Source organism: Streptomyces sp. NPDC005863 (genome assembly GCF_042871345.1).
In the GTDB taxonomy this organism is placed as follows: Bacteria; Actinomycetota; Actinomycetes; order Streptomycetales; family Streptomycetaceae; genus Streptomyces.
This window is the reverse complement of the sequence record NZ_JBIAII010000012.1, coordinates 54,177-166,775: the sequence shown is the minus strand read 5'-3', so window position 1 is coordinate 166,775 and position 112,599 is coordinate 54,177. Positions and strand designations below refer to the sequence as shown.

Genomic DNA, 112,599 nt, shown 5'->3' with positions numbered 1-112,599 from the left:
CGCCGTCCAGGAGCCGGAGCCGTTCGATGTAGACCACGCGCCCGCCCTCGGGGACACGCAGCTTGCGCGCCACCTCACCGGGTGGACGCACCACGTCCGCGACCCGCACCTGATTGACCACCTCACCGTGCGTGCCCAGCGTTTCGGCGAGGCCGGTCAGCCGCTCCAAGGTGTGTTCGTACGGGCGCCGCACGATCACCGTGCCCACGCCCTGACGCCTCTCGACCACGCCTTCGTCGCGCAGCACGCCCAGCGCCTCGCGGACGGTGTTGCGCGACACCGCGAAGTCGGCGATCAGCACCCGCTCGTCGGGCAGGACGTCCGAGTCGAACGCACCGGAGGCGATCTGCCGGCGCAGCACCTCGGCGACCTGCCGCGCCCGGTCCGCCCGTGTGCGCCTGCGCCCTTCCGGTGCCGGACCGCACGTACCGGGTGCGGCGGCCGGCCCCGCGCCGGCGAGCGGGGGCGGGTCGGTGGGCGAGGTGTTCATGGGACCTCCGCTGCACGTCGGGGCGGATACGGAAAGGGATACGGGTGCGGGTTCAGGTACGGGTACGGGTACGGGGGGCGAGCCCGGCGAGGCCTGATGGGGCGCCCTCACGTACCCCTTTGCTCGGTGGGTCGATTCGGAGGCGGCCGCGCCCACGCGGCGCTCGCCGAACGGGTCCGGATGGACGGCAACGGGACCGACCGCCGCGCACCTCGTCCACCGCTCAGCCACGAACAGACCCGGCCCGCACGCCACCCGCAAACTTAAGGCGCCGAGGTTTCCGGCACGTTACGCCACCTACCCTGACCTGCTACGACGCCCCTGACGTGCGGTGCAGTGCGGGGCGCTGACGAGTTGCGCCACCCAGCGGTCCCGACGGGCCCGGTGTGCGGGATCCCGCCCACGCCCTCCCCTCGAACCTCACCCTCCACTTCCGTCTGTCGAAACCCTTGTTCCGCCCTCCGGACTCGCTTAGGGTCAGCGCCCCCGGCTCGGCCGCCCCGCGCGGTCGAGCCTTCCCTGTGCGAACGCGAAGGAGCGTGCTGTGGTGCAGCAGGCGTGGCAGGACGGGTCATCGGGCGAGGGCAAGAGCGACGGCTACGGCTACGGCTACGGCTACGGCGGGCACGACGTCGGCCAAGAGGCCGCGCACACCGCGGACGCGGTGCGGGCTGTGCCGCCGGAGGCGGGCGGCGAGAACGGCGGGGCACGTGGCGTGGGGCGCCGGCGCTTCGTCGTGGGGGCCGGGCTCGTCGGGACCGGCGGCCTGCTGGGCGCCGCCGGTGCCGGGGCCACGCCCGCGGAGGCGGCCGCACCCACGGCCGCCGCGGGCCGCGACGACGGCCACGACGACGGCTTTGGCCCCAAGGACTTCCACGGGAAGCGGCTGCTGCTCGTACCGGACGTGGTCCTGTTGCCCGAAGGGCCGGTCAGGGACCGCGCGGTGCTCGTCGAGGACGGCACCTTCCGGGCCGTCGGCCCGGTCCGCAAGCTCACCCAGGAACACCGGGACGCCCGCACGGTGCGGCTGAAGGGCCACCTGCTCATGCCGGGCTTCGTGGACGCCCACCACCATCTGACGCAGAGCTTCGGCAAGGCGCAGGCGTTCGGGCAGCCTTCGGAGATCTTCAAGACCGTGTGGGAACCGCTGGAACACGCCCTGGACGAGGAGACCGCGCACCTCTCGGCGAAGCTCGCGGCCCTGGAGGCGCTGCGCGGCGGATTCACGACCGCTGCCGACGCGGGCACGCGCGCACCCATCGACGTGGGCGTCATCGCCAAGGCCGCGGAGGAGGCCGGGCTGCGCTGCGTGCTGTCCAAGGTCGTCTCCGACGGCAAGGGCGGCAAGGAACATCTGGAGCGCTTCCAGAACTCCCGGCTGATCCACCCCTCGCTGGCGATACCCGTCCCGGAGGACGCCACGGCGGAGGTGCTGAAGAGGACCGCCGACCTGTGCGCGGACGCCGACGCGGTCTTCCAGGTCCACGTCAACGAGCACTTGGCCTCCGTCGAACGCTCGCTCAAGAGCGTGGGGCGCCGGCCGCTCTCCTACCTGCACCACGTCGGCGCCCTCAACGCGCACACACTCGGCGCCCACGCCACCCTGCTCACCCCCGACGAGATGCGCATGCTCGCCGACACGGGCGCCGCGGTCAGCTACAACCCGGTGGCCAGTGCCTGGAAGGGCAACGCCGTCGCACACGCGCTGATGTGGCAGACCATGGGCATCCGCTTCGGCATGGGCACCGACGGCACCCGTGGCAACGGCTTCCGGCTGATCGACGCCGCGGAGAGCGCCCAGCGCCTGACCTACGGCCTGCTGTCCGGCGACTCCGTGTGCGGCGCCGGCCGCGGCTGGGTCGCCCACGCCACCGGCCTGAGCGCCGACGCCGTCGGGCTCGGCAAGGTGACGGGCGAGATCGCGGCAGGCAAGGCCGCGGACTTCCTGCTCGTCGACCTCCAGGTGCCCGAACTCACCCCGTCGTACGACCTGTCGTGGGAACTGGTCAGGCTGGCCGACCGGGACCAGATCACCGCGGTCTTCGTCGACGGCAAGCTTCGGCTGTGGGAGGGCTGGCCCACGACCTGGGACGGGCGCGCGCTGGTCCGCAAGGCCGCGGAGGTGGGACCGAAGGTCGTCCAACGCGCCCGCATCCAACGGGTGGACCCGGACCCGGACGGCACGACACGTCACGTGTCGGCTGCTCACCGACGGTCCTAGGAACCGGTTTCCGGCTTGTGCCGAACGGACGCGCGGGGGAACTCGTGTGCCGCGGCCGCGCCTGAGGGCGACGTCGACACGGGGAGTGATGCCATGCCGTCGATGGGACTCATCGTCTCCACCCATGCGCCGACGAAGGTGCTCCTCGGAGCCTTCTTGGTGAGCCTCGCGGTCATTTGCTTCTTCCACTTCCGACGATGCAGGTAGAGGGATTCCAGGCGCCCGCGGGCTCTCGCGGGCGCCTGCCTTCCTGCGCCGTGGACGGTCCGGAGCAAGCCCCGGGCCGTTGGGCCGCCGTCCCGCCCGCGTGCAGGGCGGCCCGGATCACGAGGGTGGTGCGGACGAGGTGCAGGGCTCGACCGGACCGGCGGCATGTTACTGAAAGACTTCGGCCAATTCCTGCCAGAATGCCCGCCAGTGACTTCCCCCGAAGGTCCGCAAAGCGATGTCGCGGTTCTTCGCGAGTTTCTGCTGGACGACGGGGTCGGCTTTTCGTACGGCCGCCAGCATATCGAGAAGTTCACCGGCCGCCTGCCCGAGTTCGTCGGCCGACGCGCCGACCATCACCGCCGAGTACCCGGGGTAGACGGCCTCGAAAATCTTGAACGGGCTTACCGCACACGGCAATCCGGCCACGGCGGCGAACGCCGGCGGCATGCTCGCGGCCTCGACCCCGGGGACGTTGGGCGTATAGACGACCCCGCCCCACCTTTTCCGCGCGATGTGCAGCAGGTCGAGCTCATCCAGATGCGGGCCCAGCGCGTCGCGATAGGTGCTGAGCGGCACGCCGTCGGCCCAGATCACCAGGTCTTTCAGTCCGAGGCTGTCCGCCAGGTCAAGCATGTCCTGAGCGTGTTCCCGTTCCTCCGCGAGGCTGCCGAACACCACCATGACCGGTATGGGCTCCCCGCGTCTGCGCGCCTCCGCGATCGTCGCCGCGTGCAGGCGCAACGCCAGCGCGACGCCCTTTTCGGGAACCACGCGCTTCGGGACGACCAGAACCGGCTGGTCCTCCTCGACGCCGTGCTCTGCCAGGAACTCGAGCTGATCCGCTCTCAATTCCCCGTCCGGTATCGACAACGGCACCATGGGAGGCAGGAGAATCGGTACCGCGTCAGTCGGGTAGTCGGCCGCCTCGGCCAATTGTGCCGGTGTCAGCGTTGCCCAGCAGGTATAGCTGTTCGCCCCCGGCAGTGGGGTCAGCTCATTCGGAAAGACCGGGTAGAGGCGCTTTCCGTCCGTGGTTCGCGCGTACTCCTTGAGCAGGTCGTGATCCCACCACACGACGCGCCCGGGTCGCTTTCCGTCCCCGAACATCTCGTCCAGCACACGCAGCAATGCCAACGTCACCGGCACCGCGTCGGTGAGCGTCATGTTCATTGCGATCACCACGTCGACCTCTGCCAGCCTCACCCGGAAATGCTGCTCGTACGGGGCCGCCAGCCGGTCGATCTCCTCCCGCAGCTCGGTGCGTTCGGGGGCGCTGAGTTCGTCGAGGCCGGCCACCCGATCACGTACGGCCAACAGGTCCCGCCCCCACTCCTCAGGATTGCCCGGCAGTTTCATGCAGGCCGGTGTCATCCAGTCCGGATATGGCTCATCCCGGCCGTCCGGAGAGAAACCCTTGTCGAATCTCCACGAATATCCCAGATCCGTGATCACCGGTAACTCGACAACGCCCAACCGTTCACCGAGATCCAGCGCGTACCGCAGGCTGGTGAGCAGCCCGGACACGGGCAGTCCATCGCCACATACGACCCCTATGCGCATCTTTCATTCCTCTCCAGTGTCACTTGCCCCGGCGACGTGCTGGCTTTCCGTAGTCGATGTCTCAAGCGCCCGCGCGACGCAAACGCTCCTCGATCCGCCCTGCCAGCCGTGCCACGACAGGGCCGCCGTCGGATCGCAGCGTCGCCTTCTTGGCGTTGAAGCAGTGCACCCAGGTGCCCGCGGCCCACGCGGCCTCGCGGTCGGCAGTGGTCCAAGGCAGTGCCCTGGCCGCCTGGTAGGCCTCGATGAACTGAGCCGTGTGCGGGATCGTCGCCTCGCCGGGACGACTGCCCAGGACGGCGTGCACCGCGGCGGCCGCGCCGGCGACGACGATTTCCGGCAGCGCCACGACGCTGTCCCAGTCGTGCACGGCATGCAGCACGCCGCCCTTCCACGTGACGTTCTGGGCCTCCCAGTCGCAGTGGCCGATGACGGGGGCGCCGAGGTCGTGCTCGCGCAACCGTTTCCGTACCCGCGTTGCCGCGTCGTCGAGCCAGTCCGGCCCCGGGTGCTGGTTGAGGTCCTCCGGCTGATCGTCGGGAAGCGGCCAGATCGCGCCCTGGTCGTGGTTCCACCACACCCACGGCGGCGGCGGGTCGAGGCTGCCGATCTCGTCCACGGCGGGTGCGGCCGACACGAACCGGGCCAGCTCGGCGGCCGACCGGGCCGAGGAACGGGGCGCGACGTCGAGCGTCGCGCCGTCGTCCACCAGCGTTTCCACCGTCACGATCCGGTTGCCGACGCGGTCCGGCTCGCCCAGTGGTTCAGCACACGGCAGCCCTGCCAGCCACATCAGCCGGTGGGTTTGGCCGCAACCGGTCAGCCGGTCGGCGAACGGGCGGATCTTGACCACCACGCGGCGCCGGTCCGCCAGTTCCAGGGCGAGGACCGTGGACAGATGCGCCCAGCGCCACAGCACTGCCCGGGGGCGGCTGCCGAGGCGGGACTCCACCCATGCGGTAAGGGAAGGAAGATCGAGTGTGGTCGTCTCGCCGAACATTGCTTTGATCCCTGTCCTCGGTCGTGGTCCTCGGTCGTACGCAACTGAGACGGTGTGCCGTGAGCGCGCTGTGCGGCAGGCCGGGTGAGCGAGGAGCAGCCTCTCGTGCCTCTTGCTCTCAGGGAGGGACCCGGGCCGAGGCCGGCCGCGTGTCCGCTCGTACTGCCGCCCTCATGACAGAGCGAGCGCCCGGCTCCCGGCCCGTCGGCGGCCGGTGGACTGCGGAAGGTCGAAGGTGAGGGTGAGCTTGCGCAGCCAGCGGTCGGTGCCGTCGTAGCGGGGCTGGAACGGCTCCCTGCCGTGCACCGCGCGGTAGTTGTCGATGAGCAAGAGGTCGCCGGGTTTCAGCCGGACCGGCGCGAGTGCTCCCTCCAGTCGGCGGCACAGCCGCGAGAACACGCGCGCGGACGTGTGGTCCCCCGGCGCGGTGGTGGTGTAGGCCGGGTCGACCCTCAGATACGGCCGCGCGCCGCCGAAGAGCACCGGGCGCCACACCGGAGACGGATCGACGGATCCGCCGGCCTTGAGGTGTTCGGGGTCGGGAAGGATGCCGAATCGAGGTTGGCGGAGCAGCTCCTGATCATCGGCGCTGACCTCGGCGAGCCCGTCGGCGGTGGCGACGGTCGTCGCGGTCAGGTCCTGGTTGCGCAGACAGAGCAGTGCCAGTACGTCACAGCGATCGTCGTCGAAGGCGTCCTCGACGTGGAAGTCGAGGTTGTTCGCGCTGCTGTGGCCGGTCTGCGCCTGTTCCTGGCCCGCGATCGGCAGTACGTCGTTGAACAGCCTGCCGTCTTGCAGGGTCTGCCAGCAGACCGGATCACCGACCTGTAGCGACACCATCGCCAGCCAGAGGTCGTGGGCGGCCGTGGCGGTGCGTCCGCGCAGTCTCCAATGCGACGGCGTCGGGCCGATGTTCTCGTCCAGGCAGGGTCGGCGTACCACCGTGACCGCGCTGCCCAGCCGGGACCGGACACCGGCCAGTGTGTCCGCCAGCCGTACGGGGAGAGTGTCCCGGTGTTCGGCGAGCGTTGCCAGGAGGGCGAGTTCGTCCTTCGTGCCGTACTCGCGCACGACCCTGCGAATGACGTCGTCCGCGGGACGTGTCTCCTGCGCGGTGAGCGTGATCTCCTGGATGTCGGGCATCGGGACGGATCCACGCATATGTGTACCCTTCTGCTGTCTCGATCCGGCCGGCCGAAGTGATGGTACGTAACGGCCGACTATCCGGTGGCCTCCGCCAGTTCCATGAGCAGCTTGGCCCACGGGCCGGTGGGGAACCGGCGGTCGACGATCCGGCGGTTGCGCCGCAACCTGGCGGCCATGTGGGGCTCGCCGACGCGGTTCGCCCGCATGGCTGCCACCAGTTCGACGCCCGACCGGGCCATGTCGGCGGGGCGGGAGTGCACCGGGACGACGTAGAAGTCCTTTCCGTACGTCGGTGCGAAGGCGGCGTAGTTCGTGCTGGCGCAGGGCAGTCCGGCGACGGCGGCCAGCGCGGGCCCCAGCCCGACCGTCTCGACGTCTTCGGTGTTCGGGGTGAAGACGACGCCACCACCACTCGCCGCGGCTGTCCGAAGCAGGTCTATCTCGTCCAACCGCCAGGCGCCGGTGCTGTCCTGGACGCTGCACAACGGGACACCGTCGAGGAAACGCACGTCGGGCAGCAGGTCGAGGCGCCGTGCGGTGTGCAGCACCTCGTCACAGTAGGCGGGGTCCTCCGCCAGGCTGCCGAACACGAGCAGGTAGGGGGCGGGAAGTCCGCGGTCGGCGGCGGCCGATCGGGCCGCCGCGAGGACTTCGAGGGCGAGCTCCACCCCCTTGACCCGGAAGACCCGCACCGGGTTGAGCAGAATCGGCCTCCGCGGGTCGAGGCCCAGGCCGTCGAGGAACTGCCGGAGCCGTGGCTCCAGTTGGCCGGTGGGCACGCGGGGCAGGATGTTGGGCACCACCCGCGGCCTCTCCGGTACGGGGTAACTCGCCGCCTCCTCCGCGAGCGCCTCGGACACCACCGCCCACCGCACACCGGGTCCGGCCGCGGGAAGCGGAGTGAATTCGTTGGGGCGTTCCGGGTACCTGCGTACGCCTTCGTCGTAGTCGGCGCAGCTGCCGAAGAGATCGTGGTCCCAGAAGAGCACGCCGCCGGCTCGCTTCTCGTGGTGGCGGTCGCGTGCCACGGCGTGCAGGGCCCTGGTGACGGGCACGGCGTCCGAGAGCGTCATGTTGACCGCGATGGTCCAGTCGACTCGGTTCCGGCGCATCCACTGTGAGAGGTGGTCTCGGTAATGGTCGGTCAGGCGGTCGATGCGCTCGTGCAGCCGGGCACGTTCGACGGTGTCGAGAGTCGCTCCCTGTGCGACCGACGTCCGGATGGAGGTCCACTCGGCCGCCGCGCGGTCGAGGTCCCCGGGGAGGGGAGGCGCCAGCCGGGCCGGCTCCAACAGCGCGGACGACTCCTGCTCCGCCGGCCCGTACGGGTAGAAGGCCGGCTTGTCGGGTCGCCACGCGTAACCCAGGTCAGCGGGTACGGGCATGTCGAGCAGCTGCAACTCGACGCCGAGGCCGACCACGTTGCGGAAGATCGTCAGCAGGCCGCTGGCCGGCACTCCGTCCCCAGAGACCAGTCCGATGCGCACCCCGGCGTCACCGGCCCAGCTGCGTGTTGATGATCGCCTCCACCAATGTGGCGCCCGCTTCGGTGAGGGTGATGCTGCTGTCGCCCCGGTCGATCCGCACCAGCCCGCGGTCGGCGAGCGAGTCGAACATCGCACCCCACCTGCCGGACAGGAGAGAGCTGCCGGGGAAGCGGGAGCGATGGACCTCTTCGAGGAGTGGCTGACAGGTGGACAGCGCCATCTGCACCGCCCGCACCTCGCGGTGCTCGGCGCTCACCGTCGTGACGTTCTCCAGCGGGATCTCGCCCTTCTCGACCAGGCCGAGATATTTCGCCGGAGCGGCCACCGCGTTCGCCTCCGCATCCCCGCACCAGCTGTAGGCGCCCAGGCCGATGCCCACCTGTGGAACCTGTTTGTCCTGGTCCAGGTTCAACGACCGCCACAGTTCCGGTCCCACGTCGCGCTGCGGGAAGTAGGTGGTGGGGTGCTCGTAGTAGCCGGCGGCGGCGAGCCGGTCGACGGCTGCCTCCCGCATCTGCAACTGCTGTCCCAGTGACGGCCACAGGAACCCGCGCTGCGCCAGTTGCTCGCGTACCCGGGGGTCCTCCCACGGGGCCGGGGACACATGCCCGATGGCCGCTTCCACGTCGTGGAAGGACTGCAGATGGAGTTTGATCGCGACGATGGTGCTGAACCGGGCTTCGATCAGCCGGTCGATGTCGTCGAGGAATCCGGTGACCGTCTGGCCGGGCAGGCCCCAGACGAGGTCGCCGTCGACCCGGGTGAAACCCAGCCGTTCTGCCGCCGCCCGGACCTGTAGCGCCTGGTCCCCGGTGTGCCGGCGGTTGGCGACCTCCAGCAGCCGGTCGTCCAGGGACTGGATCCCGTAGGAGAGCGCGGTGAACCGCGCGTCGCGCAGCGTCCCCAGGATCTCCTCGGTGAGGGAGTCCGGGCTTCCCTCCGCCCGCATCGAGGTCCGCTCGTCGAAGGCGAACGTCTCCCGGTAGAAGTTCACCAGGCGTTCGATCTCGTGCGGAGGCAGGATGCTCGGCGTACCGCCGAACAGACAGAACTCGCCGACCGGCGTGGTCCGCAGCGCCGGGACCGCCTCCACCCAGGACCGGGCTTCCTTGATGTTGGCGTCCACCCACCGGCGTGCGGTCGCGTCGGCCACCTCGGGCCTGCTGCTCGTCACGAGTGTCGGGAACTGGCAGAAATGACAGCGGTACCGGCAGAGCGGGATATCCACCCACAGGTGAAAGGACGGCGCCTCGCGGAGCTCTCGGTCCAAAACGCGGAAGAACTGCTGCGGATCGCTTTCCACGTCTCCCGTGAAGACATGCGTGAATGCTTCGGCTTGCAGGTATCCGAGGAGTTCGTTGTTGCGCTCCTCGGAGAGCAGCGAGGAAACCCTGGGTACCGGGTAAGCGGGATCGATCTCGGAGAGGCTGGAGAGCGCCTTCCTCCGGTCGTATAACGTTGCCGTGCTAGTCCCCATGCGTGCGACACTCCGTATCTGCTACGTCGATGATCGTTTGCGTTTTGGGTACGGCCCGAACAGGCTAGGCACGTTCCCCTGCACGGTCAATACGGCCCGTGAGGGGTCAACAGCATGGCGTGATCCTTGCGGTTTGAGGCGTATGGATACGAGGAGTGCTTCCGGTCCTCCGTCCTGTTGGCGGATAATTCAGTGATCACCTGCGCGAGTGCAGCTCACGCTATGCGAGTGACACCGGCAAATGGATGACGGACGACGCGATTGGCTATGAGCGATGACCGAAAAGTCTGCTGCAATGCACGCCATGGCAGGGCCACCTCGACTCGCCATGACGGATTCGACCGCCGCCGCACTGGCTGAATTCAGTGCAACCTGGCGGCCGGAAGAGCTCAAGAGCGAGCAAACCCAGCAGGCGGCTCTTCGCCGCGCCCGTGAAGAAATCCCCGAACTGCACCGGCTCCTGGACGAGGCCGTCACCGCTCTGCGCGCGTCGCTGGCCGTGGTCATCGAGAACTTCCCGCTCGACGCCACCGCACTGGTCATCGCCGCCGGCGCCGTCGGCAGGGTCGATCCGAGCTACAACGGCCCGAGGCCGGACTCCCTCGTGCACGACGTGGTCGACAGCGAAGCCAGGCCCTACCGCGATCCGGACCCGTTCCACACCGACTCCCCCTTGCTGGCACGCCCGCATGCCTGCCTCGGGCTGCTGTGCGTCCGCCCGAGTCCCGCGGGCGACGGGCAGACGGTTCTGGTGAGCGCGGCGGATGTTGCCGCCGAAATCGCCGACCCCGGCCATCTGCGAGCACTCCAGGACCCCTGCTATCCGTTCGCTGTTCCCCCTGAGCCCGGGAGCGACGAGCCGTCGATCACGACCCACCCGATCCTTGAGATGTCCGGCGGGGGCACCACCGTGCGGTACTGCCCGGTGCGGGTCACCGCGGGCGTGGAGCGGGCCGGACATGCCCTGGACGACGAACACGTCGGCGCGCTCCGCGCGTTCGAACGCGCGCTGGACACGCGGCACCTGCCCACGGTCTTCCTCCTGCGGGCGGGCGAACTCCTGCTGCTGGACAACAGGCGCCTGCTGCACGGCCGCACCGACGTCGGACCCGAAGGCTTCGGCCGGCACCTCATGCGCGTCAAGGTGCATGACCTAGAGGAATAGCGCTGGCCAGGAACAGCTGACGCGAAGGCCCCCGCATCCGCCGGATCCATCGCATCCCCCGCATCCGCCTGTAGGAGTCATCACGGTGACCATCAGCATCGGTGTCGTCGGCGCGGGGCAGTTCGCCCGCGCGTTCATCCCTCTCTTCCAGGCCCACCCGGGCGTTCACGACGTCCGCCTCACGGAGGCCGTGCCCGAGCGGCTCGTGCGCGAGTCGGACCGGCACGCGATCACCACCACCCACCCGTCCTTCGAGGACATGCTCGCCTCCGACGTCGACGCCGTCGCGATCTTCACCCAGCGCTGGACCCACGGCCCCCTCGTCGTCCAGGCCCTGGAGGCGGGAAAGCACGTCTACTCGTGCGTGCCGATGGCCGTCTCCGAGGAAGAGATCGAGGCGATCGTCGAAGCCGTGCGCCGCACCGGCCTCACCTACATGATGGGTGAGACCAGCTACTACAGCCCCGCCGCCGTGTACTGCCGGGGGCGGCACGCCGAGGGTGCGTTCGGCGAGATCTTCTACGCCGAGGGCGACTACGTCCACGACATGGACCTCGGCTTCTACGACGCGTACCGCTTCAGCGGCGGCGACCGCTGGAAGGAGACGGCGAGCTTCCCTCCCATGTACTACCCGACCCACGCCCTCGGCGGAGTGCTCGCGGTGACCGGCTCGCATGTCACCTCCGTGTCCTGCCTGGGCGTCCGCGACACCCGCGGCGACGGCGTCTTCGACCGTGAGGTCAGCCGCTGGGACAACGACTTCTCCAACGCGACCGCGCTTTTCCGCACCGCGGACGGCGGCGTCGTCCGCACCAACGAGATGCGGCGGGTGGGCTATCCGTCCCGGCTGCGCGAATCCCGGTTCCGCTTCTTCGGCACCGAGGGCAGCTTCGAACAGCTGGCCACGACCACGCTGTGGCAGGACCGCGAAAAGGCCGAGGACATCGAGGAGTTGATGCGCACGGCGCCGTCCTCCGGCCTCGACGACGCCGCGCTCGCCGCCATCGCCCCGTCCCTGCGCGACGCGTTCGGCAGCGGCTTCGCGCCCGTCCACGACGTCGGCCGACTGCCCGCCGAGTTCACCGGGCAACCCAACGGCCACCAGGGCTCCCACCAGTTCCTCGCGGACGACTTCGTCTCGGCGTGCCTGACCGGGAAGACGCCTCCGGTCAACGCCTGGACGGCGGCCCGCTACACCCTGCCCGGCCTGACCGCCCACCGATCCGCCCTGGCGGGCGGCACACAGCTGAAGGTACGGGACTTGGGGGACGCCCCGGTCTGACCCCACCCGGGCCACCGGCGTGACTCCCACCCCACCGCTCGGGGGCCGGCTGTACAGCCTCAACGGTGGGCGACCGACGTATTCGTTCTCCCTCCGAACACGGAAGCGGCGGAGAGGTCCGAGGCGAGCACGGCAGTGGTCAACGTGCCGTGCAGAGAGACGCGCGAGGAGCGGTCCCTGCCGCGCCGCCCCCACGCAGACAGTGAAGACAGCAGGCCGAGGCGGAAAGTGGTACGTACGCGATGAGTCGGTGTCGGCATGCACGGAACGCTTCCGTGGCCCGGCGGAAGGAATCAAGAAGGATTGGCGGCCAGTGCCCCGCAGGACGCTCGGACGGTCAGCCGGGGCCGCAGCCAGACCTGGCGCAGCTCCGCGTCCGGTTCGTCGATGCGGCGCAGCAGGGTTTCCAGGCCCAGCGAACCGAGGCGGAACTTCTCCGGTGCGACCGAGGTGAGCGGCACCTGCTCAGTGGCCGCGTGCCGGTCCTCGCAGGAGACCAGGGCGAGGTCTTTGGGGACGCGTACTCCGGCGCGGCGGGCGGCGGCCAGCAGCGCGGAACCCTCCATGTCGCCGAAACAGATCAGTCCGGTCGCACCGCTGCCGATAACGCCGCCGAGGACGGCGTCTGCGAACGGAGGCTGGGCGGCAAGGACCTCCTCGAAACTCTCGCAGTCGGTGGTCGACGGCCAGTCCAACCGGGCCGTCACGCGCAGTCCGAGTGCGGCGGCGCCTTCTGTGAAGCCCGTGGAAATGCCCCGACTGGGTGCGGCATCAGTCCGGCAGACGAGCGCCACATCGTGGTGGCCCAATCCGGCGAGGTGCGCGAGGGCGAGGTAGACGCCGCCGGCGTGGTCGGTGGAGACGTGCTCGCTGGGGTCACCGATGCCGGCCGGCGCACGTTCCAGGAGGACGTACGGCAGGGGGAGTTCCCGCAGCAGACGGGTGTGCGCGGCGTCGGCCGCGTCGGCGGGGCCCGGGTGCGCGATGAGCAGTCCCTCCGCCCCCGCAAGGCGGTCGGCAAGACGGGTGAGCCGGTCCCAGCCACGGTCCGCATAACCGGTGGTGTGCACGTCGATCGTGGTTCGGGTATGCGCGGCGGCCGCCTCGATACCTGCGATCACAGGAGGGAAGTACCAGTCGCGTTCAGGCAGCACGACCGCGATCCGCCGCCGCGCACCCGGTGGCGGAGGCACTGACCGCGCGAACGTCCCCGCACCCTGGCGCCGCTCGACACTCCCCTCGCCGGCCAGTACCTCCAAAGCGCGCCGCACGGTATTGACCGACAGGCCGTGGGCCGCAGCCAGTTGCACCTCGGTCGGCAGTCGGCTGCCGGGCGGCCAGTCGCCGCCCCGGATTCCGCGGCGCAACTCGGCAGCGAGTTGCAGGTACTTGATCGGATCGCCGGTGGCCATGCAGGCATTCTGGATGACGTGTGATCACCGGGACAGCGGCGCCGTCGATGGAGCCCGAAAGAGTTCACTGCGCCGGGAACGGAGTGCCCCATGGCTCTTCGTCCAGGAGGAGGCCGTTGGCCAGGTAGCTGATGGTTCGGTACCAGCCGGCCAGGACCAGGAACTCCAGGAGTTGGGCGTCTTCGTAGTGGGCGCTCAGGGCGTCCCAGGCAGGTGGGGAGAGCCGTGCCGTGTCGTGCAGTTCGTCGACGGCGTTGAGCAGTGCCGCATGGCGTGGCGGCCACGCGGTGTTCGCTGCGGTGTCGATGTCGGTTGTCGCTTGGAGCTGTTCGTGGCTCAGTCCGGCCTGCTGAGCGAGGGTCGCGGCGTGTGCGCCCCATTCGTAGGCGCAGCCGGTGCGTGCGGTGACTCGGGCGATGACGATCTCGCGGTCGACGGCGGGCAGCAGCCCGTGGCCCAGCAGGCCGGACCCCAGCGCGAACATGCGTGAGGCCAGTTCCGGGTTGCGGTGCAGGACCCGGAACAGTGCGAGCGGCTCGTGTGGCGCGCCGGGAGGCATCCATCGGTGGAGTGCCTGGTCGATGGGTGCGGAGTAGGGCGGGGTGAGCGGTTCGATGCGCGGCATGGGCGCCTCCTGCTTCGATTTTCGCATCACTATGATGCTTCGAAAGTCGAAGCGCAAGGAGTGGACGTGAAGGAGTGGATGTGGTGGACGCCAGAACGCCTCGGCCGGGCTCATCGGTACGGGGGTCCGATTCAGGGCGCCCGGTCATGGCCGCACTCGATCTGCTCGGACGGCGCTGGACGCTGCGCATCCTGTGGGAACTGAGCCAAGCCCCGGCAGGATTCCGGGAGTTGCAGCGCCGTTGTGAACGCATGTCGTCGAGCGTGCTCAGCACCCGGCTGGGCGAGCTGACCGGCGCCCGCGTGCTCACCCTGCACGGCGACGCCTATCACCTCACCCCGCTCGGGGACGACCTCGTCCGGGCGCTCGACCCACTCAACGCCTGGAGCCGACGATGGGCCGAGGAGGTGGGGAGTGACGGGGAAGGAGACCGGGTGAGTTGACGGCGGGCGCCAGCGGCAGGATTCCTTCGCATCACGCCGTCCGGGCCCAAGCGCGAGTCGCGGGCCGAACTGGCCGATGATCCGGTTCGCTGCCGAGCCGATCCGGGGCCCGGACGCGCCCCCGCGGTCCTCGTGCGTGACCTTCGCCGCCGCAAGGTCGATACTGCCGACAGCACCCGACAGCACTACTCCAGCCGCGACTCGGTCGAGCAGACGACCCGCCTGACGGTCGTCGGCAAAGTCAGCGGCAGGTCAGCGACAGTACCGCCGGAAGCCGCTTCGAAGCGCACGCACACCGCCAGGACCGCACACCGACCCCACCCACTCCGACCAGGAAAAGCGCCGATGAAGGGCCTGTCTGCCCACCTTCCCAGGAGACACCCATGAGGATGCTGATCAATGTCGCCGAGACCGTCGTCGCCGACGCGCTGCGCGGGATGGCCGCCGCTCACCCCGAGCTGACGATCGACGTCGAGAACCGTGTGATCGTACGCAGGGACGCCCCCGTCGACGGGAAGGTCGCCCTCGTCTCCGGCGGCGGGTCCGGGCACGAGCCGTTGCACGGCGGGTTCGTGGGGCCGGGGATGCTGTCGGCCGCCTGCCCCGGCGAGGTGTTCACCTCGCCCGTACCCGACCAGATGGTACGGGCGGCCGCCGCCGTGGACAGTGGCGCGGGCGTGCTCTTCATCGTGAAGAACTACACGGGCGACGTGCTCAACTTCGACATGGCCGCGGAGCTCGCCGAGGACGAGGGCATCCAGGTGGCCAAGGTGCTCGTCAACGACGACGTGGCGGTCACCGACAGCCTCTACACCGCCGGGCGCCGCGGCACCGGCGCCACCCTCTTCGTCGAGAAGATCGCGGGCGCCGCCGCCGACGCGGGCATGCCCCTGGAGCGGGTGGAGGCCGTCGCCCGGCGGGTCAACGACAACGCGCGCAGCTTCGGCGTCGCGCTCAGCGCCTGCAGCACGCCCGCCAAGGGCAGCCCCACCTTCGAACTGCCGCCAGGTGAGCTTGAGTTGGGCGTCGGCATTCACGGGGAGCCGGGGCGTGAGCGGCGGCCCATGATGACCTCGCGCGAGATCGCCGACTTCGCGGTCAACGCCGTACTGGAGGATCTCGACCCGCACAATCCCGTCCTGCTGCTCGTCAACGGCATGGGGGCCACTCCCCTGCTCGAACTGTACGGATTCAACGCCGAGGTCCAGCGCGTCCTCGTGGAGCGCGGCGTACCCGTCGCCCGCACCCTCGTCGGCAACTACGTGACCTCACTGGACATGGCCGGCGCCTCCGTGACGCTCTGCCAGGTCGACGAGGAACTGCTCAGGTTGTGGGACGCGCCGGTCCGCACGCCCGGCCTTCGCTGGGGAGTCTGAGCGCCCTTCCGCATCACCACGGCCGTCTGTTCCTGAGCGCAGCCACCCCGCAGCCGCCCCGCACCCACCACTACGCAAGGAGACCCCCGTGCTCGACGCCGACTTCTTCCGCCGCTGGCTGGCGGGTACCGCCGCCGCCGTCGACCGCGAGGCGGACCGGCTCACGGAGCTGGACTCGCCCATCGGCGACGCCGACCACGGCAGCAATCTGCGGCGCGGGTTCACCGCCGTCGTGGCCGCCCTGGAGAAGGAGGCACCGGACACCCCGGGCGCCGTACTCACGCTCGCGGGACGGCAGTTGATCTCGACGGTGGGCGGTGCGTCGGGGCCGCTCTACGGTACGTTGCTGCGCCGCACCGGCAAGGCGCTGGGCGATGCGGCCGAGGTGGGCGAGGCGGAGTTCGCCGATGCGCTGCGGGCCGGCGTCGACGCGGTGGCCGGGCTCGGCGGCGCCGCGCCCGGGGACAAGACGATGCTGGACGCGCTCGTCCCCGCGCTCGACGCGCTCGGCGAGTCCTTCGGCGCGGCGCGCGAGGCCGCGCTGCACGGTGCCCTGGCCACGACGCCGCTGCAGGCGCGCAAGGGGCGTGCGAGCTACCTGGGCGAGCGCAGCATCGGCCACCAGGACCCGGGCGCGACGTCGGCCGCGCTGCTCTTCGAGGCGCTCGCCGAGACCGCGGAGGGTGCCGAGACCGCAGAGGGTGCCGAGACGGCGGAGGGTGCCAACGGGCCGGAGCGCGGCCGTGGCTGACGCCCCGTTGGTCGGCATCGTCCTCGTCTCGCACAGCGGCCCCGTCGCCGAGGCGGTCGCCGCGCTCGCCACGGGCCTCGCGGGCGGGGGCACGACCGCGCCCGTGGCGGCGGCCGGCGGGACGGACGGCGGCGGCCTCGGCACGAGCGCGGGGCTCATCTCGGCGGCGGCCGAGCAGGTCGACCGCGGCGCCGGCGTCGCCCTCCTCGCCGACCTCGGCAGCGCCGTCCTCACCGTGAAGGCGCTGCTTGCCGAGGGCGACGAACTCCCGGCCGGGGCGCGCCTGTTGGACGCTCCGTTCGTGGAGGGCGCGGTGGCGGCGGTGGTGACCGCGTCGGCCGGCGCGGACCTCGCCGCGGTCGAGGCGGCGGCCACGGACGCGTACACCTACCGGAAGGTCTGACCCGGGGTTCCGCGCGGCCGCCTCACCCGAGCGACGACACGCCCTGCTCCCCCCGTACGAACTGCCGGGCCAGCGCCTCGCCCCGGTCGACCGCGGCCCGGTGGCTCTCGATCGGGACGGCCTGGGAACCCTTGAAGAAGATGTACGTGACGTCGGCGGCCGTTCCGCCCGACCGGGGGTCGGGACGGATGCCGAGCGCCTGGGCCGTCGCGTACGACGCCTCGCCGATGAGGTCGACCGGGCCGGTGTCGCCGACGACGGCGTACTGGACCTTGTCACCGTGGACGACGGCCGCGACGGTGCCGCCGGTGACGCCGTGCCGGGTGTGGTTCCAGCGGTGGCTCGGGCCGGGCACGACGACGTAGGGCAGGTGTTCCGCGGCCAGGTGCCGGCCGTCGGACTGCTGGAAGGCCGTGGTGTGGAGGAACAGCGGGTCGGTGCGGCGGTTGCAGGCGGTGGTCGGCCGGCCGTCGCAGTCGATGTCCATGTCCGCCGTCCAGAACACGGTGTCGCGCGTTCCGCAGACGGGGACGACGGCGCGTTTGCCGTCGTCGGTGCGGTACTTGCCGTGCGAGATCTCCGTGCAGGTGCGGGTCGCGGCAAGCAGGTCGGCCGCTCGTACGGTCCCCTCGCCGCCCGGGGTGCTCGCCGTCCCCGGGGCGTTCGCTTCGGTCGCGGGCCGTTGCGCGGCGGCGGAGTACGAGGCGGGGGCGAGCAGGGTGACGCCGACCGCGGCGAGTACGGCGACCGTTCTGATGCGCACGAGGGGGAACCTTTCGCAGGGGGAGTCTTCAGGGGGAGGCTGACGGCTCGTCAGCACCACATATCCCACGTCGCACGCGGCCATAAGCCCCGTACTAAACCTTGCACTCCAGCCCGACCCCTTGATGTGCCCCCGTCACCTGTGTCAAATAGGTCCGGACCAATGCCGTCGAGTGGAAGGCAGCACCGTGCGACGGATCCCCCCTCTGTCCACCCCTCTCGCCCTGCTCTCCGCGGTCGCCGCGACGGCGGTGGCGCTCGGCGGCTGCGCGTGGAGCGGCGACGACGCCGGCGACACGCATCCCCCGGCGGCCCCGCGCGGGCTCACCGTGCAGGCGGGCAGCTCCACCACCGCGCACGTCATGTGGAACCGGGCCACCGACGACACGGAGGTCACCGGGTACGAGGTGTACCGCGACGCCAAGAGGGTGAAGGAGGTTGCGGGCGGCGAGCAGATGGTGGACGTCGTCGGCCTCGAACCCGACGCCACGTACACGTTCACCGTCCGCGCCCGGGACGCCGAGGGCAACGTCAGCGAGGACAGCGAGCGGTTGTCCGTCACGATGCCCGCGGCGGCCGCGGCGGACCGTAAGGCGCCGTCACGGCCAGGGCGCCTGACGGGCAGGGCCGCGGGGAGCAGTTCGGCGATGCTCTCGTGGGGGAAGTCGTTGGACGACCGGCGCGTGGCCTCGTACGAGATCTATCAGGGCGGTTCGAAGGTCCACAGTGTGGGCGGGGGTCAGACCGCGACGCTGGTCACCGGGTTGCGGCCCGGCACCGACTACACCTTCACGGTGAAGGCGCGCGACGCCGCCGACAACTTCTCCCCCGCCAGCTCGCGGGTCCGCCTCACCACGGCCGGGGGTGGCAAGGCCTCGGGGCGCGGCACCGCGCCCACCGCCTTCCGGGCCGGTACGCACGAGAAGGGCGGGGCGTACTACATCGACTTGTCGTGGGTGCCCCCGCGGACCGGCGGGGCGGTCGCGGAGTACCAGATCCAACTCGACGGCCGCACCGCCACATCCCTCGTCTTCGGCGGCACGGCGCCGAAGGACAGGGCGGAACACAGCTTCTACATCGGCAGGAAACCCGGGGAGCCCCACCGGGTGAAAGTCCGCCCCAAGCTCCCGGACGGAACGTGGGGCGGTTACACGCCGGAGCGGACGGTCACGACGGGCTGAACTCTGTCACCGGCGTCCGCACCTCATCGGGGCCGGACGGGACCGTCGACCGTGCGCGGCCGCGCCCCGGTTCAGCTGGCCGAGGGCTCGTCGTAGTAGCCGGGGCGAGCCAGGAGCACGGAGTTGAAGTAGTGGCCCTGCTCCTCGTCCGGGTCGTCGTCTGCCTCGAACGGTCGCCAGAAGCCGAGCAGCAGGTCCGGTGCGACGACGGAGGCGGGGTCGTCGCCGGCGGGTCCCACGGCCGTGATCTTGGCCAGGCGGTCCACGACCGTGCGGGCCGGCAGTGCGAAGACATCGATACCGCGGAACCGTACGGCATCCGAGGGATCCGAAGGCCGGCCCAACTCCACGTGCGCGAGCCGGTCGTGCGTGCAGCCGATGCTCACCATCAGGCCACTCGCCCGGAAGAAGCGCCGGCCTGCGGCCCGTCCGTCGCCCGCGGAATCATGCTCGTCGCGCAGCGATTCGAGAGCGCGATGTGCCGCCGGGCACGGCATGCCGATCCGCAACGGGCCGACGCCCAGCGGTGGTGTGAGCTCGAAGTCCATGCTCGGATGTTGCCACGGAGCCCACCGCGTCTTCATCCGCCCTCTGTGGTTTCTGCGCATTCCTGAGGTCTTGCCGGTCTCTCTCGGTCAGAATCGGAACTTCTCAAGGGGCTTGCGCAAGGGGCCAGTTGGTGGAATCCGTGAGGGATGGGGCAGATGTGTTCGGTGAGTGGGACTACGTCGTCGTGGGGGCCGGGTCGGCCGGGTGTGTGGTGGCTGCTCGGTTGTCCGAGGACTCGGAGTGCCGGGTCCTGCTGATCGAGGCCGGTGGGGAGGACCGCAAGGCGGAGATCTCGGTGCCCATGGCCTGGCCCGCGCTGCAGGGGTCCGAGGTCGACCACGGCTACACCACCGTCCGGCAGACCGGTGCCGACGGGACCGCGCGGGCCTTTCCCCGGGGGCGGACGCTGGGTGGCTCCGGTGCCATCAACGGGCTCATCCACCTGCGCGGGCACCGCGAGGACTTCGACCACTGGGCAGCCCTCGGCTGCACGGGCTGGGGGTACGACGAGACGTTGCCGTACTTCCAGCGGATGGAGACGGTCCACGGCAAGGACCCCAAGTACCGGGGATGTGAAGGGCCGTTGCTGCCGGCGAGCGCGGAGGAGGGCGGTCATCCGCTCTCCCGGGACTTCGTCGACGCCGCCACCTCGGTCGGGTTCACGCGGACCGACGACTTCAACGGGAGCGCCCAAGAGGGCGTCGGGTGGCATGACTTGAACATTTCGGGGGGCGCTCGGCAGTCCGCCGCGCACGCCTACCTCCATCCCGTCCGGGCCGGCAGGAGCAACCTCACCGTCTCGACCGACTCCCGCGCCCTGCGCCTGCTCTTCGACGGGGACCGCTGCACCGGCGTGGAGTTCGAGCGCGACGGTGACCGGCATACCGTCCGTGCGACGGCGGAGACCATCGTGAGCTGCGGAGCCGTCGACTCGCCCCGGCTCCTGCTGCTCTCCGGCATCGGCCCCGCCGACGACCTGCGGGAGGCGGGCGTCACCGTCCGGCACGACCTGCCCGGGGTCGGCCGCAACCTGCACGACCACCCGCTCTGCCCCGTCGTCCACGAGGCCGGCCGCACCCTTCCCCCGCCGCAGACCAGCCTCGCCGAGACCTCCCTGTCCTGGCGCAGCGACGCCGCCCTTTCGGGGCCCGACCTGCAGTTGCTCTGCATCCACGTGCCGTACCACCCGCCCACGATGCCGGTGCCGGCCAACGGGTTCACCTTGGCCGTGGCCACCGTTCCGGCCAGTCGCGGGACGGTGCGGCTTGCCGGGCCCGACCCGGACACCCCGCCGCTCATCGACCCCAACTACCTGGGCCGGGAGTCGGACATCCTGCGCATGCTGCAAGGCATCGCCACCGCACGGGAGATCGCGGCCGCGCCCCCGTTCGCGCGGTGGGCCCCGCGTGAGGTGCTGCCCGGCCCGGGCGTCACCGCCGAGGCGGGGCTGCGCGACTACCTCGCCGCCGCAGTGGGCCCGTACTTCCATCCCGTGGGCACCTGCGCGATGGGCACGGGGCCGGACGCGGTGGTGGCGCCGGACCTGAGCGTGCACGGCATCCGGGGTCTGCGGGTCGTGGACGCCTCGGTCATGCCGCGGATCGTCTCGGTCAACACGAACGCCGCGACCCTCATGATCGCGGAGAAGGCGGCGGACCTCATCCGGGGAGACGGCACGCCGCGTCCCCGACGTCCTGCGCCCACGGGCGGCGTCTGACATCCTGACGCGGTGCGCGTACTCATCGTGACCGCGGGGAGTTGGGGCGACGTCGCCCCGTACACGGGACTGGGCGTGCGGCTGCGCTCGGCGGGCCACGAGGTGTCCCTGGCCACCCATGAACGCTTCGAGCGGGCGGTGACCGCCCACGGGCTCGGCTTCCGGCCGCTGCCCGTCGACCCGCGGCAGGAGCTGGCCTCGCGGACCGGCCAGGGCCTCGCCAGGGCGGTGAGCCCGCCCGTTGCCCTGGCCCAACTGATGCGGATGGCAAGGGCGTTCATGCCCGGACTGGCCGCCGGGGTCGCGGACGCCGTCCGGGCGGGCACCGACGTCGTCCTCAGCTCCACCGTCACCGACCCGATGTGTGCGGCGCTCGGCGAGGCCCTGGGGCTGGAGAGCATCGGGGTCTACCTCCAGCCGGTCCATCCTTCCGGCGCCCATCCGCCGATGATCACCGGTGCCCGCACCTTCGGCACCCACGGCAACCGGCTGGCCGCACACGCCCTGTGGCTCGGCAGCGAACGGATCTTCGCCCCCGCCGTCACCGCCCTGCGCCGCGAACTCGGCCTGCCGCGCCGGAGGTTCAGCGGACCGCTCGGTCTGCCGCGCGAGCGCCACGTCCTGCACGGCTTCAGCGCGCACATCGTCCCTCGGCCCACGGACTGGCCCGCCGGGCACCGGGTGAGCGGCTACTGGTGGCCCGAAACGCCGCCCGAGTGGAAGCCCGACCCGCGGCTCCTCGACTTCCTCGCCGCGGGACCGCCCCCGGTCTTCGCCGGCTTCGGCAGCTTCGTCACCGCCGAGTCCGAGCGGCTGAGCTCCCTGCTGGTCGACGCCATGCGCCGGGCCCGGGTGCGCGGCATCGTCCAGGCCGGCTGGAGCGGGCTGCACGCCGAGAACGATGACGTGATCACCGTGCAGGAGGTCCCGCACGCCTGGCTGTTCCCCCGGACGGCCGCCGTGATCCACCACGCCGGGGCCGGCACGACCGCGGCCGGACTCCGCGCGGGCACCCCCGCCGTCCCCGTTCCGGTCCAGCTGGATCAGCACTTCTGGGCCAACCGCCTGCACGGCCTGGGACTCTCACCCCGCCCGTTGCGCTTCCAGCGGCTGACCGCGCCGAGCCTGGCGCAGGCGATCACCGTGGCCGTCCACAGTCCCGTCCTGCGCGCCCGCGCCCGGGACGTCGCCGACACCCTCGCCCGCGAGGACGGCACCCGCCAGGTCGTCGAGACCCTCGACCGGCTCGGCTGACCCGCACCGTGACCTGAACACGCCGTACGCTGAAAACACCGCGCCCTGCAGACACCGCCCCTCAAGACATGGCGGCGGTCCGCTCGGTCAGCAGGGCCGCCGCACGCCGGCACCAGTCCCGCGACTCCCGCTCGAAGGCAAGCCCGCGCAGGCACGTCAGATAGGGGCCGACACGCTCGCCGGTGCGCAGGAACTCCTCCTCGTCGGCCCCGCCCCGCAGCCGCACCAAGAACGCCTCCAGGACCTCGATCTTCGCGTCGGCGACCGCGGCCCGTTCCGTGAGCTGCGCGATGACGGGCGCGGCGGCGACGCCGTCCACGGCCTGCACCTTGACCAGCAGGTCGTCGCGGATGAAGGACGGCTTCGCCGCGCGGGCGGCGAACCGCTCCATCTCGGCGAGGCCCTCCTCGGTGACCCTGAACAGCCGCTTGTTGGGCCGGCCCTCCTGGACCACCTCACGCCCGGCGACCAAGCCCTCCGCCTCCAGCCTGGCCAACTCGGCGTAGAGCTGCTGGGGCAGGGCGTGCCAGAAGTTGGCCACGCCGATGTCGAAGCCCTTGGCCAGTTGGTAGCCGCTGTACTCGCCGTCCAGCAGTGCCGCGAGCACCGCGTGCCGCAGAGCCATCGCCCGGCTCCCCTTCCCTTGCGCCGCCTCGTACCCCCATCATAGTCATCAATGTGACTACTCAGATTCATGACTATGGAGGCACCATGATCCACCCCACCGCCGCGCGCTTCCGCGCCCTCGTCGAGCAGCGTGACCTCGACGGGATCGGGGAGCTGTTCACGCCGGACGTCCGCCTCTACAGCCCGGTGAAGTTCACGCCCTTCGACGGGCGCCCGGCGGTCCTCGGGCTCTTCGGTGTCCTGCTGCGGACGTTCGAGGACTTCCGGTACGTCGGTGAGTACGCGGGCCGGGCACGGACCAGCGTCGACGACACCGAGGCCGCGTCGGACGTGCTGCTGTTCCGTACCACCGTGAACGGCAAGGAGGTCCACGGCATCGACCTGCTGCACTTCGACGAGGAGGGCCGGATCAAGGAGTTCACGGTCATGGTCCGCCCGCAGTCCGCCGTCCAGGCGCTCGGGCAGGCCGTGTACGCGGGGCTGGTGGCGGACGGCCTGGTTCCGGCCGCGGGCTGACCCTGTCGCCGACGACGGGCCGCGCCCTGACGTGTGCGCCGGACGATGGATTCCGTCACCTGCCCGGCGGCCGTCCGCATGCGCCCGCCGCTCCCGCCACGTTGGCTCTTCGTCAGGTAGCACGGGCGATCCCCGACTCTCGGCGGCGCATGGGTTGTACCGCCTCCCGTGTCACCGGAGGGCAGACTCATGCGTACCACTCAGATATGTGTCCGGGCCGGCGTGACCGTCGCCGCCGCCGCGCTGCCGCTGGCCCTGAGCGCCCCTTCGGCGTTCGCGGGCGGCGACCTCACCGTCACCGCCACCGGGTCCACCGTGACGGCCACCACCACCGCGTGCGGTACCGGTGGCGGCACGGCCTCGCTCATGGGCGGCACCAACGCGAGCTTCGCCGGCGGACAACAGACGGAACTGATGAACGGCACCGCTTCGTGGCGGAACGTCGGAGCAGGCACCTACACGGTGCTCGTCGCCTGCAAGGACGGCTCCTCGGCGGGGCCGAGAACCGTCACCGTCGGCGCGGCGCCGACGTCCTCCTCCACGACGGCGCCCTCGCGCGGCGTCCGCGGAGGGCTCGGGGGCGGTTCGGAGGACCGGGGCACGCTCACGCTCGTCACGGGCGGTGGCCTGGTGGCCGCGGCCGCGGTCGGCGGCGGTGTCTGGTACCTGCGCCGGCGCCGGGGCGCGGTCAGCCGCTTCTGATCCTCCGATCGAGGCCGCGGGCACAGTTCCTGGTGTCCTGAACGACTGCCGCTCACCTGTCGGGACGAAGGTGGGCGGCAGTCGCGTGCGGCGCCCCCCTGCCTCACGCCGCTCCTCCTGCCCCGCACCCCTCCCCTCCCCCTCCCGGCGACGCGCCCTTGCCCGGTCCCGGCGAACCGACTTACCGTCCTCCCAGCCGACCAGGGAGGGCGTGCTCATGCCACGACCGCTCAGCGTTCAGCTCTATTCCGTGCGCGATCAGCTCGTCGCCGACCGGGCCGGGACCCTGCGCCGGCTCGCCGCTCTCGGATACGGCGCCGTGGAGGCGTACGACGTCCTCGGCGACCCGAAGGGGCTGCGGCAGCTCCTGGACGACCTCGGTCTCACGGTCTCCGGCACGCACGCCGTGCAACTGCTCGGCCCGGAGCCGGAATCCGTCCTCGACGCGGTGGCGACGCTCGGCACCGACCACGCGATCGTCCCCGCTGGCATCGCGCCCGAGGAGTTCACCTCGCGCGACGGTCTGGCCCGGATCGCCGACCGCCTCAACTCCCTTGCCGCGGTGGCGGAACGGCACGGCATACGGATCGGCTACCACAACCACTGGTGGGAGATCGAGCCCCGCTTCGGCGACCGGCACGCCGTCGACGTGCTGGCCGAACTCCTCGACCCCGCCGTGTTCCTGGAGATCGACACCTACTGGGCGGCGGTCGGCGGCGCCGACGTTCCCGCGCTGCTGCGCCGCCTCGGGGACCGCGTCCGCGCCCTGCACCTCAAGGACGGGCCCGGCACCAAGGAGGACCCGAACGTGGCCGTCGGCGGTGGCGTCATGCCGGTGCGGGACATCCTCGCCGCGGCGCCCGACGCCTGGCGGATCGTCGAGTTCGACTCCTGCGCGGGCGACGCGGACGCCCTCTTCGACGCGCTCGGCGCCAGCCGGGCCCACCTCGCCTCCCTGGCGGCGTCATGAACCACGCCCCGCTCGGCGCGGGCCCCGTCGGCGTCGCCGTCATCGGCGCGGGCGTCATCAGCGCCCAGTACCTGCGTACGTTGCGCGGGTTCCCCGACGTGCGGGTCGTGGCCGTCGCCGACCTCGACGAGGAGCGGGCCGCCGCGGTGGCCCGTACCCACGGCATACCCGTGGCGGGCGGCCCCGCGATGGTGCTCGCCCTTCCCGAGGTCGAGATCGTTGTCAACCTCACCGTGCCGGCGGCGCACGCGCAGGTGGCCGCGGCCGCGCTGCGGGCCGGCAAGCACGTGTACGGCGAGAAGCCGATCACGCTCGCGCCGGGTGAGGCGGAGAAGCTGCTCGCCGAGGCGTCCGAGCGCGGGCTGCGTGTGGGCAACGCGCCGGACACCTTCCTCGGCGCGGGCCTGCAGTCGGCGCTGCGGGCGGTGGCGGCCGGGCACATCGGCGCGCCCGTGGCGGCGACGACGGTGACCCAGGGCCCCGGTCCCGAGTCATGGCATCCCGACCCGGCGTTCTTCTACCAGCCGGGCGCGGGGCCGCTGTTCGACCTCGGCCCCTACTATCTGACCTCGCTCGTCGCCCTGTTCGGCGGGGTCGCGCAGGTGGCCGCGGTGGCGGCACGCGCGCGTGCGGAACGCGTCGTCGGGTCGGGGCCGAAGGCGGGGCAGGTGTTCCCCGTCGACGTACCGACCCATGTGGCCTCACTCATCGGGTTCGCCTCCGGGGTGCGCGTCGCCTCGACGTTCAGCTTCGACTCCGCGCTGCGCCGCATCCGTTTCGAGATCACCGGGACCGACGGCACCCTCGCGGTGCCCGACCCGAACACGTTCGACGGCCCGTTGCGCGTGCTGCCCCACGGCAGCGACGAGTGGCGCGAACTGCCGGTCCGCGGGCGGACGGACGGGCGCGGGCTCGGCGTGGTCGACATGGCGCGCGCCCTGCGCACGGGCACCGCCCACCGGGCCTCCGGCGCGCTCGCCCTGCACGTCCTGCAGGCGATGACGGCGATCACGGACTCGGCGGCGCGCTCGGAGTTCCTGCCGCTCGCGACCCAGCTCGTGCCCCCGGAGCCGCTCCCCGACGACTGGGACCCCGAGGAGCCGACCCTCGGCGGGTGAACCGGGCGAGGACGCCTGGAGCCGCGGTGAAGCTGAGGCGGCGCCACCTGATGACGACCGGTCCGCGCGGTGAGACGTTGCGCACCCGGGGAGCACCGGGCCGCAACCGCCCGGGCCGACAGCGCCGCCCCGGCGGCATCAGGACGGGGACTGCCATGACGAAGGAGTACAAGGGCGTCGTCTACGCGGAGAGCCAGAAGGAGGCCGAGGTCCTGCTGCTGGCCTTCTGCGACCGCATCGACTTCGCGCGGGAGTGGATCTCCGACGCGACCTGGCAGAACACGCTCGACATCGCGTGCAAGAAGGACACCGGCATCGACACCGCCGAGAAGGCCATCCTCGGGGACCAGCAGGAGCGTCAGAACGCGACGCAGAAGGCGGCCAGGCAGGCGAAGATCTCCGGGGACGAGGAGGAGATCCTGGGCCAGATCGAGGGTGTCAACGCCTTCGACGAGCACGCCGTCCGGATCTTCCAGCAGGTGTGCGCCCAGTACATCGGGGGCGGCGGCCTCAACATGACGTACGGCACGAAGCTCGGCCAGAGCCGCTACGACGATCCGTGCGGCCACTGGCGCCGGGTGGGCAAGATCGCGGCGGCGGCCGACGGCAAGGTGTTCCGCGGCTTCGACTACCTGCCCGTCGAGAACAAGGAGCAGAAGGGCAAGGGCAGCACCGGCGACACCCTGGAGCGCCGCACCAAGCAGGGCAACTTCTTCGTCACGGTGGTCAACATCCGCTTCAACGTGCACATCAACATCAGCTAGCCGCGGAAGTGTCGGCCTGACCCCGCGGACGGGCAGAGGCGCCGTGCCGTCACGGCGCCTCCAGCTCCTCGATCGCCCGCGCGAGCCACTGCGTCCAGAAGGTCTCCAGGTCGATGCCCGCGCGCAGCACGACATGGCGCAGCCGGTCCTCGACGGCGTCCTTGTCCGGCGGGAAGTCCCGCCGTTCGATCTCCTCGTACTCGGCCAACTGGCGCCGGTGCAGGTCGAGATGGCGGTGCAGCTCGTCCTGGATGCCGTCCGTGCCGACGACCGCCGCGGCCCGCAGGCGCAGCAGGAGGGTGTCGCGCAGCGGCTTCGGGTCCTGCCTCTCGGCCGTCCAGCGGGCCAGTTCGGCGCGGCCCGCCGGCAGTACCTCGTACTCCTTCTTCTGCCCGCGCGTGGCCCCCTGCGGGGGCAGCGCGCGGATCGCCCCGTCGCGCTCCAGCCTGCCCAGCTCGCGGTAGATCTGCTGGTGCGTGGCCGACCAGAAGTAGCCGATCGACTTGTCGAACCTGCGGGTCAGTTCCAGGCCCGACGACGGCCTCTCGAGGAGGGCGGTGAGGATGGCGTGCGGGAGAGACATGGGGCAATCCTAGGGACGGCCCCGTACGGGCGAGGCTCTCTCAGAGCGCGGCGGCGAGCTCCGTGCCCTGCTTGATGGCGCGCTTGGCGTCCAGCTCGGCGGCGACGTCGGCGCCCCCGATGAGGTGGGCCGTGACGCCGGCGGCGACGAGCTCCTCGTACAGGTCGCGGCGCGGCTCCTGCCCGGAGCAGAGCACGACGGTGTCGACGGGGATCACGGACGACTCGCCGTCGACGGTGACGTGCAGGCCCGCGTCGTCGATCAGGTCGTAGGTGACGCCGGCGACCATGGCGACGCCGCGGTGGCGCAGTTCGGTGCGGTGGATCCAGCCGGTGGTCTTGCCGAGGCCCTTGCCGACCTTGGACGCCTTGCGCTGGAGCAGGTGGACGGTGCGCGGCGGGGTGGGCCGCTCGGGCTCCGTCAGACCGCCGCGCTCGCGGTAGTCCATGTCGACGCCCCACTGCCGGAAGTACGTCGCCGGGTCCAGGCTCGCCTTCTCGCCGCCGTCGGTGAGGAACTCGGCGACGTCGAAGCCGATGCCGCCGGCGCCGATGATCGCGACCCGCTCCCCCACCGGCGCGCCGTCGCGCAGCACGTCGAGGTAGCCGACGACGCTGGGGTGGTCGATGCCGGGGATATCGGGGATGCGGGGCGTGACACCGGCGGCGACGATCACGTCGTCGTATCCGGCCCCGGCAAGCTCCTCCGCGGTGACGACGGAGTTCAACCGGACGTCGACGCCGCGCAGTTCGAGCTGGGTGCGGAAGTAGCGCAGGGTCTCGTCGAACTCCTCCTTGCCCGGGACCTTGCGGGCGACGTTCAGCTGTCCGCCGATCTCGGGGGCGGCGTCGAAGAGGGTGACGTCGTGGCCCCGCTCGGCGGCCGACACGGCGAAGCCGAGTCCCGCGGGCCCTGCGCCGACGACGGCGAGGCGCTTCTTGGCGCGGGTCGGCGAGAGCACGAGCTCGGTCTCGTGGCAGGCGCGCGGGTTCACCAGGCAGGAGGTGATCTGCAGGTTGAAGGTGTGGTCGAGGCAGGCCTGGTTGCAGCCGACGCAGGTGTTGATGGCGTCGGCCTGCTCGGCCTTCGCCTTCGCGACGAAGTCGGGGTCGGCGAGCAGCGGGCGGGCCAGCGACACCATGTCGGCGGCGCCGTCGGCGAGCAACTGCTCGGCGATCTCCGGGGTGTTGATGCGGTTGGTGGTGACGAGCGGGACGGAGACCTCGCCCATGACCTTCTTGGTGACGAAGGTGTACGCGCCGCGCGGCACCGAGGTCGCGATGGTGGGGATGCGTGCCTCGTGCCAGCCGATACCGGTGTTGATGATCGTGGCGCCCGCGGCCTCGATCTCCTTGGCGAGGTGGACGACCTCGTCGAGGGTCGAGCCGCCGGGGACGAGGTCCAGCATGGAGAGGCGGTAGATGAGGATGAAGTCCGCGCCGACCCGCTCCCGGATGCGCCGGACGATCTCGACGGGGAAGCGGATGCGGTTCTCGTAGGAGCCGCCCCAGCGGTCGGTGCGGGTGTTGGTGGGGGCGGCGATGAACTCGTTGATCAAGTAGCCCTCGGAGCCCATGACTTCGACGCCGTCGTACCCGGCGAGCTTCGCGAGCTCGGCGGCGCGCACGAAGTCCTCGATGGTCTGCTCGACCTCGTCGTCGGTGAGCTCACGGGGTACGAAGGGGCTGATGGGCGCCTGGAGCGCGCTGGGGGCGACCAGCTTGTCGTGGTAGGCGTACCGCCCGAAGTGCAGGATCTGCATGGCGATCTTGCCGCCCTCGGCGTGCACGGCCGCCGTGACGGCCCGGTGCTCGGCGGCCTCCGCCTCGGTGGTCAGCTTGGCGCCGCCGTCCCAGGGGCGGCCCAGCTCGTTCGGTGCGATGCCGCCGGTGACGATGAGGCCGACGCCGCCGCGGGCGCGGGTCGCGTAGAACTCCGCCATCCGCTCGAAGCCGTTCGGGGCCTCTTCGAGGCCCACGTGCATGGAGCCCATCAGGACCCGGTTGGGCAGGGTGGTGAAGCCCAAATCGAGCGGGTTCAGCAGGTTCGGGTATCGGCTCATGCGGCGCCTCCGTACGCGGTGTCTTCGGGAACAGTTGTAGACCAGCGTCACACCCTTATGCAACTAGTTGCATAAGGGTGTGACCGGCGACGCTCCGGCCGAAGCCCGGGCAGCGTCATGTCCGAATCCCGCCAGCCGCGCTCGCGCGCGCGACGCAGACTGGTTCATGCGGGCATTGAGAACCCGCACGGATCACGGCACGACCGAGGAGAGTCCCATGACCGTCCACACGACGTTCGACAGCCCGCTGGGCGAGCTGCTGCTGGTGGGCGAGCAGTCGGCCACCGCCAAGGGCGGCACCGCGCTCGTCTCGCTGTCCATGCCGGGGCAGAAGGGCGCCGCCGTCGTCCGGGACGGCTGGACGCGCGACGACGCGGCCTTCGACGCGGTCACCGCGCAGCTGCGCGCGTACTTCGCCGGGAGCCTGACCCACTTCGAGATCGAGTACGCCGCCGGGGCGGGCACCGCGTTCCAGCGCAGGGTCTGGGACGCCCTGGACACGGTCCCGTACGGCACCACGACCACCTACGGGCGGCTCGCCGAACAGCTGGGCCTCTCCCGAATCGCGGTCCGCGCCCTGGGCTCCGCCATCGGACGCAACCCGCTGCTCGTGGTGCGCCCCTGCCACCGCGTGATCGGCGCCGACGGCTCCCTGACCGGGTACGCGGGCGGCCTCGACAACAAGCGGCGGCTCCTGGACCTGGAGGCGGCATGACCACCACCACCCGGTCCGCGTCCGCGGCGGTCGACGCCGCGGACTGGACCGCGCTCGCCGCCGAGCTCGACGCGCACGGCTGCGCGCTCACGCCGCGGCTCCTCGACCCGGCCGCGTGCCGGCGCATCGCCGGCCTGTACGACGACCTGACGCTGTTCCGCTCCACCGTCGACATGGCCAGGCACCGCTTCGGCTCCGGCCAGTACCGCTACTTCACCCACGACCTTCCCTCCGCCGTCGCCGAGCTGCGGGCCGCGCTCTACCCGCACCTGCTCGCCGTCGCCCGCGACTGGGCGGCCCGCCTCGGCCGCCCGGCGCCCTGGCCGGACTCCCTGGAGGAGTGGCTCGACCGGTGCCACGCGGCAGGCCAGACGAGGTCGGCGCAGATCCTGCTGCGCTACGAGGAGGGCGACTGGAACGCCCTGCACCGCGACCTCTTCGGCGACCTGGTCTTCCCGCTGCAGGTGGTCATCGGCCTGGACGAGCAGGGCCCCGACTACACGGGCGGCGAGTTCCTGCTCGTCGAGCAGCGTCCCCGCGCACAGTCACGGGGCACGACGACGGTCCTCCCCCAGGGCCACGGCCTGGTCTTCACCACCCGCGACCGCCCGGTCCGCTCCGCCCGCGGCTGGTCGGCCGCCCCGGTACGCCACGGGGTGAGCACGGTGCGGTCGGGACTGCGCAGGTCGCTGGGCCTGGTCTTTCACGACGCGTCGTAGGCGCCTCGCGCCGACCGCTCGCGGGCCTACTCGAACCCGCTCACGCGCAGGGTGATGTTCACCCGTCCTGCGAGGCCGAGCTCCGGCGGCCCCGTGCCGGGGCGCACCCGCGGCACCCCGTGGTACGCGAGGCGGGACGCGCCGCCGAAGACCACCAGGTCGCCGCTGCGCAGGTCCACGTCCGTGTAGGGCCGCGTACGCGTCTCGGTGTTGCCGAAGCGGAAGACGCCCGTGTCGCCGAGGCTCAGCGACACCACGGGGGCGTCGGACTTCTCGTCGCTGTCGCGGTGCATGCCCATGCGCGCGTCGGCGTCGTGGAATGGAGAGCGTGATGCGCAGGTCCCGGTACTCAGCCCAACGGGCGTGGTCCTGCGCGAACTTGCCGAACCGGGCGCCGCCCTGCTGGTAGCGCGGCTCCTTCTCGTTCGGCTCCGACGCGAACATGATCGGAACCGAGCTCCATCAGGTCCACCGCCGCCGAGCCCGGCCGGATCGGGCCCGTTGCGGTAGACAGCCGCTTTGCGGCTATACCGTTCTTCGGACACCGCGTACCTGCGGGCGGACAGGATCTCGTCCTGCTCCGTACCCAACCGTCGGTAACCGAGCGGCTGGCAGAAGCCGAGACCGAAGAACAGACCCGCCGCCTCTGCGCCATTGGTCCCACAGGTCCCGCTCCGGGGCAAGGTCCTCCTCCTCGTATATCGCCCCCGAAGGCTTATGGGCCCGCTCCTGGGCCTCCAACTCCTTGACGCGCGCGGCAGGGCCTTCCTTGCTCAAGTCCTGTGGGTTTCCACCCTGGTTGAGACGTTCGGTGGTACGGCGACGCCGGTCGGCGTACAGGGCCTGCTCGTCCTCCTTGAGCTGGTCGCCCCGGCGGGGGCCGTAGGTGCTGCGGTCCCGCTCGGAGCGGCGGCGTTCGAGTTCTGCTTCGACCTTTAGCGGGCACCGAACTGCTGCTCGTCGGACGGGTCCCCCTGCGTGAATGCTGCTTTGCCCTCTCGGAGGAGGGCTAGATATTTCCGGCGGTTCAGCTCCACCGGGCTGGCTCCTAACTCTGCTTCGGCGGGAACAGCGGGTCTTGCCCGCCGTGTTCAGCGTCCACCGTCCCGCCGGCGCCGCTGCCGCTGGATTCGCTGTGGGTGCGGGTCATCTGTGCATCATCAACGTCGATGGCCCAGACATCCGGGTCCGTGTACCGCCGCACCTGGCCGGTGGCATCGCGGACCCACTCGGTAAGCGTGCCGTCTGGGGCCTGATCGCGCCACGCCTCTTCTCCGTCTGCGCCTTTGTAGGCGGCGAACGCGTTGGCTGGCTCGGTTTCGTCGCCCTCGTCATACATATCGCCGGACCATGGACGTGCGTCGTCTTCCGGCTCTGCCACCGGCGTGGCGCCAGCATCCTGTGAAGTTGCGGCCGGGTCGCTGGGCGGCGGAACGGTTTCGTCGGGAACTTCCTCCGTGGCACTCTCTTCGACGGGAAGAGGGTTCACGTCCTCCGCTTCTTTGGCGGGGGTGGCCGCCGCTGCGTTCGCGTCTGGTGCGACTGGTGGCGCGTCTGCCTCGGTGGTCTCTGCGTCGGGGATGTCCTGGTCCTGCTCTTCGTCGTCCCCGAACGGCTTGGCGCCCTTGGGGAGTGCCTTGATGGCCAATCCGTATCTGGTCACAACGAGCACAGTGGAGCACGGCCGAACCTTGCGTCCATGTGAACAGCTGGCAGTAGCGTGTTGGGTATGGATGGTCATACGGCACGCGAGCACAGCATTGAGTGGCGGCAGATAGAGGACGCTTGGCAGCGTATTGAGTCCTGGCTTGAACGGAACGCTCCGGCGACATTCGCGAGCCTGCTGCCCGGCGCTTCCGAGGCGGAGCTCGACGAACTGCAGGCGTCTTTGGGCGTGCGTCTGCCCGTCGGGCTGAGGGCGCTGTGGAGCCGGCGGGCAGGCGTGGGGCCGGAGTCGACGCCTGGATTCATGCCGCGGGAGAGTGTGCTGATGTCGTTCGAGGTCGTCCGTCTCGTCTATCAGGAACAACTGTCACTGCATCAGCGCAAGGCGCAACGGAAGACGGCTGGTGCGGAAGAGGTGACGGGGTGGCGTCCCTCCTGGGTCCCCTTTGCTGCGATCGGTGCGGATGCTCTGTCTGGTCTGTCTGTAGACGCTGAGACCGGCAGGGTCTGGTACTGGTGTGAGTATGCGGAGCTCAGCGTGCAGTTCGAGTCGCTGACGGACTTCGTGGAGGAGATGGCTGACGTCCTCGAAATTCCGTTGCTCGCAGCAGAGGCGCGGGTCGGCCTGATGAACGGGTTCTTGGTGTGGGGGGAGCCGCAGGATACGGCCGAGCGTGCGGCATGGGAGCCGTTGGCAGGGTGAGGCGTGTGGGGTGAGTGTTCGCCCTCACCCCACACGTCACGAAGGTTTAGCTGATCTTCTTCCACGCGCAGGTGCCGCTGGCGGTGGTGCAGTGTTCGAAGCCGGGGTTACTGAGGTAGAAGGCGTCGTTGTCGAGCATGCGCCAGGCGGGAGCCGGAAATTCTTTGAAGGCTTCATTGTTTTGCACGCGGGGGATCGTGGCGCGGCCGCACTTCTCGGCGCTGGAGGGGCCGTTCTTGTCCTTGCGCGTGTCGGCGAAGAGGCCGAAGGAGCTCCCCGACGGGTTGGCGTAGAGCTGTGCGCACTTGTCTCCTGAGGAGACCTGGTACTTGTTGCTGGCGTCGGGGTATCCGCCACTTTCGTGGGTTGAGGCCATGGCGAACTCGTCACAGGACGGCGGCGACCCCATCGAGGCGTCCATGGGATGTTTCTCCCATGAGGTCGGGCAGACCACCTTGCGGCTGTCGTCCGTGGACCACGGTTGGCCGCTCGTGTTGGTTTTGGTGGTGTCCGGACCAAGGTAGTGCATTGGCGCGTCGCCGGTACCGGGCTTTCCGATCATGCGTTGCTGCATGAACCAGTAGTAGGCGCCGGCCGCCGGGTACTTGTTGGTGTCCATCGTGTAGGTCGGGGTGTAGTACGGAAGTACACACCCGGGTGTTTGGCTACCCGTGCTGAGATCGTCGCAGCGAACCTTGAGTTCTTTACCGCTGGTGCCGAAGTTGGCGCGCGCGGCGAGGTCAAGATCGACGTCGACAGCGCCGACCATGTCCCATGTCAGGCCGATGGTCTCCTTGCCGGTGCCGGTCCACTTTGTGGTGGTGCTGGCAACCTGCGTCTGGCCGACCTCGCTGTCCAACCAGTAGCCCCGCTCGGCCTCTCCCGTCTTGTAGTCCTTCCAGGCCACTTGGGTGCTGGTGCAGTGGTCACAGACCGTTCCTGCGTTCCAGGTGAGGCGGACGCCAAGAAGCTGCGGGTCGATGGAGGTGGGAGTGACGAACAGCTGCTGGTCGAACTCCGCGAAGTCACTGCCGCCGGACGTCTTGTTCGGGTACGCCTTCAGCCGTTGCTGGAAGTTGAACGTCGCCACACCGAAGGGCGGCTTGTCCCGGTCTCCGCCCGAAGTGAAGATCAACTCGGCGCTGCCGACATTGTTCAGGCAGGCATCGGCGCGGTTGATGTAGTCGTGGCCCGACGGCTTGTCGGAGCACCATGACACGAGGTCCGGAACCTCTGCCCTGGGGGAAAGCAGAGACTTCTGCTTCTCGGATGCCGGGTGGAACTTGAGGCACACCTGGCGCCCCTGGGCGTCGGCCTTTGAACAGTTCGTTCCTCCGGCCTTGCGGATCGCCAGCGCACCGGGGTCGCTGCGGAAGATCTCTTGTACCTTCTGGGCCACCGGGTCGATGTTTGAACTCGTCTGCGGCGCCGGGAAGGTCGCGTAGGGCGCGATCCGGAACTTGGCCCACGGAGACCATTTCGTCTCATACAGGCCGCCGTCGAACGCGGACGTGTGGAAGGTGTAGGTGACGCCCGGCTTCAGCTTGCCGGGTGGAACGGTGACCTCGGCCGTGCTGCCGGAAGATACATACGAGGAGACGAGGACTCCGTCGTCATTGCCGGGGAACTTGACCAGGTCCTTCGCCTTCCCGTCGGCGTCAGTCGTCCAGACCTCGAACGTCTCGGTGCTCTTGTCGCCGTCCGCGTCGGTGACCGTATTGCGGAGGACCGTCTCTGGGCTTGTGGCGGTCCACACGTCGCCGGTCTTCTTGAACTCCGGACCAGCCTTGGGAGTCTTGCCGGACTCTGGCCTGCTGCCTGCAGTCACGGTGCGCGACTCGGGGCCTGCTGCAGGGCGGCTGGAAGGTGCCGCATTGGGGTCGATGCTTCCCTCGACTCCTACGGCCATTGCCGGACTGGAACCGAGAAGAAGAGCAAGGGCAGCACCTATGGCCGCCCTTCGCACTAACTGCGTCATCTGCCTGCGTATCAACCCATGTCTCCTTACTGGGAAGCGAGTTGCACAGTCCTTACCATGAGCCGTTTTATGCGGGCTGAGCATGCGGAAGCAATGCCACCAAGCGGCTAATGCACCTATTAATGCCGCATGTTTGACTGTGATTGGCATCACGGTTGTGCGGAATCCCGCCATTCCGTGGATCATGTGTGGCCAATGCATGCCGCCTCGACGCCTGTTGCAGATCATGCATACGGAACCCGGCTGTGTGTAGCTACGAATCGCCTGGTGGACGAACGGGTAGATGGTCCCGGACTTCAGTCCGGGACCATCACTTGTTCTTTCCTGCGCCGCTGCTTTCAAGGATGCTGGTATACCGGCGGAGGACTGCGAGGACAGTGGCCTCGTCGTTCCCGGCCACCACGCACAACGGGCCCGTGGGTGTCAGCGAGATCGATTCGCCTGTGTGCAGCTCGACGAGCGCGGCCACGCGGACGGAGCCGATCACCGGCCGGTCCGTGTCTCCGGTGACCTGCACCTGGTAGCAGAACCATCGTCGAACCGGCCAGTGGCGGTGTGCGGCATCGTCTCCTCCTTCATCGGGTGGCGAGCAGGCCCAGGAGGAAGGAGCGCATGTCGTCGTCCAAGTACCGGTCGCCGGTGAACATTGCCTGCAAGGAGCGCGCCAGGCTGTCACCCGTGTCGGTCCGCGTCTGTTGTTGCGCCAGGAGACGTCCCAGAGCGGTGCGGTCGAGCGTGCGGGCGCCGGGGCGGCCGGTGTGCGTGCGTGTGTACCAGAAGGTGCGCTGTGCTGCGTCAAGGTCCGGCAGGTGCGTCGCGAGGTGCTGAGCCAAGGCGTGTGCAGCCGTGCCCACCCCTGCGTCCTCAAGGGCAGCGACCGTGGCGCGGCCTGCCCCGGGCTCGTACCGGCCAGCAGCACCGGTCACCGCGGTGAGCCGGCGCCCTTCCGGCGTGGCCAGCCAGTCCCTGGGAATGAGGCGCTGGACGTCACGTACGGCACGCTCCGCATCAGATGTGGTGTCGCGGCCGAACACGATGCCCGCACTTCCCTGGGGGCCGAGGTCACGGACGTCGGCCAGGGCTGCGGCGACAGCATCCGGCACCGCGGTGGCGTACGAGGTCCGGAGGTTCGCCCCTGTGCGGCGGGCAGCTGCGGCGTCCCGGCGGGTGGCGGCAATCTCCACGTCGATGTCCAAGTCCAGGACGGGTGATCATGCCCGACCCGGCACCCCTCTTCTTCAGGTGCAGGGCCGCCGCAGCGTCGGAGCGCTCGGTGTACGGGAGCCCGCCGAGGCTCATGGCGAAGGAGCCGCGGACGTCATGAACAGTTCGTCGGCCGGTGCCATGCCCCCTCCTCGTGTCGCGGTCGTGTGGTCGGATCAGAACGGCCAGGTCCAGTCGGCGACCTCCGGCAGGTCCGTGCCGTGTTCGCGGATCCAGGAGTGGTGGCGGGTGCGGGCGTCGGCCATCGCCTGGCGTACGGCCGTCGCGCGCACGGCCAGACCGGGCACCCGGTCGATGACGTCCATGACGAGGCGGTAGCGGTCGAGGTCGTTGCGAACCACCATGTCGAACGGCGTGGTCGTCGTGCCCGCCTCCTTGTAGCCGCGCACATGCAGATGGGCGTGGCCGGTGCGGCGGTAGGCGAGGCGGTGGATCAGCCACGGGTAGCCGTGGTACGCGAAGATCACCGGCTTGTCCGGGGTGAACAGCGCGTCGAACTCGGAGGCGGACATCCCGTGCGGGTGTTCCTCCTGCGGCATCAGCCGGGCGATGTCGACGACGTTGACGACGCGCACGGCCAGATCGGGCAGGTGCTCGCGGAGCAGCGCCGCCGCGGCGAGGATCTCCTGGGTGGGCACGTCCCCGGCGCAGGCGAGGACGACGTCGGGCTCGCGGGAGCCGGCGTCGGTCCCGGCCCACTCCCAGGCGCCGGCGCCGCGCGCGCAGTGCGCCCGGGCCTCGTCGAGGGTGAGCCAGTCGAAGCAGGGCTGCTTGCCGGCGACGACGACGTTGACGTAGTCGCGGCTCTGCAGGACGTGCTCGGTGACGGAGAGCAGGGTGTTGGCGTCCGGCGGCAGGTACACCCGTACGACCTCGGGACTCTTGTTGAGCACGTGGTCGACGAAGCCGGGGTCCTGGTGCGAGAAGCCGTTGTGGTCCTGGCGCCAGACGTGCGAGGTCAGCAGGTAGTTCAGGGACGGCACGGGCGCGCGCCAGGGCAGCGCGCGGGAGGTCTTCAGCCACTTGATGTGCTGGTTGACCATCGAGTCGATGATGTGGACGAACGCCTCGTAGCAGGAGAACAGGCCGTGCCGGCCGGTGAGGGTGTAGCCCTCCAGCCAGCCCTGGCAGAGGTGCTCGGAGAGGATCTCCATGACGCGGCCGTCACGGGCGAGGTGCTCGTCGGTGGCGAGGGTGCGGGCCTGCCAGGCCTTGCCGGTCGCCTCGTAGAGCGCGCCGAGCCGGTTGGACTCGGTCTCGTCCGGGCCCACCACCCGGAAGTCGCGGCGCCCCGCGGTGTCCGCCATGACCTGCTCAAGGAGGTCGCCGGCGACGCGGGTCGGCTCGTGCAGGGTGGTGCCGGGCTTGTCGACGGAGACCGCGAACCGCTCCAGGGACGGCACCGGCAGCGGGCGGGTAAGACGTCCGCCGTTGGCGTGCGGGGTGGCGCCGAGCCTGCGGTCGCCCGCGGGCACGCAGGCCAGGACCTGCGAAGTCGGGCGGCCGTCCGCGTCGAAGAGGTCGCGCGGGCGGTACGAGAGGAGCCACTGCTCCAGTTGGGCCAGGTGCTCCGGGTTGTCGCGCACCCCGGCGAGGGGCACCTGGTGGGCGCGCCAGGTCCCCTCGACCGGCTCGCCGTCCACGGTCGCCGGGCCGGTCCAGCCCTTGGGCGTGCGCAGGACGATCACGGGCCAGCGCGGGCGGCCCTGCGCCCCGTTGCTCCGGGCGGCCCGCTGGATGGCGGTGATGCGGTCGAGGGCCTGGTCCATGGCCTTGGCCATCGCCTGGTGGACCTTGCGCGGGTCGTCGCCGCCCACGTACAGCGGCTCGTGGCCGTACCCCCGCAGCAGCGCGTCGAGTTCGGCCTCGGGGAGCCGGGCCAGCACGGTGGGGTTGGCGATCTTGTAGCCGTTGAGGTGCAGGACCGGCAGGACGGCGCCGTCGTGCACGGGGTCGAGGAACTTGTTGGCGTGCCAGGAGCCGGCCAGCGGTCCGGTCTCGGCCTCACCGTCGCCGATCACGCAGGCGACCAGCAGCTCCGGGTTGTCGAACGCCGCTCCGTAGGCGTGCGCCAGGGAGTAGCCGAGCTCGCCGCCCTCGTGGATCGACCCGGGCGTCTCGGGCGCCACATGACTCGGCACGCCGCCGGGGAAGGAGAACTGCCGGAACAGCTTCGCCATGCCCGCGGCGTCCCGTGTGACGTCCGGGTACACCTGCGTGTAGCTGCCCTCCAGCCACGCGTTGGCGAGGACCGCGGGACCGCCGTGTCCGGGACCCCACACGCAGAGCGTGTCCAGGTCACGTTCCTTGATGACGCGGTTGAGATGGGTGTGGACGAAGTTGAGGCCCGGCGAGGTGCCCCAGTGGCCGAGCAGCCGCGGCTTGATGTGCTCGGGTCGCAGCGGCTCGGTGAGCAGCGGATTGCTCATCAGGTAGATCTGACCGGCGGCCAGGTAGTTGGCGGCACGCCAGTGGGCGTCGAGCGCCGCCAGATGTTCCTTCGCCAGGGCTGCCACGGGCTTCTCTCCTCGCGGGGTTCGGGACGTACGACCGGTTCGGCGGTACGGCGGTGTACTGGCCGGGTTCCACGAGAGCGGCGGGTCAGTCGTACGGAACGGCTCATGCGCGTCCAGCACACCAGCCGTGCGGGACGCGCGCCACCGGGCGGGGCGCGTGGGCGAGGAGAGCGGGGCCGTGCGGGCGGCGGGTCAGTGGCCGCCCTTCACCGCCCGCAGCAGCACGAACTTCGGGTCGCTCGCCACGACCTCCGCGTTGCCGAAGAGCTTGCGGAGCTTGAGGTGGTAGCCGAGGTGGCGGTTGCCGATGACCCAGAGCTCGCCGCCGGGGCGCAGGGCGGCGCGGGCCCCGGAGAACATCCGGCGGGCCGTCACGTCGGTGGTGGCCTGGTGGCTGTGGAAGGGCGGGTTGTTCAGGACGAGGTCCACGGTGCCCGGCGGGACCACCGCGAGGGCGTCGCCGGCCACGAAGTGCGCCTCGGCGTCCTCGGCGGCGTTCGCCCGGAAGGTGGCCTCGGCGGAGGCGACGGCCTGGAAGGACTCGTCGATGAAGGTGACCGTGGCGTCGGGATCGGCCACGGAGGCGGCGGTGCCGAGCACGCCGTTGCCGCAGCCCAGGTCGACGACGTGGGCGCCGCCACGGGCGCGCGGCAGGTGCTTGAGGAAGAAGCGGGTGCCGATGTCGAGCCGGTCGGCGCAGAAGATCCCCGCGTGGTTGACGACGGTCAGGCCGGCGGCGGCGCCGGAGTCGGCGGGCAGCACGTAGCTGCCGGGCCAGGGGTTCGGGCCCGCCGCGCGCGCCGGGTCCGGCGTGCTGAAGATCAGGCGCGCCTTCTGCCGGGCCAGCGACGTCCTGGTCGGCCCGATGATCCGTTCGAAGAGCTCCAGGGTCGACGTGTGGATCTCGGTGACCATGCCGGTGCCCACGACGACGGTGCCCTCGTGCAGGGCCGGGGCCAGCCGGTGCAGCTGGTCCTCCAGGAGCGCGAGGCTCTTGGGTACGCGGACCAGGAGCACGTCGACGCGCTCGGGCGGGGCGTCCCGGGTGGTGAGGAGCCGGGCCGCGTCCGGCACGTGGCCCGCCCGCGCGAGATTGGCCCGGGTGGCCTGCTGGGCGAGGAAGGAATCGGTGATCTGCACGGGCACGCGCGCGTGCCCGGCGAGAGCGGTGGTCAGCGCGCCCCACCGATCGCCGACGACGACCACCGTGCCGGTGAGAGCGACGGCGTCCGTCCCCTCCTCCCCGGCGAGGTGGCGCAGCAGGTACGCGTCGGCGGCCGACCAGGCGCGCAGCTGGTCGCGGGGGTCCTCCGGGAAGCGGGTGAGGTCGTACGCGCCCCATGACGTGCTCAAACGGTTCATCGTGCCCTCAGGCTAACGGAGTGCGGCCGGGCTACGGATTCCGCGCGGGGTGCCACGGGCGCACGAGGTGTCGGCTCGCCCGCGCGCCGTGAACGTTCGTGCCCCTCGCGGGCGGATCGCTACGCTCGGCCGCATGATCATATGGCTGAACGGAACCCACGGCGCGGGCAAGACGACGACCAGCCGCCTCGTGCAGCAACTGCTGCCGGATTCACGGGTGTTCGACGCCGAGAAGGTCGGCGAGACGCTCATGGACATCAAGCCGGGGCTGCCGTGGACGGGCAACTTCCAGCACTGGCCGCCGTGGCGGCCGCTGGTCGTCGAGACGGCCCGGCACGTCCTCGACTACACCGGCGGCACCCTGGTGGTCCCGATGACCGTCCTGGTCGAGGAGTACTGGCGGGAGATCAGCGCGGGCCTCGCCCAACACGCCATCCCCGTACGGCACTTCGTCCTCCACGCCGACCAGGAGACCCTGCGCGGCCGCATCGACGGGGACACCGTCCTCGGCCCCTCCGAGTTCCGCCACGCCCACCTCGAGCCCTACGCCGAGGCCGCCCGCACCTGGCTGCACGCCGAGGCGGAGGTCGTGGACACCACCCGTCTCAGCCCCGAACAGGCCGCGCTGCGCATCGCGGACGCCGTCAAGAACTGAGGCCACCGTCACCCTCAGCCGGGAAGCCACCCTCGGCCAGGAAGTCGCCCTCGGCCGGGAACACAGGGGTGGCGTCCGCTTCGTACGGCAGCGTGGAGATCGCGTCGGCGTACCCCCGCGCCAGCGCCTGACGTTGCCGCTCGACGTGCGGGTCCGCCGGGCGCGCGGCCAGCCTTGCCCGGTGCGCCTCGTGGCCGTCGGTGATCTGCGCGGCGACCGCCCGCCAGTCGGCGTCGTCCGCGGTGCGGACCAGCTCCACGGCCGCGGGTTCGGTGCCCTCCGCCAGGGCGGCCGCGGCCCGGTCGTGCCCGTCGAGCAGCAGCCAGCCGTCCAGGAAGGACACCCACCACAGCAGGACCGGGGCGAGGGTGCCGTCGCGGGCGTTCTTGCGGTACGCCTTCACGCGCGGGGCGTCGGGCGCCGGGAGCGGGCGCAGGGGCAGCACGCCGTGCCAGCCACCGCCGCAGAGCAGTTCGAGGGTGGTGTCCGGCCACTCCTGGACGAGGTCGGAGCTCCAGATGCCGGGGGCGAAGCGGGCGCGCGGATTCAGCAGCCAGCGCCCGTGGTGCAGCGGCCCCTGTGCGGCATCCTCGAGCCACCGTGCGTACAGGTGGGGCCAGTTGGGGCCGCCCCTCGTCGTCGCGGCGGACACGGGTGGCAGTACGGAACGGTAGCCGGGGCGGCGGTGCAGCCGGAGGTCGCGACAGCACCCCTCGCCCTCCGACCGGGCCCGTATCAGCAGCCGTTCGCCCTGCCGAAGGGCCCACTCGCGGTCTCCGGTGCGCTCGAAGCGCAGTGGGGGCCGGTCGCCCCGGACGCCGGTCACGGCCAGGACGAGCCCGCCGCCCGGCGCCGGTTCCCGCCTGCCGCGCCCGGTCGCCGTCATCACTCCCGGCGCGCCCGGCGCTCCCGGTCGGCGCGTGCCATGATGCCCGCCACCACCTCGGACTTGGCGTCGGCGTAGTTCTGCACGTACTCCCACGTCTGCCGGGACAGCGAGCGCTTGGTGTCGGCGTACAGCTCGCGGTCGCCGCGGTGCTCCCGGAGCCGGTCGCGGAAGAGCAGCATGCGCTCGGCCGCCGGGCAACCCGTCGACAGGACATGCAGGTTGGCCGTGTCGGCGCTCGGGTCGAGTGCGTGCTTGCGGAGCATGCGGTGCTCGTACCAGTCGGGCTCGCGGATCACGAGCTCGAAGCCGAGCGTCGCGAGGGCCGGTGCGTAGGAGCCCTCGTCGGCCGGGTCGGGGACGATCAGCAGCATGTCGACGACCGGCTTCGCGGGGAGGTCCGGCACGGAGGTGGATCCGACGTGCTCGATGCGGTGGTCGACGTGGCCGAGGCGCTCCCGTATCCGCGCCGCCTCGCGCTCGAAGACGTCCGGCCAGCGCGGGTCGTACTCCCGCAGGGTGATCCGGCCGTCGAGCCTGGGCGCGGCGACCACGTGGGCCGCTTCGATCTCGTCGGCGGACATCGCGCCGTGCGGGGCGCTCCGGCCGGGCGGGGACGGCTGCTCCCCTTCCCCGCCGGTCATGCCTGGGTGCCCTGGGCGTCCTGGGTGTCCTGGGTGTGCGGTGCGAACCAGGCCGGGCCCTCCGCCGCCATCGCCTGCTTGATCCGGAACAGCGAGAACTCGTGCAGGCGGGGCAGCGCGTCCACGTCGAACCACCCCACTTCGAGCGACTCGTCGTCGTTGACCTTGGCCTCGCCGCCGACCGCGCGGCAGCGCAGGGTGATGTCCATGTACTGGCAGTTGTCGCCGTTGTCGTACGTGACCGGTTCGAGTGCCTGCACCAGGACCACGCGCTCGGGGACGCAGTGCACCGCCGTCTCCTCGTACACCTCGCGCACCGCACACTCCGCGGGCTGCTCCCCCGGTTCCGGGATGCCGCCGATCACCGACCACCTGCCGTTGTCGGAGCGCCGTCCAAGCAGCACCCTCCCGTCGTCGTCGAAGACGATGGCGGTGACTCCGGGGAGCCACAGGAGCTGTTGGCCGGCGTCGGCCCGGATCGCGCGGATGAAGTCAGGGGTAGCCATGCTCCGACCCTAACCGCGGGGAGCGGTCCGCCCGGCAGCGTCCCCGGTCATCCCCGCGCGGCCCGCCGGGCCCGCGCCGCCGACGTGACGGCCCAGCCGAGGCCGCCCGCGGCGATCAGCACCAGGATGCCCTCGGGCAGCACGCCGAACCGGGTGGCGGGCGTCCGGGACGAGCGCAGCGGCACCTCCTCGACGAGCGAGTCGGCGGTGTACCAGGTCGTCTTCGCCCTGACCTTGCCGTCGGGCATGATCACGGCGCTGACGCCACTGGTCACCGGGACGGCGACGGCACGGCTGTGTTCGACCGCGCGGATCCGGGACATGGCGAGCTGCTGGTAGGTCATCTCGCTGCGGTCGAAGGTGGCGTTGTTGCTGGGCACCGAGATGATCTGCGCGCCGTGCGTGACCGTGTCGCGCACGGCCCAGTCGAAGGCTGCCTCGTAGCAGGTGGCGATGCCCACCCGGGTGCCTGCCATGGTGAAGACGCCGGGCTCGGTGCCGCGGCTGAAGTCCTGGCGCACCTTGTCGACGTCACTGCTGAACGCGCTGATGAGGGACCGCAGCGGGATGTACTCGCCGAAGGGCTGGATCTGCCGCTTGTCGTACGTGGCCGTGGGCCCCTTCTCCGGGTCCCACAGGATCTGCTCGTTGAACAGCTTGCCGTCCTCGGTCTCGACGACGCCGCCGACGGAGACCGGCGCCCCGATCGCCTTGACCGCGTCCTCGATGGCGACGCGCGCGTCGGGGTTGGTGAAGGGGTCGATGTCGGAGGAGTTCTCCGGCCACAGGACGAGGTCCGGGCGCTTCGCCTTGCCCGCCTTGACCTCGGCGGCGAGGCGTTCGGTCTCGCGTACGTGGTGGTCGAGGACCGCGCGGCGCTGTGCGTTGAAACCGAGCCCCGCGCGCGGGACGTTGCCCTGGATGGCGGCGATGGTCGCGGTGCCGTCCTCCGCCTGGTCGCTGACGAGCGGCCGCGCGGCGAAGGCGCCGGCCACCGGTACGAGCACGCTGAGGACGGCCACCGCCGCCGCGCCGCGGCGTACGGTCCGGACGCCGTCCGGCGAGGGCTCACGTGCGGCGCGGATCTGGCGGACCACCTCGTACGCCCCGAAGCCGCAGAGGACGACGGCGAAGCCGAGCACCGGGGTGCCCCCGAGCGCGGCGAGCGGCAGGAAGACGCCGTCCGCCTGGCCGAAGGCGATCTTTCCCCAGGGGAAGCCGTTGAACGGCACGCGCGCGCGTGCCGCCTCCCCCGCGATCCACAGGGCGGACGCCCAGAGCGGATGACCGGGCAGCTTGGAGACGGCCGCGATGCCCGCCCCCACCAGGGCGACGAAGACCGCCTCGACGGCGGCGAGCGCGAGCCACGGGCCGGGGCCGACCTCGACGCCGGTCCAGACGAGGAGCGGCAGCAGGAAGCCGAGGCCGAAGAGGTAGCCGAGGCCGAGGCCCGCCTTCCAGGTCCGGCCGTGCAGACACCAGGCGAGCAGCCCGAAGGCGGGGAGCGCCAGCCACCACAGGGTGCGGGGCGGGAAGCTGACGTAGAGCAGCACTCCGGAGAGGGCCGCCACGGCGGCGGGAGCGAACCGTCGCAGGACACGCAGGGCACGGCCACCCTGCGGGGGCTGCGGATCCAGCTGATCCGGTTCGTCTACGGGAGTGGTGGTGGCGGTCACCCGGGGAGTGTACGGCGCGCCGTGTGGACGCCGACAGCTCGGTCGGCGGGGAACGGCGCGGGCCGGGGCACGCCTCGTGCGCCGGATCGTTCCTGCACAACTGACCCCATTTGGGGGCGCCAGCGGTTAGCGTGTGGCCGAGTCCCCGAGGCCCGGCCGGTGCACGCCACCGTGGAACGGTCCGCGCCGGCAGGGGCCCGTCATACACCGGGGGGCGACGGGGTGGGGTCAACGGGGACAGCTGTGTCGACCGGTCCCGCGGCGGGGGAGCTGCGGAGCGCGTCCGACGCCACGGGCGGGGCGCTGCTCGGCGGCTGTGCCGCCTGGGCGCTGATCACGGCAGGGGTGCATGGCGGCAGCCCCGAAGGAATGCTCCTGGCGGTGCTCGCCGTGGCCGCCGGCTTCGCGGGCGGGCGGATCTGCGGGCCGCTGCTCCCGGTCGCCGCGCCCTGCGCCGGGGCCCTCGCGGGGCTCGGGCTCGCGGTGGCGGCGCCGCGTCCCGCGCTCGGTGCGCCGTCCGCGCTCGGACACGCCGGTGCCACGGCCGGGGTGCTGATCCTGGCGGCGGGTGCGGCGTGCTGCGCGGCGTGGGCCGCCGGTCGTCCGTCCGCCCGTCTCGCGCTGCGGCTCCTCGCCGCGGTGATCGCCGGTACGGCGGCGGCGCTGGGGTCGCCGGTCGGCTGCGCGGGCGCCCTCGTGGTGCTGCTCTGTTCGCTCGCGAGCGCACGGCTGCGCGGCAGGACGTTCGGCATCGTCGCACTCGCGCTCGCGGCGGTGCTGGTCACCGGAGTCTCGGTGGCGGTGGCCGACGAAGCGCTGCCGGAGGGCCTCGCGGCTCCGCTGGAGGGCGGGCTCGGCCGGCATCGCGTGCTGCTCTGGCAGGACGCGCTGGGCCTCGCGGAGCGGGACCCCGCGACGGGCGTCGGGCCGGGGCGGTTCGGCGAGGTCCGCCCCGTGGTCGCCGAGGACGTCCCGGCGGACGGCAAGCCGCATTCGGCGCCGCTGCAGCAGGCCTCGGAGCAGGGGCTCGTCGGGGTGGGGCTGCTGGCGGGGGTGTACTGCTGGCTGCTGTACGCGCTGTGGCGTTCGCCCGGCTCCACGCAGGTCGTGCTGTCGGCGGGCGCGGCCCTGACGGGGTTGACCGCCGTGGCGGCGGTGGGCAACGCGCTGAGCGTGACGGTGGTGACGACGGGGGCGGGGCTGCTCGCGGGGATCGCGACGGCACGGCCGCTGGACGACGCCGCGCGGGACGGGGACGGCCCGGCGCCACACCCTCATTGAGGGAGGGGCCCTCATTGAGGGAGGGGATCGCCGGCCGCCGAGCCCGCTCCGGTCAGGAGCCGTTGCCGCCCTTGAGCCCCAGGCGGGCGCGGATCGCGCGTACGCCCGCCTCGGCGTTGTCGACCGTCACCGTGAACTTGTGGCCGTCGCCCAGGCTGATCACCAGGCCCTCGCCGCGCCGGACCACCACGGCGGTGCCCTTCTCGGGCCGCCAGCGGTAACCCCAGCCGCCCCACTGCCGGGGCGTGACGGCGGGCGCGAAGTCCGCGCCGACGACATGGGAGAGCGGAATGAGGCGGCGCGGCAGCCCCAGATGGCCGCAGCGCACTTCCAGCACCTCCTGGTCGACCTTCACGGCCACGTGGACGAAGGCGAGCGTCCCGAAGAGCATCAGGAGTCCGACCGCGATGCACCCGACGACGGACATCACCAGCGGGGCGATGCCCGACGTCCACATGGAGTCCACGGCGAGCTCGATGCCGAGCGCCACACAGGCGGCGCCGGCGCAGGCGAGGAGCCACTGCGCGCGGTTGGTCGCGCGTCCGGTCCAGACTTCCGGCGGGCCGTCGGATGCGGCCCGCTCACCTGGGGCTTGGTCCTTCATGGTTCGAGACTACTCAGATTCCGCCGCGAAGCCACCTCGTCGCGGAGAGTGACCACCGCCCCGGGCCGGGCCCTCAGGCGCCGGGTCGTGGCGGGGTGCCCCGGTGCGGGCGCGGCTCAGAGCGCCGGGCTGACCGCCGCGAGCAGGCGTCCCTCGGCGTACGCGAGCGCGGCGGGCGGCAGCTGCTCCTCGCGGCCGCTGAGCAGGACGGTGAGGCCCGGCGCCGCCGCACCGGCGTCGGTCCCCGCGAGCGCTCCGGTCCTGCGCAGCGCCTGGGCCGCCACCGCGCCGGCCGAGCCGTGCAGGACGAGCGGCGGCACGCCGGGCTGCTGGACGGCGGCCCGGATGCGTTCGGCGACGAGCTCGTAATGGGTGCAGCCCAGGACGACGGCCCTTACCTCGGGCGGTGTGAGGGCCGCCGCGGCGGCGATCGTCTCGTCGATGGCCCGCTCGTCCGCGTACTGCACGGCGTCGGCGAGGCCCGGGCAGGGCACCTCCGTGACGTCCACACCGTGCGCGAAGTCGTCGATGAGCCCCCGCTGATAGGGGCTGCCGGTGGTGGCGGGGGTGGCCCAGATGGCGACGGGTCCGCCGCCGGCGGCCGCGGGCTTGATCGCCGGGACGGTACCGATGACCGGGATCCCGGGCTCCAGGGCGGCCCGCAGCGCGGGCAGCGAGTGCACGGACGCGGTGTTGCAGGCCACGATCAGCGCGTCGGGGTGGTGCTCGGCGGCGGCCTCGGCGACGGCGAGGGCGCGCTCCGTGAGGTCCTCGGGAGTGCGCGGTCCCCACGGCATGCCGTCCGGGTCCGAGGAGAGCACGAGATCGGCGTCGGGCCGCAGGCGACGTACCGCGGCCGCCGCGGCGAGCAGTCCGATACCGGAGTCCATGAGCGCGATCTTCACCCGGTCACCATAGTCGATGGGCCCCACAGCACCCCTTGGGTGGGGCAGACTTCGGCGGATGAGCGCCGTTGCGTGGATCGCCGCCGGATCGCTTGCCGCGTGGCTGTGGCTATTGGTGGGGCAGGGCTTCTTCTGGCGTACGGACGTCCGGCTGCCACCGCGCCGGGACCCCGCGGACTGGCCGCCGGTCTGCGTGGTCGTCCCGGCCCGGGACGAGGCGGAGGTCCTGCCGCTGAGCCTGCCCTCGCTGCTCGCCCAGAACTATCCGGGACGGGCCGAGGTCTTCCTTGTCGACGACGGCAGTACGGACGGGACGGGTGAGCTGGCCCGCGCGCTGGCCGAGCGCCACGGCGGCCTGCCTCTCACCGTCGGCTCCCCCGGCGAACCGCCCACCGGCTGGACCGGAAAGCTCTGGGCGGTACGGCACGGCATCGGCCTGGCCCGCGCGCGTGACCCCGAGTACCTGCTGCTCACCGACGCCGACATCGCCCACGAGCCGGACAGCCTGCGCCAGTTGGTGGCGGCGGCCCGCCGCGGCGGCTACGACCTGGTCTCCCTGATGGCCCGGCTGCGGGTGGCGAGCGGGTGGGAGCGCCTGGTGGTCCCGGCGTTCGTGTACTTCTTCGCGCAGCTCTATCCCTTCCGGTGGATCGGCCGGAAGGGGTCGCGGACGGCCGCCGCGGCGGGGGGCTGCGTCCTGCTGCGTACGGACGCCGCCGAGCGCGCCCGGATCCCCGACGCCATCCGGCAGGCGGTGATCGACGACGTGGCGCTCGCCCGCGCGGTCAAGCGCGCGGGCGGCCACATCTGGCTCGGGCTCGCCGAACGCGTCGACAGCGTGCGCCCGTATCCGCGTCTCGCCGATCTGTGGCGGATGGTGTCGCGCAGCGCGTACGCCCAGTTGCGGCACCAGCCGCTGCTGCTGATCGGCACGGTCGGCGGCCTCGCGCTGGTGTATCTCGCCCCGCCCGTCACGCTGTTCACGGGACTCGCCATGGGGAACACCGCAGCCGCGGTGGCGGGCGGTCTCGCGTGGCTGGTGATGACCGTGACGTATCTGCCGATGCTGCGCTACTACCGGCAGCCGCTCTGGCTCGCCCTGTCGCTGCCCGCCACCGCGTTCCTGTACCTCCTGATGACCGTGGACTCGGCGGTGCAGCACTACCGGGGGCGGGGCGCGGCGTGGAAGGGGCGGACGTACGCCCGCCCCGACGCCGCCGCGGCGGAACCGTCGCCCGAGCAGCACTGATCTGTGCCATCCCGGCCTGGGCGCCGCCGACCCGGGCGGCGCCTGCGCGTCACTTCCTGCCGGGCGTCCAGTTCATGCCCCACCCGTAGGCGTGGTCGACGGTGCGCTGCGGGCTGACGCCGCGGTCCGGCACCAGGTAGCGGGCCTCGCGCTGGACGACGATGTCGCCGCCGTTGTTGGTGAGCAGGGCGAGCGCGCACACCGTCGAGGGGACCGTGCACTCGTCGAGCGAGAAGTCGACCGGGGCGCCGTGCTGCGGCTGGAGCGTGACCGTGGCGTTGAGGTCGGCGAAGCTGCGCGCGCCCTCGTAGACGGTCACGAAGATGAGGATGCGGCGGAAGTCCTTGATGTGGTCGAGGTTGATGGTGAGGTTCTCGCCGGTGGCGACGGCGCCGGTCCGGTCGTCGCCGTCGAGCAGGATGTACGGCGGCTGGTGCAGCGCCCCGAAGGCGTTGCCGAGCGCCTGGACGACTCCCTTGCGGCCGTCGGCGAGTTCGTAGAGGGCGCAGAGGTCGAGGTCGAGGTCGGCGTGCATGGCGACGGCCCTGCCGAGTTTGGCGCCCCACCCCTTGAACTGCTTGCGGACCTCCCAGTTGAGGTTGACCCGCATGCCTCCCGAGGTGCCGCCTTGCTTCATCAGGGAGACGGAAGGGGCGTCCTTCGTCAGGGTGACCTTGGTCAGGCGCACGGGGGCGGCGGGGGTCGCGGGTACGCCAGGGGCGGTGGCTGCGGGCGGGGCCGCCGGGGCGGGTGGGGCTGCCGGAGCGGGCGGGGTCATCGGGGCGGGCGGGGCCGGAGGGGCGGGAGCGGCCTGGGCGGGGGCCGTCGCGGCGGAGGCCGTGGGGGCCGCCTGCTGGGGCTCGTCCACCGTGATGCCGTAGTCGGTGGCCAGCCCTTCGAGCCCGCTGCCGTACCCCTGTCCGACGGCGCGGAACTTCCACGCGCCCTGGCGCCGGTAGAGCTCGCCGAGGACGAACGCGGTCTCCACGGTCGCGTCGGAGCTGTCGTACCGGGCGAGTTCGGCGCCGCTGGCCGCGTCGAGGACGCGGATGTACAGGCCGGGGACCTGCCCGAAGGTGCCGCCGTCGGCCGACGCGGCGAGGACCACGGTCTCGATCTGCGGTTCCACGCGCGCGAGGTCGACGGTCAGCACGTCGCTCACCCCGGCGTCCGAACGCTGTTTGCCCTCGTGCCGCACCGCGCCGGACGCGTGCCCGGGCTGGTTGTAGAAGACGAAGTCCGCGTCCGAGCGCACCTTTCCGGAAGCGGCCAGCAACAGTGCCGACGCGTCGGCGTCCGGTACTCCGGCGCCGGCACCCCATCCCAGTTCGATCCGTACCGCGGGTGCCGGTACGGGCACGTTCGATCCCTTAGGCATGGTCATGTCCGCCCCCATCACAAGTCGCCGCGTCCGGCGGGGTCGCTGTTCACGTTCGCGGCCAACCTATATCCGGACCGCGCGAAGGCCACTCCCGCCGGCGCCCGTCGCTTCTCCGGTCACGGGCTCCCGTCCGCACCGGGGGACGACGGCGGTTGCGCGGGCTGGGACGCCGACGACTCCTCCTGGGCCGACGAGGGGGGCTGCGTGGCCGGCGAGGAGGACGGTGCGGACGGCGACGCGGACGAGGGCGGGCACGAGCTCCCCGACGACGCACCGGCCGCCCGCGAGGCGCACGGCGGCGCAGTGCTCGTCGAGGACGACTCGTCGGGGGAAGCGGACGTGGGCGGCGGCGAGGAGGGGTCGGTCACCGGCGGCTTCGTCGTGGTGTCGCCGGTTCCCGTGTCGCCCTTGGTCCGTTCGAACCAGGCGCCGCTGTCCCGGTCGTACATGACGAACGTGTGCACGGCCTGGGGGGCGGGCGCCACGGCCACGACGTTCGACGGCCGGTATCCGGGCCACGCGTCGCCCGTCCGCTTCGGCGTGCCCTTCTGCGCGACGGGCGGCGTCAGCGGGTTGCCGCACGCACAGCGCACCCGCGGCACACCGCGGTCGTCGACCAGCACGGCGGTGCCCGCCTGCAGGACGGCCTGATAACTCGTGGCCCGGCCGTCGCGGAAGCCGTGGTTGGTCACACGGGTGTCCCACCGCAGCTGTACGGGGGTGAGCGCACGCAAGTATGCCGGGACGCCGGTCGGTTCGACGCCGACGACCGAGGCGAACGCCTTGTTCTTCGCCGGGTCCTTCCGGAGCGCGTCGACCTGCTTCTCCACGTCGCAGCTGGCGACCTTCCGGGTCCCGCCGTAGAGGCCCGGCGCTCCGCCGTCGACGCCGCGCGTCACGTTGGCCGACGCCGAGGAGCTCGGGAAGGCGCTCGGGGACGGGGGCGTGGAAGCGTCGCGGGCCGTCGACCCGGTGAAGGGGTCGGGCCCCGACTTGCCCGCGGGCTGGAGGAGGACCTCGCCGCCGGCCTGCGACGAGCCGTCGGGGCGGGTGAGGACGAGGGTCACCACCACGGCGGCCACCACCGCGGCGGCGATCGCCGCGACGCGGGGCACGGACTTCCACCACGGGCGGGACGGCCCTGGACTCGCGCCGGAACCCCCGTCCGGGCCCTCGGGCCCACCACCACGGCCTCCGCCGCCGCCCGGACCGCCCGGGCCGCTCGGCGGACCACTGCCGGAAGGCGGTCCCGAAGGCCGTTCGCCGCCCGGCGGCGGCGTCGCGGGACCGGCGCGGGTCGCGCCCGCCCGGGTCTCGTCCGGCCCCGAGGGGCTCGGCTGTGAGGGGCCCGAGAGCGGACCCGAAGGGGGCCCCGTGGGGCGTCCTGACGACGGCGGCTCGACGCTCACGAACACTTCTTCCCTGCGTAGGGGGAACCACGACGTACAGCTTTGTCCGTTACGCGCCTATTGTGTGCCTGGGTTTCCGGGGGCCCGCAAGCTGACGCGGTCGGCCCTCCCGACGGGCGGGCCGGTCCGGTGCTGCTTAGCGTGACAACGTGAGCGAGCAGACACCGCCCCGGCGGGCAGCGGCGCAACGCGCGGAGCAGGGCCGACGGGCACCCCACGGTTGGCCCCACGCCGTGGTGGCCGTACTTGCCCCGCTGGTGGTCATGGCGGTCGTCGCGGCGCTCGGCCTGTGGGCCGCGGGCGCGACCGACCTGCCCGGCGGGGCTTTCCCGAGTGTCGTCGCGGCCGTCGCCGTGATGGCGGTCGGCGGCTCCGTGGGGCTCTCCGGCGACGCCGGGATGATCGCCGAGACGAACGCCGGGCTCTCCGTGCTCCCGCTCTCCGTGAGCCTCGCCGGGGCCCTGATCCTTGCCGCGGGTTTCCTCCGGCCGCTGCGGCACCGGGCCGTCGCCGATGCCAAGGAGCTCGCGGGCTGGGCCGGCCGGATCGCCGTGCTGTGGGTCCTGGTGCTCGTCGGCCTCGGCCTGCTGGCCCGGCACCGCTTCGCCATCGGGCTCGGGGACGGTCCCGCCGACGAGATCGGCGATCTGCTGGACTCCTCGCCGAAGGTCGGGTTCGAGACCGATGTGCCGCTGACCCTCCTCTTCGGGCTGCTCTGGCTCGCCGGCGTCCTCGCCCTGGCCCTCCTCGTCTCGCGCGGGGCCCCGCTCCCCGCCCGCCTGCTGCGCTTCCAGGAGTCGGTGCGCCCCGCGGCGTTCGCCATGGTCGTCCTGCTCCTGTCGTACGTCGCTCTCGGGATCGTCATCGGGCTCGTCGTGGCGGTCACCCGGGGTCATGCCACCGAGACGTTCGCGGTGGTGCTGCTCGGCCTTCCCAATCTCGTCTGGCTCGCCTTCACCCTGGGGCTCGGCGCCTCGTGGGAGGGCCGGGTGGACGGGCCGTTCGGGCTGCCCATGCCGCAGGTCCTCGACGACGTGCTGCGGACGCCGGACATCTCCACGCTCAGCCTGCACACGCTCGCCGACCACGACGGGCGGGTGTGGTGGCTGCTAGTCGTCGCGGCGCTCCTGGTGCTGGGCGCCGCGTTCCTGATGGCGGTCCGTTCCCCGGCGCGGATGCGGCTGTGGCAGCACGCCGTGCACATGGCGGTGGCGCTGGCCCTCACGGTCCTCGCCGTCTGTCTGCTCGCCGGCGTGTCCGCCCATTACGGGCTCTCGCTCCTCGGCATCGGGGACCTCGGCGGCGGCCTGTCCGGCCTGGTGCGGCTGCGGCCCCAGCTGGGCAGGGCGCTGATCCTGGCCGTGGCCTGGGGACTGGTCACGGGCTTCCTCGGCGGCCTGCTCGCACGGCGGGTCCACCGGCGGGGCGAGGTGGAGAACGACCACGTCTGAGGGTGGGCCGGTCGGCGTTTTGAGCCGACCGACGGGACACGCTCAGCCGGTCAGGGGCCGGAAGACCGGCCGGGCCCAGCCGGGCGGTTCGGGAGGCGCGCCGGGGCCCGCCGACGCTCCCACGACCGGGCGGTCCACCCGGGTCGGAGGGTGGTCCCGCCCCGTGCCGCCCGTGGCCGCGGCCCGCAGCGCGGCGGTGAACGCGAGGCAGGAGCCGTACCGGTCCTCGGGGCTCTTGGCCAGCGCCCGTCCGAGCACGTCGTCGAGGGCCGCGGGGACACCGGGGCGTTTCTCCGTCAGGCGGGGCGGCCCGTCGTACTGGTGGGCCCAGAGGAGGGCGATGTCGTCGTCGCGCTGGAACGGCGGCCCGCCCGCCATGGTCTCGTAGACGACGCAGGCCAGACTGTAGACGTCGCATCTGCCGTCCACCGGGCGGCCCGAGATCTGCTCCGGGGCCACGTAGTCGAGGGTCCCGACGAACTGGCCGACGGTCGTGAACCCGGTCAGCGAGAGCGACTTCTTCGTGAGGCCGAAGTCCGTGAGGTACGCGTGCTCCGGGTGATCGCTGTCCGTGCCCTTGGCCACCAGGATGTTGCCGGGCTTGACGTCGCGGTGGACGAGACCGTGGTCGTGGGCCGCGTCGAGCGCGGACGCGACCTGCGTGGCGATGCGCAGCGCGGCGCTGACGGAGAGAGGGCCCGCGTGGTCGAGGAGGTGCCGCAGATCGCGGCCGGGGACGTACCGCATGGCGATGTAGAGCACGCCGTCCGTCTCCCCCGCCTCGAAGACCGGCACGATGTGCGGGTGCTCGATCGCGGCGGCCACGCGCGACTCGTGGGTGAAGCGCTGCCGGAACGTGTCGTTGCGTGCGAGCTCGGGGGCGAGCAGCTTGAGGGCGACGGTCCGGTCGAGGCGCAGGTCCTTGGCGCGGTAGACGACGGCCATGCCGCCGCGTCCGATCTCGTCCTCGACCCGGTAGCCCGCGATCTGTTTCCCGATCAGTTCGGAGGGCCGGCCGGAGTGCGGGCTCGGACCGCGTTCGCCCGGGGCGGGTACGGGAGCGGCGGGCACCCGTGCGGGGGTCATCAGGCGTCACCGGATCGTGGGGGCGGCTCGGAGGCGTCCGCCTCGGGTGGGAGGAGCGGGGCGGGGCGCCCGCCTTGGGGAGCGGTCCGCCCGCCGCGCGGAGCGGCAGCCCTCCCGGGCGCCACGACCTCCACCAGTTGCGTCTCGTCCGGCTCCGCCGTCTGCGGCGGCCCGACCTCCCCGACCACTTGGGTCTCCCCCGTACCCACGCCATCCCCCGATGTCCCCTCCCCCTCCGCGCTGGGGCCGCCCCCCGCCGCGTACGTGCTGAGCTGTGTCCCGTCGCAGTACACCCACCGTTCGTGTTCGGCGTCGTAGAGCCAGACCGACTCGCCCTCCACGACCACGCCCACCCGCAGCCCCCGCGTCCTGCGCCGGAAGGACTCCCCGTCGACGCCGCCCTCGGCCAGCTCCTGCGCCGCGCGCCGGTAGCGGCCCAGGGTGTCCTCGGTCCTGGACAGGAGCGGCCCGGGGTCGGCCGTCCGGGTCAGGGGGCCACCCGCGCCCGGCGGGTCCCGCGGGACGGCGACCAGGAGCCTGCCGTCGACCCACGCGGACCACCCGTTGGCGCAGACGATCCGGCCCCAGTCGCCGAGCCGGTCCATCAGTTGTACGGGCAGCAGCGCGTCGAGCGGGGCCGCCGGGCGCCGCACGTCCGGCGCCTCCCAGGCGGGCAGCCCGTCCTGGGGGACGACATGTGTGGGGCGGAACTCCGCAGTGGTCATCGCTCGCGCTCCTACTTCCGCATGACGGCGGGTTCGTGGCGGCGCAGCAGTCTGGCGACCGCGTACCCGAAGACGGCGGACAGGGCCACCAGCATGCCCAGGTCGAGCAGCCAGACGCCCAGGGAGTGGCGGAACAGCGGGTCGGCGGTCAGGTCGCCGGGGACGATCCTGCCGAGGCCGATGGTCCCCGCCATGGCGCCCAGCGCCCAGCGGGACGGCACGAGCCACGCCAACTGCTCGACGCCCGGCACCCCGTTCAGCTTGAGGAGTGCGCCGCAGAACACCACCTGGACGATGGCGAGGAGCACGAGCAGCGGCATCGTCACCTCCTCCTTGCGCACCAGCGCCGACACGAGGAGTCCCAGCATCATGGCGGTGAACGCGAGCAGGGCCACCGCCAAGGTGACCTCGACGAGGGGTGGCAGGACCACGCCCTTGCCGCCGGGGGCGTTGAGGTCGACGCCGAACAGGGCGACCAGGGTCAGCACCACCGCCTGCAGCACGGTGATCGTGCCGAGGACGACGACCTTCGACATCAGGTACGCCGATCTGGAGAGCCCGACGGCCCGTTCCCTCCGGTAGATCACACGCTCCTTGACCAACTCCCGTACGGCGTTGGCCGCGCCGGTCAGAACGCCGCCCACACAGAGGATGAGCAGCGCGTTCATCGCCGTCTCCTGCGTGAGTCTGCTCCCGGCGAGCGCACGCGCCATGGCGCCCATCACGAACGGCAGCGCGATCATGATCGCCAGGAAGGTCCGGTCGGCGCCGAGCGCGGCCGCGTACCGCCGTACCAGCGTGCGCAGTTGAGATCCCCAGCTCTGCGCCTTCGGCGGCGGCGCGAAGGAGGCGGGCGGGGCCGCGCCGCGCCGTGCGCCGCCCGCGAAGGGCTGGGCGGAGGAGTTGGCGATGTACTGCTGGTGCAGGGGCGAGCGGCGGTACTCCTCGGCCCAGTCCCGGTCGTGGTCCCCTTCGAAGGCTTCGAACGCCTCCGGCCACTGGGTGAAGCCGAAGAACGGCAGCGCGTCCTGCGGCGGCCCGTAGTAGGCGATCTTTCCGCCCGGGGCGAGCACCAGAAGCCGGTCGCACACGTCGAGGCTGAGCACGCTGTGCGTGACGACGATGACCGTGCGGCCGTCGTCGGCCAGGCCGCGCAGCATGTGCATCACCGAACGGTCCATGCCGGGGTCGAGGCCGGACGTCGGCTCGTCGAGGAAGAGCAGCGACGGCTTGGTGAGGAGTTCGAGCGCGACGCTCACGCGTTTGCGCTGGCCGCCGGAGAGGCTGTGGATGGGCTGGTCGACGCGTTGTTCCAGGCCGAGTTCGCGGATGACCTCGTCGACCCTGGCGCGGCGTTCCGCCTTCTCGGTGTCCTGGGGGAAGCGGAGTTCGGCGGCGTATCCGAGGGCGCGGCGCACGGTCAGCTGGGCGTGCAGGATGTCGTCCTGCGGTACGAGACCGATGCGCTGGCGGAGCTCGGCGTAGTCGCGGTAGAGGTCGCGGCCGTCGTAGAGGACGGTGCCGTCGTCCGCGGGGCGCAGCCCGGTGAGGGCGTTGAGCAGGGTGGATTTGCCCGCGCCGCTGGGCCCGACGACGGCCAGCAGGCACTTCTCGCCGACGGGGAAGGAGACCCGGTCGAGGAGCGTCTTGCGCCCCTTGTCCACGGCGACCGTAAGCCCCTGGACGTCGAGCGACACCTCGCCCGTGTCGACGTACTCCTGCAGTGCGTCGCCGACGAGGCAGTACGCGCGGTGGCCGACGCCGATGATGTCGCCCGCCGCGACCGGGGCGCGGGCCACCGGCTGGCCGTTGAGGTAGGTGCCGTTGTGGCTGCCGAGGTCGACGATCTCGTACGTGCCGTCGGCGAGCACCCTCAGTTCGGCGTGCCGTCGGGAGACCACCAGGTCGTCGATGACCACGTCGTTGTCGTCGGCGCGGCCGATGCGGACCGTGCGGGAGGGCAGTGGGCGTACGGACGTCGGCTGCCGGAAGGTGCCCGTGGCCGAGGGGATGCTGACGGAGGAGGGCCGTCCGGCGGCGACAGGCCGGGCTGCGACGGGCTCGGGCGGGGCGCGGCCGACGAGCACCGCGCGGGGGCCGTCGGTGACGCTGCCGAACCGGATGACGCTGCCCGGTCCGATGTCCCCCTCCTCGACGCGCCGTCCGTCGGCGTACGTGCCGTTGGTGCTGTGCTCGTCCTCGATGGTCCAGTGGTCGAGCTCGGCGTGCAGGACTGCGTGGTGCCAGGAGACGCGGGCGTCGTCCATGACGATGTCGCTCAAGGGGTCGCGCCCCACGTGATAGTCCCGCCCCGGACTCATCACCGTGGAGCCCGAATCGGTCTCCAGGACGAGTTCGGGCGCGGTCGACGCCATGGGCCGCCACTCTCCCATGCCCGAATTCTACCCATTTGGGCGACAGGCCGCCTGGGCGGGAGCGGGCTGCGTCGAATGTGCGCCGTTCCCCGCGGGGGCGGCTAGTTCCGCAGCGAACGGTTCAGCCGGCCGAGGGCCCGGCGGATGTGGCTCTTCACGGTGCCGAGGGGCAGCCCGGTCCGCTCGGCGATCTGCACCTGCGTGAGGTCCTCGAAGTACGCGAGACCGAGGACGTGCCGTTGAGTCGCGGGAAGCTTCGCGAGCTCCTGGCCGAGCAGGACGCGGTCGAGCGCGGCGTCGAGATGCGCCTGCGGCACGGGGTCGGCCTCCGCGGCGGCGGCAGCGGCCCCCCGGTCGACGACCTCGCCGCGCCGCGCGCGGGCCGAGAGGGCGTCGACGGTCTTGTGCCGGGCGATGCCGACCAGCCAGGCGGAGACGGGCCCGCGCTCGGGCCGGTAGCCGCCCCGGCCCCGCCACGCGGCGAGGAACACCTGCTGGGTGACGTCCTCTGCCTCCTTCGGGTCGCCGAGGGAGCGGACCGCGAGCGCGTAGACCAAGGAGCCCCAGCGGCGGTAGAGCGCGGTGAAGGAGTGCTCGTCCCCGCGGGCGAGGCCCACGGAGAACTCCTCGCGCGCGTGCGCCTCTTCGGCCTCGCCCGGCCGCCCGCCGAGCGCATCGTCGACCGCCCGCCCGCCGAGCACGTCCGACGTCGGGCCGGTGCCGGCTGCCTGTGCCGTTGCGGTCATGTGCGTCGCCCCTCCAGCCGAGCCCTGCGCGGCACCGGCACAGCGGTACGGAGAGCCAGTCGCGCCGGTCGTCGCGCGCCGCCCACCTGCACGCCGGTGCACGCCCGCCGCCCTTTCCCGTGCCCCCAACCTCACGGCCACGCCACCCGGGACGCAATGTGCGTCGGTTGTGCGTCGCTTGTGCGTCTTGTGCGTCGGACGGGGCCGGTGACCCCGAACGGCCGTACGCCTCCCGTTCGGCATCCGGCCTGGTCCGTGCATCCGTCGGCCGCTTTCGCGCGGAAGTGGTCGTGTGAACCGGCGGCCCGTTGCGGTCATGATCGGCACAGGACGGCCGTTACGGGCGCGGAGCAGCCGAAGGAGACGATCGTGGCCACGGACGGACAGCCGGCCGAAGAGCCCTTGCACTGTCTGGTCACCGGGGCGTCCGGATACATCGGCGGGCGGCTGGTGCCGGAACTCCTCGCGGCGGGCCACCGCGTGCGCTGTCTGGCCCGCTCCCCCGGCAAACTGCGCGACCTGCCCTGGGCGGGGGAGGTCGAGACGGTCAAGGGCGACGTGACCGACGCCGAGTCCGTCGGGGCGGCGCTGGAGGGGATCGACGTCGCGTACTACCTGGTGCACGCCCTCGGTTCCGGTTCAGGGTTCGAGGAGACCGACCGTCGCGCGGCCCGCATCTTCGCCGAGCAGGCGCGGGCCGCCGGGGTGCACCGGATCGTCTACCTGGGCGGTCTCACACCGCAGGGCGTCCCGGAGCGGCGTCTCTCGCCGCATCTGCGCTCCCGCGCGGAGGTCGGACGGATCTTCCTGGAAGGGCCGGTGCCGGCCACCGTGCTGCGGGCCGCCGTCGTCATCGGCTCCGGATCGGCCTCGTTCGAAATGCTGCGCTATCTGACCGAACGGCTTCCGGTCATGGTCACCCCCAGCTGGGTGCAGACCCGCACCCAGCCCATCGGGGTGCGCGACGTGCTGCGCTACCTCGTCGGTTCGGCCGACATGCCGGCCGACGTCGACCGGGCCTTCGACATCGGCGGCCCCGACGTCCTCACCTACCTCGACATGATGCGTGGATACGCGGCCGTCGCCGAGCTGCCCCGGCGCCTCATCCTGCCGGTCCCGGTGCTGACCCCGAGCCTGTCCAGTCACTGGGTCGGCCTCGTGACGCCGGTGCCCGCCTCCATCGCCCGGCCGCTCACCGAGTCGCTCCGGCACGAAGTCGTCTGCCAGGAACACGACATCGCCCGGTACGTGCCGGACGGCCCGGGTCAGCCGCTGCCCTTCCCCGAGGCGCTGGCCCTGGCGCTGCGCAGGGTGCGGGAGGCCCAGGTGGCGACGCGGTGGTCGTCCGCGTCCGTGCCGGGGGCGCCCAGCGACCCGCTGCCCACCGACCCGGACTGGGCGGGCGGCAGCCTCTACAAGGACGAGCGGGAGCTCACCGTCGACGTGTCGCCCGCCCGGCTCTGGAAGGTCATCGAGGGGATCGGCGGCGACAACGGCTGGTACTCGTTGCCGATCGCCTGGGCGGTCCGGGGCTGGCTCGACCGGTTCGTGGGCGGGGTCGGGCTGCGCCGCGGGCGCCGGGACGCGGAGCATCTGCGGGCCGGTGACTCGCTGGACTTCTGGCGGGTGGAGGAGATCGAGCCGGGCCGGCTGCTGCGGCTGCGCGCGGAGATGCGGCTGCCGGGCCTCGCGTGGCTGGAGATGTACGCGGAGACCGACGAGCGGGGCCGCACCCGCTACCGCCAGCGCGCCCTGTTCCACCCGCGCGGGCTCCTCGGCCACGCCTACTGGTGGTCCGTCTCCCCGTTCCACGCCGTGGTGTTCGGCGGCATGGCCCGCAACATCACGGAGGCCGCCGCGAAGGGCCGCCGGCCGGGCGACCGGGGCTGACGGCCCACCCCTGCGGGCGGTCCTCGCGAGGGGAACGTGCGGGGCGGAACGCCGCCATGAGGCTCACGCCGGTGGCCCCGCCGTGTGGCGTTCGGCCGCTCGGGCCGTCGGGCGGGCAAAACTGCCGGAGCCGCATCCGTATCGGGGTCGGCGGCGGAACCAAGGGTGTGCAGGTGATCGGCGACCGAGAAACCGAGAAGAGGCAGTGCATGCTTGGACTGCGGCCGACCGCCGCCGAACCGGCCGAATCCGCCGGGCCGGTCGGCACGACACGTACCGCCGACGGCACAGCGCGTACCGCTGACGACACATCACGTACCGCCGACGGCACGGCGCGTACGGCCGACGGCACAACACGTACCGCCGAAGGCACACCCCGTACGGCCGACGGCACACCACGTACGGCCGTCGACGCCACCGAGGCCGTGGAGGCTGTCCTCACGCGGGTGCTCGACGCCTCGGCGCGGCGGGCCCGTGCCGTGGACCCGGTGTTCGCCGAGGACGTCGCCGACCGGCTGACCGCGTTCGTCCTGCGCGGCGGCAAGCGGCTGCGCTCCGCCTTCGCGTGGTGCGGGTGGCGGGCCGCGGGCGGTTCGGGGGACCCGGAGGCCGTCCTGCACACCGCCGCCGCCCTCGAACTGGTCCAGGCGTGCGCCCTCGTCCACGACGACGTGATGGACGGATCGCCGCTGCGCCGGGGCGCGCCGGCCGTGCACGTCCAGTTCGAACGGCTGCACCTGGCCGCCGGAATGGGCGGACCGCCCCGGACCTTCGCCGCGTCCGCCGCGGTGCTCACCGGCGATCTCGCGCTGGCATGGGCCGACGACCTGCTGACCGAGACCGCGCTCGCCTCGTCCGACGGCGCCCGGCTGCACACCGAATGGCGGTCCATGCGGAGCGAGATGGTCGCGGGGCAGTACCGCGACCTGCACGCGCAGGCGACCGGCGCGAGCGGCCTCGACGACGCGGAGGCCGTCGCCACGCTCAAGAGCGCCCTCTACACCGTCGCCCGCCCTCTGGCCCTTGGCGCCCTGACGGCCTGCGCCGACGAGCGGACCCTGGAGGCGCTGCGCGCGGCGGGGCGGTGCGCGGGCCTTGCCTTCCAGCTCCACGACGACCTGGCCGGCGCGTTCGGCGACCCGGCCACGACGGGCAAGCCGGCCGACGACGACCTGCGCACGCGCAAGCTCACCTACCTGCTCGCGGTGGCCCTCACCCTCGCCGAGGCGTCCGGTGACGCGGCCGCCACCGCCGCCCTCACGCCCGGCGCCGACCCCTCGCCGGCCGCTGTGGACCAGATGCGGCGGGCTCTGCGGGAGACCGGGGCACGCGCGGCGGTCCACGCCGAGATCGTGGACTTGGCGGCCCGCAGCCGCCGCCACTTCGCGGCGACCGGCGCGGACCCCGCCGTACAGCGGGAGTTCGCGGACCTGGTCGAGCGCGCCGCGGGGCTCGCGCAGCACCGCGCGGAGCAGGTCCGATGAGGACCGTGAGCGGGCCGACCGACCACGTCGTGGTCGTCGGCGCCGGGCTCTCCGGCCTCGCCTGCGCCCTGCACCTCATCGGCGCGGGCCGCAAGGTCACCGTGGTCGAGCGGGACGCGGGGCCCGGCGGCCGGGCGGGGCGGGTCGAGCTGGGCGGGTACCGCCTCGACACCGGCCCCACCGTGCTGACCATGCCGCACCTGGCCGACGAGGCGTTCGCCGCCGTCGGCGACAGCCTGCACCGGCGGGTGGAGCTGGTGGCCCTGCACCCGGCCTACCGTGCGTGCTTCGCGGACGGCACCTCGCTGGACGTGCACACCGACGGCGAGGCGATGGAGGCCGAGGTGCGGCGCTTCGCCGGTCCCGCGCAGGCGGCGGGGTACCGCAGGCTGCGGCAGTGGCTGGAGCGGCTCTACGCGGCCCAGATGCGGCGCTTCATCGACACCAACTTCGACTCGCCGTTCCAGCTGCTGCACGCCGACCTGGCGCGGCTCGTGGCGCTCGGCGGCTTCGGCAGCCTGGACCGCCGCATCGGCGGCTTCCTCTCCGACCCGCGGCTGCGCCGGGTCTTCTCCTTCCAGTCCCTGTACGCGGGGGTCGCCCCGGCCCGCGCGCTCGCGGCGTACGCGGTGATCGCCTACATGGACACCGTGGCCGGGGTCTGGTTCCCCCGGGGCGGCATGCACGCGCTGCCCCGTGCGATGGCCGACGCGGCCGGTGACGCCGGCGCCGACCTGCGCTGGTCGGCCGAGGTGAGCGCGCTGGAACGGTCGGCGGGCCGGGTGCGCGCGGTGCGCCTGACGACGGGCGAGCGGATCCCCTGTGACGCGGTGGTGCTCTCCTGCGAACTCCCGTCCGCCCACCGGCTCCTGGGCCGCGCGCCCCGGCGCCCCGTAGCGCTGCGGCACTCCCCGTCCGCGGTCGTCCTGCACGCGGGAACCGACCGCACCTGGCCACAACTCGCCCACCACACCCTGTCGTTCGGGAACAAGTGGGCGGAGACCTTCGACGAACTGACCCGTACCGGCCGGCTGATGAGCGATCCGTCCCTGCTGATCACCCGGCCGACCACCCACGACCCCTCCCTCGCCCCGCCGGACCGGCACCTGCACTACGTCCTCGCGCCCTGCCCCAACACCGCCGTCGGCCCCTCCCCCTCCACCTGGCGGGAGCTGGGCCCGCGCTACCGCGACGAGCTGGCGGCCGAACTGGAGCGGCGCGGGCTCACGGGCTTCCGGGCCAGCGTCGAGAGGGAGTTGCTGGTGACGCCGCAGGACTGGGCCGCGCAGGGGCACGCCGCGGGGAGCCCCTTCTCCGTCTCGCACACCTTCGCGCAGACCGGCCCGTTCCGGCCGCGCAACCTGGTGCGCGGGGTCGACAACGTCGTCCTCGCCGGCTGCGGCACCACCCCGGGCGTGGGCGTCCCGACCGTCCTGATCTCCGGCAAGCTGGCCGCCGCACGCGTGACCGGCGCCGGGACCGCGAAAGGCCGCCGATGACCCGTCGCGAACTCGCCGCCGCCCGCATCACCGACCCCGCGCTGCGCGCCGCCTACGCCCGGTGCCGGCAGCTCAACGCCCGCCACGGCCGCACCTACTTCCTCGCCACCCGGCTGCTTCCCGTGGAACGCCGTACCGCCGTGCACGCCCTGTACGGCTTCGCCCGGTGGGCGGACGACATCGTCGACGACCTGGACCGGCGGCTGACCCCGGCCGAACGCGACCGGCTCCTCCTGGAGTTGGAGGGCGACCTCGCGCGGGGACTGCGCACCGGCGGCGGCGAGGAGCCGGTGGTCCGCGCGGTGGCCGACACCGCGGAGCGGTACGCCATCGACCCAGCCCTCTTCTGTGACTTCCTGGTCTCGATGCGCAGCGACCTGAGCGTCACCGACTATCCGACCTACGCGGAGCTGCGGACGTACATGCACGGCTCGGCCGCGGTGATCGGACTGCAGATGCTGCCGGTGCTCGGCACGGTGGTGCCCCGCGAGGAGGCGGCGCCGCACGCGGCGGCCCTCGGGGTGGCCTTCCAGCTCACCAACTTCCTGCGCGACGTCGGCGAGGACCTGGACCGGGGCCGCGTCTACCTGCCCGCCGACCTGCTCGCCGCGCACGGCGTGGACCGCCCGCTCCTCGAGTGGAGCCGCCGCACGGGACGGCGTGACCGGCGGATCCGCGCGGCGCTGGTCGCCGCCGAGGCGCTGACACGGGGCGTGTACCGGGAGGCGGAGCCCGGCATCGCCATGCTCGACCCCCGGGTGCGGCCCTGCATCCGGGCCGCGACCACGCTGTACGGCGGCATCCTCGACGCGATCGCCGACCAGGAGTACGACGTGCTGCACCGCAGGGCCGTGGTGTCCCGTGCGCGCCGGGCGGCGACCGCCGCGGCCGGGGTCGCCCGCGTGATCGGCGCGCGCTGGCGGGCCCGCGCCCAGGAGCTCACACCGCACGGACGCGCCGAGGCCCCGAAGCCGCACTCCCCGAACTCCCCCGTGGAAAGGACCAGTCAGTGATCGGCCGACCGGAACGGGCCCGCTGGACACCGCCGTTGCGGCGGCGGCGCGGCCCCGGCTGGGCGGATCAGGCGCCCACCTGGCAGCAGGCGCGGCCCGTGCTGATCGCCGCCGCGCTCGACCGGGCCTCGGCGCGCCCCTCGGGCAACTGGTTCGTCGTCGGCGCCTCCCGTGACGTGCGCGCCGGGGGCGGGCCCTGTGGCCGGACGGTGGGCGGCGAGGAGGTCGTGCTGTGGCGGTCGGACGGCGGTGAGCTGCGCGCGGGGCCGGGGATCTGTCCGCACCTCGGGGCGCCGCTGCGGGACAGCCGGGTGGTGTGCGGGACGCTGGTCTGCCACTGGCACGGACTGGCCCTGGACGGCGGCCCGTTCGCCGGCTGGGAGCCCTATCCCGTCCATGACGACGGGGTGCTGGTGTGGGTGCGGCTGGACGCGGTGGGCGGTGAGGTGCCGTCGCCCCGGCCGATGGTTCCGGAGCGTCCGGCGCCGGGCAGCGGGGTGGCCTCGGTCTTCACGGCGGTGGGGCGGTGCGAACCGCAGGACGTGATCGCCAACCGGCTCGACCCGTGGCACGGCTCCTGGTTCCACCCGTACTCGTTCGTCGACCTGACGGTGGTCCGGGGGCCGGAGGGTGACGCGGCGGACGCGGACGACGCCTTCGTCGTCGATGTGTCGTTCCGGGTGACGCGTCGTCTGGTCGTGCCGGTGCGGGCCGAGTTCACCGCCCCGGAGCCGCGGACGGTGGTGATGCGCATCACCGAGGGCGAGGGAGCCACGTCCGTGGTGGAGACCCATGCCACGCCGCTGACGGGCCCGTCCGCCGAGCGGCCGCGCACCGCGGTGGTCGAGGCGGTGGTCGCCGCGTCGGACCGGCGCGGCTTCGCCCTGGCCCGCGCCGCCGCCCCCGCGTTGCGCCCCCTGATGCGGCACACGGCGGGCCGCCTGTGGCGCGACGACCTGGCCTACGCGGAACGGCGCTGGGCGCTGCGCAGCACGAACCGCTTCCCGGGCTGAGTCTCACCCCTTAGGTGACGTACCGTCATTTCCCTTACTGGCGCCCGCGAACCACACCCTCACGGGTGCTCGCCAGGGAGCCCAGGGCGCGCATCACGGCTGAGCGGCCCGTCCGTGGGACCGTCCACAAGGTCTGGCCCTTGACGCCGTGTTCGGCCAGCAGGGTGTTCGCCGCCAGGAAGCCGGTGGTGGCGGCGCGTTCCATCAGGGCGACCGGGAGGTCGCAGCGCACCACGTCGCCGGCCAGGGTCAGCCAGGGGTGGGGGCTGCGTACGGTGGGCCGCCGGCGGTAGGTGCCGACCGGGAAGAGGGGGCAGTCGGCGTGCCACTCGTGCCGGGCGTCGACGACGCGGGCCGCACGGGTCTCCGGGTACACCTCATACAACTGCCGTACCAGGCGCCGCTCGACGTCGGTCCGCTGTTCGCCTTCCCCGACGGCGTAGGCGTGCAGTTCGACGACCGCGCCCCCATTCCGTGAGGCCCAGCGCGCGGCCTCGTCCTCGTACCGGTCCAGGACGCTGACGTTGTCCAGGCCGCCGTATCCGCTGGTGCCGAGGAACCCCGGCCGGTCGGCGCGGACCGGCCGGTCGAGCCAGAGGCGGCTGACGAGGAACGGCGGCGCGTTGCGCAGCGCCGCGATGTCCTCGCGCCAGGGCGGGGTGCCGAGGTCCGGCGAGTCGGCGACGAGCCGGCGCAGCCCGGCGCCGTCGAGGGCGAGGACCACCGCGTCGTACCGGTCGGCCGCCGCCTCGGTGCACACCTCGGCCCCGCCGTCGCACGGACGCACGGTCTGCACGGGGGTGCCGGTGCGGATGTCCGCACCGAGGCGCCGCAGATAGTCGCCGAGGGGCTCCCAAAGCGCCTGCGGGAAGGGCTCGTTCGGGACGTCGAAGAGGAGACCCTCCGACGAGCCGAGGAAGTAGATGTGGAACATCAGGAGCAGTTCGGCGGCGGAGAGTTCGCGCGGGTCGGCGAAGAAGCTGCGCGAGAACACCTCGAACGCCAGGTGGTGCGCTGCCTCGGGGAAGCGGATGCCTTCCAGGAAGGCGGTGGCGCTGATTGTGTCGAACCGTTCGTACACCTCGGGGACGCGGACGTCGAGGAGCGGCAGCGCGGCGCGGGCGTCCATGGTGGCGAGGTCGCGCCAGCCGAAGGTGGGGCTGAGCGCGACGAAGCCGAGCGCGCTGAGCGGGGGCGTGCGCGGGACGCGGGCGAAGCTGTCGGTGAGGCCGCCGCTGTGCCGCAGGGGGTAGTCGGGCAGGGCGGTGAGCCGGGCGAGCGTGGGGTCGGTGCGCCGCAGCAGGCCCCGCAGGTTGTAGTACTGCCGGAAGAAGGCGTGGAAGCCGCGGCTCATGGTCGCCGCCGAGCCGTCCGCCAGCCGGATCCGCCGGCCCGCGAGCCGCCCGCCGAGCGCGCCACCGCTCTCGTACACGGTGACGCGGGCGCCGCGCTCGGCCAGTGCGGTGGCGGCGGCGAGGCCGGCGATGCCGCCGCCGATCACGGCGGCGCGGGGCGCGTCGCCGGGGGCGAACCGCGCGCGGCCGGGGATGGCCCGCAGCACCTCGGCCCGGCGGTCCCGGCCGCGGCGGGGGATGTCGTACGGGGTGTTCACGAGGTGCCCTCCGAGGCCGCGGCGGCGCCGCCGGTGGCGAGGAAGGTGTGCACGATGCCCGTCTGCCAGCCGGCGACCGGGACGGCGCGCACACCGGTGAACCCGGCGCGGATCAGCCGGGCGGTGAAGTCGGGCACGGTGTCGAAGTCGAGGACGCTGCGCCGCAGATGGCGGTAGAGGGCGGCGTCACCGCTGAGGGTGCCGGCCGGGATGATCACCGCGCGGCACACGGCGTTCCACAGGGCCCGGTGGGCCGGCGCCCCGCTGAGGCTGTACTCGTGGACGGCGAGCCGGCCCCCGGGGCGCAGCAGGCTCCGGACGGCGGCAAGGACCCCGTCCGGGTCGGTGACGTTGCGGAACAGATAGGCGGCGAAGACCGCGTCGAAGGGACCGTGGTCCGCCGTGGCCAGCTCCTCGGCGCTCAGGTGCAGGAAACGGACCCCGGGCGGCCACGACTTGGCGCGGGCCCGCGCCAGCATGCCCGCCGAGGCGTCGACGGCGGTGATGCGCGCCTCGGGCGCGGCCCGCAGCAGCGCGCGGGTCGACGAGCCGGTCCCGCAGCCCAGGTCCAGCAGGTGCAGCCCGGCACCCCGGCCGGGCAGCCGCAGCCTGCGGGCCGAGCGGAGCAGGTCGGTCCGGTAGCCCGGGTTGAGGGCGGTGAGCAGGTCGTACGTGGGTGAGGCGGCGTCGAAGGCACGCGCAAGGTCGCGGTCGCGCAGCAAGGTCATCCGGGGCTCTCTTCGCTTCGGGGGCCGCCCGGTACCGGATGCGACCGGCGGGGCAGGAAAGGGAGTTCGACGGCGGTGCGGAGCATCGGCCCCACGGGGCAGCGCATTCCGATGCCCCACTCCTCCCACGGCGTGGTGGCGCCGTCGAGGAAACGCAGCAGCCGCTCCGCGGGGAGGGTGCGGAACAGTCCGGTGAAGAAGTCGGGGCCGTCGATCCGCCCGGTGTCCAGGGCGCGCAGCAGTACGGCGTCCATGGCCAGCGCGCGTCGCCCGTGCGGCGCGGGCACGTCGGGGCGCCCGGCGCGCACGGCGGCGGCGATGGCCCGGCTCTGCCGCTGGACGGCGGCGAAGGTGTAGCCGGTGGCGGGGCGGGTGGCGCCGCCCGCGGCCCCGATGCGGTGGACGGCGGGCCCGGTCCGGCGCGGGAAGCGGGCGTCGGTCATCGGGATGACGCCCTGCTCGGCGGACTCGACCGTGGGCGTGCCGATGCGGAGGATGTCGCGGCAGTAGAGGGCGAGGGCCCGCTCGTACGCCTCGGTGGTGAGCGGGGCGCGGGAGAACTCGGTGTACTCGACGAGCGCCCGGTCGGGGGCGAGCGGCAGCACGTATCCGAAGGCGAGGCCGTGGCGCGGCTGGGGGACGCGGAAGTCCATCAGGTCCGCGACAGCGGGGTCGAACCGGTCCGTGGCCGTGCGCACGAACCAGCCACGGAAGTGTTGCAACAGCCGGGTGCGGGTCGGTGGCAGGGCGCGCAGCGGGCGGGAGTCGAAGACGTGGCGGGCGCGCAGGGTCAGGGGCCGCCCGTCGGGGTCGGTGCAGCGGACCTCGGCGCCGCCGTCCACCGTGCGCACCGCGTCCGCCGTCGCGCGCAGCACCCGTGTTCCGGAGGAGCGCGCCAGCCGTGCGTGCACGAGGCGTTCGAAGGGGCCCGAGCGCAGCATGCGGTAGCTCAGGGGCGCGGGATCGACGGTGACGGCGGCGCCGTCGGCGCCGTGCACCCGCAGCCGGGACCAGGTGGCGGTCAGCGCCGCGTCGAAGTCGCCCGTGCCCCGCTCCCAGTAGCACCAGGTGCGTTCGGCGGGCCGCAGCGGTCCGGCCGGCGGTTCCACCACGGTCACCGCGTCCGCGCCGGCCTCCATCAGGCGGTACGCGAGGCTGAGTCCGGCCGCGCCGCCGCCGAGAACGACCACCCCCGGGGGCACGGATCGAAGGTCCACGTCACACTCCGGATCGCAGGGACACAGGGGCCCGCCGGTCCCGCTCCGGTGGTCCCGGCGTGCATCTCCTCTTCGGCCCGTGGTCCGCGTTCGGATGCGGCGGGTTCGCCCATCAGTACAGACGGCGGTGCCCGTGCCACGTGGCGGCGCGCCGGGACGCGGACGATTCGTGCGGCTCAGCGCAGCGGCAGGGTGACGCTGATGTCCTTGCCGGTCCGCCCGAGCACGAGCGTGATCTCGGTGGCCAGCTCACGGACGAGGAACCATCCGTACCCGCCCTCGCCGCGCGCGCGGGGCCGCCGGGGATCGGGGTGCCGGGGAAGGTCCGCCGAGCGGTCGCCCACGGTCACCCGTATGCCCTCGTCGCCCATGTCGGCGTCGAAGCGGGTGACGCCGCCGCCGTGCCGCAGCGCGTTGGTGACCAGTTCGGAGACGACGAGGAGGATGTCGGCCCGGGCACGCTCGCCGACGGCGGCTCCCGGGCCGTCCGCCCACGCGCGCAGGACTCCGGCGACCTGTTGGCGCGCTTCGGCCGCGGTGGCCGGGAGTGCGGGGGCGGCCGGGATCGCCGGGTCGTGCCCGCGCTCGCCGCGCAGGGCGGGTACGCCGGTGCTCACGTCGGGGACGTCGCCGCGCAGGGCGGGTACGTCGATGCTCACGTCGGGCACGTCACCGCGCAGGTCGGATACGTCCGTGCTCGCTTCGGGTACATCGGTGCTCACGCCAAGGTCCCCTTCACCGGGGCCGCGTTCACGGCGGTGTCGACGTCCTCGGCGAGGACGAAGAACTCGGTGGTCCCCGTGACGCCGAACAACCGGTCCACGACCGGGCGCAGCGGCCCGCACACCACCAGCTGCCGGTCGCCCGCCCGGTGCCGGCGCTGGGCGTCGAGGAGCACATGGAGCACCGAGGAGTCCGCGAACTCCAGGGCGGACAGGTCGACGACCGTACGGCTCTGGCCGGCCAGTTCCGCCGCCCTGGCCAGCTCGCCGTCGAGCGCGGCCACGTTCTCGGAGTCCAGTGCTCCGGTCGCTCGTACCACCGCGGCCCGGCCGCGCCGCGCGAGCGTGACCTCCGCGACCATGGGCTGCCGCCGTGCCGTCTGGCTCTCCACCGGTTCCGTCATGAGCCTCTCCCTCGGCCGGGCGCGACCGCCCGCCTTCCCTCGTACAGCCCGGCGATTCTACGTATGCGCGGGCCCGCCTCGAATCCCTCTGCCCCGATCCCGCGGATCTGTGCAGCATCGGCGAAGGCGGCGCGCCTTCGCGCGAGCCGTGGCGAACCCCGCCGGACCCCCTCGGGGACGCCCCCGGAGCGACGCGTTCAACGGCGCCGTTTCGGCAGGTCAGTCGGGCAAAACCAGTGTAAATCGGATGACCCCAAGATTGGGACTCCCCAACCGGCACATCAAGGGCTTAACTTATGGAGCATGACCTCCCCCCGCTCCACCTATGGCGGCGGTTACTACTCCGCGCCGTCCTTCCCGGACACTCCCATCTACGACTCTCTCGTCGCAGAGCGGGGCACTCCGCAGATCGCCCCGATCCGGGTCCCCTCCGCGTACGACACGGGCAGTCACCTGCCCGCCCTCCCGGCCGCGCTGCCCGCCCTGCCGGCCGCCCCTTCCCCTCCCAACCCCGCGTACGGCTACGCGCAGGCCCAGCAGCCCGCCCCGCTGCAGCAGGCGCCGTCGCCCTACATCCCGCAACAGGCCGCGGGCCCGCGCGGCTACCCGGGACCCCAGGCCCAGCGCCCGGCTCCCGGTACGGGTTACGAGGCGATGCGCCCGGCGGCGCCCCGCCCCGCCCCGGCGTCGTACGAGGATCCGTACAACCGCCCCTACCGCGGATACTGACCTCCTCGGACGCCGACCTGCCGCGGACAATGATCGGCCGCAGACGCTGACCGGCCGCAACCGTTCAGGCGTTGCCCGCCGTCGAGCCACGGCCCGGCGGCGGCATCCCTGTGTCCAGGTGTTCGGGGGCCGCATGTCCGGATGCCGGCTCCCCGAATGATCGGCGCTCGAACGGGGAACTCGTTGACGAGGGACGGTCGTTGGGTGAGGGGGACGGGAAGGGGGTGCGGGGCGTGCGAGCGATCGTCGGCCTCTGGCGGTGGCGGCACAATCCGCTGCGCCGCGGCACCGACCTCGTCGAGGCCTGGATGTCCCTGGTCGCCCTGGTGCTGATCGTCGCCGCTGTCCCGCTCGCCGCGGTGCTCACCACGGACCTGACGCGGGACGCCCTCCTCGGCTCGGTCCACCAGCAGCACGAGAACCGGCACCGCATCGTCGGCACCGTCCTGCGAAAGATCGACTCCCCGCCGCTCGACCCCGACCCCGAGACCTCGTCGGTCCGTGACGCGCACAGCCGCGTGCTCGCCCGCTGGACGGCCCCCGACCACACCGACCGCTACGGCGTGGTGCTGTCCGACCTCAAGTCCCCCGACCGCGGGGACCACTTCAGGATCTGGACCGACGGGCGCGGCCGGGTCGTGGGCCGCCCGCTGGACACCGCGACCGCGACGACGCACGCGGTCCTCGCCGGATTCGGCGCCGCCGCGGCGACGGCCGGTCTCGTCGAGGGCACCCGCAGGCTGATCCTCTGGCGCATCGTGCGGGGGCGTTACGCCCGCCTCGACCGGGCCTGGGACAAGGCGGGCCCGGACTGGGGCCGTACGGGCACCGGTTCCTGACCCACCCGGCGGGCGCGGCCGGGCGCACACCGCCCGGTGCCGTCGAACACCTCTGCCCAAGGCCGCCCAGGTGAGAGCCTGGCCATCGGGTCAACTCCGCCTGCTCCCGCGCGCTACGGTGGACCGGCCGAACTCTTCGGCTCCCTGCGCGGTGACACGGCACGAGTGACACGGAACGACGACGCAGGATCCCGCGTACGACGAGGTGGGGGCAGAGCAACTCCATGGCACAGGGCACGGTCCAGGTGACGCACACCGGCACGTCGCGGTGGCGGCGCCGCACCGGCGAGTACGCATCGCTCGCCGCTGCCTTGGAGGCCGCGAGCGACGGCGACATACTGACCGTCGCCGCGGGCACCTACCGCGAGAACCTCGTCGTCCAGCGCGCGGTGACCCTGCGCGGACCGGAGAGCGCCCCCGGCTCGGTGCGCATCGCGCCGGCCGACGGCGTGCCGCTCACGGTCCGCTCCTCCGCGATCGTCCAGGACCTGCACGTCGAGGGCCAGGACTCCTCCGCGCCCGCGCTGCTCGTCGAGGACGGCGCGCCCGAACTCATCGGCATCCGCGTCGTCACCCGGTCCGCGGCCGGCATCGAGGTGCGCGGCGGGGCGCGTCCGACGGTGCGCCGCTGCACCGTCGACAACCCCGGCGGCATCGGCATCGCGGTGCTCGACGGGGGCGGCGGTGTCTTCGAGGAGTGCGAGATCGTCGCGGCCGGCCAGTCCGGTGTCTCGGTGCGCGGCGGCGCCCACCCCCGCCTGGAGCGGTGCCGGGTGCACCACGCCTCGGGCGCCGGTCTCTCGGTGACCGGGGAGCACACCGGGCTCGAAGCCATCGGCTGCGAGGTGTACGAGGTCAAGGGCTCCGGAGTGCAGATCACCGGACGGGCCGCCGCGCACCTCACCGACTGCGACGTGCACCGCACCACCTCCGACGGCGTCACGCTCGACACGGACGCCGTCCTCACCCTCGCCGACTGCCGCATCCACGACATCCCGGAGAACGCGGTCGACCTGCGCTCGCGCTCCGTCCTCACCCTCACCAGGTCCACGGTGAGCCGCTTCGGCCGCAACGGCCTGTCGGTCTGGGACCCGGGCACCCGCGTGGACGCCAACCAGTGCGAGATCCACGACAGCACGGGCGACTACCCGGCGGTGTGGGTCAGCGACGGGGCGACCGCCGTCCTGGAGTCGTGCCGGGTGCACGACGTGCCGGACGCGCTGTTCGTCCTGGACCGCGGCTCACGCGCGGACGTCGTCGACAGCGACCTCTCCCAGGTGCGCAACACCGCCGTGTCGGTGAGCGACGGCGCGACCGCGCAGCTCGACGACTGCCGCATCCGCGAGGCCGCCACGGGCGCGTGGTTCCGCGACCACGGCAGCGGCGGCACCCTCGCCAACTGCACGGTGGACGCCGTCCAGACGGGCGTCATCGTCACCAAGGGAGCCGACCCCACCCTGGAGCGGTGCACGGTCACCTCCCCCGCCGAGGCGGGCTTCTACGTCTCCGCGGGCGGCCGCGGCAGCTTCCACGGCTGCCGGGTGAGCGGCAGCGGCGGCTACGGCTTCCACGTCATAGACGGATGCCGTACGACGCTGAAGAAGTGCCGCACCGAACGGTGCGCCCGAGGCGGCTTCGAGTTCTCGGAGGAAGGGCCGATCGTCGAGGACTGCGCCAGCGACGAGAGCGGCGGCCCGCGCACCCCCGCGTCGGTGGCCGCGGAGACACCGGCCGTGCAGACGGCCACGCAGACCGTCGGGCTGCTCGGCTCCCTGCCCGCCCAGCACACCCCGCAGGCCGCACCGGCCCCCGTCGAGACGCCCTCCCGCGACTCCAAGGAGGTCCTCGGCGAACTCGACGCCCTGGTCGGCCTGGACAGCGTCAAGCGCGAGGTGCGCGCCCTCACCGACATGATCGAGGTCGGCCGGCGCAGGCAGCAGGCCGGTCTCAAGGCCGCCTCCGTCCGCCGCCACCTCGTCTTCACCGGCTCCCCCGGCACCGGCAAGACCACCGTCGCCCGGCTGTACGGCGAGATCCTCGCCTCGCTCGGCGTGCTGCAGAGCGGCCACCTCGTCGAGGTCTCGCGCGTCGACCTGGTCGGCGAGCACATCGGCTCGACGGCGATCCGCACCCAGGAGGCGTTCGACCGGGCGCGCGGCGGGGTGCTGTTCATCGACGAGGCGTACGCGCTCTCGCCGGAGGACTCCGGGCGGGACTTCGGCCGCGAGGCCATCGACACGCTCGTGAAGCTGATGGAGGACCACCGCGAGGCCGTCGTGGTGATCGTCGCGGGTTACACCGCCGAGATGCAGCGGTTCCTGTCCGTCAACCCCGGTGTGGCGTCCCGCTTCTCACGCACCATCACCTTCAGCGACTACGCCCCCGAGGAGCTGCTGCGGATCGTGGAGCAGCAGGCCGACGAGCACGAGTACCGCCTCGGCACCGGCACGCCCGAGGCGCTCCTGAAGTACTTCACGGCGCTCCCCAAGGGGCCCGCGTTCGGCAACGGCCGTACCGCGCGGCAGACGTTCGAGGCGATGGTGGAGCGGCACGCGGGCCGGGTCGCCCAGCACGACGAGCCGAGCACCGACGATCTCACCCTGCTGTATCCGGAGGATCTGCCGGAGCTGGTGTGACGCCGTCCTGCGCCGCGGGCCGGGGACCCGGCACGCCCGGCCTGAGGCGGGCAAGGAGTCGCGCCCGCTCCTCGGCGAACGCGGGATCGGCCTGGTAGTCGCCGTGCCCGAGGATGGGCGCGGGCAGCGGGTGCTCCTCCGTACGTCCGTAGGCGAGGGGGTCCTTGAGGGCGGGGCGGTCGACCTGGGGGCCGCAGTCGCCGGGCAGGTCGATGGGGCCGCCGATCGGGTCGGTGGTGCGGTGGAGGTTGCGCCAGCAGTCGACCTCGCGGTGCAGGGAGGAGAGGGCGGCGGGGCCGAAGTGTGCGGGGAACCAGCGGCCGTAGAGGCGCTCCAGGGGCGAGCCGTAGGTGAGCAGGGCGACGCGTCTGCGGACCGACGGGCGCAGCTGCCAGGCCGCGGCCGCCGCGAGGACGCTGCCCTGGGAGTGCCCGGAGAGGACGAGGCGGCCGCCGGTGGCGCTGGTGGCGCGCGTCCAGGCCGCCATCCGCCAGGTCAGGTCGGGCACCGCGCGCTCGGCGTAGCAGGGCGGGGCGAAGGGGTGGGCGGCGCGCGGCCAGAAGGTGCCGACGTCCCAGAGGATGCCGATGGTGCGCCGGGCGGAGGGATCCTTGTAGGCGCGGCGCCCCCAGGTGACGAACAGTATGAAGCCGAACCCGATCAGCCAGGAGCCGAGGGCCTGCGCGGTCTCGGCGGCTCCTTCCAGGACGTCGGGCAGGCCCTGCGCGGCCTGCGCCGGGGCCTTCCCGGTGGCCCACGCGCCGGTGAGCGCGGCGGCGCCGAGCAGCAGTGTCACGGCGGAGATGATGCCGACGAGCAGCGGCGCGCGGTCGGTGAGCGCGGCACGCGCGCGGGTGCCCGCGATGCGGCGGGTACGGGTGGAGTCCTTCGGCTCGCCGGGGTAGTCCAGCGGAATGCGGGTCATCTCCCGGTGCTTGCGCTGGACGGTCCGCACCCCGAACCAGCCGCACAGCGCCGCGACCACGATCAGGAGCGGCGGGATCACGGACGCCTGCCAGGTGAGCAGCACCGGCGGGCCGTCGATCGAGCCGTGGTTGCCGTCCAGCCAGTCGGCGACGCGCTGCGCCCCGCCGCCGGTCATGACCCCGCCGAGCGCGCAGGAGAGCATCGCGACGGCGGGGCCGCCGTAGCCGCGGATGGCGGTGCGGGGGTCGGGTGAGGAGCGGTACAGGACGTGGGCGGCGGCCGCGAGGCAGAGCACCAGGACGCCCTGGACCAGGGCGATGCCGCCGAAGGTGGCGTCCCCCGGGAGTCTGCCCGCGGAGCGCCAGTCGGGGCGCGACCACCCCGCGTACAGCAGGGCGAGTACGAGCAGGATGAGCGCGCCCGTCGGAAACCACCGCACCAGGGTCTTGTCCAGGCGCCGGTCGAGCCGGTTCTCGCTGCGTCCCCTGCGGCAGACCACCCACACGACGACTCCGCCGCCGACGACGAGCGTGGCGTCGAGCGCCCAGCCGAGGACTTCGAGGAGGGCAGGGCCGTCCGCGCGCCGGTCGTGCCGTGCGGCCGGGGTGCCGACCGCCGCGGCGACGGTGAGCAGGCCGGCGGCGGTGTGGGCGGCGCGCAGCCGGGCCACCAGGCGCCGCCCGTACCAGAAGCCGGGCCTGCCGAGCGCGGTGCGGCTGGTCTCCTCCTCCGGGTCGGGCTGGTGGGGCAGCGGCTGCTGGGACTCGTACGCGCTCCAGGTGCGGTGGGAGAGGTACCAGAGCAGGCCGGTGAGGGCGGCGGGCAGGAGCGCGGCGAGGGCGAGGCGGCGGCCGGGCTGGGACCACCAGCCGCCGTGTGCGTCGGCGTCGACGGCGAGGAAACCGAGCCAGGCGCGGTCGTCGGCGCACCGGGGGGTGCCTGCGCACTGCCAGGCCGTGAGGTCGAGCGCGACCTCGCAGGCGGCGGCGACGAGCAGCACGGTGAGGGTGAGGCCGACGAGCCGCACCAGGAGGCCGTAGGTGCGCGCGAGGCGTCTGCGGTGGCGCGAGGTGGGGCGCATCCAGTGAGCGATGTTGACGACCATGAAGGGCAGCAGCAGGAGCCACAGGGCGCGGGAGCCGTTGCCGGACGTCAGATTGCACCAGACGTACGCCTCCGGCACCGGTTTGCCGCGGTAGTCGTCGGGGCGCCGCTCTGCGTCGGCGTCCTCGGTGCGGCGGAACACGGCCGCCGTGTCGTCGCCGGAGATCCGCACGGTGCGCGGGTCGCCGAGCATCTTCTCCGGTGTGGTGCCCCCGACTCCGTGGACCAGGAGTTCCAGGGCCGTCTCGTCCTGCGTGGCTCTCTCCACTGTCCCGCTTCCCCGAGATGCGCATGGTGAGGGGACAAGGATCTCGGCTCGTGGCGCTCGGCGCACCCCTCGTCACGCAATCTCCTCCTTCCGTGCCGTTCCGGGGCGCGGGCGGAACCGGGTGGTGGGACGTCCGTCACCGGCCCGTGCGAGGATGAGACGGCGTCGCAGGGGCGCGAAGTGCGTGGTGAGGCAGAGGGGCCGGAGCGGGCGTGAGTGACCATCAGAACCTTCTCGCCGAGCAACGCCGTGCCCTGATCCTCGACGAGGTGCGCCGGCGCGGTGGCGTCCGGGTCAACGAACTGACCCGCAAGCTCGGGGTGTCCGACATGACGGTCCGCCGCGACCTGGACGCGCTGGCCCGGCAGGGTGTCCTGGAGAAGGTGCACGGCGGCGCGGTCCCGGTGGTCGAGGCGAGCACGCACGAGCCGGGGTTCGAGGCCAAGTCGGGTCTTGAGCTGACCGCCAAGGAGGACATCGCGCGGGCCGCGGCGTCCCTGGTGGCGCCCGGCGCGGCCATCGCCCTGTCGGGGGGTACGACGACGTACGCATTGGCGCACCACCTGGTGGACGTGCCGGATCTGACGGTGGTCACGAACTCGGTGCGCGTGGCGGACGTGTTCCACTCCGCGCAGCGCACCTCGGGGCAGCGGCAGAGCGCGGCGACGGTCGTGCTGACCGGCGGTGTGCGCACGCCGTCGGACTCGCTGGTCGGCCCGGTCGCGGACCAGGCGATCGGCTCGCTCCACTTCGACGTGCTGTTCCTCGGTGTGCACGGCATATCGCCGGAGGCCGGCCTCTCGACGCCGAACCTGGCGGAGGCGGAGACGAACCGGCGTCTGGTGCAGTCGGCGCGGCGCGTGGTGGTGGTCGCGGACCACACCAAGTGGGGGACGGTGGGCCTGAGTTCGTTCGCCACACTCGCACAGGTGGACACGCTGGTGACCGACGCGGGGCTGCCCGCGGAGGCCCGCGCGGAGATCGCCGAGCATCTGAACCGGCTCGCGGTCGCGGGTGAGGACGAGTCAAACGGGGACGGGGACGCGGGCGCCGAACCGGCCGGCGAGGCCGGCGACTTCGGCACGCCCGGCGCCGCTGACGGAACCGCCGACTCCGGGGTCCCCACAGACATCTGACGACACGCCAGCTATGGTGACCGGACCCGGTCAACCGTCCGTTTTCGCTGGGGGGAATGGTCCGATGGCACGCCGACTGGAGCCCGTGGGGCTCGACTTCGTCGACACCGCTCCGCTGCGGCTGGTCTTCTCGCGCGAGGTGGGCGCCCCGCCCGACGCGGTCTACCGCGCCCTGGCCGACGACGTGACCGGCTGGCCCCGCTGGTTCACCGCGGTCACCCTGTGCCGGCCCACCGGCGGCGGCACGGGCCGCGAGGTCCGGCTGAAGGGCGGCACCCGCTTCCGCGAGTCGATCCTCGCGGCCGACGCGCCGGAGCGGTACACCTACCGCGTCGACGAGACCAACGCTCCCGGTCTGCGCGCCCTCGTCGAGGAGTGGCGGCTCTCGCCGGCCGGCACCGGGACCCGGGTGCGGTGGACGTTCGCCCTGGACGGCCCGGCCCCCTTGCGCGGAGCCCTGAAGCTCGGCCGCGCGGGCTTGGGCCGGGCGTTCCGCGACGCGGTCACCGCACTGGACCACCAGTGTCGGACACCGCACGGTCAAGACCCTGGCAGCGCCACTCCCCCGTGCTGAGCAGCGTCTCGATCGTCTGCGCGTAGGGCCTGATGTCCAGGCCCTGTTCGGCCAGCCACGCGTCGGAGTAGTACTTGTCGAGGTAGCGGTCGCCGGGGTCGCAGATCAGCGTGACGACGCTGCCGGTGCGGCCGGCGGCCACCATCTCGGCGACGATCCTCAGGGCGCTCCACAGCCCGGTGCCGGTCGAGCCGCCCGCCTTGCGGCCGATGGCCTGTTCCAGGGCGCGGACGGCGGCGACCGACGCCGCGTCCGGCACCTTCATCATCCGGTCGATCGCGCCGGGCACGAAGCTGGGCTCCATGCGGGGCCTGCCGATGCCTTCGATGCGGGAGCCGCAGTCGCTCGTCGCCTCCGCGTCGTTGTTCGTCCAGCCGTCGAAGAAACAGGAGTTCTCCGGGTCGGCGACGCAGATGCGGGTGTCGTGCTGCATGTAGTGGACGTAGCGGGCGATGGTCGCCGAGGTGCCGCCGGTGCCTGCCGTGGCGACGATCCAGGTGGGCTCGGGGTAGCGCTCCAACCGCATCTGCTGGTAGATCGATTCGGCGATGTTGTTGTTGCCCCGCCAGTCGGTGGCCCGTTCCGCGTAGGTGAACTGGTCCATGTAGTGGCCGCCCGTCTCGACGGCGAGGGCCGCGGACTCCGCGTACATCGTGCGGGAGTCGTCCACGAAATGGCACCGTCCGCCGTGGAATTCGATCAGGCGGATCTTCTCGGCGCTCGTCGTGCGGGGCATCACCGCGATGAAGGGCACCCCGATCAGCTTCGCGAAGTACGCCTCGGAGACGGCCGTCGACCCGCTGGACGCCTCGATGACAGGGCGCCCCGGCCGGATCCAGCCGTTGCAGAGGCCGTACAGGAACAAGGAGCGGGCCAGGCGGTGCTTGAGGCTGCCCGTCGGATGGGTCGACTCGTCCTTCAGGTACAGGTCGATGCCCCACTGCTCGGGCAGCGGGAAGAGCAGCAGGTGGGTGTCGGCCGACCGGTTGGCGTCGGCCTGGACCTTGCGGACGGCTTCTTTGAGCCAGTTCCGGTAGGCGTCGTCGCTGTGGTCGACGTCGAGCGTCGGCATCGGGTGGTCGACTCGATCCTGCTGTGGGGTGCTCACGGCGGGGCTCCTTCGCGTCGTGGCGGACGCGATTCGACGCGGCCGTACACCTCGATCTTAATCACCCGCCACACGCTTCTCACCTGCATAAACACACCTTTGAGCAGCTCAAAGGCGCGCCTGGCGCACCCTTGGCCAGAGCATGCGGGACACCGGCACGGCCCGAGCCCGGGCCATGGCCCGACGTCTCCCCGCACCCTGGTGCTCGACGCGCGGTGCGTGCAGACTTCACCGCACGGGGCACCCGTCCCGTGGAACGGGACCACCGGCGCTCACAAGGGGGCGGTGCCATGGCGGAGCCGGAATTCACGGCCAGGGGTGTGCGGATCGAGCGGCGACTGCGCTCGCTCACGCGTGCCGGACAAGTACGCATCACGGACGGCCGGCTGGAGTTGCTCACCAGCTACGGCACGGAGATCGACAGTGCGCCGCTGCAGGCGGTGCGCACGGGCAAGCCGTGGTTCGCCGCGCAGGACAGGGCGCTGGCCGAGGTCAACGGCACCCGCTACCGGCTCACCCTCGGCGAGTACGAGCCACGCCCCGGCGAGCCGGGACCGCCGACGGTGCGCAGATTCATCGAGGCGGTGCGCAGCGCCACGGAGCACCGTCGCCCGCGAGGCTGAGCGGGGCCGCGCGAGACGCGCGAGTTGCACGCCCGCACCCCCTGGGTCACTCTGGTCTCACATCACTCTGGGTTTACCGGCGATGACGCTGCGAACCAGCCCCGCCGGCCACACAGCAGGCGGCAGACCACGCGGCCCCTGCTGGATCCGAATCTCGTCTTCTTCCGGACCTCAATTCGGGGAGTCGCAGCCGTGATCAGCCAGCCGAGCAGGCATTGCACGGTAGAGCTCCAAGCCCTGCCGTCGCGGATCCGCCAGGTCCGCAGAATCGTATCTGCGCAGTTGCGCTACTGGCATCTGGATCCATTGATCGACCAGGCCGCCATCGGGGTGACGGAACTGCTCACCAACGTCCATCGGCATGCCGAACCGGACAAGGTGTGCACCGTGGAGATCGAGCTCCTGCTCGACCGGCTCACGGTCTCCGTGCACGACCACGATCCCCGCCTCCCGCAGATCGGTGAACCGGATCCCCTCGCCACCTGTGGCCGGGGACTCGCGATGGTCGCCGCGGTGAGCGAGGCCTGGGGCGTGAGCCCGCAGGGCGATGCCGGGAAGACCGTGTGGTTCACACTGCCCACGCCGGTCGCCGCGGCAGCCGTGTCCTCGTACCCCGTGTACGGGGTGGCCGCCAAGACTCCCGCCCGGTCGGCCGTTGCCGGCTGACCGGGCGGTGATCGTCCCCGCCGTCACTCGGTGGCGATGGCCCGCAGTACGTCGAGACGTGCCGCCCGGCGAGCGGGGCGCAGGCCCGCCAAGGCTCCCGCCGTCAGGCCCACCAGGGCGACCACCACGAGTTGCACCGGTGGCACGGCGAACGCGAAGGCGCTCTCGGTCGTGCTGTCGGACGCCTTGACGAGCACCCAGCCGAGGAACCCGCCGAGCGCGAGGCCGCCCGCCGTCCCGAAGGCGGCGACGAGCATCGACTCCCAGCGGACCATCGCCCGCAGCTGCGCCCGGGTCTGCCCCACCGCGCGCAACAGGCCCAGTTCACGCGTGCGTTCGTGGATCGCGAGTGTCAGGGTGTTCGCGATGCCCAGCAGGGCGATGAGCACCGCCAGGGCGAGCAGCGCGTAGACGAGGGTGAGCATCATGTCGATGCCGCTCGCGGAGGTCTCGGCGTACTCGGAGCGGGTCTGCACGTCCGGATTGCCGTACTTCCGCGCGGTCTCGGCGACCGCCGCCTTGCCCTCGGCCGTGCTCACACCGTCCTTGAAGGTGACGGAGACGAGGCGGTCGGAGTCCTGCATGCGGTGCGGGGCCCATGCCTCGCGGGTGATGACGTAATCGCCCGCCAGCTCGGAGCGGCCGTAGACGGCGCGGACCGTGAAGGTCTGCTTCTTGCCGTCGGCGAAGGCGAGTTCGGCGCGAGAGCCGACCTTCAGGTCCTGCTTGTCGGCCGCCGAGCGGGTGAGGGCGATGCCGTTCGTGCCGAGCCCGGCCAGGGATCCGTCGACCTTGCCGAGTTCGAAGGACGTGGCGAACGCGCCGGGGTCGGTGACGGTCAGGGCGCGGCCCTCGCCGTTGACCTCGGCGGTGCCCTCGCCGAGCCCGACGGCGGTCGCGACCTCGGGGCGTTCCGCGAGGGCCGGGGCCAGCTTGGGGCTGAGACCGCTGCCGCCCGCGCCGAAGCCGGGGGTGCTCACCGCGACGTCGCCGGCGAAGGAGCGGTTGACGGTCTGGTCCATGGTGGCCTTCAGTGAGGCGCCGAAGACCGTGAAGAGCGAGACGACGGCGACGCCGATCATCAGCGCGCTCGCGGTGGCGGCGGTCCGCTTGGGGCTGCGCAGGGCGTTGCGCCGGGCCAGGCCACCGGTGACGCCGCGCAGCCGGTCCAGGGGCCCGCCGAGAACGCGTACCGCACGCGAGGACGCGACCGGTCCGAGTACCACGAAGGCCACGAGGGCGAGGACCGCCCCGCCGCCCGCCGCCCAGACGGACGGGGTGACCAGGGTGCCGGTCAGGGCGAGGGCCACGGCGGCGAGCGCGAGGACGGCCCCCGCGACGGCCCGGCGGCGGGAGGCGCCCGAGTGGTCGACCGCGGTCTCGCGCAGCGCGGCCAGCGGGGCGGTGCGCCCGGCCCGGACGGCCGGTGCGAGGGCGGAGCCCAGACAGACCACGACGCCGACGCCGAGCGGCAGCAGCATGGACAGCGCGCTGATCACCAACTCGCCCTCGGGAAAGGGGAATCCGATGGCGGGGAAGAGCGCCTGCAGTCCGGCCGCGACGCCGATGCCGCCCGCGAGACCCGCGGCCGACGCGATCACGGCCACGGCGCCCGCCTCCACGAGGGTCGACGCGGTGACCTGGCGGCGCGAGGCGCCGAGGGCGCGCAACAGCGCGTTCTCGCGGGTGCGTTGGGCGACGACGATGGCGAAGGTGTTGTGGATGCTGAAGGTGGCGACGAGCAGCGCCACTCCGGAGAACACCAGCAGGAAGGTGGTGAAGACGGAGAGGAACTGGCCGGAGATGTTGTCGGTGTTCTCCGCGGCCGACGCCTCACCGGTGATCGCCTCGACCCCCTTGGGCAGGACGGGGGCCAGCGCGTCGACGAGTTCCTGCTCGCTCACGCCGGGCCCGGCCCGCACCTGGATGGTCGAGGCCTCGCCGGGCTTCGGGGTGAGGTACTTCTCGGCGTCGGCCTGTGTCATGCCGGTGAAGGTGGTCTGCGCCATGCCGTCCTCGCCGCCGAAGGTCGCGAGGCCCACGATCTTCACGCGGAGCGGGTCGGGGGTGCGCAGTGTCGTGGTGTCGCCGACCTTGAGGTCGCCGGCCTCGGCGGCGCCGCGGTTGACGACGACCTCGCCGGACTTCGACGGCACACGCCCTTCGGCGAGTTGGTACGCGTTCAGGCCCGCGTCGTCGATCCAGTTGCCGGCGAGGGTGGGCGGGCCCTTGCCGCCGATGGGTTCGCCGTCCTTGCCGAGGAGCTGGCCCGCGCCCTGGATGCTGGGGGCGGCCGCCGCCACCGCGTCGGACTTCTCGATCGTCGCGACGAGGTCGGTGGCGACGGGCTTGCGGGTGCCCTGACGGTCGTCGGGGGTGGTGATGGTGTCGGCGCTGCGGACGACGGCGTCGGTGCCGCGGGTGGCGTTGCCGAACATCGTGTCGAAGCTGGCGCGCAGGGTGTCGCCCATGACGAGCGTGCCCGCGAGAAAGGCGACGCCGAGCAGGACCGCGAGGAACGTACCGGCGAAGCGGCGTTTGTGGCCCCGCAGCGAGGACAGGCTGATGCGCGCCGAGGCCCGCAGGGAGTGCAGGGAATTCGGGGAATTCGGGGAATTCGGGGAATTCGGGGAGCTCATGACGACGGCTCCTTCCTTCCGGGGCCCGAGATCGTGGCCGGGTGCGTGTCCGGTGCGGCGGGCGGCCGTGCGTCTGCGGCGGGCGGCCGTGCGTCCGTGGCGGACGGCCGTGCGTCGAAGGCCTTCAGGCGGTCCAGGACGCGGTCGGCCGTCGGCTCCTCCATGCGGTCCACCAGGCGCCCGTCGGCGAGGAAGACGACCTCGTCGGCGTGGGCGGCGGCCACCGGGTCATGGGTGACCATGACGACGGTGCGGCCCATCCCGCGCACCGCGCGGCCGAGCAGGCGCAGCACCTCTTCGCCGGAGCGCGAGTCGAGGTTGCCGGTCGGTTCGTCGGCGAAGACGACGTCGGGCCGGCCCGCGAACGCCCGCGCCACGGCGACGCGTTGCTGCTGGCCGCCGGAGAGTTCGGAGGGCCGGTGGTGCAGCCGGTCGCGCAGCCCGACGACGTCGATGAGGGCATCCGTCCACTCGCGGTCGCCGCGGATGCCCGCGAGGTCCATGGGCAGGGTGATGTTCTCGGCGACGGTCAGCGTCGGCACCAGGTTGAAGGCCTGGAAGACGAAGCCGACGCGGTCGCGGCGCAGCAGGGTGAGGCGCCGGTCGTCGAGCGTGCCGAGCTCGGTGTCGCCGATGAAGGCGGCACCCGAGGTGAGCGTGTCCAGGCCCGCCGCGCAGTGCATCAGGGTGGACTTGCCGGAACCGGACGGGCCCATGATCGCGGTGAAGCGTCCGGCAGGGAAGCCGACGCTCACCCCGTCCAGGGCCCGTACGGCGGTGTCCCCGCTGCCGTAGACCTTCACGGCGTCGGCGACGCGGGCGGCGCCGGTCCGCACCGGCCGGGCCGCCCGTCCGATGGCGGTGCTCATGCCGCACCGTCCTTGCGGGTACGGCCGAACTCCTCGTTGAGGACGGTCAGCCGCCGCCAGTACTCGTCCTCGTCGATCTCGCCGGAGGCGAAGCGGTGGCCGAGCACGGCGATGGGCGAGTTCTCGTCGACGCCGGTGCGCCCGGTGGGTGCGCCCATGCCCCGGAACGGGCCGCGCCCGCCGCGCCACACGGTGCGGCGGAGCAGGGTGACGACGCCGATGACGACGGCCGCCCAGATCAGCGGGAAGAACAGGATCCACGGACCGGGTCCGCCGTCCCATTGCGCCAGGGTCTCCATCTGAACTCATCTCCTTCAGAGCGTTTCCTCGATGCCTCCAAACTCGCTCCGCGGGTGCCCTCACGTCGTCGTACGGCCAGCGGCACCGCGCGTACCACCCCGGGAGTACGCGGGGCGGGCCGGCCTGCTCCCACCAGCCCTGGTTTCTGTACCTACTAGTATGTACAGTGAGGTCGTGAGCACTTCGGAGCGGTTGATCGAGTCCACCCGCGAGCTGTTGTGGGAGCGCGGTTACGTCGGTACGAGCCCCAAGGCCATCCAGCAGCACGCGGGCGCGGGGCAGGGCAGCATGTACCACCACTTCGCCGGCAAGCCCGACCTCGCGCTCGCCGCGATCCGGCGCACCGCCGAGGAGATGCGCGCCGCCGCGGAGGCCGTCCTCGCCGGTCCCGGCTCGGCGTACGCCCGCGTCGAGGCCTATCTGCTGCGCGAGCGCGACGTGCTGAAGGGCTGCCCCGTGGGCCGGCTCACGATGGACCCGGACATCATCGCCAGCGACGAGCTCCGCGCGCCCGTCACCGAGACCCTCGACTGGCTGCGCGACCGTATCGCCGCGATCCTCGAAGAGGGCCGTGCCCAGGGCGAGTTCAGCGCTGCGCTCGACGCGCGGGACGTGGCGTCGGCGGTCGTCGCGACGGTCCAGGGCGGCTATGTGCTGGCCCGTTCGTCCGGTTCGCCCGCCGCGTTCGACGCGGGCGTACGCGGCCTGCTCACCCTGCTCGCGGCGGCCCGCACCGCTCCCACCCCGTAACGCCCACCCGTGAGGACGCCTCCGTTGCACATCACCCGGAACCGCCCCGACAGCCGCAAGGGCCCCGCCGAGCACTTCACCGGCACCGTCTGGCTCGACGAGATCGCCGCCCCCGGCCCGCCCTCCCGACTGCGCCTGTTCAGCGTGCACTTCGCGCCCGGCGCCCACACGGCCTGGCACCGCCACCCGCACGGCCAAGTCCTGCACGTCACCGAGGGCGAGGGCCTCGTGCAGCGCGAGGGAGGGCCGGCCGAGACGATCCGGGCCGGCGACACCGTCTGGATCGAGCCCGGCGAGGCGCACTGGCACGGGGCGGGGCCGCGCACCTTCATGACGCATCACGCCGTGGTCGAGGCCGCCGACGACGGGACCACCGCCGACTGGGGCCCGCTCGTCGACACCACCTCCTACCCCAACTGAGCCTGCGCCCCAGGGAGTACACGATGCATGCGATGCAGTACGAGATCACGCTGCCCGCCGACTACGACATGGGCGTCATCCGCCACCGCGTCGAGTCCAAGGGCCATCTCCTGGACGACTTCCCCGGGTTGGGCCTGAAGGCCTTCCTGATACGGGAGCGCGGCGTGAACGGATCGCCGGTCAACCAGTACGCCCCGTTCTATCTCTGGAACACCACCGAGGGCATGAACTCCTTTTTGTGGGGCCCGGGTTTCCGTGGCATCGTCGACGACTTCGGGCGTCCGGTGGTGCAGAACTGGACGGTGCTCGCGTACGAGGAGGGCGGCGCGGCCGCGACCGCGCCGCGGGCGGCGGTCCGTCGCCGGCAGCGGATCGCCGAGCCGACGCCACTGCCCGTGTTCGCCGACGAACTGGCCCACGAGGCAGCACGGTTGAGCCGCGCGGAGGGCGCGGTGAGCGTGCTGACCGCCATCGATCCGCGCACGTGGGAGGCCGTGCACTTCTCGCTCTGGGACCACGTGTCGCCCGCGGCCGAGGGCGAGGTCTTCGAGGTGCTGCACGTCTGCGCGCCGGAGCGGGAGAAGCTGCCGCGGGGGCGGCACTGGTGACCGGGGCCGCCGGGCCCGAGTCGGCGGCGGCCGGCCCCGCTGTCCGTACCGTTCTCGGGGACATCGCGCCGGAGCGCCTCGGTGTGTGCGACGCCCACGACCACGCCTTCCTGCGCAGTCCCCGACTGCCGGGGCAGGAACTGGACTCGGCCGAGCACGCGGCCGCCGAACTGGCGGCGTTCCGCGCCGCGGGCGGACAGAGCGTCGTGCAGTGGACGCCACACGGGATGGGACGCCACGCTGAGCGGCTGCCCGGCCTCTCCAGGGCGACCGGGGTCCAGCTGGTCGCGGCGACCGGGTTGCACCAGGCGGCCCACTACACACCGGAGTTCCTCGACGGCCTCCGCGCGACGGACCTCGCGGACCTCTTCGTCCGCGAACTCACCGAGGGCATCGGGGAGTCCGGCGTACGGGCCGGAATCGTCAAGGTCGCGGGCGGCTTCCACGGACTCGACGCGCACGCCCGCTGGACGATGCGCGCGGCGGCCGAGGCACACCGCGCGACCGGCGCCCCGGTCTGCGTCCACCTGGAGCTGGGGACCGCCGGGTCCCTCGTACTCGACCTGCTCTGCGGCACGTTCGACGTGCCGCCGCACCGGGTGATTCTCGGCCATCTGAACCGCTCCCCCGACCTGACGTGCCACCTGGGGGCCGCGGAGGCGGGCGCGTACGTGGCGTTCGACGGCCCCTCACGCGCCCATCACGCCACGGACTGGCGCATGCCGGACGCGGTGCGCTCCCTCGCGGACGCGGGGTTCGGCGACCGGATCCTGCTCGGGGGCGACACGACGACGGCCGGGGCGCGCTCGGTGCACGGCGGCCCCGGCATGCCGCATCTGCTGCACGAGGTGCGACCCCGGCTCGAACGCGACGTGCGCGAGGACCTGGTGGAACGGATCCTGACGGTGAACCCGGGGCGGGCGTTCGGGGTGGAGTGGTGAACTGGCGAAGTGGCGAACTGGTGAACTGGTGAACTCGTAGGGCGCGTGCGGAACGCTTTGGCTCGGCGGGGTCTCTCACTACCCGTACGGCAGTACCCGCTGAAAGGAGTTGTTCCGCATGGTGCGACGCGTTCGTGTCCTGTTGCTGACCGCGCTGACGCTGGTCGCGGGCACGGTGATGTCTTCCACCCCCGCCTCCGCCGTCATCGGCGGCTCGAAAGCCACCTACGGCCCGTGGGCGGTCCGCATGCTCGTCGACGGCAAACCGGCGTGCACCGGGACAGCGGTCGCCCGCCAGTGGATCCTGACCGCCTCGCACTGCTTCTACGAGCAGGCGCAGCCGGTCGCCGACAAGCGGATCTCCTTCCGGGTGGGCGATCTCGACATGCGCAAGGGCACCACGGTCCGCCCCCTCCGCGGCAAGCGCGTGGGCAGCGCGCACGCCGACATGATGCTCGTCAAGGTCGCGCCGATGAACGTCCCCACCGCGCGCCTGGCGACGGTCGGCGTCAAGCGCGGGCAGCTCGTACGGCAGTACGGGTGGGGCGCCACCTGCACCACCGACGAGAACGCCTGCCAGTCCCCCGTCCTCAAGCAGTCGAAGCTGAAGGTCGTCCGGGCGAACGACCCCCTGTGCGCGGGCCACACCGCACCCGGCGGCCCCGACTTCTGCATGAAGAAGGTGTCCGGCATCCCGGCCGGCGGCGACTCCGGGGGCCCGGTGATGACCATCGGCCCGCGCGGCGCCGAAACCCTCATCGGCGTCTTCAACGGCTCCGACCGGGAGAAGAGCGCCGAGGCCGGAGAGGTCTCCCAGCAGCTGTCCTGGATCCGCTCGGTGATCCGGCGCTAGGTTGCGGCTGCCACGATCCTGACCACCGGCCCTTTCGGGCAATTCCCCTTGTCCGACAGGGCAATTCGGCGGCCTTCTGTCGGCCCAGGGCGACGCTGGACACACCTTGACCACCCCTGAAATCCTGTCACTGAGACGCTTGTTCTCTCAGGTGTTCTCTCAGGCTTGATCCGCTCGGCCGCGCGGGCATGGAGCCGCGAGCCCCCAGCCCGCGAGAGGCACCCGATGCACGCGAACGAGCAAGCCCAGGCCTCCGAGCGGAAGGCGGGCGGCCGCTCGGCCCCGAAGTCCCCCCGCACCACGGGCCCGGCGGGTCCACTCGCCCGGCCGGGTGCCGCGGGGAACGCGGCCGTCGTCCAGATGCTCCGCGCGGCCGGCCATGCGTGGGCGCAGGACGCGCACCAGCACGGTGACGGGAGCGGCCACGGACAGGCCCCCGTACTCCAACGGGCCAAGTCCGTAGGGGCGTTCGCCCACGACCAGGAGGGCGACGACGGCCTGTCCAACCAGCTGGTGCTCGACAAGATGACGGCACTTCAGCTCCACACGCAGCAGATCTACGACCAGATGCGCGCGAGCATGGCCGAGCTGAGCGAAAGGGCCCTCGCCTCGGGGGGCCGGCCCATGGACCTCACGCAGTACAACCTCTGGTCGGGCCCCGAGAAGTGGGCCACGCACGAGAAGAACGGCCCCCGGTACGGCACGAAGGAACGCACCGGTGAGTACCAGGCCCACCAGTCGCCCGGCTTCACCATGGACCAGACCTCGCAGCACTTCGCCGCGCTGGACCAGTTGGAGGCGGCGGGATACAACTCTGTGAACCGGCCGCGGGACCCCGAGTACCAGCAGCAGTTCGTCAACTGGCTGAAGGAGAGGGAGCGGTCAGGCACCGCGTTCGACGCGGACGAGGCGCAACGCGAGTTCCTCAGACTGAAGGCCACGGGCGCGGGGCACGAGCGGGCCGTGTACGAGCCGTCCGACGGATCCGCCGGGCGGCCTGTCCCGGAGGGCACCGACGAGCTCGTCGGATGGCACGGCGCCCAGTTCGGCTCGGCCTGGGAGCCGACTTCGGACTCCGTCGCCAAGAAGGCCGCCCTGGCCATGCTGCCGGTCAGGAGCTTCGGCCTCGACGACCCCCTCGCGGACGGCACCGGCGTCACCCACCCCGCCCCGTTGGGAACGGTGCAGGTGCGGCAGGAGATCCCCATGGTCATGCGGATGGCCGACGAGCTCGCCGACTCGCTGCGCGAGAACGTGGAAGTACGGAAGGGCATCGCACGCCTGGCGAGCGGGGCGGCGGACCAGAACCGGCTGAACGAGCTGGCGCAACAGGCGACCGACGGCATCAACCGGTTCCTTCAGGGAACACAGCTGCTCGATGTCGGCGGAGAGCGGGAGGAGCGGGCGAAGAGCGCGGACCTCATGCGTGAGGGTCGGGCCATGTTCCTGTCCGCGGTAAATCTCTTCGACGCGTTCTTGCGGACGGCGGGCTGCCCCGCCGCGGACTGCCCTCCGGAACTGACGTCGGCGCTGGGTTCTCACTGACCTGTCAGCACCCGCGACGTATTGCACTGCTCGTTCCAGAACCGGTACGGTACCGACATGGCCCGACCGAGAAGTTTCGACGAGGAGCGGGCCCTGGACGCGGCGATGCACGCCTTCTGGGCGAACGGTTACGAGGCCACCTCGACCCAGGACCTGTGCGAGGCCACCGGACTGGGCCGCAGCAGCATCTACAACACGTTCACCAGCAAGCACGACCTGTTCCGGCGCGCCCTGACCCGGTATATGGAGACCATGAACGCGAGCCAGCTCGCGCTCCTGGAGGACACCGGACTCGCGGCCGTGGACCGCGTGCGCGCACTGCTCGACCGGATCATCGACGGGGAGTTCGAGCACCGCGAGAACGGCCACAGCATGGGCTGCCTCACCGTCAACACGACCGTCGAACTCGCCGGGCGCGACCCCGAGGCCGCCCGGATGCTGGAACGCGATCTCGCGGCACGGCTCACCGTGCTGCGCGCCACGATCCGGTCCGGCCAGCGGGACGGCGACATCACGTCGGCGCGGGGCGCGGACACCCTCGCCCAGTTCGTCAACGCCGTCATCGGCGGCATGCGGGTCGCCGCGCAGGGCGGCGCCGACCGGGACACACTGCAGGGCATCGCCGAAACCGCCCTCGCCGCGCTGACGGCCCCCTAGCCCGGACGCCGAACACCTCGTACTCGCCACCACGCCTCGCGCCCCGTACCAGACCGTCTTCGTAGGACCCAGCCCCCTTGCGCTTCGCCACGCCCTTTTTCTGTACTGATCCATCCAAAACTTGCCCGACAGGAGCACCCCACCATGCCTCGCGCCGTTTACGTACTGGCTCTCGGCATCTTCGCCATGGTGACCAGTGAGTTCGTGGTCGCCGGACTGATGCCGCAGATGGCCGACGGACTGGACGCCACGGTCCCGGAGATCGGCTACCTCATCACCGCCTTCGCCGCGGCGATGGCCTTCGGCGGCCCCTTCCTCACGGTCGCCGTGCTGAGGATGCGTCAGAAGTCCGCCCTGATGCTGCTGTTCGGCATCTTTCTCGCGGGCAACGTGCTCGCCGCCCTCGCGCCCGACTACCGCACCATGCTCGTCGCCCGCGTCCTCACCGGCATCGCGTCCCAGGCCTTCTTCGGCGTTTCCATATCGCTGGCATCCCGCCTCACCCGTCCCGAAGTGCGCGGCCGCGCCGTGGCGGTGGCGCTCAACGGGCTGATGCTGGGCACGCTGCTCGGCCTTCCGTTCGCCACCGTGGTCGGTGAACACCTCGGCTGGCGTGCCGCGTTCTGGGCGATCACGGGACTGACGGCGCTGGCCGCCGCGGCCACGTTCGCCGGTGTGCCGAGTGCCGGCGGTGACGACGAGGCGGCCGGCGGCCTGCGCCAGGAGCTCGGCGCCTTCCGCAGCCCCCGGCTCTGGCTGACGTTCACCACCAGCACGTTCGTGATCGGCGCGACGTTCTCCGCGTTCAGCTACCTCAACCCGATCCTCACGGAGCTCACCGGCTTCTCCACGGGAACCGTTCCGCTGCTCCTCGTCGCGTACGGCGCCGCCACCGTCATCGGCAACACCGTCGTCGGCCGGTTCGCCGACCGCCGCACCGTGCCCGTCCTGATCGTCGGGCTCGTGCTCAACCTGGCCTTCCTCACCGGGTTCGCGCTCTTCGCCGAACTGACCGTCCCCGCGGTCGCGTTCATGCTGGGCATCGGGCTGGTCGGCGTCACCATGAACCCGGCCCTGGTGACCCGCGTCCAGCGTGTCGGCAACGCGCGGCCGCTGGTGAACACCGTCCACTCGTCGTTCATCACGCTCGGCATCATCATCGCCACGTCCGTCGGCGGGCCCGCCATCGACACGTTCGGGCTGCGGTCACCGCTGTGGATCGGCGCCGGCCTGGCCGCGCTCGGCCTGCTCTCCCTGGTGCCGGACCTGCTCCGCCGCCGCACCGCGTCCGCCACCACGGCGCCCCACCTCGCCCCGGGCCTCGGCGAGACCTCACCGTCCGCCGCAGCGACGCCCGCAGCCACACCCGCGCCCGCGCCCGCCGAGGATCTCCCCCAGCCCGCCTAGGCCAACGCCCCCAGGGGGTCGTCGAGCACCGGCTGCCAAGCCAGCTCGGCGGCCCCCACCAGGCTGTTGTGGTCCAGCGTGCACGCCAGGATCGGCACGCCGCCGCTGCGCCCCCACAGGCTCCGGTCCGCGACGACGGCCCGCAGCCGCTCCGGGTCCGCCTCCAGGAGGGCGCGGTACAGCCCGCCCAGGATGATCCGGTCGGGGTTGAGGATGTTGACCAGGCCCGCGAGCCCGAGACCGAGCCGGTCGATCAGCGCCTCGGCCGCGGAGCGCACGGTCGGGTCCCCGTACCCGTCGCGGAGCAACTCCCGGGCCTGTACGAGGAGTCCCTCCGGTCCTGGCTCACGCCCCGCCTCCGTCAGGAAGGCGAGCGGATCCGTCTCGACGTCCAGACAGCCCCGGCTGCCGCAGTGGCACGGGCGCCCCTCGGAGTGCACGGTGAGGTGGCCCACCTCAAGCGCGAGTCCCGAACTCCCGGTGTGCAGACGGCCGTCGAGGACCAGGGCGCCCCCGACACCGCGGTGCCCGGTCGCCACACAGAGCAGGTCACGGGCGCCGCGCCCGGCCCCGTGCCGGTGCTCGGCCAGCGCGGCGAGGTTCACGTCGTTGCCGGCGAACGCCGGTCCCTCGATGCCCGCCCCCCGTACACAGTCGGCGAAGATCTCGCGGACCTGCGCACCCGCGGACCACGCCACGTGCAGCGGATTGAGGGCGGTACCGTCGGGCTCGGCCACCGCGGAGGGCACCGCCAGGCCTGCGCCGACACAGCGTCTGCCGGTCTCGCGCAGCAGCCCGGCGCCCGCCTCGACGACCGCGCCGAGGACCTCCGCCGGGTCGGCGCCGACGGTCTCGCAGCCCGGCGCGGTCGCCACGATCGAGCCGCCGAGCCCGACCAGCGCGGCCCGGAATCCGTCGGCGTGCACCTGCGCGGCGAGGGCCACTGGCCCCTCCTCCGCGACCGCGAGCCGGTGCGACGGCCTGCCCTGCGACCCCGCGGCGGCGCTGGGCTTCGCATCGATCCGGATCAGCCCCAGCGCCTCCAGCTCGGCGGCGACCGCGCCGGCCGTGGCGCGCGTGACGCCCAGCTCGGCGGTGAGCACGGCACGGGTGGGAGCGCGCCCGGTGTGCACCAGTTCCAGCGCCGGGCCCAGCGCGCCGCGCCCCCGCTCCAGGCGGGTACGCGTGGTCAATTCCCCCTCGGCACGGGGGTCAGCCTTGCCGTTCATGAGGGCGAGTCTCCCATGATCCGTACGCGGCCTCGCCGCCCACAACCATCTTGAAGGACACCCTTGCGCACCCCTACCCTGACTTTGTGCCGTCACTAAACAAACTCGGGAACGCAGCGTCGCGGCCCCCCGGCCCCCTCGATCCCACCTCCGGACCCGACCTCCGCCGACTGCGGGTCGCCCTGACCGTCTTCTTCGCCCTCGACGGCTTCGTCTTCGCCGGCTGGGTCGTCCGCATTCCCGCGATCAAGGAACAGACGGGGGCGTCGGCGGCCCAGCTGGGGCTCGCCCTGCTGGCGGTCTCCGCCGGGGCCGTCGTCACCATGACGCTCACCGGGCGTCTCTGCACCCGCTTCGGCAGCGTTCCGGTGACGGTGGCCTGCGCCGTCCTGCTGCCGCTGAGCGTGGCGCTGCCGCCACTGACGGGCTCGGTCCTCGTCCTCGGACTCGTCCTGCTGATCTTCGGAGCCGCGTACGGCGGGATCAGCGTCGCGATGAACAGCGCGGCCGTCGATCTCGTACGCGCCCTGCGGCGCCCGGTGATGCCCAGCTTCCACGCCGCCTTCAGCCTCGGCGGCATGCTGGGCTCGGGCCTCGGCGGGCTGGTCGCCGGCCGCCTCTCCCCCACGCCCCATCTGCTCGGGATCACCGTCCTCGGCCTGGCCGTCACCGCGGCGGCCGCTCCCACCCTGCTGCGCCACGGCGCGTCGCTCCGGCCGCGCGCGAGCGTCGACGCGGCGGCCACGCCTCCCCCCGTGGCCGCTCCCGACGACGCCAAAGCCAACGCCGACGCCAACGCCCCGGCGGAGCACGGCGGTTCGGGTGCCGGTGGGCGCCGCATGGACCGCCGCACCCGCGGGCTCGTGCTGGTCTTCGGGCTCATCGCGCTGTGCACCGCGTACGGCGAGGGTGCCATCGCCGACTGGGGCCCGCTCCACCTGGAGCAGGACCTGCACGCCCACCCGGGCATCGCCGCCGCGGCGTACTCGTGCTTCGCCTTCGCCATGACGATCGGCCGGTTCTCCGGGACCACGCTCCTCGAACGGCTCGGCAGGACCCGCACGGTGGTCGGCGGTGGCGCGACGGCGTGCGCCGGGATGCTGCTCGGCGCGCTCGCCCCGTCGACCGGCCTCGCGCTTGCCGGATTCGCGGTCACCGGACTCGGCCTCGCCAACATCTTCCCGGTGGCGATCGAGCGGGCGGGCGCCCTCGCCGGTCCCGGCGGGGTCGCCGCGGCGTCGACGCTCGGTTACGGCGGCATGCTGGTCGGGCCGCCCCTCATCGGGTTCATGGCCGACTGGTACTCGCTGCCCACCGCCCTGACCAGCGTCGCGCTGCTCGCAGGCGTCGCCGCGGTCATCGGCTTCGCGACGCGTCGTACGGAGGGTACGGACCGTACGGAAATCACGGAGCGTACGAAGGGTACGGAAAGGGTCTGACATCACGCGGAGTTCCCGTTCGACGGCACTCCGTCCGACACAATCTTCCGCATGGACATTTTCCGGCACATTCAAGTCGTGGAGCGCGAGGGTGAGTTGCTGGCCCGTGCCGCAGCGGAGGCCGGCTCCGACGCCAAGGTGCCCACCTGCCCCGACTGGCAGGTGCGGGACCTGCTGAAGCACACCGGGATGGTGCACCGCTGGGCCGCCGCGTTCATCAGGGAGCGGCGCATGGCCTACCGGCTCGGCGGCGAACTCCCCGACCTCGACGGGGACGGGCTCGTCGAGTGGTTCCGCGAGGGGCACGCCGCGCTCGTCGAGACGCTCCGTGCGGCACCGTCCGACGTACAGTGCTGGGCCTTCCTGCCGGCCCCCTCCCCGCTGGCCTTCTGGGCCCGGCGCCAGGCCAACGAGACGACCATCCACCGCGTGGACGCGGAGTCCGCGCGCGGGGGTCAACTGTCCCTGATCGACGCGGAGTTCGCCGTGGACGGGATCGAGGAGCTGCTGCTCGGCCTGCACGCGCGCAAGAAGAGCCGCGTGCGCAGCGCGGTGCCGCGCGTGCTGCGGGTGCGGGCCACGGATGTGCCGGGCGCATCGGGCGCGTCGGGTCCACCAGGTCCATCGGGTGCGTCGGACGCGTCGGGCTCATCGGGTGAGCGGATTTGGACGGTGCGTCTCTCCGACGGGCCGCCGGTCACGGAGCGCGGCGCGACGGCGGCTGCCGACGGCGAGGTGTCGGGACCCGCGGCGCGCCTCTATCCGGCGCTGTGGAACCGGCTGCCGTTCCCGCAGGTGACGGGCGACCCCACGCTGGCGGAGCTGTGGCGGGAGAAGTCGGCGATCGTCATGAGGTGACGGGGCGCGCGGGGTTCAGCCGTCGTGATCGCCGAGCATCCGTTCGAGAACCGCGCGCTGCAGCGGCCGCACCTCGGCGTGGAGCGCCCGCCCCTTGTCGGTGAGCGACACCCGTACGCCCCGCCGGTCCTCGCTGCACATCCCGCGCTCCACGAGACCGTCCTTCTCCAGGCGGCCGATCAGACGGGAGAGGGCACTCTGGCTGAGGTGGACCTGCGCGGAGATCTCCTGCACCCGGAACGTACAGCCGCCGTCGTCCGACGAGCCCTCCGCGAGCACGTCGAGCACCTCGAAGTCGCTCGCCCCCAGGCCGTGCGGATGCAACTCCCGGTCGAGCTCGCACAGGGTGCGCGCATGCACCGCGAGGATGTCGCGCCATTGGCCCACGAGCCCTTGCTCGGCCGTTTTCGCCGCCATGGCATCGCACGGTAGCAGAATTTCCGACTTTTGTTGCATCGTCATTAAATGCACGCGCACACATAATGGGCGGGGGTGAGATGTGCGCATGCACAGGGCGATCGAATCAGCCCGGCCCAGGGCGGGCGTCAGCCCAGCCAGCCGGGGCGGACCAGGCCCGACTCGTAGGCGAGTACGACGAGTTGAGCGCGGTCCCGGGCGCCCAGCTTCACCATGGTCCTGCTGACGTGCGTCTTGGCGGTGAGCGGGCTGACCACCAGACGGCGGGCGATCTCCTCGTTCGAGAGGCCGATGCCGACCAGGGCCATCACCTCCCTCTCCCGCTCGGTCAGCCCAGTCAGGGCATCGGCGGCCGCGGGCTCCTTGGAACGGGCCGCGAACTCGGCGATGAGGCGGCGCGTCACGCCCGGCGAGAGCAGCGCGTCACCCCCGACCACCGCCCTCACCGCGCGCAGCAGCTCGTCCGGTTCGGTGTCCTTGACCAGGAAGCCGGAGGCCCCGGAACGGATCGCCTCGAAGACGTACTCGTCGAGCTCGAAGGTGGTGAGCATGACCACCTTCACGCCGTGCAGAGCGGGCTCGTCGGTGATCTGGCGGGTCGCCGCCAGACCGTCGAGCAGCGGCATGCGGATGTCCATCAGGACGACGTCGGGGCGCAGTTCGCGCACCATCCGCACGGCTTCCTCGCCGTCGGCGGCCTCGCCGGCCACCCCGATGTCGGGCTGCGCGTCGAGGAGCGCCTTGAAGCCTGCCCTGACCAGGGACTGGTCGTCGGCGAGCAGTACGCGGATCACTGGTCCTCCTGAGGTGCGGTGCGGCCCCGGCCCCGGAGGTTCCGGCCCGCGGGCAGGGGCAGTACGGCGGTCACACGGAAGCCGCCGTCCGGGCGCGGGCCCGCCTCGATCGTGCCATCAAGGGCGGCGGCGCGCTCCCGCATCCCGGCAAGTCCGTTGCCGCTGCCGCCCGCGTCGGCGCCGGTGGCGGGGCCGTCGTCGTCGATGCGCAGGGTGAGCGCGGCCGGCGCGTGGCGCACCAGCACGCGCGCGTGGCGTGAACCGGAGTGCCGTACGACGTTCGTCAGCGCCTCCTGGATGATGCGGAAGGCGGCGAGGTCCACGCCGGGCGGCAGCTTGTCCGCGGGGGCGGGCGTGGGCGTGGGGGCGGGGGCCGCGCTGGTCCTGGGGGTGGGGTCGGTCGCCCCCTCGGGGGAGCCACTTTCGGGGATGCCGCCGCCCGCAGGGGCGTCGCGCTGAGGGGTGTCACCCTCAGGGGCGGCCTCCGTGGTGACCTCGACGGTCAGTCCGGCGCTCCGGGCCTGCTCCACGAGTTCGGGCAGCCGGTCGAGTCCGGGCGCCGGCGCGCGGGGCGCCTCTCCGGGGGCGCGCAGCGTGCCCAGGACCTGGCGCACCTCGCCCAGCGCCTCCTTGCTGGCGGCCTTGATCGTGGTCAGGGCGGTACGGGCCTGTTCGGGGTCGGAGTCGAGCAGGGCGAGGCCGACGCCCGCCTGCACGTTGATGACGGAGATGCTGTGCGCGAGGACGTCGTGCAACTCCCGCGCCATCCGCAGCCGTTCCTCGTCCGCGCGCCGCTCGGCGGCCCGCGCACGCTCGGCACGCTCCTCGGCCCACTGCTCCCGTCGTACGCGGCCGAGTTCGGAGACCGCGACGATCGCGACGACCCATACGGCGACGATGATCTCCTCGCCCCAGGGCCGCGCGGCGTCGTCGCCGGGCGGCAGCCACCGGTAGAGCCAGTGGGCGATCAGCAGATGTCCGGCCCAGAGCCCGCCGACGGCCCCCCAGCCCGCACGCCGGTGCCCCGCGACGACGGCGGCGAAGCAGGCCACCGCGACGGCGAGGAAGACCGGGCCGTAGGGAAATCCGGCCCCGACGTAGACCAACGTCAGCCCGGCCGTGGCGTACACGACGGGCACCGGGTGCCGGTGACGCAGCAGAAGGACGGCCGTCGCCAGGAACAGCAACAAGCGCGCGAAGGGCGTGAGGTGCTCGCGGGAAGCGGCCTGGGCGTGCTCGGCGAAACCGGACCCGGCCTGCACGAACACGGTGAGCGCGAGCGTCGTCGGCCACGGCAGGCTGCGCCCGGCCCGCTCCTCGCCCCCGGAGTTCCACCAGGGCGGCCCCTGCCGCCACATCGACGGCCCGCCCCACACCCGGGGCGGCCCGCCGGGCCCGCGTTCGCGCTGCTCATCCATGACGGCAACGCTAGACCGGGCCGGCCCCCGGCGGCGTCCGACGGGCGTGGTGATCACGCGTACTCCCGGGGGAGTATCCGGGGGCGCGGGGATGGACGCGGGGATGGGCGGGGCGAGGCGCGGTTGACCGAGTTCCGGGGCGGGGCGGCCGACGGGCTCCAGAGCGGGGCCGGCCGGCGGGCTCCAGGGCGGGGGCGGCCGGCGGGCTCCAGGGCGGGGGCGGCCCGACGGGTTCTAGGGCGGAGGCAGCCGCCGGGCTTCAGGCCAGGCACCCCGCACACCTCACCCCGCATCCTCACTCTCACCCTCACCCCTGGGACAACAGCCCCACGCCATGGGCGAGTTGCGTGGCGGCCTGCGCGAAGAAGGCCGAGCGGTCCTCGACGACACGGTGGTACTGGCCGAACACCTCGAAGCTCACCAGGCCGAAGAGCTGCGCCCATGCCGCGACCAACGCCGTCACGACCGCCGGCGGCAGATCGGGCGCGAGGTCCGCCGCGAGTCGCTCGCCCTCCGCCCGCAGCTCCGTCGGCAACGGCTGCACGGCGACACCCCGCCCCTGATGGGCGTCCCGCACCACGGCGATGAGCAGCAGCCCCACCCGCGCCGCTGCCGGCACGGTCGATTCCGGCGCGCTGTACCCGGGAACGGGCGATCCGTAGATGAGCGCGTACTCGTGCGGATGCGCGAGCGCCCAGTCCCGTACCGCCTCACACACCACGGTCCACCGCCGCACCGGCCGCTCCCCGGCGACACCCGCGTGCGCGGTCTCGGCAGCGGCGCCGAGGGAGTCGTACGCGTCGATGATCAACGCGGTCAGCAGGTCGTCGCGGCTGGGGAAGTAGCGGTAGAGCGCGGAGGACACCATGCCGAGCTCGCGTGCGACGGCCCGCAGGGAGAGCTTGGCGGCGCCCTCGGCCGCCAGCTGTCTGCGCGCCGCGTCCTTGATCGCCGCGGTGATCTCCTCGCGGGCGCGGGCCCGCGCTCCCTTGGTGGCGCCGGCGTTGCTGGTGTTGCTGGTCATGCGGGTCAGTGTGGCACGAAGTGGAAGCGGTGCACACATTCGAGAGCAGTGCTCTTGCTTTGGAGCACCCGTCTCGTGCACACTGCTCTTAAGCGAGAGCACTGCTCTCGGAATCGGTTCCCGCAGCCCTGGAGGGCCCCATGTCGTCGTCCTCGTCGCCCCTGACCTCCCCCTCATCCCCCTCGTCCCCCGCCTCCCCCTACTACCTCAAGGGCAGCAGCCTCAACGTCCGCTTCAACGGTGTGATCGGGTGGCTGGCGCGTCACGGGGTCAGCCTGATGGGCAGCGCCGAACTCTCCGTACGGGGTCGCAAGAGCGGCAAGATGCAGCGCGTCCCGGTCAACCCGTACACGCCCGAGGGGGACCGGAACCAGTACCTCGTATCGGCGCGCGGGCACTCACAGTGGGTGCGCAACATGCGGGTGGCCGGGGGCGGGGAGTTGCGACTGGGGCGCAAGGTGCGGCAGTTCACGGCCGTGGAGATCCCCGACGCCGAGAAGCTGCCGCTGCTGCGCGGCTATCTGGAGCGGTGGGGCTGGGAGGTCAACCAGTACTTCCAGGGCGTGACCGCCAAGTCCTCCGACGAGGAGATCCTGGCGGCCGCGCCCGACCACCCCGTCTTCCGCATCACCGTGCAGAAGAAGCGGTAGACACCCGCATCGGCCGTCGCGGACGTAGCGGACGCAGCAGCCGTAGCGACTGGACGCCGCGGACGCCGTGGAGGCGGCCGAAACACGACCGGCTAGCGGTCCCCGTCGCGCTCCTGCTCCTGGTCCTTGGCCCGGTCCCGACCCCGATCCCGGTCCCGCGCCTGCAGCACGCGCCCCACCATCGGATGATCGCGCACCAGCTCGCCCAGCGTCGTCGAGCCGCGCGTGATCCGCGCGAAGGCGTTCCACGCGGGGCGGAAGCCCGTGATCGCCGCGTGCACCACGCCGGGCCGGTGCTCGAAGGCCTGGAGCATCCGGCGCCCCACACTCATCTCCACACCGAGCCCCGCCTTGATGGCGAAGGCGTAGTTCAAGGCCTGGCGGCGGGCGTCCACCGCGTCGTGCGCCTCGGCGATCCGCACCGCCCACTCCCCCGCCAGCCGTCCGGAGCGCAGCGCGAAGGAGATGCCCTCGCGGGTCCACGGCTCCAGGAGCCCCGCCGCGTCACCGCAGACCAGGACCCGGCCGCGCGAGAGCGGCGAGTCGTCGCTGCGGCAGCGCGTCAGATGCCCCGAGGAGATGCTGGGCTCGAAGCCGGCGAGGCCGAGCCGGGCGATGAAGTCCTCCAAGTACCTCTTGGTGGCCGCGCCTTCACCGCGCGCGGAGATCACGCCGACGGTAAGGGTGTCGCCCTTGGGGAAGACCCAGCCGTAACTGCCCGGCATCGGGCCCCAGTCGATGAGGACCCGGCCCGCCCAGTCCTCCGCGACGGTCTCCGGCACCGGGATCTCGGCCTCCAGACCGAGGTCGACCTGGTCGAGCTTCACACCGACATGGGCCCCTATGCGGCTCGCGCTGCCGTCGGCGCCCACCACGGCGCGGGCCAGCACGGTCTCGCCGCCCTGCAGCACGACGGCCACGGTGCGCCGGTCGGGCACCTCGGAGCCGTGCTGCTCCACACGCGCGACCGTGACACCGGTGCGCAGCTCGGCGCCGGCCTTCTGGGCGTGCTCGACGAGCTGCTGGTCGAACTCGGGGCGGTTGATGAGCCCGAACAGCATCTGCCGGGAGCGGCGGGTGCGGGTGAACTTGCCGTCGAGGGAGAACGTCACCGCGTGCACGCGGTCCCGGAAGGGCAGCTCGAAGCCGGGCGGCAGGGCGTCGCGCGTGGGGCCGATGATGCCGCCGCCGCACGTCTTGTAACGGGGGATCTCGGCCTTCTCCAGGAGGAGCACCGTGCGCCCCGCGACCGCTGCCGCATAGGCCGCCGAGGCCCCCGCGGGGCCGGCTCCGACCACGACGACGTCCCACACGTACCGGGCGTCGTCCGCTGAGTTCTCGCTGCTCACGTTGGTCTACCGCTCCTGATCCCGCTGTTGGCCGCGCTGTCCAAGGCATCCTACGGCGGAGCCCCGCGGGCCCCTCCTGTGGGAGGATCACAACTACCCACATGTACGGCCCACACGTACAACGTCGCACCCACGAGGAGCGTGCCCATGTCGCCGGATCCCATCGCCGAGACGGTCGCCTCACTGATGCCGAAGGCGAAGGCGGAGCTCACCGAACTGGTGGCCTTCAAGTCGGTGGCGGACTTCGATCAGTTCCCGAAGAGCGAGAGCGAAGGCGCCGCCCGCTGGGTGGCGGACGCGCTGCGCGCCGAGGGATTCCAGGACGTCGCCCTGCTCGACACCCCGGACGGCACGCAGTCGGTGTACGGCTTCCTGCCGGGCCCCGCGGGCGCGCCGACGGTCCTTCTCTACGCGCACTACGACGTGCAGCCGCCGCTCGACGAGGCCGGCTGGGCCACCCCGCCCTTCGAGCTGACCGAGCGCGACGGCCGCTGGTACGGCCGGGGCAGCGCGGACTGCAAGGGCGGCGTCATCATGCACCTGCTCGCGCTGCGCGCCCTGAAGGCCAACGGCGGCGTGCCCGTGAACGTGAAGGTGATCGCGGAGGGCTCGGAGGAGCAGGGCACGGGCGGCCTCGAACGGTACGCGGAGCAGCACCCCGAGCTGCTCGCGGCGGACGCGATCGTCATCGGCGACGCGGGCAACTTCCGCGTCGGCCTGCCGACGGTGACGTCGACGCTGCGCGGCATGACGCTCGTGCGCGTCAGCGTGGACACCCTCGGCGGGAACCTGCACTCGGGCCAGTTCGGTGGCGCGGCCCCGGACGCCCTCGCCGCGCTGGTCCGCGCGCTGGACTCGCTGCGCGCGGAGGACGGCTCGACGACGGTCGACGGTCTGACGAGCGACGCCGTCTGGGACGGACTGCAGTACGAGCAGGCCGCGTTCCGCAAGGACGCGAAGGTCCTCGACGGGGTGGAGCTCATCGGTGAGGGCACCGTCGCCGACCGCATCTGGGCGCGTCCCGCGGTCACTGTCCTCGGCATCGACTGCCCGCCGGTGGTCGGCGCGACGCCGTCGGTGCAGGCCGCCGCGCGGGCGCTGATCAGTCTGCGGGTGCCGCCGGGCGTGGATGCCGCCGAGGCGACGAAGCTGCTGCGGGCGCACCTGGAGGCGCACACGCCGTGGGGCGCGCAGGTGCGCACGGAGCAGATCGGGCAGGGCCAGCCGTTCCGCGCGGACACGACGAGCCCCGCGTACGCGGCCATGGCCGAGGCGATGGGTGAGGCGTACCCGGGCGAGGAGATGCAGTACGCGGGGCAGGGCGGCTCGATCCCGCTGTGCAACACCCTCTCCACGCTCTACCCGCAGGCCGAGATCCTGCTGATCGGCCTGAGCGAGCCGGAGGCGCAGATCCACGCGGTCAACGAGAGCGTGTCGCCGAGCGAGCTGGAGCGCCTTTCGGTGGCCGAGGCGCTGTTCCTGCGGAAGTACGCGGCAAACTGACGCACGGCGGCGACCGGGACTCGCGCAGGAGCCCGGTCGCCCTGCCGACAGCCGAGAGCCTCGTCTCAGGGCGGGGCTTTTTCTCATGGCGGGCGGCGGCGAACGCCTATCCGTCGAGCGGGACGCCGGCCTCCAGGTAGAGGGTGGCCCCGCGCTCACGTGCGCGCAGCGCCCAGCGCAGCCGTTCGTACCGTACGGCGGGCAGCAGTTCGGCGGCCTCCTGCTCGGAGACGAACCGCCAGCCGCGCAGCTCGGGGCCGGGCAGGAGCAGGCGGCGGGCCTCGCCGCTGTCGAGGCTGCCGCCGTCGAAGAGGAAGCGCATGCCCCCGTAGCCGGGCGGCTGCGGTGGCTCCCAGTCGGCGACCAACAGGCGCGGAAGATCGGCGAGTTGGATGCCCGTCTCCTCGGCCACCTCGCGCACGCCCGCGCGCGCGGGTGCCTCGCCGGGCTCGACGACGCCGCCCGGGAACTCCCAGCCCGCCTTGTACGTCGGGTCGACGAGCAGGACGCGGTCGTGTTCGTCGAAGAGCAGCACGCCGGCGGCGAGGGTCTCGGCGGTGGGTTCCGGCGTCTGCACGATGTCGCACACAGATGCGGTGTCGGTACGGACGGCCTCGGCGACCCGTTCGGCGGTCTCGTACGGGGTGAGGGAGCTGGTGTCGATGCGGTGGGCGTCAGCGTCGAGCCAGGCGGCGCGGGCCGCGCGGTAGGGCTCGATGTGGTCGAACGACCACTGCCGCACCCGCAGCTCCCCGTCGGGCAGGTCCCGCGGCACGTCGCGGCCGGATATTCGCTCGCGCAGGATCGTTTCATCCGGGTCGAGCAACACGTGACGCACGGGGATCCTGCGCGAGGCGAGACCACCGAAGATCTCGTCGCGGTACTCCTGGCGCAGCAGCGTCATCGGCACCACGAGGACGCCGCCCACCTCGGCGTGCAGGGCGGCGGCGGTGTCGATGACGAGACGCCGCCAGATCGGCAGGTCCTGGTGGTCGTTCACCTCGTCGAGGCGCTTGGACGGCAGCAGGTACGGCAGTGCGCCGCCGATGACCTCGGGGTCGAAGAGTGTGCTGTTCGGGATCAGCTCGATCAGTTCCCGTGCGGCGCTGGTCTTTCCCGCACCGAACGTGCCGTTGATCCAGACGATCACGGTTCCCCCTCTTCTGTTGGCCCCCTGTGGCTTGCCCGTAACACCCTGCCATGGAAACCCGGCACTGATGGGAGTGCCATCGCCCTGCGGTACGTCAAGGGGGTTGCGTCACCTTCACCCCAACGTGTGGCGATCACCGTGCATGAATCGTTCCCTCACCTCGGATCACCCCCGGCCCCGCTAGCGTTTCCCCGCATGCACCCCGGCCCCCGGTGCTCTCATCCGACGGTTGCTCCCGCCGGACAGGTTCCTTCGGGGCGCCGCAGCCCCCGGTGCTGGGGGGAAACATGCGACAGGACGCACTGAACGACGCCACGTACGAGGACTCCGATCACGCTCCTCGGGTGTACGGGGCCCACCACGCGATCGTGGTCGAACTGCACGGCGAGATCGACGTCGTGACCTTTCAGCGGTCGGCCCCTCTGCTCGACGCGGTGGCCGCGGGACCCGAGCCCCTCCTGGTGGTCGACCTCACCCACGTCACCTTTCTCGACTGCTCCGGGCTCTCCCTGCTGATGCGGGCCCACCGCCGCATGACCGCGGCGGACGGCCGGCTGCGCCTCGTCTGCACGCGTCCGCTGACGCTGCGCATGCTGAGCGTCACGGGGCTCGCGTCGGTGCTGGCTCCGGCTCCGACGGTGGAGGCGGCGCTGCGCGACTCCCGCGAGGACGACGGGAACTGACGCGCCGGGGGCGACGGTGCAACGGGGCCGACCCTTCGTGCCGACCCTTCCTGGCCCCCTCCTTGGTCCCCTCCTCCATCCGCCGCACCGGACGAGTGAAAGCAGCCCGGCGCGGCCCGGTCCCGGTGTCGTGCGTGGCCACAATGGCCACTTGGTCTCCTCGACTCAGCAGTGGCGCAGGAAGGGCTCGGGTTCCGTGCAAACCGATTCCGTGAGGACCGATCTCATGACGGCCGGGCGGCCGGCGCAGCCGGCGGGAGGGCGGCGGTCGGCGATCGTCCGGCGCACCGCGGTGGCGGCGCTGGTCGCGGGCGGTCTGCTGTACAACGCGTGGGTGCTGGAGTGGGCCGTGCCGACGTCGCTGGATCCCCGGCACTCCTACATCAGCGAGCTGTACGCCGAACACCAGCCGTACCGCGAGCTGTTCGCGGGGTTCGAGTTCACCTGTGGGGTCCTGGTGCTCATCGGCGCCCTGGCGGCACGCCGGTGCACGCCGCGGTCCCTCCCGCCGTCCGCCGCGCGGGCGCAGCGGTGCGGTTGGTGGATGCTGGCGGGGTTCGCCGCCTCCTCCCTGGGCGACGTGCTGTGGCCGATGGCGTGCGCGCCCTCGCTCGACCCCGCGTGCCGTCCCGTCCATCCGGCGCACACCATCACGAGCGCCCTCTGCCACTTCTTCCTCTTCGCCTCGTTCGCGGCGCACACATGGGCCGCGCGGCACAGGAAGGACGCGCCCGGCGGCCCGGTCGCCACCTGGGGCTGGTGGCTGGCGGGCGCCGCGCTGCTCTCCGCGCTGGGGACGGTGGGGGCGCTGCTGGGCCACCCGGGCTGGCACGGGGTTCCGCAGCGGGTGCATGTGCTGCTCGTCGGGGTGTGGCTGATCCTGCTGGCGTCGTACGCGGCCCGCTCCGCGGCACCCGCCCCGGCCCCGCCGCCGGACGCCGGGGACCCCCCTGTCGTACGGACCGGTGCCGGCGCTCCTCAGGCTCCGTGACGGACACGTTCCGCGAGGCGGCGGTCGCCGGGGCGGGTTGTCGTGCGGGGCCGGTCTCACACCCGAGTCACCGCATCCGTGCCGCGCGGGAGGGCCTTGTGGGTGCCCGGCCGTGGACATCCCGTCAACCGGCGGATGACGTGGTCCGCCGGTGACACAGGTGCTCTGGGCGTCGGCCCTGTGCGCGGTGGCGGCGGCCGGGGCGAACGCGACGGCCACCGTTCTGCAACGGCAGGCGGCGCGCCGTATCCCCGCGACCGACGCCTTCAGCACCCGTTTCGTGAACCGGCTCGTGCACAGCCGGGTCTGGCTGGGCGGCGTTCTGGTCATCTGTGCCGCAGCCGTGCTGCAGGCGATGGCGCTGTTGTGGGGTCCGCTCTCCCTCGTCCAGCCGATCCTCGTCCTCGAACTGCCGCTCGCGCTGGTCATCGCGCACGTCGCCACCACCGCGACCATGCCACCGGGCGGCTGGCGTGCGGCCGGGCTGACGGCGGCGGGTCTCGCGCTCGCGCTGGCGAGTGCCGCCCCGCACGAGGGTGCGAGGAGCCTCGACGGCCGGGACTGGGCCCTGGCCGTGGCGGCGACGCTCCTGGCCATCGCCCTGTGCACCGGCGCCGTCCTGCGTCGTCCCGAGGGCAGGGCGCGGGCCGCGCTCCTGGCCACGGGCTCGGCCCTTGCCTACGGTCTGACCGCCCTGTTCATGAAGGAGGCCATGGCGCGTCTGGCGCAGGGAGGTGTGTCCGCCATGGTGAGCGCCTGGCAGACGTACGGGTGTGTCGCCGCCGGCGGCCTTGCCCTGCTCCTCCTCGCCCATGCGATGCAGGCAGGACCGCTGATCGCCTCCCAGCCCGCCGTCACCCTGGGCGAGGCGGGCGCCAGCCTGGTCCTGGGCATCACGTTCACCGCGGACCGCATCCGCACCGGCTGGTGGCTCCTGCCGCAGACCGCCGGCGCCCTGCTCACGATCCTGGGCGTCGTGCTCCTGGCCCGCCTGCCCGGTTCCGCGGAGGATCCACAAGCTTGACGTGAGACGGGGGCGCCCCCGTCCTCTCGGGGCGCCCCTGCCCTTTCAGGAGTACGTGGTGTTCATCCGGCCCGGCGCGCCTCTCTCCGCTCCCGTTTGCGGGCCAGGCGGGCCTCGCGCATCCCCTCACCGGCCTCGCGGCTACGGTCCATCATCCAGTCGCGGAACCGCCACCAGAGCAGGATGACGGGAGTGACCAGCAGGGAAAACAGCAACGCTTCTCCCCAGCCCATCGAGCGACGGGGCGTGAAGTGCAGGTACAGCACCCCCGCCACGTACAACGCGAGAAAGAGCAGGACGTACTTCATCGGCTTCGAAAGTGTCATGGCAATTCAACTACCCCTGAAATGCGCCGACATGAGGGGTACGCCGCCGCAGACGCATCGGGGCCGCCCGTCACCGGCCGGACGCAGTTGCGGACCGCCCCGGCAGGGCTCACCGCCGCACGGCGGGGCGCCCAACATAATGCTGGCCATGAGTCACTCCGCACACCCCGGCCGGCCCGCCGGCGACACCACCGGCAAGCTGGCGCACAGCATGGTGCCCATGACCGGACGCGACCCGGACGAGCAGGGCCGGACCTCCTCGCCGCTAGAGCTCCTGTTCGACCTCACCTTCGTGGTCGCGGTCGGCACGGCCGCCTCGCACTTCGCCGAGATGGCGGCCGAGGGGCATCCGGGGCAGGCCGTCACGGCGTTCGTCCTGGCGATGTTCGCGATCAGCGTCGCCTGGATCAGCTTCAGCTGGTTCGCCTCCGCGTTCGGCACCGACGACTGGCTCTACCGGGCGCTCACGATGGTGCAGATGATCGGCGTCGTCGTGTTCTCGCTCGGCCTGCCCGCGATGTTCCACTCCGTCGAGGAAGGCGGCCACCTCGAACTGCGGGTGATGGTGATCGGCTACGTCGTGATGCGGGTCGCGATGATCCTGCAGTGGTGGCGTGCGGCCCGGCAGTCCCCCTCGTTCCGCCACGTCGGCAGGGCGAACATCCTGTGGACCGTCATCGCCCAACTGGGCTGGGTCGTGGTCGCGTTCACCCCCATGCCGCTCGCCGCGGTCTTCACCGCCTTCGTCGTACTGGGCGCGCTGGAGCTGGCCCTGCCGCTGCTCACCCAGGGCAACGCGGGCGGTACCCCGTGGCACCCCCACCACGTCGCCGAACGGTACGGGCTCTTCGCCATCATCGTCCTCGGCGAGGGAGTCGTCGGCACGGTCGCGTCCTCCGGTGATCTGCTGGGCGGCGCGGACGGCATGGACTGGAGCGGGAACGCCGTCGCCGTCGTCGTCGCCGGCGTCGGACTGACCTTCGGCATGTGGTGGGTGTACTTCGCGACGCCCTTCGGCGACGTCCTCGTACACCGCCGCAGGCGCGGCTACCTCTTCGGATACGGCCACATCCCCCTGTTCATCGGGATCGCCGGCGCGGGCGCGGGACTCCACATGGCGGGGCTGCACCTGGAGCACCACTCCGAGCTCAGTGACGTCGCCGTCGTCCTGTCGCTGGCCCTGCCCGTCGGCCTCTATCTGCTGATGGTCTACCTGTTGCACACCCTGTTGCTGTCCGCGGCGGACCGCTTCCACCTGCTCCTGATCTCCCTGACGCTCGCCGTGCTCCTCGCGGCGGTCCTGCTGGCCGCGGCGGGCGTTGCCATCGCGGTGTGCCTGCTGGTGATCATGGTCGCCCCCTTCGTCACGGTCATCGGCTACGAGACGGTCGGCCACCGTCACCAGCGCCAGATGCTGGAACGGCTCCGCGTGCGGGACAGCGGTACGCCGGAGGGCGGCACGACAACCAACTGACGTCACCCGCCCATGCGTTAGCCTGACCGCCGGGCCACGGGGGAGGAACAAGATGCTGACCGGGATCGTGATCGACGCGATGGACGTCGCGCGCATGGATCACTTCTGGCTGAACGCGACGCGCGGCGGGACCGGCGGTCTGCGGTTGCGGTGCGTGGCGCCCGCGCAGCCGAAGGCGGCGGGGCACAAGAACCGGCTGCACCTGGACCTTGCCGGAGGGCCGGACTGGGAGGCCGAGGTCCGGCGTCTGCTGGACCTCGGTGCGACGCGGGCCGACATCGGCCAGGGGGACGTTCCGTGGGACGTGCTGGCCGATCCGGAGCGCAATGAGTTCTGCGTGCTGCGCCCCGGTCATCCCGGCGTGCTCGCCGACTCCGGCCTCGTGGCGATCTGCCTCGACGTCGCCGAGGAGAACCGCGATGCCCAGGCGGCGTTCTGGGAGTCGCGCGCCGACTGGCACGCGGCGGAGCGTCACGACTGGGGTGTTCGGCTGCGTCGGACGCCCGCCAGTACGGTCTCGTTGGTGATGGGGCCGCCCGCGGCGCCGAAGGCGGGCCGCAACCGGTTGCGCCTGGAGGTCACCGTTCGCGACGGGGAACCCGGTGAGTTCGTCGACGCCGCAGGGAACGAGTTCCACGTCACGCGCTGACCTCGCCATAGGCGCCTACGGGCGTGCGTCACTCCCCCGCCGCGGGCTTCTTGCGCTGGTTGGCGTTGAAGCGCGCCTTCTTCTGGCGGTTGCCGCAGGTGTTCATGTCACACCATCTGCGGGTGCGGCTCTGGCTGGCGTCGAAGAAGGCGGCCCGGCACGTCGGTGAGGCGCACAGGGCCAGCTTTCCGTCGCGTTCGCCCGTGATGACGCCGATCGCGTCGGCGGCGATCACACCGAGGGCATCTTCCACACCGAGAGTTTCCTCCGCACCGAGGGCGTCTTCCGCGCCGGAGGCCGCGCCGAGCCGCCACTCCCGAGTGCCCTCCGGCGTCAGGAACGCCACGGCACGGCCCTGAGCGCTGCGCTCATTGATGATCCGGACGGCGGAGGCGGGGAGGGCATCCCCGTTCGCGGCCGCCGTCGCGGCGGCGTGGATCGCCTCCCGCAGTTCCCTGGCGAGGTCGAGTTGGGCAGGGGTGCAGGAGTCCACGGCCAGGCCGTACACCGCCAGCCAGTCGACGAGTCGGCGCGGCACGGGAATGCGCTCCACGGGGTCGCCATGACGCTCCGAAAGTGTCCCGGTGAAGCTCGTCGCCAGCACGGCACCGAGGCGGAAATCAGGGAACTCAGCAGACATGGAACCACCTTAGCCGGTTGCCGCACGCCACGGAGAACTGTTAGAACCGTCTTAGCCGGTTCACGAGAGGTGTGGCCGGCTCCGCGACGGCCAGGAGGTCTCATGCCCCGCCCGACCAGCGACGTAGAAGCAGGCGCAGTAGAGGCAGGCGTGGAAGCAGGCGCAGAAGAGGCAGGCGTGACAGCGTGTACGGCCCGCGCGGCCGACGCGGAACTCGACGATCTGCGCGCGCGACTTGCCGCGGCGCGGCTGCCCGAGGCCGAGACGGTCCAGGGCGCCGCGCCCGGCCGTCGCCGATGGGGGCAGGGCGTCCCGCTCGGCGACCTGACCGAGGTCGTGGAGTACTGGCGCACCGAGTACGACTGGCGGGCGTTCGAAGCGCGCCTCGACGAGATCGGTCAGTTCCGTACGACCGTCGACGGTCTGGGAATCCACTTCCTGCACCGCCGATCCGCACGCGCGGACGCCACTCCGCTCCTCCTGACGCACGGCTGGCCGGGCAGCATCGCCGAATTCGTCGATGTGGTGGACGAGTTGGCGGATCCGCGGGACGGGGAAGCACCGGCGTTCCACGTCGTGGTCCCGTCGCTGCCCGGCTTCGGTTACAGCGACAAGCCGACGACCACCGGGTGGGGAACCGAGAAGATCGCGGCCGCGTGGGTGGAACTGATGGGGCGGCTCGGATACGCCAAGTTCCTTGCTCACGGCGGGGATTGGGGAGGAAACATCACCACCGTGCTCGGCGGCAGGTTCCCGGCGCACGTGCTCGGCATCCACACCTTGTTCGCGGAGGCACCACCCGGACTCACGACGGACGGGCTGACCGCGGACGAGCGCAGGTGGACCGAGGAGACCCACGATTTCTGGCACCACCGCGCGGCGTACGCGAAGCAGCAGGCCACACGGCCGCAGACCATCGGCTACTCCCTCGTCGACTCACCGGTCGGGCTGCTCGCCTGGATCCTCGACAAGTTCGCCGAGTGGTCGGACACCGAGGACAGCCCGTTCGAGACGATCTCCCTGGACCGGATCCTCGACGACGTCACCCTGTACTGGCTGACGCGGACCGGGGCGTCGGCGGCCCGCATCTACTACGAGAGCCACAACTCGCTCGACCCCGATCTCCGGGTCGACGTCCCGTCGGCGATCACCATGTATCCCCGCGACATCGAGAAGACGCCGCGCCCCTGGGCGGAGCAGCGGTACCGGCGGATCGTCCGCTGGAGGTCTCCCGATGTCGGGGGGCACTTCCCGTCGCTGGAGGTTCCCGAGTTCTTCGTCAGGGATCTGCGGGAGGGCCTCGCGGCGGTCCTGGCCGCCGGTCGGTGACACGGGGGCGGAGCCGCCGACGTGTCGGACCGCCTGCGCCAAGTGACGTGAAGCGGTGCCGGGGGCGCGCGGGGTGCTTGGCGGCGCGGCGCAGGGAAAGGGTTCTGACGCGGCGGTACCGTCACAAAGGTGACAGGAACCCATGTCGGCCGGGGGTGGACCGCGTCCATGTCCGCGGCCTATGAGCGGTATCTGGTGCCGGTGGTCTTCCGGCCCTTCGCCGAGGACCTGGCCGTCCGGGCGGCGGCCCTCCGCCCCGAGCGGGCCCTCGAACTCGCCGCGGGAACCGGGGCGTTGACCTCGCGCCTGCTCGCTGCGGCACCTTCGGCCGAGGTGACGGCCACCGACCTGAACGAGGCCATGGTTGCGCTCGGGTCGGATCGGGCTCCGGGCGCGATGTGGCGGCAGGCCGACGCACAGCGGCTGCCGTTCCCGGACGGCGGGTTCGATCTGGTCGTCTGCCAGTTCGGCGTGATGTTCTTTCCCGATCGCGTCGGGGCCTTCACCGAGATCCGCCGGGTGCTGGGCCCGGGCGGCCGGTTCCTGTTCAACACCTGGGGTCCATTTGTGGAGCACGCCTTTGAAGTGGCGTTCCAGGCCGGACTGGAGCGGGCCTTTCCGGTCGACCCGCCGCGCTTCCTCCCGACCGTGCCGCACGGCTACGCCGACCCCACGGTCGTGGCCGCGGATCTGACGGCCGCGGGGTTCACGGTCGAGGACGAGCAGAAGCTGACGCTGCAGGGCGAGGCCGCGTCGATCGCCGACCTCGCCACCGGGTACCTCACCGGGACACCGGTGCGCGCGGCCGTGGAGGAGCGCAGCGACGCCCCGGCCGTCCGGGCCACCGTCGTCGAGGAGATGACGACCCGTCTGGGCCCGGGACCGGTCACCGCCCCCATGACGGCATACGTCTTCCGCGCCGCCACAGCCTGAGGGCTCCCGCCGCAAGCCCCAACCCAACACAACCGAACGCAAAGGTCGGACCTCCATCCCGGGCGGCACCGCCGTCAACGGCCCCCGTGCCGACCGGACGAACCAGTACCGCTCCCCTTCCAACAGAGTCCAACAACCCCTACCGTAAGCGCGCGTGTGACCCGTACAGGCAAACCCCCCATCTTCCGCGAGTACGGAGGAACGTAACGATGCGTCAACTCCCCGCCCGCACCACCCGCCGAAGAGTGGTCGGATCCCTGGCCGCCGCCCTGCTGTGCGCCGCCGGGCTCGCCGCACCCGCCGCGGCACGTGACACCACCGAGCAGAGCCGGCCCGATGCCGGTGGCGTGCGGCTACCCGACGGGCTCGCGCTCACCCCGCCCATGGGGTTCAACAACTGGAACTCCACCCAGTGCCGTGCCGAGTTCGACGAGGCGATGGTCAAGGGGATCGCGGACATCTTCGTCGAGAAGGGCCTCAAGAAGGCCGGGTACCAGTACGTCAACCTCGACGACTGCTGGGCGCTTCCCGAGCGCGACGCGAACGGCAAGTTGGTGCCCGACCCGGCGCGGTTTCCCGGCGGCATCAAGGCAGTTGCCGACTACGTCCATTCCAAGGGGCTCAAGCTCGGCATCTACACCAGCGCGGGCACCAAGACCTGCAACTCCGCCGGTTTCCCCGGCGCGCTCGGCCATGAGCGCAGCGACGCACGGCAGTTCGCCGACTGGGGCGTCGACTACCTCAAGTACGACAACTGCAACAACCAGGGCGTGGACGCCCGGCAGCGGTACGTCGCCATGCGCGACGCGCTGAAAGCCGCCACCGAGACCACCGGGCGGCCCATCGTCTACAGCATCTGCGAGTGGGGCGAGAACAAGCCGTGGGAGTGGGCGGCGGACGTCGGCCACCTGTGGCGCACCACCAGTGACATCAGCGACAACTGGAGCTCCATGTTGTCGATCATGAAGCAGAACCTTCCGCTCGCGGAGCACGCCGGGCCCGGGCGGTGGAACGACCCGGACATGCTCGAAGTCGGCAACGGCGGCATGACGGACACCGAATACCGCACCCACTTCTCGATGTGGTCGATCATGGCCGCGCCGCTGCTCATCGGCTCCGACCTGCGCAAGGCCACGCCGGAGACCCTCGACATCCTCGGCAACGAAGAGGTCATCGCCGTCGACCAGGACCCCCTGGGCCGGCAGGGCCGGGTGGTCTCTTCGC

General features: G+C 72.3%; 105 protein-coding genes and 1 pseudogene (2 of these 106 running past the window's edge). 55 read left to right on the top strand and 51 right to left on the bottom strand.

Annotation, left to right across the window (positions count from 1 at the left end):
- Window positions 1-490, bottom strand: partial view of a GntR family transcriptional regulator gene (locus ACFYO9_RS32635; protein WP_355812766.1) — the 5' portion only. The gene continues 332 nt to the left of window position 1, outside the view; the window shows 490 of its 822 coding nt (coding positions 1-490); the start codon lies at window positions 488-490; the stop codon falls past the left edge of the window.
- Between the two features lie 904 nt (window positions 491-1,394).
- Here ACFYO9_RS32635 and ACFYO9_RS32630 point away from each other — a divergent pair.
- Window positions 1,395-2,711 carry an amidohydrolase family protein gene (locus ACFYO9_RS32630; RefSeq protein ID WP_388666788.1) on the top strand — a complete coding sequence of 439 codons (1,317 nt, stop codon included), beginning with the start codon at window positions 1,395-1,397 and terminating at the stop codon, window positions 2,709-2,711.
- Window positions 2,712-3,086: 375 nt separating this feature from the next.
- On the opposite strand, the gene ACFYO9_RS32625 is transcribed toward ACFYO9_RS32630, so the two are convergent.
- The 5 genes from ACFYO9_RS32625 to ACFYO9_RS32605 all read right to left on the bottom strand — a co-directional run bounded on the left by ACFYO9_RS32625 (window position 3,087) and on the right by ACFYO9_RS32605 (window position 9,591).
- Complete coding sequence (locus tag ACFYO9_RS32625; RefSeq protein ID WP_358775581.1) at window positions 3,087-4,445, bottom strand: hypothetical protein; 1,359 nt, start codon at window positions 4,443-4,445, stop codon at window positions 3,087-3,089.
- A 97-nt stretch (window positions 4,446-4,542) separates the two neighbouring features.
- On the bottom strand, window positions 4,543-5,481 hold the full coding sequence (locus ACFYO9_RS32620; RefSeq protein ID WP_355812777.1) for a hypothetical protein: 939 nt from the start codon (window positions 5,479-5,481) through the stop codon (window positions 4,543-4,545).
- 171 nt (window positions 5,482-5,652) lie between these two features.
- Window positions 5,653-6,642: a TauD/TfdA family dioxygenase gene (locus ACFYO9_RS32615; protein ID WP_358775579.1), complete on the bottom strand. Its 990-nt coding sequence runs from the start codon at window positions 6,640-6,642 to the stop codon at window positions 5,653-5,655.
- Between the two features lie 59 nt (window positions 6,643-6,701).
- Complete coding sequence (locus tag ACFYO9_RS32610) at window positions 6,702-8,114, bottom strand: hypothetical protein (protein ID WP_358775577.1); 1,413 nt, start codon at window positions 8,112-8,114, stop codon at window positions 6,702-6,704.
- 7 nt (window positions 8,115-8,121) lie between these two features.
- A complete protein-coding gene (locus ACFYO9_RS32605) occupies window positions 8,122-9,591 on the bottom strand; it encodes a radical SAM protein (protein WP_355812783.1) in 1,470 nt (489 codons plus the stop codon).
- A gap of 328 nt (window positions 9,592-9,919) precedes the next feature.
- On the opposite strand from ACFYO9_RS32605, the gene ACFYO9_RS32600 reads away from it, so the two are divergent.
- Window positions 9,920-10,756 (top strand): TauD/TfdA family dioxygenase, encoded by an 837-nt coding sequence (locus ACFYO9_RS32600; protein WP_358775574.1) that lies wholly within the window; start codon window positions 9,920-9,922, stop codon window positions 10,754-10,756.
- Window positions 10,757-10,841: 85 nt separating this feature from the next.
- Window positions 10,842-12,038, top strand: a complete 1,197-nt coding sequence (locus ACFYO9_RS32595; RefSeq protein ID WP_358775572.1) for a Gfo/Idh/MocA family oxidoreductase — start codon at window positions 10,842-10,844, stop codon at window positions 12,036-12,038.
- 293 nt (window positions 12,039-12,331) lie between these two features.
- Here ACFYO9_RS32595 and ACFYO9_RS32590 read toward each other — a convergent pair whose 3' ends face one another.
- Together ACFYO9_RS32590 and ACFYO9_RS32585 are read right to left on the bottom strand one after the other, a co-directional pair.
- On the bottom strand, window positions 12,332-13,450 hold the full coding sequence (locus ACFYO9_RS32590; protein ID WP_358775570.1) for a substrate-binding domain-containing protein: 1,119 nt from the start codon (window positions 13,448-13,450) through the stop codon (window positions 12,332-12,334).
- A gap of 64 nt (window positions 13,451-13,514) precedes the next feature.
- A complete protein-coding gene (locus ACFYO9_RS32585; RefSeq protein ID WP_358775568.1) occupies window positions 13,515-14,075 on the bottom strand; it encodes a carboxymuconolactone decarboxylase family protein in 561 nt (186 codons plus the stop codon).
- Window positions 14,076-14,158: 83 nt separating this feature from the next.
- On the opposite strand from ACFYO9_RS32585, the gene ACFYO9_RS32580 reads away from it, so the two are divergent.
- The 4 genes from ACFYO9_RS32580 (at window position 14,159) to ACFYO9_RS32565 (ending at window position 17,048) form a co-directional block, all read left to right on the top strand.
- Window positions 14,159-14,518 (top strand): helix-turn-helix domain-containing protein, encoded by a 360-nt coding sequence (locus tag ACFYO9_RS32580; protein WP_358775664.1) that lies wholly within the window; start codon window positions 14,159-14,161, stop codon window positions 14,516-14,518.
- Window positions 14,519-14,901: 383 nt separating this feature from the next.
- A complete protein-coding gene (dhaK, locus tag ACFYO9_RS32575) occupies window positions 14,902-15,894 on the top strand; it encodes a dihydroxyacetone kinase subunit DhaK (protein ID WP_355812828.1) in 993 nt (330 codons plus the stop codon).
- Between the two features lie 88 nt (window positions 15,895-15,982).
- Window positions 15,983-16,645, top strand: coding sequence for a dihydroxyacetone kinase subunit DhaL (gene dhaL, locus ACFYO9_RS32570; protein ID WP_358775566.1), 663 nt, complete (start codon window positions 15,983-15,985; stop codon window positions 16,643-16,645).
- Window positions 16,638-17,048: a PTS fructose transporter subunit IIA gene (locus ACFYO9_RS32565; RefSeq protein ID WP_358775564.1), complete on the top strand. Its 411-nt coding sequence runs from the start codon at window positions 16,638-16,640 to the stop codon at window positions 17,046-17,048. Before dhaL ends, ACFYO9_RS32565 begins: the two co-directional genes overlap by 8 nt.
- A 22-nt stretch (window positions 17,049-17,070) precedes the next feature.
- Here ACFYO9_RS32565 and ACFYO9_RS32560 read toward each other — a convergent pair whose 3' ends face one another.
- Window positions 17,071-17,811, bottom strand: coding sequence for a glycoside hydrolase family 75 protein (locus tag ACFYO9_RS32560; RefSeq protein WP_358775562.1), 741 nt, complete (start codon window positions 17,809-17,811; stop codon window positions 17,071-17,073).
- Between the two features lie 187 nt (window positions 17,812-17,998).
- Here ACFYO9_RS32560 and ACFYO9_RS32555 point away from each other — a divergent pair, with 187 nt between their 5' ends.
- On the top strand, window positions 17,999-18,991 hold the full coding sequence (locus ACFYO9_RS32555; RefSeq protein ID WP_358775560.1) for a fibronectin type III domain-containing protein: 993 nt from the start codon (window positions 17,999-18,001) through the stop codon (window positions 18,989-18,991).
- A 71-nt stretch (window positions 18,992-19,062) separates the two neighbouring features.
- Here the strand turns inward: ACFYO9_RS32555 and ACFYO9_RS32550 are convergent, their stop codons facing one another.
- A complete protein-coding gene (locus ACFYO9_RS32550) occupies window positions 19,063-19,539 on the bottom strand; it encodes a hypothetical protein (protein ID WP_358775558.1) in 477 nt (158 codons plus the stop codon).
- Window positions 19,540-19,679: 140 nt separating this feature from the next.
- On the opposite strand from ACFYO9_RS32550, the gene ACFYO9_RS32545 reads away from it, so the two are divergent.
- Both ACFYO9_RS32545 and ACFYO9_RS32540 read left to right on the top strand, forming a co-directional pair.
- Window positions 19,680-21,257, top strand: coding sequence for a GMC family oxidoreductase N-terminal domain-containing protein (locus tag ACFYO9_RS32545; protein WP_359333630.1), 1,578 nt, complete (start codon window positions 19,680-19,682; stop codon window positions 21,255-21,257).
- A gap of 12 nt (window positions 21,258-21,269) precedes the next feature.
- Window positions 21,270-22,511 (top strand): glycosyltransferase, encoded by a 1,242-nt coding sequence (locus tag ACFYO9_RS32540; protein ID WP_358775555.1) that lies wholly within the window; start codon window positions 21,270-21,272, stop codon window positions 22,509-22,511.
- Between the two features lie 61 nt (window positions 22,512-22,572).
- Here the strand turns inward: ACFYO9_RS32540 and ACFYO9_RS32535 are convergent, their stop codons facing one another.
- On the bottom strand, window positions 22,573-23,136 hold the full coding sequence (locus ACFYO9_RS32535) for a PadR family transcriptional regulator (RefSeq protein ID WP_358775553.1): 564 nt from the start codon (window positions 23,134-23,136) through the stop codon (window positions 22,573-22,575).
- 86 nt (window positions 23,137-23,222) lie between these two features.
- Between ACFYO9_RS32535 and ACFYO9_RS32530 the strand changes: the two genes are divergently transcribed.
- The 5 genes from ACFYO9_RS32530 (at window position 23,223) to ACFYO9_RS32510 (ending at window position 27,208) form a co-directional block, all read left to right on the top strand.
- Window positions 23,223-23,654: a nuclear transport factor 2 family protein gene (locus ACFYO9_RS32530; protein ID WP_358775551.1), complete on the top strand. Its 432-nt coding sequence runs from the start codon at window positions 23,223-23,225 to the stop codon at window positions 23,652-23,654.
- A gap of 189 nt (window positions 23,655-23,843) precedes the next feature.
- A complete protein-coding gene (locus ACFYO9_RS32525) occupies window positions 23,844-24,356 on the top strand; it encodes a hypothetical protein (RefSeq protein ID WP_358707549.1) in 513 nt (170 codons plus the stop codon).
- A gap of 217 nt (window positions 24,357-24,573) precedes the next feature.
- Window positions 24,574-25,326, top strand: coding sequence for a sugar phosphate isomerase/epimerase (locus tag ACFYO9_RS32520; RefSeq protein ID WP_358775549.1), 753 nt, complete (start codon window positions 24,574-24,576; stop codon window positions 25,324-25,326).
- Window positions 25,323-26,444, top strand: a complete 1,122-nt coding sequence (locus ACFYO9_RS32515) for a Gfo/Idh/MocA family oxidoreductase (protein ID WP_358775547.1) — start codon at window positions 25,323-25,325, stop codon at window positions 26,442-26,444. Before ACFYO9_RS32520 ends, ACFYO9_RS32515 begins: the two co-directional genes overlap by 4 nt.
- 155 nt (window positions 26,445-26,599) lie before the next feature.
- Complete coding sequence (locus tag ACFYO9_RS32510) at window positions 26,600-27,208, top strand: hypothetical protein (RefSeq protein WP_358775545.1); 609 nt, start codon at window positions 26,600-26,602, stop codon at window positions 27,206-27,208.
- Window positions 27,209-27,257: 49 nt separating this feature from the next.
- Here the strand turns inward: ACFYO9_RS32510 and ACFYO9_RS32505 are convergent, their stop codons facing one another.
- Together ACFYO9_RS32505 and ACFYO9_RS32500 are read right to left on the bottom strand one after the other, a co-directional pair.
- Window positions 27,258-27,791 carry a PadR family transcriptional regulator gene (locus ACFYO9_RS32505; protein WP_355812863.1) on the bottom strand — a complete coding sequence of 178 codons (534 nt, stop codon included), beginning with the start codon at window positions 27,789-27,791 and terminating at the stop codon, window positions 27,258-27,260.
- Between the two features lie 40 nt (window positions 27,792-27,831).
- Window positions 27,832-29,853 (bottom strand): NADPH-dependent 2,4-dienoyl-CoA reductase, encoded by a 2,022-nt coding sequence (locus tag ACFYO9_RS32500; RefSeq protein WP_358775543.1) that lies wholly within the window; start codon window positions 29,851-29,853, stop codon window positions 27,832-27,834.
- 217 nt (window positions 29,854-30,070) lie between these two features.
- Between ACFYO9_RS32500 and ACFYO9_RS32495 the strand changes: the two genes are divergently transcribed.
- Together ACFYO9_RS32495 and ACFYO9_RS32490 are read left to right on the top strand one after the other, a co-directional pair.
- On the top strand, window positions 30,071-30,568 hold the full coding sequence (locus ACFYO9_RS32495) for a methylated-DNA--[protein]-cysteine S-methyltransferase (RefSeq protein ID WP_358775542.1): 498 nt from the start codon (window positions 30,071-30,073) through the stop codon (window positions 30,566-30,568).
- Window positions 30,565-31,287 carry a 2OG-Fe(II) oxygenase gene (locus ACFYO9_RS32490; protein WP_358775540.1) on the top strand — a complete coding sequence of 241 codons (723 nt, stop codon included), beginning with the start codon at window positions 30,565-30,567 and terminating at the stop codon, window positions 31,285-31,287. Before ACFYO9_RS32495 ends, ACFYO9_RS32490 begins: the two co-directional genes overlap by 4 nt.
- Before the next feature lie 26 nt (window positions 31,288-31,313).
- Here the strand turns inward: ACFYO9_RS32490 and ACFYO9_RS32485 are convergent.
- Window positions 31,314-31,607: pseudogene (locus ACFYO9_RS32485) on the bottom strand (alpha-ketoglutarate-dependent dioxygenase AlkB); the annotation flags it as partial.
- Between the two features lie 397 nt (window positions 31,608-32,004).
- On the opposite strand from ACFYO9_RS32485, the gene ACFYO9_RS32480 reads away from it, so the two are divergent.
- Window positions 32,005-32,226: a hypothetical protein gene (locus ACFYO9_RS32480; RefSeq protein WP_358775538.1), complete on the top strand. Its 222-nt coding sequence runs from the start codon at window positions 32,005-32,007 to the stop codon at window positions 32,224-32,226.
- Between the two features lie 109 nt (window positions 32,227-32,335).
- Here the strand turns inward: ACFYO9_RS32480 and ACFYO9_RS32475 are convergent, their stop codons facing one another.
- Window positions 32,336-32,950, bottom strand: a complete 615-nt coding sequence (locus ACFYO9_RS32475) for a hypothetical protein (RefSeq protein WP_355812874.1) — start codon at window positions 32,948-32,950, stop codon at window positions 32,336-32,338.
- A gap of 66 nt (window positions 32,951-33,016) precedes the next feature.
- Here ACFYO9_RS32475 and ACFYO9_RS32470 point away from each other — a divergent pair, with 66 nt between their 5' ends.
- On the top strand, window positions 33,017-33,655 hold the full coding sequence (locus ACFYO9_RS32470; RefSeq protein ID WP_358775536.1) for an SMI1/KNR4 family protein: 639 nt from the start codon (window positions 33,017-33,019) through the stop codon (window positions 33,653-33,655).
- 46 nt (window positions 33,656-33,701) lie between these two features.
- Here the strand turns inward: ACFYO9_RS32470 and ACFYO9_RS32465 are convergent, their stop codons facing one another.
- From ACFYO9_RS32465 to ACFYO9_RS32445, 5 genes are all read right to left on the bottom strand, one after another.
- On the bottom strand, window positions 33,702-35,564 hold the full coding sequence (locus ACFYO9_RS32465; RefSeq protein ID WP_358775534.1) for a hypothetical protein: 1,863 nt from the start codon (window positions 35,562-35,564) through the stop codon (window positions 33,702-33,704).
- Between the two features lie 379 nt (window positions 35,565-35,943).
- Entirely contained in the window at window positions 35,944-36,150 is a 207-nt protein-coding gene (locus ACFYO9_RS32460) for a hypothetical protein (protein WP_358775533.1), read from the bottom strand.
- 58 nt (window positions 36,151-36,208) lie between these two features.
- Window positions 36,209-36,829, bottom strand: a complete 621-nt coding sequence (locus ACFYO9_RS32455) for a hypothetical protein (protein WP_358775531.1) — start codon at window positions 36,827-36,829, stop codon at window positions 36,209-36,211.
- Window positions 36,830-37,012: 183 nt separating this feature from the next.
- Window positions 37,013-39,373, bottom strand: a complete 2,361-nt coding sequence (locus ACFYO9_RS32450; RefSeq protein WP_358775529.1) for a phosphoketolase family protein — start codon at window positions 39,371-39,373, stop codon at window positions 37,013-37,015.
- A gap of 192 nt (window positions 39,374-39,565) precedes the next feature.
- Window positions 39,566-40,735, bottom strand: coding sequence for a methyltransferase (locus ACFYO9_RS32445; protein WP_358775527.1), 1,170 nt, complete (start codon window positions 40,733-40,735; stop codon window positions 39,566-39,568).
- Window positions 40,736-40,868: 133 nt separating this feature from the next.
- On the opposite strand from ACFYO9_RS32445, the gene ACFYO9_RS32440 reads away from it, so the two are divergent.
- Window positions 40,869-41,390: an AAA family ATPase gene (locus tag ACFYO9_RS32440; protein WP_358775525.1), complete on the top strand. Its 522-nt coding sequence runs from the start codon at window positions 40,869-40,871 to the stop codon at window positions 41,388-41,390.
- Here the strand turns inward: ACFYO9_RS32440 and ACFYO9_RS32435 are convergent.
- The 4 genes from ACFYO9_RS32435 to lnt are packed head-to-tail and all read right to left on the bottom strand — an operon-like array spanning window position 41,380 to window position 45,102.
- The gene (locus tag ACFYO9_RS32435) at window positions 41,380-42,276 is read right to left on the bottom strand and encodes a hypothetical protein (protein ID WP_358775523.1); all 897 of its coding nucleotides are present in this window, start codon (window positions 42,274-42,276) and stop codon (window positions 41,380-41,382) included. The genes ACFYO9_RS32440 and ACFYO9_RS32435 overlap by 11 nt on opposite strands.
- Window positions 42,276-42,920: a GrpB family protein gene (locus ACFYO9_RS32430; RefSeq protein ID WP_358775521.1), complete on the bottom strand. Its 645-nt coding sequence runs from the start codon at window positions 42,918-42,920 to the stop codon at window positions 42,276-42,278. The genes ACFYO9_RS32435 and ACFYO9_RS32430 overlap by 1 nt, the downstream gene beginning before the upstream one ends.
- Window positions 42,917-43,426: an NUDIX domain-containing protein gene (locus ACFYO9_RS32425; RefSeq protein ID WP_358775520.1), complete on the bottom strand. Its 510-nt coding sequence runs from the start codon at window positions 43,424-43,426 to the stop codon at window positions 42,917-42,919. The genes ACFYO9_RS32430 and ACFYO9_RS32425 overlap by 4 nt, the downstream gene beginning before the upstream one ends.
- A gap of 47 nt (window positions 43,427-43,473) precedes the next feature.
- Window positions 43,474-45,102 carry an apolipoprotein N-acyltransferase gene (gene lnt / locus ACFYO9_RS32420; RefSeq protein ID WP_358775518.1) on the bottom strand — a complete coding sequence of 543 codons (1,629 nt, stop codon included), beginning with the start codon at window positions 45,100-45,102 and terminating at the stop codon, window positions 43,474-43,476.
- A 243-nt stretch (window positions 45,103-45,345) separates the two neighbouring features.
- Here lnt and ACFYO9_RS32415 point away from each other — a divergent pair, with 243 nt between their 5' ends.
- A complete protein-coding gene (locus ACFYO9_RS32415) occupies window positions 45,346-46,383 on the top strand; it encodes an O-antigen ligase family protein (protein WP_358775516.1) in 1,038 nt (345 codons plus the stop codon).
- Window positions 46,384-46,435: 52 nt separating this feature from the next.
- Here the strand turns inward: ACFYO9_RS32415 and ACFYO9_RS32410 are convergent, their stop codons facing one another.
- Window positions 46,436-46,987: a hypothetical protein gene (locus tag ACFYO9_RS32410; protein ID WP_355812907.1), complete on the bottom strand. Its 552-nt coding sequence runs from the start codon at window positions 46,985-46,987 to the stop codon at window positions 46,436-46,438.
- A gap of 116 nt (window positions 46,988-47,103) precedes the next feature.
- Window positions 47,104-47,892 carry an aspartate/glutamate racemase family protein gene (locus ACFYO9_RS32405; RefSeq protein ID WP_358775515.1) on the bottom strand — a complete coding sequence of 263 codons (789 nt, stop codon included), beginning with the start codon at window positions 47,890-47,892 and terminating at the stop codon, window positions 47,104-47,106.
- Window positions 47,893-47,950: 58 nt separating this feature from the next.
- Between ACFYO9_RS32405 and ACFYO9_RS32400 the strand changes: the two genes are divergently transcribed.
- Window positions 47,951-49,141 (top strand): glycosyltransferase, encoded by a 1,191-nt coding sequence (locus tag ACFYO9_RS32400; RefSeq protein WP_358775513.1) that lies wholly within the window; start codon window positions 47,951-47,953, stop codon window positions 49,139-49,141.
- 49 nt (window positions 49,142-49,190) lie between these two features.
- Here the strand turns inward: ACFYO9_RS32400 and ACFYO9_RS32395 are convergent, their stop codons facing one another.
- Both ACFYO9_RS32395 and ACFYO9_RS32390 read right to left on the bottom strand, forming a co-directional pair.
- Window positions 49,191-50,525, bottom strand: a complete 1,335-nt coding sequence (locus ACFYO9_RS32395; protein WP_358775511.1) for a TerD family protein — start codon at window positions 50,523-50,525, stop codon at window positions 49,191-49,193.
- 113 nt (window positions 50,526-50,638) lie between these two features.
- A complete protein-coding gene (locus tag ACFYO9_RS32390; protein WP_358775509.1) occupies window positions 50,639-51,931 on the bottom strand; it encodes a DUF6777 domain-containing protein in 1,293 nt (430 codons plus the stop codon).
- 149 nt (window positions 51,932-52,080) lie between these two features.
- Between ACFYO9_RS32390 and ACFYO9_RS32385 the strand changes: the two genes are divergently transcribed.
- Window positions 52,081-53,382: a streptophobe family protein gene (locus ACFYO9_RS32385; protein ID WP_358775507.1), complete on the top strand. Its 1,302-nt coding sequence runs from the start codon at window positions 52,081-52,083 to the stop codon at window positions 53,380-53,382.
- Window positions 53,383-53,424: 42 nt separating this feature from the next.
- On the opposite strand, the gene ACFYO9_RS32380 is transcribed toward ACFYO9_RS32385, so the two are convergent.
- The 4 genes from ACFYO9_RS32380 to ACFYO9_RS32365 all read right to left on the bottom strand — a co-directional run bounded on the left by ACFYO9_RS32380 (window position 53,425) and on the right by ACFYO9_RS32365 (window position 58,314).
- On the bottom strand, window positions 53,425-54,468 hold the full coding sequence (locus ACFYO9_RS32380) for a serine/threonine-protein kinase (protein WP_355812922.1): 1,044 nt from the start codon (window positions 54,466-54,468) through the stop codon (window positions 53,425-53,427).
- Entirely contained in the window at window positions 54,468-55,193 is a 726-nt protein-coding gene (locus ACFYO9_RS32375; RefSeq protein WP_358775505.1) for a hypothetical protein, read from the bottom strand. Before ACFYO9_RS32375 ends, ACFYO9_RS32380 begins: the two co-directional genes overlap by 1 nt.
- 11 nt (window positions 55,194-55,204) lie before the next feature.
- The gene (locus ACFYO9_RS32370) at window positions 55,205-57,586 is read right to left on the bottom strand and encodes an FHA domain-containing protein (protein ID WP_358775503.1); all 2,382 of its coding nucleotides are present in this window, start codon (window positions 57,584-57,586) and stop codon (window positions 55,205-55,207) included.
- Between the two features lie 83 nt (window positions 57,587-57,669).
- Window positions 57,670-58,314 carry a sigma-70 family RNA polymerase sigma factor gene (locus ACFYO9_RS32365; protein WP_358775501.1) on the bottom strand — a complete coding sequence of 215 codons (645 nt, stop codon included), beginning with the start codon at window positions 58,312-58,314 and terminating at the stop codon, window positions 57,670-57,672.
- Between the two features lie 369 nt (window positions 58,315-58,683).
- Here ACFYO9_RS32365 and ACFYO9_RS32360 point away from each other — a divergent pair, with 369 nt between their 5' ends.
- The 5 genes from ACFYO9_RS32360 to ACFYO9_RS32340 all read left to right on the top strand — a co-directional run bounded on the left by ACFYO9_RS32360 (window position 58,684) and on the right by ACFYO9_RS32340 (window position 65,213).
- Window positions 58,684-60,204, top strand: coding sequence for an SDR family oxidoreductase (locus ACFYO9_RS32360; protein ID WP_358775499.1), 1,521 nt, complete (start codon window positions 58,684-58,686; stop codon window positions 60,202-60,204).
- Window positions 60,205-60,413: 209 nt separating this feature from the next.
- Window positions 60,414-61,688 (top strand): polyprenyl synthetase family protein, encoded by a 1,275-nt coding sequence (locus tag ACFYO9_RS32355; protein ID WP_358775497.1) that lies wholly within the window; start codon window positions 60,414-60,416, stop codon window positions 61,686-61,688.
- A complete protein-coding gene (locus tag ACFYO9_RS32350; protein ID WP_358775495.1) occupies window positions 61,685-63,187 on the top strand; it encodes a phytoene desaturase in 1,503 nt (500 codons plus the stop codon). Before ACFYO9_RS32355 ends, ACFYO9_RS32350 begins: the two co-directional genes overlap by 4 nt.
- Window positions 63,184-64,200 (top strand): phytoene/squalene synthase family protein, encoded by a 1,017-nt coding sequence (locus ACFYO9_RS32345; RefSeq protein WP_358775494.1) that lies wholly within the window; start codon window positions 63,184-63,186, stop codon window positions 64,198-64,200. Before ACFYO9_RS32350 ends, ACFYO9_RS32345 begins: the two co-directional genes overlap by 4 nt.
- Window positions 64,197-65,213, top strand: a complete 1,017-nt coding sequence (locus ACFYO9_RS32340) for a DUF5914 domain-containing protein (RefSeq protein ID WP_358775492.1) — start codon at window positions 64,197-64,199, stop codon at window positions 65,211-65,213. The genes ACFYO9_RS32345 and ACFYO9_RS32340 overlap by 4 nt, the downstream gene beginning before the upstream one ends.
- Before the next feature lie 34 nt (window positions 65,214-65,247).
- On the opposite strand, the gene ACFYO9_RS32335 is transcribed toward ACFYO9_RS32340, so the two are convergent.
- The 5 genes from ACFYO9_RS32335 to ACFYO9_RS32315 form a co-directional block, all read right to left on the bottom strand.
- Window positions 65,248-66,825, bottom strand: coding sequence for an FAD-dependent oxidoreductase (locus ACFYO9_RS32335; RefSeq protein WP_358775490.1), 1,578 nt, complete (start codon window positions 66,823-66,825; stop codon window positions 65,248-65,250).
- A complete protein-coding gene (locus ACFYO9_RS32330; RefSeq protein WP_358707614.1) occupies window positions 66,822-67,553 on the bottom strand; it encodes a class I SAM-dependent methyltransferase in 732 nt (243 codons plus the stop codon). The genes ACFYO9_RS32335 and ACFYO9_RS32330 overlap by 4 nt, the downstream gene beginning before the upstream one ends.
- Window positions 67,550-68,770, bottom strand: coding sequence for a lycopene cyclase family protein (locus ACFYO9_RS32325; protein WP_358775489.1), 1,221 nt, complete (start codon window positions 68,768-68,770; stop codon window positions 67,550-67,552). The genes ACFYO9_RS32330 and ACFYO9_RS32325 overlap by 4 nt, the downstream gene beginning before the upstream one ends.
- Before the next feature lie 176 nt (window positions 68,771-68,946).
- Window positions 68,947-69,492, bottom strand: a complete 546-nt coding sequence (locus ACFYO9_RS32320; protein WP_358775487.1) for an ATP-binding protein — start codon at window positions 69,490-69,492, stop codon at window positions 68,947-68,949.
- The gene (locus ACFYO9_RS32315; RefSeq protein WP_355812954.1) at window positions 69,489-69,896 is read right to left on the bottom strand and encodes an STAS domain-containing protein; all 408 of its coding nucleotides are present in this window, start codon (window positions 69,894-69,896) and stop codon (window positions 69,489-69,491) included. Before ACFYO9_RS32315 ends, ACFYO9_RS32320 begins: the two co-directional genes overlap by 4 nt.
- Window positions 69,897-70,199: 303 nt before the next feature.
- On the opposite strand from ACFYO9_RS32315, the gene ACFYO9_RS32310 reads away from it, so the two are divergent.
- From ACFYO9_RS32310 to ACFYO9_RS32300, 3 genes are all read left to right on the top strand, one after another.
- Window positions 70,200-70,625, top strand: a complete 426-nt coding sequence (locus ACFYO9_RS32310) for a DUF6643 family protein (RefSeq protein WP_355812956.1) — start codon at window positions 70,200-70,202, stop codon at window positions 70,623-70,625.
- 233 nt (window positions 70,626-70,858) lie between these two features.
- Window positions 70,859-71,464, top strand: coding sequence for a hypothetical protein (locus tag ACFYO9_RS32305; protein ID WP_358775485.1), 606 nt, complete (start codon window positions 70,859-70,861; stop codon window positions 71,462-71,464).
- A 224-nt stretch (window positions 71,465-71,688) separates the two neighbouring features.
- Window positions 71,689-74,100, top strand: a complete 2,412-nt coding sequence (locus ACFYO9_RS32300) for a right-handed parallel beta-helix repeat-containing protein (protein ID WP_358775483.1) — start codon at window positions 71,689-71,691, stop codon at window positions 74,098-74,100.
- Here the strand turns inward: ACFYO9_RS32300 and ACFYO9_RS32295 are convergent.
- Window positions 74,060-76,324, bottom strand: coding sequence for a hypothetical protein (locus ACFYO9_RS32295; RefSeq protein WP_358775662.1), 2,265 nt, complete (start codon window positions 76,322-76,324; stop codon window positions 74,060-74,062). The two genes, ACFYO9_RS32300 and ACFYO9_RS32295, sit on opposite strands and share 41 nt — an antisense overlap.
- 287 nt (window positions 76,325-76,611) lie before the next feature.
- Between ACFYO9_RS32295 and ACFYO9_RS32290 the strand changes: the two genes are divergently transcribed.
- Entirely contained in the window at window positions 76,612-77,535 is a 924-nt protein-coding gene (locus ACFYO9_RS32290) for a DeoR/GlpR family DNA-binding transcription regulator (RefSeq protein ID WP_355812963.1), read from the top strand.
- Between the two features lie 64 nt (window positions 77,536-77,599).
- Window positions 77,600-78,109 (top strand): SRPBCC family protein, encoded by a 510-nt coding sequence (locus tag ACFYO9_RS32285; RefSeq protein WP_355812966.1) that lies wholly within the window; start codon window positions 77,600-77,602, stop codon window positions 78,107-78,109.
- Here ACFYO9_RS32285 and ACFYO9_RS32280 read toward each other — a convergent pair.
- Entirely contained in the window at window positions 78,039-79,181 is a 1,143-nt protein-coding gene (locus ACFYO9_RS32280) for a PLP-dependent cysteine synthase family protein (RefSeq protein WP_358775660.1), read from the bottom strand. The genes ACFYO9_RS32285 and ACFYO9_RS32280 overlap by 71 nt on opposite strands.
- Window positions 79,182-79,507: 326 nt before the next feature.
- On the opposite strand from ACFYO9_RS32280, the gene ACFYO9_RS32275 reads away from it, so the two are divergent.
- Window positions 79,508-79,840, top strand: a complete 333-nt coding sequence (locus ACFYO9_RS32275; RefSeq protein WP_355812968.1) for a hypothetical protein — start codon at window positions 79,508-79,510, stop codon at window positions 79,838-79,840.
- 192 nt (window positions 79,841-80,032) lie between these two features.
- Window positions 80,033-80,506 (top strand): ATP-binding protein, encoded by a 474-nt coding sequence (locus ACFYO9_RS32270; protein ID WP_358707630.1) that lies wholly within the window; start codon window positions 80,033-80,035, stop codon window positions 80,504-80,506.
- Window positions 80,507-80,529: 23 nt separating this feature from the next.
- Here ACFYO9_RS32270 and ACFYO9_RS32265 read toward each other — a convergent pair whose 3' ends face one another.
- From ACFYO9_RS32265 to ACFYO9_RS32255, 3 genes are read right to left on the bottom strand one after another with little or no spacing between them, the layout of a single operon-like run.
- Window positions 80,530-83,091, bottom strand: a complete 2,562-nt coding sequence (locus ACFYO9_RS32265; protein ID WP_358775658.1) for an FtsX-like permease family protein — start codon at window positions 83,089-83,091, stop codon at window positions 80,530-80,532.
- Between the two features lie 50 nt (window positions 83,092-83,141).
- Window positions 83,142-84,014 (bottom strand): ABC transporter ATP-binding protein, encoded by an 873-nt coding sequence (locus tag ACFYO9_RS32260; protein ID WP_358775481.1) that lies wholly within the window; start codon window positions 84,012-84,014, stop codon window positions 83,142-83,144.
- A complete protein-coding gene (locus tag ACFYO9_RS32255) occupies window positions 84,011-84,313 on the bottom strand; it encodes an SHOCT domain-containing protein (protein ID WP_358775479.1) in 303 nt (100 codons plus the stop codon). The genes ACFYO9_RS32260 and ACFYO9_RS32255 overlap by 4 nt, the downstream gene beginning before the upstream one ends.
- A gap of 160 nt (window positions 84,314-84,473) precedes the next feature.
- Between ACFYO9_RS32255 and ACFYO9_RS32250 the strand changes: the two genes are divergently transcribed.
- From ACFYO9_RS32250 to ACFYO9_RS32215, 8 genes are all read left to right on the top strand, one after another.
- The gene (locus tag ACFYO9_RS32250) at window positions 84,474-85,064 is read left to right on the top strand and encodes a TetR/AcrR family transcriptional regulator (RefSeq protein ID WP_358775477.1); all 591 of its coding nucleotides are present in this window, start codon (window positions 84,474-84,476) and stop codon (window positions 85,062-85,064) included.
- Between the two features lie 24 nt (window positions 85,065-85,088).
- Window positions 85,089-85,484, top strand: a complete 396-nt coding sequence (locus ACFYO9_RS32245; RefSeq protein WP_358775476.1) for a cupin domain-containing protein — start codon at window positions 85,089-85,091, stop codon at window positions 85,482-85,484.
- Between the two features lie 23 nt (window positions 85,485-85,507).
- On the top strand, window positions 85,508-86,092 hold the full coding sequence (locus ACFYO9_RS32240) for a DUF4865 family protein (RefSeq protein ID WP_358775475.1): 585 nt from the start codon (window positions 85,508-85,510) through the stop codon (window positions 86,090-86,092).
- Window positions 86,086-87,033 carry a phosphotriesterase gene (locus ACFYO9_RS32235; RefSeq protein WP_388666785.1) on the top strand — a complete coding sequence of 316 codons (948 nt, stop codon included), beginning with the start codon at window positions 86,086-86,088 and terminating at the stop codon, window positions 87,031-87,033. Before ACFYO9_RS32240 ends, ACFYO9_RS32235 begins: the two co-directional genes overlap by 7 nt.
- 118 nt (window positions 87,034-87,151) lie before the next feature.
- The gene (locus tag ACFYO9_RS32230; protein ID WP_358707641.1) at window positions 87,152-87,886 is read left to right on the top strand and encodes a trypsin-like serine protease; all 735 of its coding nucleotides are present in this window, start codon (window positions 87,152-87,154) and stop codon (window positions 87,884-87,886) included.
- Between the two features lie 225 nt (window positions 87,887-88,111).
- Complete coding sequence (locus tag ACFYO9_RS32225; RefSeq protein ID WP_358775471.1) at window positions 88,112-89,431, top strand: hypothetical protein; 1,320 nt, start codon at window positions 88,112-88,114, stop codon at window positions 89,429-89,431.
- 57 nt (window positions 89,432-89,488) lie between these two features.
- Complete coding sequence (locus ACFYO9_RS32220) at window positions 89,489-90,088, top strand: TetR/AcrR family transcriptional regulator (protein ID WP_355812992.1); 600 nt, start codon at window positions 89,489-89,491, stop codon at window positions 90,086-90,088.
- A 144-nt stretch (window positions 90,089-90,232) separates the two neighbouring features.
- Entirely contained in the window at window positions 90,233-91,495 is a 1,263-nt protein-coding gene (locus ACFYO9_RS32215) for an MFS transporter (RefSeq protein WP_358775469.1), read from the top strand.
- Here ACFYO9_RS32215 and ACFYO9_RS32210 read toward each other — a convergent pair.
- Entirely contained in the window at window positions 91,492-92,724 is a 1,233-nt protein-coding gene (locus ACFYO9_RS32210) for an ROK family protein (RefSeq protein WP_358707649.1), read from the bottom strand. The genes ACFYO9_RS32215 and ACFYO9_RS32210 overlap by 4 nt on opposite strands.
- Before the next feature lie 86 nt (window positions 92,725-92,810).
- On the opposite strand from ACFYO9_RS32210, the gene ACFYO9_RS32205 reads away from it, so the two are divergent.
- Together ACFYO9_RS32205 and ACFYO9_RS32200 are read left to right on the top strand one after the other, a co-directional pair.
- Window positions 92,811-94,163: an MFS transporter gene (locus ACFYO9_RS32205; protein ID WP_388666782.1), complete on the top strand. Its 1,353-nt coding sequence runs from the start codon at window positions 92,811-92,813 to the stop codon at window positions 94,161-94,163.
- A 51-nt stretch (window positions 94,164-94,214) separates the two neighbouring features.
- Window positions 94,215-95,021: a maleylpyruvate isomerase family mycothiol-dependent enzyme gene (locus tag ACFYO9_RS32200; RefSeq protein ID WP_358775467.1), complete on the top strand. Its 807-nt coding sequence runs from the start codon at window positions 94,215-94,217 to the stop codon at window positions 95,019-95,021.
- A 15-nt stretch (window positions 95,022-95,036) separates the two neighbouring features.
- Here the strand turns inward: ACFYO9_RS32200 and ACFYO9_RS32195 are convergent, their stop codons facing one another.
- The 4 genes from ACFYO9_RS32195 to ACFYO9_RS32180 all read right to left on the bottom strand — a co-directional run bounded on the left by ACFYO9_RS32195 (window position 95,037) and on the right by ACFYO9_RS32180 (window position 98,674).
- Entirely contained in the window at window positions 95,037-95,438 is a 402-nt protein-coding gene (locus ACFYO9_RS32195; RefSeq protein WP_358775465.1) for a MarR family transcriptional regulator, read from the bottom strand.
- A gap of 128 nt (window positions 95,439-95,566) precedes the next feature.
- Window positions 95,567-96,232, bottom strand: a complete 666-nt coding sequence (locus tag ACFYO9_RS32190; protein WP_358775463.1) for a response regulator transcription factor — start codon at window positions 96,230-96,232, stop codon at window positions 95,567-95,569.
- Window positions 96,229-97,650, bottom strand: coding sequence for a sensor histidine kinase (locus ACFYO9_RS32185; RefSeq protein ID WP_358775461.1), 1,422 nt, complete (start codon window positions 97,648-97,650; stop codon window positions 96,229-96,231). The genes ACFYO9_RS32190 and ACFYO9_RS32185 overlap by 4 nt, the downstream gene beginning before the upstream one ends.
- Window positions 97,651-97,957: 307 nt before the next feature.
- The gene (locus tag ACFYO9_RS32180) at window positions 97,958-98,674 is read right to left on the bottom strand and encodes a TetR/AcrR family transcriptional regulator (RefSeq protein ID WP_358775459.1); all 717 of its coding nucleotides are present in this window, start codon (window positions 98,672-98,674) and stop codon (window positions 97,958-97,960) included.
- A 140-nt stretch (window positions 98,675-98,814) separates the two neighbouring features.
- Between ACFYO9_RS32180 and ACFYO9_RS32175 the strand changes: the two genes are divergently transcribed.
- Window positions 98,815-99,324, top strand: a complete 510-nt coding sequence (locus ACFYO9_RS32175; protein WP_358775457.1) for a nitroreductase/quinone reductase family protein — start codon at window positions 98,815-98,817, stop codon at window positions 99,322-99,324.
- 92 nt (window positions 99,325-99,416) lie between these two features.
- On the opposite strand, the gene ACFYO9_RS32170 is transcribed toward ACFYO9_RS32175, so the two are convergent.
- A complete protein-coding gene (locus tag ACFYO9_RS32170; protein WP_358775455.1) occupies window positions 99,417-100,673 on the bottom strand; it encodes a geranylgeranyl reductase family protein in 1,257 nt (418 codons plus the stop codon).
- A gap of 147 nt (window positions 100,674-100,820) precedes the next feature.
- On the opposite strand from ACFYO9_RS32170, the gene ACFYO9_RS32165 reads away from it, so the two are divergent.
- Complete coding sequence (locus ACFYO9_RS32165; RefSeq protein WP_355813016.1) at window positions 100,821-102,176, top strand: dipeptidase; 1,356 nt, start codon at window positions 100,821-100,823, stop codon at window positions 102,174-102,176.
- 106 nt (window positions 102,177-102,282) lie between these two features.
- On the opposite strand, the gene ACFYO9_RS32160 is transcribed toward ACFYO9_RS32165, so the two are convergent.
- Window positions 102,283-103,326 carry an NUDIX domain-containing protein gene (locus tag ACFYO9_RS32160; protein ID WP_358775453.1) on the bottom strand — a complete coding sequence of 348 codons (1,044 nt, stop codon included), beginning with the start codon at window positions 103,324-103,326 and terminating at the stop codon, window positions 102,283-102,285.
- 287 nt (window positions 103,327-103,613) lie between these two features.
- Between ACFYO9_RS32160 and ACFYO9_RS32155 the strand changes: the two genes are divergently transcribed.
- From ACFYO9_RS32155 to ACFYO9_RS32145, 3 genes are all read left to right on the top strand, one after another.
- On the top strand, window positions 103,614-104,009 hold the full coding sequence (locus ACFYO9_RS32155; protein ID WP_358775451.1) for an STAS domain-containing protein: 396 nt from the start codon (window positions 103,614-103,616) through the stop codon (window positions 104,007-104,009).
- Window positions 104,010-104,220: 211 nt separating this feature from the next.
- Window positions 104,221-105,000 carry a DUF998 domain-containing protein gene (locus ACFYO9_RS32150; protein ID WP_358707670.1) on the top strand — a complete coding sequence of 260 codons (780 nt, stop codon included), beginning with the start codon at window positions 104,221-104,223 and terminating at the stop codon, window positions 104,998-105,000.
- Window positions 105,001-105,151: 151 nt separating this feature from the next.
- A complete protein-coding gene (locus ACFYO9_RS32145; protein ID WP_358775449.1) occupies window positions 105,152-106,024 on the top strand; it encodes a DMT family transporter in 873 nt (290 codons plus the stop codon).
- Between the two features lie 62 nt (window positions 106,025-106,086).
- Here ACFYO9_RS32145 and ACFYO9_RS32140 read toward each other — a convergent pair whose 3' ends face one another.
- The gene (locus ACFYO9_RS32140) at window positions 106,087-106,350 is read right to left on the bottom strand and encodes a hypothetical protein (protein ID WP_355813029.1); all 264 of its coding nucleotides are present in this window, start codon (window positions 106,348-106,350) and stop codon (window positions 106,087-106,089) included.
- A 148-nt stretch (window positions 106,351-106,498) separates the two neighbouring features.
- Between ACFYO9_RS32140 and ACFYO9_RS32135 the strand changes: the two genes are divergently transcribed.
- Together ACFYO9_RS32135 and ACFYO9_RS32130 are read left to right on the top strand one after the other, a co-directional pair.
- A complete protein-coding gene (locus tag ACFYO9_RS32135) occupies window positions 106,499-107,824 on the top strand; it encodes a low temperature requirement protein A (protein ID WP_355813032.1) in 1,326 nt (441 codons plus the stop codon).
- 52 nt (window positions 107,825-107,876) lie between these two features.
- Window positions 107,877-108,473: a VOC family protein gene (locus ACFYO9_RS32130; protein WP_358775446.1), complete on the top strand. Its 597-nt coding sequence runs from the start codon at window positions 107,877-107,879 to the stop codon at window positions 108,471-108,473.
- A gap of 28 nt (window positions 108,474-108,501) precedes the next feature.
- On the opposite strand, the gene ACFYO9_RS32125 is transcribed toward ACFYO9_RS32130, so the two are convergent.
- Window positions 108,502-109,113 (bottom strand): CGNR zinc finger domain-containing protein, encoded by a 612-nt coding sequence (locus tag ACFYO9_RS32125; protein ID WP_358775444.1) that lies wholly within the window; start codon window positions 109,111-109,113, stop codon window positions 108,502-108,504.
- Between the two features lie 102 nt (window positions 109,114-109,215).
- On the opposite strand from ACFYO9_RS32125, the gene ACFYO9_RS32120 reads away from it, so the two are divergent.
- The 3 genes from ACFYO9_RS32120 to ACFYO9_RS32110 form a co-directional block, all read left to right on the top strand.
- Window positions 109,216-110,442 (top strand): epoxide hydrolase family protein, encoded by a 1,227-nt coding sequence (locus tag ACFYO9_RS32120; protein WP_358775442.1) that lies wholly within the window; start codon window positions 109,216-109,218, stop codon window positions 110,440-110,442.
- A gap of 168 nt (window positions 110,443-110,610) precedes the next feature.
- Window positions 110,611-111,375 (top strand): methyltransferase domain-containing protein, encoded by a 765-nt coding sequence (locus ACFYO9_RS32115; protein WP_358775655.1) that lies wholly within the window; start codon window positions 110,611-110,613, stop codon window positions 111,373-111,375.
- A gap of 209 nt (window positions 111,376-111,584) precedes the next feature.
- Window positions 111,585-112,599: the 5' portion of an NPCBM/NEW2 domain-containing protein gene (locus ACFYO9_RS32110; protein WP_358775440.1), read on the top strand. It continues 1,034 nt past the right edge of the window; 1,015 of the gene's 2,049 nt are visible here — the first part of the coding sequence; the start codon lies at window positions 111,585-111,587; its stop codon lies beyond the right edge, outside the window.

Bases quoted from the DNA above. Each gene is read 5' to 3' on its own strand.
- ACFYO9_RS32620 (WP_355812777.1), bottom strand. From the start codon at position 5,481: ATGTTCGGCGAGACGACCACACTCGATCTTCCTTCCCTTACCGCATGG.
- ACFYO9_RS32615 (WP_358775579.1), bottom strand. From the start codon at position 6,642: ATGCGTGGATCCGTCCCGATGCCCGACATCCAGGAGATCACGCTCACC.
- ACFYO9_RS32605 (WP_355812783.1), bottom strand. From the start codon at position 9,591: ATGGGGACTAGCACGGCAACGTTATACGACCGGAGGAAGGCGCTCTCC.
- ACFYO9_RS32600 (WP_358775574.1), top strand. From the start codon at position 9,920: ATGACGGATTCGACCGCCGCCGCACTGGCTGAATTCAGTGCAACCTGG.
- ACFYO9_RS32590 (WP_358775570.1), bottom strand. From the start codon at position 13,450: ATGGCCACCGGCGATCCGATCAAGTACCTGCAACTCGCTGCCGAGTTG.
- ACFYO9_RS32585 (WP_358775568.1), bottom strand. From the start codon at position 14,075: ATGCCGCGCATCGAACCGCTCACCCCGCCCTACTCCGCACCCATCGAC.
- dhaK (WP_355812828.1), top strand. From the start codon at position 14,902: ATGAGGATGCTGATCAATGTCGCCGAGACCGTCGTCGCCGACGCGCTG.
- ACFYO9_RS32550 (WP_358775558.1), bottom strand. From the start codon at position 19,539: ATGGACTTCGAGCTCACACCACCGCTGGGCGTCGGCCCGTTGCGGATC.
- ACFYO9_RS32535 (WP_358775553.1), bottom strand. From the start codon at position 23,136: ATGGCTCTGCGGCACGCGGTGCTCGCGGCACTGCTGGACGGCGAGTAC.
- ACFYO9_RS32530 (WP_358775551.1), top strand. From the start codon at position 23,223: ATGATCCACCCCACCGCCGCGCGCTTCCGCGCCCTCGTCGAGCAGCGT.
- ACFYO9_RS32525 (WP_358707549.1), top strand. From the start codon at position 23,844: ATGCGTACCACTCAGATATGTGTCCGGGCCGGCGTGACCGTCGCCGCC.
- ACFYO9_RS32520 (WP_358775549.1), top strand. From the start codon at position 24,574: ATGCCACGACCGCTCAGCGTTCAGCTCTATTCCGTGCGCGATCAGCTC.
- ACFYO9_RS32515 (WP_358775547.1), top strand. From the start codon at position 25,323: ATGAACCACGCCCCGCTCGGCGCGGGCCCCGTCGGCGTCGCCGTCATC.
- ACFYO9_RS32510 (WP_358775545.1), top strand. From the start codon at position 26,600: ATGACGAAGGAGTACAAGGGCGTCGTCTACGCGGAGAGCCAGAAGGAG.
- ACFYO9_RS32505 (WP_355812863.1), bottom strand. From the start codon at position 27,791: ATGTCTCTCCCGCACGCCATCCTCACCGCCCTCCTCGAGAGGCCGTCG.
- ACFYO9_RS32500 (WP_358775543.1), bottom strand. From the start codon at position 29,853: ATGAGCCGATACCCGAACCTGCTGAACCCGCTCGATTTGGGCTTCACC.
- ACFYO9_RS32495 (WP_358775542.1), top strand. From the start codon at position 30,071: ATGACCGTCCACACGACGTTCGACAGCCCGCTGGGCGAGCTGCTGCTG.
- ACFYO9_RS32490 (WP_358775540.1), top strand. From the start codon at position 30,565: ATGACCACCACCACCCGGTCCGCGTCCGCGGCGGTCGACGCCGCGGAC.
- ACFYO9_RS32480 (WP_358775538.1), top strand. From the start codon at position 32,005: ATGGGCCCGCTCCTGGGCCTCCAACTCCTTGACGCGCGCGGCAGGGCC.
- ACFYO9_RS32470 (WP_358775536.1), top strand. From the start codon at position 33,017: ATGGATGGTCATACGGCACGCGAGCACAGCATTGAGTGGCGGCAGATA.
- ACFYO9_RS32465 (WP_358775534.1), bottom strand. From the start codon at position 35,564: ATGGCCGTAGGAGTCGAGGGAAGCATCGACCCCAATGCGGCACCTTCC.
- ACFYO9_RS32445 (WP_358775527.1), bottom strand. From the start codon at position 40,735: ATGAACCGTTTGAGCACGTCATGGGGCGCGTACGACCTCACCCGCTTC.
- ACFYO9_RS32440 (WP_358775525.1), top strand. From the start codon at position 40,869: ATGATCATATGGCTGAACGGAACCCACGGCGCGGGCAAGACGACGACC.
- ACFYO9_RS32435 (WP_358775523.1), bottom strand. From the start codon at position 42,276: ATGACGGCGACCGGGCGCGGCAGGCGGGAACCGGCGCCGGGCGGCGGG.
- ACFYO9_RS32430 (WP_358775521.1), bottom strand. From the start codon at position 42,920: ATGACCGGCGGGGAAGGGGAGCAGCCGTCCCCGCCCGGCCGGAGCGCC.
- ACFYO9_RS32425 (WP_358775520.1), bottom strand. From the start codon at position 43,426: ATGGCTACCCCTGACTTCATCCGCGCGATCCGGGCCGACGCCGGCCAA.
- ACFYO9_RS32410 (WP_355812907.1), bottom strand. From the start codon at position 46,987: ATGAAGGACCAAGCCCCAGGTGAGCGGGCCGCATCCGACGGCCCGCCG.
- ACFYO9_RS32400 (WP_358775513.1), top strand. From the start codon at position 47,951: ATGAGCGCCGTTGCGTGGATCGCCGCCGGATCGCTTGCCGCGTGGCTG.
- ACFYO9_RS32395 (WP_358775511.1), bottom strand. From the start codon at position 50,525: ATGACCATGCCTAAGGGATCGAACGTGCCCGTACCGGCACCCGCGGTA.
- ACFYO9_RS32380 (WP_355812922.1), bottom strand. From the start codon at position 54,468: ATGACCCCCGCACGGGTGCCCGCCGCTCCCGTACCCGCCCCGGGCGAA.
- ACFYO9_RS32375 (WP_358775505.1), bottom strand. From the start codon at position 55,193: ATGACCACTGCGGAGTTCCGCCCCACACATGTCGTCCCCCAGGACGGG.
- ACFYO9_RS32370 (WP_358775503.1), bottom strand. From the start codon at position 57,586: ATGGGAGAGTGGCGGCCCATGGCGTCGACCGCGCCCGAACTCGTCCTG.
- ACFYO9_RS32365 (WP_358775501.1), bottom strand. From the start codon at position 58,314: ATGACCGCAACGGCACAGGCAGCCGGCACCGGCCCGACGTCGGACGTG.
- ACFYO9_RS32355 (WP_358775497.1), top strand. From the start codon at position 60,414: ATGCTTGGACTGCGGCCGACCGCCGCCGAACCGGCCGAATCCGCCGGG.
- ACFYO9_RS32350 (WP_358775495.1), top strand. From the start codon at position 61,685: ATGAGGACCGTGAGCGGGCCGACCGACCACGTCGTGGTCGTCGGCGCC.
- ACFYO9_RS32345 (WP_358775494.1), top strand. From the start codon at position 63,184: ATGACCCGTCGCGAACTCGCCGCCGCCCGCATCACCGACCCCGCGCTG.
- ACFYO9_RS32330 (WP_358707614.1), bottom strand. From the start codon at position 67,553: ATGACCTTGCTGCGCGACCGCGACCTTGCGCGTGCCTTCGACGCCGCC.
- ACFYO9_RS32315 (WP_355812954.1), bottom strand. From the start codon at position 69,896: ATGACGGAACCGGTGGAGAGCCAGACGGCACGGCGGCAGCCCATGGTC.
- ACFYO9_RS32310 (WP_355812956.1), top strand. From the start codon at position 70,200: ATGACCTCCCCCCGCTCCACCTATGGCGGCGGTTACTACTCCGCGCCG.
- ACFYO9_RS32300 (WP_358775483.1), top strand. From the start codon at position 71,689: ATGGCACAGGGCACGGTCCAGGTGACGCACACCGGCACGTCGCGGTGG.
- ACFYO9_RS32295 (WP_358775662.1), bottom strand. From the start codon at position 76,324: ATGCTCGGCGACCCGCGCACCGTGCGGATCTCCGGCGACGACACGGCG.
- ACFYO9_RS32285 (WP_355812966.1), top strand. From the start codon at position 77,600: ATGGCACGCCGACTGGAGCCCGTGGGGCTCGACTTCGTCGACACCGCT.
- ACFYO9_RS32280 (WP_358775660.1), bottom strand. From the start codon at position 79,181: ATGCCGACGCTCGACGTCGACCACAGCGACGACGCCTACCGGAACTGG.
- ACFYO9_RS32275 (WP_355812968.1), top strand. From the start codon at position 79,508: ATGGCGGAGCCGGAATTCACGGCCAGGGGTGTGCGGATCGAGCGGCGA.
- ACFYO9_RS32260 (WP_358775481.1), bottom strand. From the start codon at position 84,014: ATGAGCACCGCCATCGGACGGGCGGCCCGGCCGGTGCGGACCGGCGCC.
- ACFYO9_RS32255 (WP_358775479.1), bottom strand. From the start codon at position 84,313: ATGGAGACCCTGGCGCAATGGGACGGCGGACCCGGTCCGTGGATCCTG.
- ACFYO9_RS32250 (WP_358775477.1), top strand. From the start codon at position 84,474: ATGTACAGTGAGGTCGTGAGCACTTCGGAGCGGTTGATCGAGTCCACC.
- ACFYO9_RS32240 (WP_358775475.1), top strand. From the start codon at position 85,508: ATGCATGCGATGCAGTACGAGATCACGCTGCCCGCCGACTACGACATG.
- ACFYO9_RS32230 (WP_358707641.1), top strand. From the start codon at position 87,152: ATGGTGCGACGCGTTCGTGTCCTGTTGCTGACCGCGCTGACGCTGGTC.
- ACFYO9_RS32225 (WP_358775471.1), top strand. From the start codon at position 88,112: ATGCACGCGAACGAGCAAGCCCAGGCCTCCGAGCGGAAGGCGGGCGGC.
- ACFYO9_RS32220 (WP_355812992.1), top strand. From the start codon at position 89,489: ATGGCCCGACCGAGAAGTTTCGACGAGGAGCGGGCCCTGGACGCGGCG.
- ACFYO9_RS32215 (WP_358775469.1), top strand. From the start codon at position 90,233: ATGCCTCGCGCCGTTTACGTACTGGCTCTCGGCATCTTCGCCATGGTG.
- ACFYO9_RS32210 (WP_358707649.1), bottom strand. From the start codon at position 92,724: ATGAACGGCAAGGCTGACCCCCGTGCCGAGGGGGAATTGACCACGCGT.
- ACFYO9_RS32200 (WP_358775467.1), top strand. From the start codon at position 94,215: ATGGACATTTTCCGGCACATTCAAGTCGTGGAGCGCGAGGGTGAGTTG.
- ACFYO9_RS32195 (WP_358775465.1), bottom strand. From the start codon at position 95,438: ATGGCGGCGAAAACGGCCGAGCAAGGGCTCGTGGGCCAATGGCGCGAC.
- ACFYO9_RS32185 (WP_358775461.1), bottom strand. From the start codon at position 97,650: ATGGATGAGCAGCGCGAACGCGGGCCCGGCGGGCCGCCCCGGGTGTGG.
- ACFYO9_RS32180 (WP_358775459.1), bottom strand. From the start codon at position 98,674: ATGACCAGCAACACCAGCAACGCCGGCGCCACCAAGGGAGCGCGGGCC.
- ACFYO9_RS32175 (WP_358775457.1), top strand. From the start codon at position 98,815: ATGTCGTCGTCCTCGTCGCCCCTGACCTCCCCCTCATCCCCCTCGTCC.
- ACFYO9_RS32165 (WP_355813016.1), top strand. From the start codon at position 100,821: ATGTCGCCGGATCCCATCGCCGAGACGGTCGCCTCACTGATGCCGAAG.
- ACFYO9_RS32155 (WP_358775451.1), top strand. From the start codon at position 103,614: ATGCGACAGGACGCACTGAACGACGCCACGTACGAGGACTCCGATCAC.
- ACFYO9_RS32140 (WP_355813029.1), bottom strand. From the start codon at position 106,350: ATGACACTTTCGAAGCCGATGAAGTACGTCCTGCTCTTTCTCGCGTTG.
- ACFYO9_RS32135 (WP_355813032.1), top strand. From the start codon at position 106,499: ATGAGTCACTCCGCACACCCCGGCCGGCCCGCCGGCGACACCACCGGC.
- ACFYO9_RS32130 (WP_358775446.1), top strand. From the start codon at position 107,877: ATGCTGACCGGGATCGTGATCGACGCGATGGACGTCGCGCGCATGGAT.
- ACFYO9_RS32125 (WP_358775444.1), bottom strand. From the start codon at position 109,113: ATGTCTGCTGAGTTCCCTGATTTCCGCCTCGGTGCCGTGCTGGCGACG.
- ACFYO9_RS32120 (WP_358775442.1), top strand. From the start codon at position 109,216: ATGCCCCGCCCGACCAGCGACGTAGAAGCAGGCGCAGTAGAGGCAGGC.
- ACFYO9_RS32115 (WP_358775655.1), top strand. From the start codon at position 110,611: ATGTCCGCGGCCTATGAGCGGTATCTGGTGCCGGTGGTCTTCCGGCCC.